Consider the following 115,343-nt stretch of genomic DNA (forward strand, 5'->3'; position numbering starts at 1 on the left):
ATAAATTTGAGACAGCTTCTTGTTTGTTTTAAAGATTTACAGACTCGCTATTCAATCCATAGCAAAAAGAATAGTGTGATATTGTCGCTAAGTTTATGTTCTTCATTTGTAGCTGAGGTAAGAATAATACCTTGACATTTTAATTAAGCTTTTCAAAACATCTAATGAGCGCAAACGTTTCGGTTCCCAGTTTTGTTCAAATTAAAAAGGAACGCCAGGAAGCATTTTTGCCGATCCCATTTAACGCTTTTTACGATATAAACTGAACCACTATGACACAAAACTCAGAAATCATGATTCATGCCGCCCGACTGGGCAATCTCGAAGTCTTACGTGAATTGATCAATCAGAATACCGATGTAAATACACGGGATGGCAAAGGCTATACCCCATTGATCATTGCCTGTTATAACAATAAGCTGGCTGCAGCCCAATTACTATTGGAAGCTGGTGCCGATGTAAATGCACAGGATAACGGTGGAAACACAGCCCTGATGGGTGTTGCTTTTAAAGGTTATCATGATATTGCCAAATTATTAATCGGTTATGGCGCAAATTTAAACCTGCAACATGGGAACGGTGGCACCGCGCTGATGTTTGCAGCCATGTTTGGCAGAAATGAAGTACTTAAGCTTCTACTTGACAATGGTGCAAATACCAGGCTACTCGATACCCGTGGCTTGTCGGTGTTAGACCTCGCCGCGCAACAGGGAAATGATACCGCACTCACACTGCTACAGCATTAGTATTTATTTAAATAGGATGGTCCACAAATATGCCCCAAATAGTATAAAACTTTTTGGGGCATATTTCTACATTGGATATTATTTAGATACTACGCAGGCACTTTGCGCGATTTTTCCCGCTCCCAAAACCGGTGTTGGGCAATTGCTTTAATGAATTTATCCACTAAGGACTTCGGATCCTGATCAACTATAATTCCGTCATCAAGCACAGTCTCCGCTGAAAACTCTTGGTATACCTTGCTAAAAAAATAGGTCGCTTCCAAAACCGGACTTGCCTCGACATCTGCGGCAATTGCTTTACAGTGTTTGAACGCTTCATTTAGAAAATGGACAGCATCGGCATTGGACTGCAGTGTAGCTACGCTATCCTTTCCTCCGGGTATATATATGGCGTCATACAGCACCGATGCTCCCGTTAAAAAGCTTTCTTCAACAGGGATCTTCTTGTTGTCCGTGCCCGTAACCTCCCCGAGCTTAGGGGCAATAACATGGACAATTCCACCCGCAGCCCGGATCGCATCTGCCACGGCCTGAAATGATTTCGTATCTACTCCATCGGCAGCAAGCACGGCGATCTTTCGACTCTTGATCGTATCTTTTATCGTATTTTGCATACTTAAAGCCGCCGATTTTTTTAATTGCTCCTTGACTTGAATAGGCTCATAATCGGAAGGATCGGCATCTGCTGGGATGCTTTTATTAATCGGCTTTTCAACTTCTTTTTGCACCTGTAATCCCAAGGCAAACGCAACTTCAGCTGCCAGCCCCTGATCGACCAGCGACAGTATACCGATCATGCGCTGCCTTACCGAAACGGCCTTCACTTTACCCAGCTCAAAACTGAACGCATCTACAAGATGATTTTTTTCCGGCTCAGACTGACTATTATAAAACAGCCTTGCTTGACTAAAATGGTCGCGGAAACTATCGCTCCTAGCCCGCACTTTTCTGGCATCAATACGCTCTTGATAGCTTTTAAAACCACCATCTGCCTCGCCTACCTGCGCAGGATCATTATTCCCCAATGAATTTGGTCCATAGCTCGTCTTACCTCGATCAATCCTTTGCCGCATAAATCCGTCACGCTGATTGTTGTGCGAAGGACAGATGGGCCTATTAATCGGAATTTCATGAAAATTAGGTCCACCTAAACGAATAAGTTGGGTATCTGTGTAAGAGAACAATCGCCCTTGCAACAACGGATCATTTGTAAAATCAATTCCTGGCACAATATTGCCAATATGAAAGGCAACCTGCTCCGTTTCGGCAAAGAAATTATCGGGATTTCGATTTAAAGTCATTTTTCCAATAGGCTGAACAGGCACCAACTCCTCAGGAACAATCTTCGTTGAATCTAGCAGGTCGAAGTCATACTTAAATTCGTCAGATTCGGGAATGACCTGTATGCCGAGTTCCCATTCTGGAAATGCACCGTTTTCAATGGCGTCCCAGAGATCCCTTCGATGAAAATCGGGGTCTTTACCGGATATATTTTGAGCTTCATCCCATGCGACTGAATGGACACCAAGCAGTGGTTTCCAATGAAACTTAACAAAGTGCGATTCACCATTGGTATTGATCAACCGAAAAGTATGAACACCAAACCCCTCCATCATGCGGTAACTACGCGGTATTGCTCGATCACTCATCAGCCACATAATCATGTGCGTCGACTCAGGCATTAAAGAAATGAAGTCCCAAAATGTATCATGGGCAGAAGCCGCTTGTGGAATTTCATTGTCGGGTTCAGGCTTGACAGCGTGAACAAGATCGGGGAACTTCATTGCATCCTGAATAAAGAATACAGGCATATTATTACCCACCAGATCGAAATTACCTTCTTGTGTATAAAATTTGACAGCAAAACCACGAACGTCGCGGGCAAGATCCGTCGACCCCCTCGAACCAGCAACCGTAGAGAAACGCACAAACACTGGGGTTTCAGTTTCGATATCATTAAGAAAACCCGCTTTTGTCCATTCAGCTAAAGGCTTGTATAGTTTGAATACGCCATGCGCGCCCGAACCTCTTGCGTGTACAACACGTTCGGGAATGCGCTCGTGGTCAAAATGTGTGATCTTTTCTCGGAGAATAAAATCTTCCAAAAGCGTAGCGCCCCGATCTCCAGCACGCAGCGAATTTTGGTCATCATTGATCTTGACTCCCTGATCAGTGGTCATTTGCTGTCCTGTGGCGTCCGCCGTATGTGGTCTTAGGGCGTTGACCTTTTTATTTTCCACTGGATCAACTTGTTCAGTCTTCAATTCTTTTTTTTTCATTATAATCGATTTTTGGGTTTAAACATCGTTTGTCGTATAAACTTTGAAGAAAATTCAGCTAAAACTTTTGCATATCCATCTGGACGGGCAATATTCACCATTTCATATAGGAACTTTTCCAATCGACTAATCGTTTGTTTTAATTCTAAAAGTGTTCTTAAATTTTCTCTCCAAGAAGATCGGATGGCCCATTAATAAGGGAAAGTATAGACTGGATGAACCTTGTTTAAAGTAGGTACGGCGGATAGCAACTCTACCGCTGTTAAAGGTTGCTGCTACGTTCAAACAAAAAAAGGAGCTTTAGGGCTCCTTTTTTTGTTTATCGAATTTTTATATGTCTATCAGACTTTAAATGTTATACAAAAAGTTGTACCTATATTAAGCTCGCTATCGACGGTGACTTTTGCCTCGAGACGATCTACGATGCGTTTTACAATAGAGAGCCCAATTCCCGAACCTTCAAATCCCTGCGAGTTCGGCAAGCGTTTAAAAATATCGAATATATTACTATCATCCTTAATATCCATTCCGATACCATTGTCTTTAATATAGTAGTTAACGAAATGTCCCTGCTTTTCACTATATACCTCGACTCTCGGGCGATCTTTTTTACTGCTATATTTTATGGCATTGCTGATCAGATTTAAGAACAACTGGTATAACAGTGTTCTTTCCCCTAAAATCGGCAAAGTTTCTCCCAAAACAAACTCAAGATGGGCGCTTTCAAACTGCTGCTTACAGCTTTCGAGAATGTTAAGAATTTTATTCCGTGGATCGATCAGTTCCGTTTTGAAGGCAACATAATTCGATTGCGTTAGCTGATACACCTTGTCCATCATTTCAGTGATCAGCGCGGTAGCATCCATAATATTTAGTGCCATTTTGCGTAACATATCCTTCGGAAGATCATCTTTCATCAACATCATCTGGGCAGCAAGCTTTATAGATGAAAGTGGATTTTTAAGATCATGGGTTAATGTATAGCCAAATGTATCCAAGGCATTGTTGGACCTGACAAGTTCTTTATTGAGCTGAGCAATCTCTCCGCCGCGCTGGGCAATAGCTTGTTGGGTTATTTGTGCGACTTTCTCCATAAAAGAAAGCTCGGCACGTTTCCACTGGATAGACTTGCCTTTCATCTTTTCACGCCAAGCTTCAAAAGATGTCCGTGGAGATGGAAATTCAACTTTCTTTTCAGGATCGTAATGATATATTTTTTCGGGTTTTCCAGCCCATACATCTTCGTAAACATGTTCTCTGCGGAATAAATAGATGTGCCATTTATTGCTGGGAAGGATATTTATCCGCAAAATGCCAGGCAATATAACCGGTTGCGGGGGGGCACTGTCACCATAGACAAAGTTTGATGTAAAAAATAAATCATTTTGCCCTTCTTCTTCTATAAAGCGATCGATCTCACGCAACTGCAATTCAGTGGGTACATCGCCCCAACTTTTAGAACCCCGGTCGTGCTTGATCATTAGTCCATCTGCGCCCGCAATTTCTAGAATTTGTGGTGCAAAGCGTTCAAGCACAATTCCAATATCGCTATTAACTAATAACTCAGACTTCAGATCACGTTCCATAACACCCATAATGGTTTGTGCTACCAGGTTTTCTTTTTGATGTTCTGAAAGATAGTAGTTTATAGCGTATTGCGTTAAAAAAGCGCATAAATGACGTTGGGCGAGATCAACATTCAAAGGCTCGCTATTCTGGCACGCCACCAAGCCCCAAAGTTTTCCTTCGATAACGATAGAAAAACTGGCACTGGCCCGTGCTCCTGCGTTTTTAAGATATTGTAAATGTACTGGAGATAATGCTCTGAGGCTACAGCGTGTCAAGTCTACCTCAGCAGCCTCCAAACCCTGTATAGCAATAGTCGGACCATCAACATCAGCTACGTGGCGCGCAAGAAACTTCACATAGAGTTCTCGTGCTTGTGCCGGAATATCAAATTCCGGATACCGGTACCCCATCAATGGGGTCATTCCATCTGCGATGGACTCTGCAATGACCTGTCCGCTATTGTCCTCCTCGAAACGGTATACCATAACTCGGTCAAAACCAATAATCTGACGGATCAGTACAGTCAATGATTGCCAAGCATTGCCATGACGTTCTTCAAGGTACTTCGCATAATAAAATAATCGCGTCGCTTTTAAATGATTTTCATTACAGATTTCTATTTCAAGGTATGTCCGCTCGTCGTACTGGTAAATACTCAGGTAATAGTCTACATTTTTAATGCGGATACGCTCCACAAAACGTGTAAAGATCTCTCCTCTAATTTGCGTTTCAATCTCTTTAAGATTCAACTCCTTTTCGGACGATAGCAATGGTAATAGCTGAGCAATAGAGCGTCCGAGGATTTCCTTCATGGGAATATCAAGAACGATAGTTAAGTTTTCACTTGCGGCAATACATCCGCTCTCATCAAAAATACAAAGGAAACCGAAAGACTGGATCTTACCGCATAGGTGGATTTTCTCTTCGTGACACTCCAGTTGACGCATAGTTTGCTAGTTTTTAATCATTTAATTCGCTAATAATAGGAAATTCTCGAAAGAGATAATTTGCCATACATTATAAATCTAGCACCCCTCTTCAAACATGTCATATCTTAGGCTAAGATAAAAAAAAATTGCGACGAATAACAGATCAAACGTTTGTTTAAAATTTATTCTGAATAGCTGATCTTTCAAACCACTGGTATTCAAAACCATAAGCAATTGTTCCTTTTAAAAATAAAAAAGCTAGGTTGGAAAGGACCTAGCTTTTAAAACTTTCTTCACGACTGGACAAGCCGTATTTAAATAAGGAACAATACTTTTAACGAAGTTGTTTGAATAATTTGTTTTTATCTTTTAATAGCTTTCATTCCTGAAGATCAACTCACTTAAATCTTTCCAAAACGATCTATTTCGAAGTGTAAGCATACCCTGACCATGGTAATAAGGAACAGTCCTGCACTGCAACAGCGTCAGTCTCTGCCAAAAGGTCGGCGTCCGGTACACTGGTATCAAATGACAAGGTCCATTGCACAGCTGCTGGTAGATTGACATGTTGTAAATGAGCTGAAAAGTTCATCAGGATAATCATTTGCCTCTCCTTTTGTTCCACATAGATACTAAGTACCTTCTTATCACAGAGGCACTCAGTCCTGATATCACTTCGTTGCATATTTTTTAACAACGGATTGCTTTTCCGAAATGCGATCAACGATTTATAATAGGACAACTGTTGCTGATATGGTTGCCTGTTCAATTCGTCCCAATCCAACACAGCTTGCCTAAATATTGTTTCATCCTGTGGATCGGGAACCTCGTGATCTGTGAGAAAATCTTCAAACTCCCGCTTGCGGCCCTCCCGCACCAGCTCTACCAGCTCTGGATCACTGTGACTGATAAAATACGGAAAAGGTCGCACTGTCCCCCATTCTTCGCCCATAAATAGTAGCGGAAGATAGGGCGACATGAATACAGCAAAAGTCATAAGACGTGTTATTTCTCTGGCGTAAAGCGAGGCCGCACGATCACCCAGCATCCTATTGCCGACCTGATCATGATTCTGACTGAAAACAATGAAGCGATCGCCCGGAATACCCGCCGTATCTGTTCCAAAAAATTTCTCGCGATGGAAAGAATAGTTCCCATCAAAAACATAGGCCTTCTCGTAGGCTTTTGCCAGATCTTCAACGCCATTAAACTCCCGATAATAGCCCTTTTTTGGTTCGCCTACGGCTACGCGTAAGGCATGGTGAAACTCATCTAGCCACTGCGCATCCATCGCAAAACCATTTTTTGCCAAGGGGTCTAAAAATCTTCTGTCGTTAAGATCGCACTCAACAAAGAGATATCGATTTTTCCCTGTTTTAGCGATCACATTATCCGTTTCCGCACGGATTTCCTGAAGGATGTGAATTGGACTGAAATCCTTGATCGCATGTACTGCATCCATGCGCAGCGCATCAATGTGAAAGTCTTCAAACCACATCCGTACATTGTTGACTACCAAATCCCGCTGTCCGTGACAGAAACGGTCGTCATAATTGAGTGCATCGCCCCAGGGCGTTCGATATTTCTCAGTGAAATAAGGACCATACTGCGCAAAATAGTTTCCTTCGGGGCCCACATGATTATAGACCACATCGAGAATTACAGCTATACCAGCCTCATGACAGGCATTAACTAGCCGTTGCAATTCGGAAGCGCCACCATAAGAATGCTGTACCGCGAATGGAAATACGCCATCATAACCCCAATTTCTCTCTCCGGGAAATTGAGCGATCGGCATGATTTCGATAGCAGTTATTCCCAAATTTTTCAGATAAGGAATCTTTTTGATAACTCCATCAAAGTCATGGGACGACGAGAATGTACCGACATGAAGCTCATAGATGATAAAATCTGATTGTTGCGGCGGCTGATAGTCTTGATCGGTCCATGAAAAAGCGAGGTCTACAGCTTGAGACGGTCCATGAACACCTTCCGGTTGTGAACGAGAAAGCGGATCAGGAAATTCGTTGTCGTCTACCCGTATTCTATACAAATCGCCCGCACGGATTAGATCACTTTCGGCATACCAATAACCGTAGGCTTGCTGCTCTAGCGGTATTTCGACACCCATATTATAAAGCATGCAATAGACATTCTTTGCATTTGGCGCCCATACGCGAATCTCCCATAGCGCACCATTGTATTGAACTCCTAATTGTCTAATTCCTGTTTTGCTCATAATCCAGTGGTCGCTCTATTGTGATTGAAATAAAAGAATCGAGCGCGAGGGAACTAAAACCGTATCCCCAGCTGGAAACTCCCCAAAATCACCTATCCTATCGCTATTCGTATCTATGATCTTATTCCAGGAAGCCCCATAGATTTCACTAGGGAGTTTATAGGCGACATCTTCCCAATGGGCATTAAATAAAAGGTAAAAATTGGCATCCACTATTTTATTACCAGCGGTGTCTACTGATCGAATTCCCTGACCATTGAGAAATACAGCAAGGGAACGGGCATAATCCTCCTGCCAATGATGATCATCCATCTCAGATGCGTCTGGGAGAAACCATACGATATCCTCGACACCCGTACCACGAATGGGTATACCTTGAAACCATTTACGACGGCAGAATACAGGATGTTCACGGCGAAAATGAATTAATTTTTTAGTAAAATCCAATAAAGTTCCATCCACGCTGGTCCAGTCCAGCCAAGAGATCTCATTGTCCTGGCAATACGCATTATTGTTGCCTTGCTGTGTTCTGCCCAGTTCATCGCCAGCGACGAGCATAGGCACACCTTGCGACAGGAACAAGGTCACCAGCATATTTCGTTTTTGTTTTTGTCTTAGGCTATTAACTGTAGCATCCTCTGTAGGTCCTTCGACCCCGCAGTTCCAGGAGCGATTGTGACTTTCACCATCTTGATTATCCTCGCCATTGGCTTCGTTGTGCTTATCGTTATACGATACAAGGTCATGAAGTGTAAATCCATCGTGTGCAGTAATAAAATTAATGCTGGCGGAGGGTGTTCGATTATCTCCCCTATATAAATCGGAGGATCCTGTAAGGCGATTGGCAAATTCAGCAATCATGCTATCTGCCCCGATCCAATAATCTCGGATACAATCACGGTATTTTCCATTCCATTCTGCCCAGCCGGCAGGAAATTCGCCAACTTGGTAGCCGCCTTCTCCGATATCCCAAGGTTCCGCAATGAGTTTAACCTGTGAAATCACCGGATCTTGATGAATAACGTCAAAGAATGAACTTAATTTATCGACCTCGTGTAACTCCCGTGCCAATGCTGATGCCAAATCAAAGCGGAACCCGTCAACATGCATTTCCTCAACCCAATAGCGCAGACTGTCCATAATCAGACGTAATACATTGGGTTGACGTGTATTTAAGGTATTGCCAGTTCCGGTAAAATCCATATAATACCGTGGATCTTCCGCCAAGCGATAATAAGAAGCATTATCAATCCCTCTAAAAGACAGTGTTGGCCCCATTTCGTTACCTTCGCCGGTATGGTTGTAGACAACATCGAGGATCACTTCGATACCGGCATCATGTAAGGCCTTGACCATTTTTTTAAATTCCATAACCTGCTCACCATGTGTACCTGAAGCGGAATAGCGCACATCGGGAGCAAAAAAACCGATGCTATTGTATCCCCAATAGTTAGTGAGTCCTTTGTCCTTTAAATGACGGTCAGTCAAAAAATGATGGATCGGCAACAATTCGACTGCAGTAATACCCAGTTCTTTCAGGTAATTTATAGCAACAGGATGTGCCAAAGCAGCATAGGTTCCTCTTATTTCTTGGGGAATGTCAGGATGTGTCGCTGTAAAACCTTTTACGTGGGTTTCATAAATCACACTCTGATGCATCGGTACCCGCGGCGGACTGTCGTTCCCCCAATCAAATTTGTTATCAATAACAACAGCTTTGGGGACAAAAGGAGCGCTGTCCGTTGTATCGAAGCTCATATCGTCCTCCCCTATAGTGTACGCGAATAAAGCATCATCCCATTGTACAGTACCTGATATTGCTTTTGCATACGGATCAATCAACAATTTATGGGGGTTAAAACGGTGTCCCTGCGATGGATCGTGCGGACCATGTACCCGATAGCCGTAGCGTTGTCCTGGCTTAATTCCCGAGAGATAGATATGCCACACTTGGTGCGTCTTCTCGGTTATTTTAAATTTTGCGACTTCCTCCTCATCGGAACTAGTATAGAGGCAAAGTTCAACAGCCTCAGCATGTTCGGAGAAAAGGGCAAAGTTAACCCCTTCCCCATCGTAAGTAGCTCCTAATGGATAAGGGCTTCCGGTATAAATTTTTGTTTCCATCTGTATGTTTAACGGTTGTATAATTTCGTGTAGTAAGCTAATTTTTCCTGGTGGTTTGCTGCAAATGCCCCTTTTTGCATACGCCATACCCAATTGCCAGCTGTGCTGGCGGGACGGTTCATGCGGCAAGATCCATCAAGATTCAGGATATCTTGCATCGCGATAATGACGCTGTCTGCAACGGATGCGTAGAGTGAACGTATGAGGACATCATTTAGATTTGTATTTTCAACGATTTGCCCATAGTAATTATTGATCCTTTCTTTGCCCGCTCCATCGAGATCTTGATTAAACCAAGACAGCGAAGTATTATTGTCGTGGGTGCCCGTATAGGCGACAGTATTGCGGTTATATTGATGCGGGATATGAGGTGAACGGGGCATATCGTTGCCAAAAGCAAATTGTAATACGGCCATTCCCGGAAAATTATATTCATTACGTAGCTGATATACCTTAGCGTCTATGTCACCAAGATCTTCGGCGATAAAAGGCATATGATCCAACGAAGTTTTCACATGATCAAAAAAATCCGACCCAGGCCCTACAACCCAGCTTCCATTTTTTGCGGAAGTTTCTTCATGGGGCACTTCCCAATAGGAAGAAAATGCTCGGAAATGGTCAAGCCGTAACGTATCAAATAGCGTACAGTTATGTGACAAACGTTCCACCCACCATTGATAACCATCTTTTTGAAGTGAGATCCAATTATAGGTTGGCATACCCCATAATTGGCCGTCGGCGTTGAAGTAATCGGGTGGTACCCCCGCAACATGATTTATAGTACCGTCTGCTTTTAATGAAAAGTACTGCGGATTGACCCACACATCGGCAGAATCATAGGCAACATAAAATGGGATATCGCCTATAAACCTAATCCCATAATCACGCGCATAGTTTCTTAACGCACTCCATTGCCTAAAAAATAGGAACTGAAACCATTTTTCCTGTTGCAATTCATCTGCAAATCGAGTGGCGAAATCTTCCAGCGCTGCGCTATCGCGAAGCTTATAAAGCGCTGGCCATTGATACCATGGACGATCGTCATGTCTATTTTTCAAAACTTTGAAGAGTGCATAATCATCAAGCCAGGAAGATTCGCGGTCTACAAACTCGGTAAATTCATGCGTAGGCTGCGCTGGAAGACGATGGAATGCCTTTTCAAGGAGCCGATATTTTGAGCTGTTTATTTCCGCGAAATCTATTGTTTGCAAGCCCTTCATTTTCAAGGTCTTTAATTCATCCTTATTCAGCAAGCCAAATTTTAATAATTCCTTTAAATCGATGAGTAAGGGATTTCCAGCCCTGCTACTTAGCGTGCTATAAGGCGAATAACATTGTGCTAAGTCTGTAGGCCCCAATGGAAGGATCTGCCACCAGCTTTGGCCACCACGTTGGAGCTGTTTAACAAAACGGCGAGCTTCATTCCCGAGATCTCCGATCCCATAAGGTGACGGTAATGAGCTTATATGAAACAATATACCGGAACTCCTTTTCTGAGTGGAATCTTTATATTTTAAGATCGCCATGGGAAGATCCTTAAAAATAGCATGGATAGGAATTTCTGTGCCTTCGCCACTGCTATCCATCAAAACATGCTGCCAAGTCACAGAACGATGAGTTAAGAGATGAACTTTTGTATCGGACCAATCAAATGAACAGGGCACAAATTTTGAGATTTTACCAATAGCGGCAAGATGTAGCGGTAAAATCACCACTAACCACTCATCCCCTGACCTACGTGCGAAGGCCAATATATGTTTCCTATATCGACCAGTCACCTTCAGTGGAATATAGCTGCTATCCGGTGCAAGTGTATGATCGTCCTTTCTCAGTTTCACCAATTCCTTTATCAACCAAAGCTTTATTCTTCCATCGTGTCTATTTCGCCATAAAAATGGAATTCGCTCTTCTTTGGCTGTCTCTTCGATCGTGTCGAGGAGACTTTTACTTAATTCATAAGCTATAGGTCGTCGGTTGTCGGGATCAACAAAGCTATAGTTCCAAAGTTCTGATCCCTGATAGATATCGGGTATACCAGGACAAGTAAACTTTAAAATTTGCTGAATAAGTGAATTCAATATTCCATAATCAGCGACTGCCTCAATAAATTGATAAAAGCTCGTAAAAAAAGGACGGTCTTTGTCCAGCAAAAAAGAAGCGAAGTCCCGAACTGAAGCTTCATAAACTAAATTTGGATTCTCCCAGCTTGAGCGTTCTTTACCTTCGCGAAGGTATTTCACCAAGTAGTCCAAGAAACGTTTTTCAAATGCTGCACATGCCTTCGCATCCTGTTTCTCCATTGGATAAGAGGAGACCAAAGACTGATAGATGAAATATTCATCATTTGGGTGCGGAAGGTCCTTTCGATATTCATTCCAGACCACATCCTGCCAAATGCGCAGTTGTTTTACCCACTTTTGCGCCATAGCAGTTAGGACCAAAAGGCAGCTCCGTGAATCCTCCCCTCGCTTGGTGTCGTGTGTTGAACTGGCGTTGATTGACAGTGGCCAATCTTTTTGCCGATCCTGCATAAATCGGTGAAATTGCTTGATACTAAGCCCTAAATTCTGTGGATGGTCACCCACTTCATTATTTCCAATAAACCGGTTGTAGGTGTACATCAAGGTATCTTCTACCCCTTTTGCCATTACTGGCCCAGTCAATTGCATGCAGCGGAGAAAGAAATCGGCTAAAGCAGTTTGGTTCGGCGATTGATAAGCTACCTGCGCTTGCTGAAACTGATTTCGAAATTGATCGACCAGCTCTTGGTCGAGCTCGGGGTTCTTCATCAACTTTTCAAAAAGTGAAGACACAAGTTCGAAGTTCCTTATTGACAATGGAAAGCAATCATCATAAAGCCGATAGACCGGAAAAAGTGCAATAAAGGACTTTAAAATGTCCTTTAGCGCATCCCGCTTCTCTTGGTCAACAACACCCAGAAGTGATGCTAACGATTTGGCAAGATTGTCGAGCTCTCCCTGCATCTGATCTGTAAGAATCTTACATTTTTTTGCATATTGATCTTTTTTAATTGATAAGTTTTCGCCAGTAACTTTGCGATAATAGTTATTCAATATTTTCTTTCCCGACTGGCAGGAACATACATTATTACAAACTGATAAAAAATCATAGCCCGTTGTTCCCTGTATAGGCCAGTCGATCGGGAGCTTCTCTCCTTTCTCCAGTATCTTTTCAGCGACGATATACGTTTTTGGACCGATATATTTTCTCAAATTGTAGAGGTAGGCTGTGGGATTATAAAGTCCATCGATATGATCAATGCGGAGTCCATCAATCAGCCCCTCGTCAACGAGTGTTTTGATTAGCTCATGAGACTGCTTGAATACTTCTTCGTCCTGCACATTTAAACAAATTAGTTCGTTGACCGTAAAAAAACGTCTATAATTTATTCGTTTATGTGTATGCCACCAAGGAGAAAGCTCATAATTCTGACTAGTTACCAATTCAAGAATACGATCGGGATCCGCATTAAAGCGTTGCAGCGTAGACGTAAGTATCTCGCCTGAGAGACCTTTAAAGATGTGTATTCGCAACTGCTTCCACTCTTCGTTATCTCCATTGGCTTGAGCGGTATTTATCTGAACCAAAAGGCCGCTAAAATCGGCTTGTGTGTTCCGTAAATAATCGCCCAATATAAAGCCATAGGATTCTGGTGAAATTGGATAAACATTTCCTTGATAAGAAAGTCGAAGACTATCATCGGAAAAAACGACTGTAATTTCATTGTCTGATATTGCTTCATCCAAAGTCTTTGCTAATATAGGTACCATTAATTTTCCCTGCTCAAATAAATTCGAACTATAGCAGGTATCAAAAAAACGGCTAAATGTTGATGACTGTCCAAATTCCAGCAAATCCATGAGCCATTCGTTCGCTGGATGAAATGCCATGTGATTTGGAACGATATCCTGAATCCATTTGATATTGGATTCTCTTAATTGTTTCTTAATAGCCCTGAGCTCGTCGAGTGTACCTAATTCTGGATTTATCTGATGCATATTAACACCGTCATAGCCATGGACACTCCCCGGCGTTGATTGTAAAATAGGTGCAGCATAAATCGTATCTATACCTAGATTAAGCAGGTAAGGAATTATGGCTTTAAAATCAGCAAAGTTAAACGCTTTATGAAATTGAATTCTGTAGGTTGTATTTGGCTTATTAATGGATACATTTCTATTCGTCTGCATAGTGCTGGATTTCATTTTAGTTCAGAACGCCAGCCAGCCATTTTAGTTCAATCGTTTTTCAAAAAAGGGAAGTTGAAATGAGATGGAAGGGGGTTGAAAATAATAAGGCAAAAAAATAATTTAAAATTAAAACGAATCTTTCTGAGCTGCGTTCTACCTGTACTTCTTCAATAATTGCAGTTTAAATTATTATAATATGAAAAAAATAGGAATTACGTTTTCCGCTTTTGATCTGCTTCATGCAGGTCACATTAAGATGCTCGAAGATGCCAAAGAACAGTGCGACTTTCTGATTTGCGGTCTGCAGACAGATCCAACGCTGGATCGTCCAGAAAAAAACAAGCCGACACAATCGGTATTTGAACGCTATATGCAATTAAAGGCATGTAAACATGTGGATATGATTATCCCTTACGCTACTGAGCAGGACCTCGAAGATGTTTTACGTTCATACAAAATACATGTTCGCATTTTGGGTGATGAATATATGGATAAGGCATTTACAGGCAGACAGTATTGCGAAGAAAAAGGGATACGACTTTATTTCAATAGACGGGAAAACAGGTTCTCGAGTTCGTCTTTGCGGAGAATAATTGCATCGAAGGAAAACACTAGTAAGGGCGCCGTGGTCAGTATAAACGATGGGGCTAATTACGCGTTAAAGCGCATAAACGCATAAACTAATAGTAAAAATATGATTATAGGTATTATTTTCGGCGTATTTGACATGTTGCATGTAGGCCATATCGTTGCGCTACAGGAAGCGAAGAGTCAGTGTGATTATCTCATTGTGGGACTTAAAACCGATTCAAATGTACAGGAAGCTGATGGCCATGACACGGCTCAGACCATGGTCGAAAGATTCATCAAATTGGAAGGCTGTCAGTTTGTTGATGAAATCATCCCTTTTGAATCGGATCACGACATTACAGATATGCTTCAGTCACTACCTGTCCACAAATTCTTTATAGGGGAAGACTATAAGATGGTTGATTTTTCAGGCAGAGATTATTGTATTTCAGAGGGAATTGAAATTTGTTATACCAAGAACAAAAACCGATTTTCAAGTCAGTCGCTTCGAAAAATTGTGAGTGAAAAAGAAATTGAGAAGGCGGAAAGGAGTTTTGGCGCAAGTTTAAAATGCCATTCCGCAAATATTATTTCAACTACACCCCAATAAAGGAGCAATGAAATATAGATACTGCAGGCTTGTAAACAATAACAATATCGTTCGTTATGAAAAAAATCAATATCGGTATTATTACGAGTTTAAGAAAGCAGTTGTTTGCCTATCGCATCCTCTTTTCTGAACATGTACTAAGTCCCGCAAGGGTTGTCCTGGAAGCAGCATCTCTTGAATCTATTAGCAGCAATTCTCTCATTCATGAAAAGCCTGAATTGCTGCTGCTCGATTATCGTTTGGTATTTAAAGATACCGCCCTTTTCTTTTCGCTTCTAAATAATCGCTATCCAAACCTGATCGTTATTGTTCTTGTGGATCAAACTCAGCTAAAAGAAGCGAAGCGATGTCAACGGTTTGTTGATGCCTATGTAGCCCCAAACATAGAGATTCTCCAGCTTTTTACACAGATTAGGAATCTAACAGTACGCGCTCCCTTCATGAACGCACATTAGTATAACAAGTGATGGCTTCGTTTTTTAATGAAATACCTGAGATAAGCGTATAAATAACGTGTACTTTGGGGCATTATCGAGAAAATTCCAATCGCAAAAATTTAATACGGTTTTAAATCCTTAGCTGATTATGTTGGCGCGACTCACACAGTGATTCTAACATGCTGATAATGAACAGTCATGACCAATATTAAGTATAAATTACATCTTCCGTAATATTTACCTAAAGATCGTTTCAGCGTTCCAACACGAAGCATTTTGACTAAAATCTGCACTGTTGTTGTTCTATAATCGCCGTAACATTTAGAAAATAACAACATGCAGCACATCGAGATAAACTCATTTTTTAAAGAAAAAAGAAGCCTACTCAAAAATTTCGCTTCGCAATTTACTTCAGATCCGGAGATTAAAAATGATCTTATACAGGACACCATGGTTAATGCATTAAAATCCATCGAAAAGCTTATACATAATCCTAAGGTGGGCTCATGGTTGTATGTGATTATGCGCAACATTTATATTAACCATTACAGAAAAACAAAACGTACTGAGAACTATCACCATGAGTATGCAGCTTTAGCCAGTGCGGATTCTGTTTCAACAAATTTAAGCAGCAGCAAATTTATCCAGGATGATATCCAAAAAGCATTGCGTCAGCTTTCCGAAGATAATTATGAAATTTTCAACATGTTCCTAGAAGGTTATAAATATCATGAAATCGCCGAATACATGCAGATGCCTGAAGGCACTATTAAAACACGCATTCATTTTATTCGAAAGACCATGCAAAAGCAGTTAGCAATATATCATTAATACACGGCATATATTAAACTATAAAAAAATAAAAATTAAAACTATTTACAAATAAATCTTGTTATTTAAACATTATCACTAAATAAATAAATATTATGATTTCAAACAAAACATTACTTGCTTCACTAGCTACCGCAGCGATTTTAGTTTCGTGTAATAATCAAACACCGCAGGAAAAGGCGGCTGAGAAGATGGAGCATGCGGAGGAAAAAGCAGCCGACGCCAATGAAGAGGCAATGAAAACTTCCGAAGATGCTGCGACGAAAGATGCAGAAGCTGTTGTTTATTCCGATAAAGCGGCGGCTAATGCAGCTATTGCTTCAGTGACAGCCCCTGTCCTTTCCAATGATAAAGCCAAGGAGCTTTATACAAAATTAGGTAAAACTTGGGTGGATCGCATCAATGCAGAGTCTGCAGATCAAGCGTTGGATAAAGAGAAATCACTGTTGGATATTAAAAACGAGATCGAAAAAAGTCTTGCTGATGGAAAAATATCTGCTTCGGATAAAGATAACATCATGAAATACCAATCGGATTGTTTAGCCGCTATTAAAGCTGCGCTCTAGAACATACGAGCAAAATAATCAATAAATCATAGGATATTTTGCGATTCACTTTCAAATCGTAAGATATCCTATTATTTTTGTCGTTATCCTTACGGCTCCATTGATTAAAGAAAGATGAAAATTATGAAAATCCATTCGACCAATTATTTTAACACATTGATTGAAGCTGCTGCAGATACCAAAGTAGTTAAGGGCACTATTCCACCATCAAAAAGCAATAAAACCGTTGCTGAACGACAATATGAATTAATCGCCTCTGCACCTTATCAGTATACATCTGACGATATTATTTTCCAAGTCTATGCGGAAAGAAGGGATCTAACGCCAGATGAGTATCCCGAAGCAAGAGCAGTTTTTTTCTCAAGAGGACAAGCTTGCCTGCGAGCTTCCCCCCTTACAAAAACCTATGGGTATGGGATTCATAGTAATAGTGAAGGCAGGATCGCTCTATATGGAATGGAAACAGCAATTTATCAGAAGTTTGTAGCGGATGATAATACAGCGAAAGTTAAAGCAATGAGGTCTACTAGGTAGCACTTGCACAATAAAATGGTATTGAAAAAATTAACATTTCTCATGAGCAATCAATTGCTCCAAAAAAGAAATCTGCCGTTCGTTTATTTTCTTCCTAGCTTCCGCAAATGTAAACCAACCTCCGCGATCTACTTCTGGATAAGTTTGCATTTTTCCGGATTTCGGCGGCCATTCCATTTCAAAGGTATTGCTTACCAGATCAGCAGGATCTATATCTCCTTCAATTGCCCAGCACTTAACTATTTTTCCTCCTTTCTGTTGAATAGCTTGTAGCGCAATAAAATTTCCGCTGGGAAGATAGCCTGTCTCTTCAATAAATTCCCTTTTGGCTGCTTCAAGTTCATCTTCATACAAATCGATTTCTCCCTTAGGAATTGTCCAAGAGCCTTCATCTTTTTTCGTAAAATAGGGACCACCAGGATGTACTAAGAAAAAATAAATTTCTAGCGCCTCAAATTTATACAATAACAATCCAGCACTGGTATTTATCTTTTTAGCCATTGTTGCTGCTATTCCGTAACCGAATCCATGTAGGGGCATGATCGCTGCTCTTTTCCCAGCCGCGAACATGGCGATCAATACCGCCTTCAATCAAACGATTCTGAATTGAAGGGCTTAATAGGATATGATCTATACGCAAACCGGCATTTCGACTATAAGCCTGACGAAAGTAATCCCAGAACGTATACACCTGCTGATCCGGAAAAAGCTGACGAATCGCATCCTGCCAGCCCGCTTCAAGAAGTTGACTGAAAGCCTCTTTAACCTCCTTTCTGAACAATGCATCGTCGACATATTTTTCAGGTTTATAGGTATCCATTTCAGTTGGAATAATGTTAAAATCGCCGATGAGTATCGCTGGAATATCCATACTAAGCAACGTTTTGGCCCGCTTAGCTAAGCGCTCAATCCACGTCAATTTATACTCAAATTTGGGCCCGGGAAATGGGTTCCCATTGGGCAGATAAAGACAGCAAATCGCGACTTGCTGGATCATAACCTCCAAATAACGGCTTTGAACATCTTCGGCATCACCTGGAAGCACTCTAGAGATTTCTTCGATCTCATATTTAGAAAGAACCGCAACCCCATTCCAGCTTTTTTGACCGTGCCAAACGGCATGATATCCGATGGCATTAATTTCTTTCAGTGGAAAACGTTCCTGCGGAGATTTCAACTCCTGGAGGCATACAACATCAGGCGATTCTTCGGCCAACCAGCGAAGCAAGACTGGTAGACGCGCATTGATACCATTAATATTATAGGTAGCTATTTTCATGAACTCATTTTTAACTTAAATAAACAACCAAAGGAACCTCTTTATTGTTTGAAACTGCTAAGAAAAATTTAAGCGAGGAAAATTGAACATCTTTAGCAAAACAGCACTTATTTATGAAATTTGTATGGGATTAAATGACTATTTAAGTGATACGACTATAAATTCATTTCTCCAACGCTATAAATACGTATTTAACCTGTATTTTTCGGAAGTTCCTTAGCTACCCTACGCTATTTCTATTCAAAAACTACGGTTAAAGCTTCATAAACATCCTTTAGGTATAAATTTTGTTTCAATTACATCAAAAGAATTTACACTCAAATAGCGTACGGATATGGAAAATATTGAAAAGAAAGCAAAAAAAATAGGTTTGGAAAAAGGCTACTATTTATTGCTAATGGCCATTTTGGATCTTCCAGTTGAAGAAGTACAAAATACAGTAAAGGAGGGTTAAATCATATGAAAAAAATAGCAATCATCAGTACTTGTCCGCCTCAAGAATGTGGGTTAGCAACTTTTACGAAAGACCTTAAACAAGGTATGGAATTCGATCCTACTGTACAAATTGACATCATCGCTTTATCTAAACATGGATTAGAGGATTTTAATGAATCTGTACGCTTTGTCATCTTTCGGGATCGACTTGATAGTTATCATCAAGCAGCTCGTATCATCAATGAGGAATATGATTATTGTATTGTGCAACATGAATTTGGAATATTTGGTGGTGCCGACGGTATTTTCATCACACAAATCGCCAACAATCTTACTATACCATTATTAACCGTATTTCATACTATTCTGCAAACCCCTTCATTGCAGCAGAAAGAAATTATGGAATTACTTCTGGAAAAATCTCAGGTGGTTGTCAGCTTATCGCCAAAAGGAGTAGAATTGTTAAAGGAGCAATTTGATTCGGCTCTTACGGATAAAATTAAAGTTATACCGCATGGCGTGCCGCAGTTTGACTATAATCAGGGGTTAGCCAAGTACAGGTTGAATTTACAGCAAAACTTTGTGATGATGACTTTTGGTTTAATCGGAAGAAGTAAAGGGCTTGAATATGCCATAAAATCCCTGTCGGGTATCGATCTTCCTGGATTCAAATACTTGATTGTTGGAAAAACACACCCCAATGTGCTTGCCCATGAAGGTGAATCTTACCGATTCGAACTTCAAAATTTAGTTGATCAACTAGGTTTACAGGATAAAGTTGTTTTTATTGATAAATTCTTAACGGATGAAGAACTTAAAGAGTATCTGACGGCATGCGATATATACTTATCCCCATACCCTCACGAACAACAAATAAGCAGTGGAACCTTATCTTTTGCAGTAGGCGCGGGAGCTGCAGTTATCTCCACTCCTTACTGGCATGCCAAAGATCTATTGAAAGATGATCGTGGCATTCTCACTCCGTTTAACGACATAGAATCCATGCGTGGCAACATCAAATTATTGTATACCTCCCATCGACTACTCGCTTGGCATCGTTTCAAAGCACGCAGCTACGGAGAACAAACTGTATGGAAAAACGTAGCAAAAATGTATATCGAACTTCTAAATGGAGTAACAACACCGGTGAGATCTTTAATTGATTATGAAAAATACCTCTCTTTTGATTTGAAAAGAGAAGCATAAAGTTTAAGGGCTGTCCGAGGAGTCTAACTTTTCAGGGCAGTGATTAACGTGGACAGCCCTTCCTTTTTACTATTTTATGTACATCCCATCCAATTCAACAGCCTTTCGGATAATCAATTCTCAAACGGATTGGCTTGACTTTTTACTCACCCTATTTAGTCGTAATAGCCTATTTAAAGTTTCGAATGCCTTTATGGTATAAATGGCCTGCGCTTCTTCCATTTTGACGCTCGATTGAAGTTCAATTTTTTCGGTAGATATAATCTTGTCCTTTTCAGCAATTGAAATATAGGCGAACAATTTACCAGCTGATTCGGGCACGGCTGTTGCATATCCGGTTGTGGCAATAGCCCATGTTGTACCAAACAGGTTGCTTACTGCAAGTGCAATTTCTTCGGTAATTTTCGGAGATACGCAGTCGCATCTTTCGGCTTCCTTTGCATCTACCTTTAGTATTTTTATCTTAGCATTGATCGTATAGGTGGTCACTCCCCCAGCGAAAACTTCCATTGCTCCCTCCATCTGTGAACAGGCTAACTGCAACAATCCCGCTGTCACACTTTCAGCAACGGCAATACGATCTTTAGCATCTTTGAGATTTTGAGCGACTTCGCGCAGTAACAATTCTGGAAACTCTATTTTCATTATATATTAATATAAGGTCATCTACATATGAAGGCATTGCCTACGCTATCTTTATGCCACATGGTATATTTTAATCTCAGGATTATTGCTTATTAGTGGCTTTAGTGCAACGAGGATGATATTATTGTATAATTCTGTTGACAAAAAGGCCTCAGCATCTTCATAAGTATCAAAGCCATATAAGAGCTGTATATCCTCATCACTGAAGAGTAGCTCCTGTGTTTTCGCTCCTTTTATTTGTTCTCGAAATAAATCTTTGAACTTATTATATGTACTTGTCAATTCCCCCCTATTGGAAGAATTCATTTTTAACACAATTTGCAAATATGCTGTCGTCATTTGTTCCTTATTTTTATTGTCCATAATGGTTTAAATTTCCCTGACCCGGTACGAATGGATTGGAATTGCCCAATCCAAATGTCTCTAAAAACCAAACAGCTTCTAACCAAAGATCGTTTGTAATAAATTAATATTCCTTCGTTATCTAAGCTAACTTTAGCATAAACATTTTAGATGATATGCATGTTAAGTAAAAGGACGATCTTTGCATACTAACATTGAGATAAAATCTATCAGCACATGATATATTCAAAAATAGCGCTGTCAAATGTACTTTTCGTATTAATGGCACTCACTTGTACAGGACAGAGTTTTGATCGCCAACTGAGGAATCAAAAGGAAAAGACGCAAAAGGAATTTTTGAAGTTTATTACTGAAATAGGAAGTAAAATAACGGATTCGACCTTAACGACCGAACAGCAAAATGCACTATTTAACCCGATCGTTGCGTATGCTCATAAAGAACATACTGGCTTAACACGATTGCGCAAAAAATATTTTGAAAAAATACAGGCTCCACCAACAGCACTTAATGCATTTATTTTTGATAGCAAGCCTCCTGAGGAACTGTCAAAAATGTTGGAAACCCCACAATTCACGACAGTAACCTTGCTACAGTGTTATCGACCTATCGAAATAGCGCGACTTATCATTATGGGAATATCGATCTGGCCATGTCTAAAGTAGATAAATCCTCGCCTATCAATTTGATGCTTTCACACGATCCCTCCCATTGGCGCGCAGAGATCCTACCCAAATATCCCACAATCGACGTCACTTTCAGCGGGCATACGCATGGGGGACAATTCGGCTATAACAACCCGAATTATCAGTGGAGTCCGGTCAAATATGCTTACCGCGAATGGGCAGGCCTGTACCGTGAAAAGCATCAGGCACTGTACGTAAATGTTGACTTCGGTTATCTAGATTATCCAAGCCGAGTTGGGATACTACCGGAGATCACTATATTTCACCTGAAGAGTAAAGGTTAAAGCAAATTAAATACTATCCCTGATGGATTTTTCACCCAGTACATATTTTCGGGTAACGCATTAAATTCATCACAGATTTCAACACAATTTCTAATCGAATTTCCTATCGGCTGGTCTGAAATACCAAGAAGTAGCAATTAGAATAATGTATAATAGTGCCGGAGCCATTAAAGCGAAAGAATCTCCCGATGCAATATGCGAATACAAGGCACCAGTAGCCGTAAAGAAAATACCCGCATATGCCCATTCTTTCCAAAGTGGTCTTTTGGGCCAAAGCAAGGCAACCACAGCTAATAGTTTCCAGATTCCTAGTAAAGGAAGTATATAACTCGGATATCCCAAATGGTCTATATTTTGTATCCCACCTGCTCCTTCTGTTTGAATTTTAAAAATCTGTATGATAGCAGTTGACAATAACCCTACAGCCAACCATATGGTTGCTATCCAATAAATTATCCGATTTCTTTTCATAATGCGTTGATTTATTTATTATCCTGTTAATTACTTTACATTCCTAGCCACCTCTCCTATCTTCAACACCCGGTATTATCCTTGCCACCCAAAATAAAGCAGCTCTTTTACTGACCGTTCTTTATTATGTAGCTATTTGACTACAAATATAAATGTAGTTATGTAACTACGCAATATTATTTTCATTTTTTTAAAGCGAGGCATTGAATACAACGGCTATCCTGCGATACCCCAATTAAACCTGCTAATTATTTTTTCATATATTTGAGTTAAGATCAATCCAACGTCACGTAGTAACAACAAAATAACCGTAGTTACTATTCATCGCTGCGGTGGGCCGGAAATTCTGGAAGGATGCCGTAACATTGTGGCTAAACAAGGAGGCTGCAAGGTAGGTGAAGCCGTCATCACAACTGCAGGCAAGCTAGCCGCTAAATATGTAATTCATACAGTTGGACCAGTGTGGAATGGTGTCATTACACCGTTTCTGATGGCCGATACAACACTTAAGCAGATCAAAATAGTATGTTTTGACGATGATAACTTTCTACTGATCAATCAAATAGTAATATAAACCTAACATAAAACTAAGACTACTCCGCTTCAAATTCCCATCTATATTCATAGGAAGGAACAGGCTTATCAATGTGTGGAAATTGCAGTTTTTTGAGTTCCCTTATATGTTCAAAATCTTTATTTAGAAGTAAATATATACCTGCGTTCTTACCTATTTCTCTTAATATTTCTGGGGTAATCTCTTTTTCTCGACTGTTGGCAGATATGATCATTTTTACAAATTGCTTGCCCGATGAAGTTATATACGGATTTAGCTTATAGGGCCCCGGAATACCAGTATTTTCGTGAGATTGTCCTGCCAATACATCATTGATATAGATAGCATAGTCTACATTTTTTATTTCATGGTAGAGAAAGTATGATTTTACGACCGGGGCTATTCCGCTATGAGCAACCTCAGCAACCTCATCATTTTCCCTATCTCCACCGCCACTGTTACACGACATAAACAACACAACACAGTACATAGCAATGACGATATTTTTTTTCATTTCGTATTTTCTCCTTATTTTTAAAACTGTCGCAATATTCCTTTGATAGCGATTCTAAGCCAATACGACCAACAAGTTAACAACCCAATTTAAGGCCTTAAAACAAGAAATTGCGGATGGCTATACAGCTTATTAAGATACAAATTAGTCGGAATAAAATGGGCTATACAGGTTATTTTTTTACAGGAGAAGTAAGAAAAGTGTAACCATATATCAACCTCTTGGCCGTATTTAAAAGAAAGAGAAACTTCCATCTTTTTAAAATTTCTTTATAAGTCACTAGAATTCAGGATATTTGGAAAAATAAACACCCTACCAGTATCTGTTTAAAACATTGGTTATCCAATAGCTGGATAACCTTTTTTGTGCAAGAAGCTATCCTGAAGTTGCCCCACTCTCAATATAGCATGTCGAACAGTATGTAAACACAGCTTCACGATTGTTCGGCTGTCATCTATCTCGGTAAACTTTCGGGACGGCGCATACGATAAGAAGTCCCTGTGATGGCGTGCAAAAAGGCCTCAATATCTTTTATTTCATCTTTTGTCAGATTTAGGGGTTGCATCAATGGATCAGTTACAGGATAAAGTGGATCTTTTGCTTTCTGCTCAGCAGTAGCGGAATTCATCTGCATACCACTATTGTACATATTCAACAGACCGGTCATATTCCAAAACAATCCGTTGTGCATCCACGGATCGGTATTCATCACGTCACGTAGGGATGGTGTACGGAAACGTCCTACATCAGCAGGATCCTTTGTAATCTCGTATCGTCCCAGGTCCTGATATTTCCGTTTGTAATAGGTGAGACCAATATTGTGATACAGATCATCGGTAAAAAATTGACCATTATGACAATTCATACAGCGCGCTTTGGTGCGAAATAAATGAAGACCGCGCACTTCCTGATCAGACAACACTTTATAATTGCCATCTAAAAACTCGTCAAAACGGCTTCTTCTACTTGTTAATGTCCGTTGAAAAGCACTCAAGGCTTTCAGTACCTCCGGCATCGAATAATCGGTTTCCCCGAAAGCATCCACAAACAATTTGTTGTATCCGGGGATGGCCTTTAGCTTGGGAATCAGTTTTGTCAATTCCATATCCATTTCATGATGAGCTTCAATAGGACCCAACGCTTGTTCCTCCAATGAGCCAGCACGACCGTCCCAAAACAATTCCTTGCGTGCATACACATTGAGCAAAGATGGCGTATTACGCGTGCCTTCAAGATGATCATTACCAACTGGTACGGTAAGCTTGTCAGCCCAGGAAGTCTGGGGGTTGTGGCAGCTACTACAGGATATCTGATTGCTTCCCGATAGAATGGGGTCAAAAAAAAGATATTTCCCCAACTTCACATCAGGCTTTTCCATTAAAGAAAAATAACCGGTATCGATCTTGGGTAGAGACTTAAATTCATTCCAATGAGCCCCTACATCAATTGTTGGTTTTGGCCATTCGCTCACCGGCCGTCGATAATAAAGCTGTATCTCATCATCAAAGGCTTGCTGTTGATCTTTCATAGAAAGCAAACCCACAAAACCAACAATAGTGGCCAATACACAAAACTGCTTTTTCATTCTCTCTTAATTATGCTTATAAACAAGTACGATAACTATTTTAAAATATATAAGAAACCCCCAATTTACCCAGAAACCAATTTTTACCCGGTACACTTGACAACGTATAGTCTATCGGCACCAAATTACCCCTACACTGATAATCCATCTGGAGCTGTATGCTCCAATTGTTCTTTGCATGATGCGTGCCCCATACCCAGGACATATTCCAGCTATTACTTGGAGCGGTGTCGTAAAGATAATCTTGATACAGTATCTGCTTCCCAAAATCCCCTGTATTCAACTCAGATACGTAGAGATTATGGCTTGGTGACCATTGTTTAGTATAGGCGATTGTTCCTATTATATCGGCCGACTGGCCGAGCCGGAATGTTCGATTCAGTCCCAGTCCCAGTTTAACTTGATCAAATTCCATTTGGTTACCACTAACACCATCTTTTTTCTCGGTCTTATACATACCAGCATGGCCTTCAAACAAATACTGATGTACGGCTAATTGAGTTTTAAACGAAATTTCATGCCGACGATAGGTGTAGTTATTTGCTAGATAACTATAATTAAAATCCTGTCCATTTTCAATTTGTCCCTGCAGCGCTACTCTTAGCAATCGCTTACGATGCATCTGCCGGCTCCATAAAAAATCGATTGATCCGATATCTTTTTTATAATCATTTAAGGACAAATAGGTCTGTTTTGAGTTATCATTTCGTCTGAATGATTGTTCTTCATTTAGATAGCGACTATTAAAATAGATCTTATTCCTATCATTGGGTTTCAGCAAGATATGCGCGCCGACGCCTTTACGGTGAATAATATCGTTGTAATTGATCTCTTTTAGTCGCTCACTCGCACTTCCAAAACCGTTCATCATCCAATTGACATACAATGGGTCTTCTGTATTGGTTGTATACTTGTCATTTTTATAGCCCACGTTGACCCGTTCAGAACCATATCCCCAAATACCAGCAATATGATAAGAAAATGTTGGCAGATTGTGACCAACACTCAATTCAAACTGCAGGTTCATATCTTTGATATCGCCTCTGGGATCATTATTGGAGTAGTGAGAGCCTAATCGATAATCGATGCCCAGGGAAATCGGGAGCTTAGCATCGAAGAATGCTCTTTGGATTCCCGCATCGAGCTTATAGGTCTCTCGACTGTATTTATTTTTTCGCAACGAACCAAAATACAATGGCGCATCGACATTCCATCGTGACTGATGGCGCAAAGCAGTACTGTCTTCTGCGGAGCGGTCATATGAAAATCTTCCCCAAAAGCTAGTTTTGCGCCAATCGGTCTTCCCTTCCGTATACAATTGGGATTGAATGAGCCCATCAGTTCCTTGCGCCGCCTTAAAGTCCCCTTGCCCCCTGCTGTGCCGAATACCAAATAGAGAAGATCTATTTTTGATTTCCTCAGGAATCCATACCCTATTTCGTATGGCCATATCATGCATTACTACAAATGATGGCTGATACCAATAGGTCAAAGCTGCTGTTGAATCTAAAGAATTAGACGTACTCTGCCCGAAGACAGCGTGGTGGGCTAAGAAAGCCCCCCAAAATAACATGATGTATCTCACACTTTTCATTCAGGTATTTTTTATAAAATACCAGCTTTCCAACGAAAAAGCTGGTATTGGGAATAACCGTTTTTCATTAATCACCAAATCCAAATGGATTTGCTTTTATCGCGATAAAATCTTCTGTGGAATTATTTGTATCTTTTAATTTACGAACTCCATTGTTCGTTTTTTCGGTTTTGCGAATTACAGATTGCGATGAATAGCCACCTAATGGTGCGAAAGTAAAACCTGCATCCTGTGACGCCGTCAATTTTTTAGGAATTCTCGCGTCCTTGGTGTTTGGCTGTACTTCTACGGCATCCATAATCCAACCGACAGGTAACTGTCTGTATTTTTTTGCGGTGGAAGTCGGAACACTGATGGACGGTTCCGCATAGCTCTTCAAATTCTCCACATCTGAACGATTCGCGTACTTAAAAATAACATAAGCATCCCGCCCTAAATTATCCAATATCCAGTCATTCCCCGTATAATCCAATATCTCCACATTGGGAACAGCCGGATTGTCAATATCTGTTGCAAAAGGAGTTTTGCCAGGGATATCTCCAAAATAAACCTCAAAATTAGCTTTACTCAGATCTACTGTAAGATCCGGATTCTTGATGGCTACTTCTTTTCCATTATTACCAACAAACGGTGCTTTATGGTTTAGCGCATTTTGCGCAATTACAATGCTTTTACCAGGTTCCACTGGATAGGTCTTTCCATTGCCAGGAATCATAAATAAATCTCTTAAGTAAACATAGTCTGTATTTTCTGATTCGTAGCCGCCCATTCCTGAAGATTTACTCCAATCCAATTGGCCATTGGATTGATAGTAATCGGATTGACTGGTCGGAGATTGCCTTCCCCATAACCGGCCAAAGTAAAGACTATCGGCATATAAAACACGTTCTGTATTATTGTAAACTTCAAAAAACTGATCCCTGAATACCGCTCCTTCTTTATTATCAGAACCTGCATAGTAAATCTGCTTGATGACAAAGTCGCCCAATAGACCTGCAACCAATTCCATATCCAAAGTCGTAGAACTGGTTAAACTGATTTTTTTCAGCGAAGCATTGAATGTCACGTCTTCAATACTTGATTCTCCTGTCAAACTGTTGTATTGCGCTTTGGGTATCGTAATAGAAGCATCAATATCATATTCACCCGGTATAATAGAAGTCAGGTTGACCACACCTTGGGACGAAGAATATGTAGCACTGGTTTTTGTTGCCAGATTGGTTATCTTAACAATAACCTTGCTTAAGTCCAACTTGGTATTAAAATTTTCAGAAGCATATTTTAAATTCAGCTTAATATCCAGCGGTTGTACACCGGATGTATTATCTTTTTTACAGGAGATAAAAGGTAAAAAGAGAAAAGGAATTAAGTAACGAGTTTTCATTGTGTTTAGTTTTTATGTTAAAATTTATAAGTCAGTTGGGCGCCATAGTTGGGAGATGAATTTGGGGCTTGCACTGAAGAAGCTCCTTCCCTATAAAAGCGCGGTTGGTAATCCAGAAAATTATAGACGTTAAATGACAGGTAAATATTCTTGCCTATTTCCTTGGCCATATTGAGACCAAAGTTCCAGTAGATGTAGTTGTTTTCAATATTTACCAAGTCAGCTTCATTTTTCCTTGCTGTGTATAATTCGAGATGCTTCGGATTGTATATATCAAATTGATCAATGATATGATACGTATAATCACGTGTATAATATCCTACAGGAATAATATCTCGGTAATTAGATTTATTGTAGTTTAATAATTCACAGTCTGCACTCAGTTCAATAATCAAACGCAAAGCGGGAAAATGAGTTGAACTTCGTAACTGCGCTCGACTTAAATAGTTCTTGGTAGATTTGGACAGAAAAAATCCAAGGATAACGTCATCTAACGCTGCCTTTTCGGCATTAAAATTCAAACGGCTCAGCGCACTGGAACTAGAATTGGCTAGGGTAAATGCGGCAGTAGCGGAGAAAGTTGTCATAATCTGTTGAATTCTAGGTGTAGAATACATGACTTCCGCACCAATATTGGACGATTTATTACTATTGGCAAAGTACAGATTGGACATTAAATAGCTTCTCGTCCCCGTCTGTTCAACTATTGGTTTACCCCCGGGCACCTCAGTAGCCGAATAGGTAGGCAAGTCAATGAGTTGATCAGCCGTAACCGTGTTGATTCCGCGCGTATTTTTTTTATAGAAAAGATTCGTACGTAGCTGATGCCCATTCTTATGCCATGAAAACGATGATTCCAGCGTTTGCCCTACACTACTTTTGAGATTGCTATTATCTTTTTCATAACGCCGCAAGTAAATCAATGCCATACTTTCGTCAACCTTACCATTATAAGAGTTGAGCAATATAATTTCATCAAAAGTAGGCCCGGGATATAGTTGTGCTAATCCAGGAGATTTGAAGGATAAGCCGTATGCTAGCCCAATCTGAGTTGATTTAGAAAGTGAATAATTGATGTTGGTTCTTGGAGAGATGGAAGAGTGACCATTCATAAGATCCCAGCGAACGCCCGCCCGCATGCTAAGATCCCTTCCCCATACTTTTGTCCGCATAGCATCCTCCGCATACAAGCCCAGGTTTTGCAAAGCGTTTGTTAATGAAAAATCATAATACCTATCCGATCTCGCTCCAAGATCCTTTTTGGGAATAGAAGGATCTGCAATTCGCCCCTTTCCACGGTTGATGTCATAACTATAGTTACTTCCAAAGTTTATTTTGTGGATAATATCGCCGGTAATTGCGATGGCATTTCCTTCCAATCGGGCATTTAAATTCAATGGTCTATTATCCACATGATCTAGCGCAGTATACTGACCAGGTGCATATTGTCCTTCTACAATTCCAGTTTGCACAGAATCGGTATAAAGCACGACTGCACCATTATAGTAATACTCCCGATAGGTTTTCTGCAGTGTTGAACTTATTCCTGCATTGAGACTAATGCTTTTAAGGAATTTATGGTCCAATTTGTAACTGGTTCGGCTAGCAGCATTCCAACCCCGGCCGCCAAAAGAAATGGCATTCGAGAGTGGGTCATCTGGATCTTTTCGGACCTGATCAATAACTTTATTGTAAGAGCCTGAGAAGGTTTGTTTCAGACGCTTATCTGCGCCAAAATAGTTTGTCCATATCAAAGTTCCGTTTACGCGGTCGTATTGTTTCAGCTTATCTCTATTGTCTGCGTAAGACTGCACATAACCTAAATCCACATTAATTGTCCCAAGCTTTTTTCCGAGCTGCATTCCCTTAGACAGACCATATGAAGTTGCATTGCTCCGCACTTGAAGCCTAAAAAAAGCCGGAGTCTTGCCAGCCTGCCTTTCGATAATAACGGCACCATTTGATAAATCGCCATAGCGTGCCGGTGCTACGCCAGAAATAACTTCCAAATGTTCGATATTTTCTATCGGAATCTGACGCAGATCCAGACCGCTAAACACATTTTCTCCAGAATAGAATTTTCCCGTTGTCGGTCGACCGGTTAAACCATAATCTGAAGGTCTAATTGCATTCGTTGCGGAAGACATGCCAAATATTCCAGCGTTCCGCCCTTGCATATTACCATTGTTACCCAAAACCATGTCATCCATTATGATAGCGACACCAAAGGAGTTATTCAGTTCATTCGCGTCTCGCGATCGTCCTGTAGTCTCACTAAAAGCACCTCTCAGCGTCAGATTTTGCATCTCCTGCACAGAAGGGGCTGTATTCTTCCGGTTTGGCAATCGGTTCAGCAGATCGTTTAAACTTAGCGCCGGATAACGTTCAATCATTTCGCGATCAAATACGAGTGATGAGTTGCTCAACTCCCCTCTCTTCGCCTGTACCCCAACTTCTTCAAGAGCAAGACTCATATCTTGCAACAAAAAATTTTCAATCTTTTGCATCGAATCTAACAGGACTGTCCTTTCAACCTTTTTCTTACCAATGTAGGAAACCGATAGCGTAACAAGTTTGCCATACTGCTCTTTAGGGATGGTTAAACGATATTCACCACGCCCATCGCTCATACTGGAGAATCCTAACTGATCCAAAATAACGGTACTTCCCAATAGGACTTTCTTATTACCATCAGTGATCTTTCCCCGGATGTATATCGACTGTGCATGCGCAACTGCAATTGTGTAAAATAAAATAAAACTACTCCAATAGAGCTTTTTCATAAGTGAGAATAAAAGCGCACAAAAAGGCACATCTATTTAAAATGATTCTAAACAGATGCAAATGTAACGTATTTTAACACAGAATTTCAAATTATTTTTAATAATTCTAAATAAATTACTACATAAAAAATTAAATATGAACTAGAAAGACGCAAAAAACAGAATACTGATACCGGTAATTTTTACTTCGAAATTGTGCGTAATGCTTTTCGAATAATGTAGTGTGTTTCCTTGGTATTACTTTCTTCTTCCCAACGATGACAAAGTGCTCTAACAAAACCAGGTTGGCTTTTGCTTGCGTCATTCAGCTAATTTGCGACGCTATCCCGAACATATTTTGAAGGATCGGATTTTAGCGGTTCTAAAATAGGCAAGGCTAGACTTGGTTCCTGCTTCAACCGATCGATGTGCTTACACCATACGCCCCTCGGTCGGGTTGACTCCGTAGCAAAACGCCTCACATTTTCATCCTTCTCCATCGCCCATAGGCTCAGATAGGTAATGCTCCTGTCCAAATCAAAAGCTATCCTATTACGGATGGCCATCCAGCTGATTTCTCGTACACCAAAATGTGTATCTGCAGCAAAAGGACGTATTGATGAAAGCAGTTCCTCAATTTCAAGCTGTTTATCATTTCCAATCGCGTAGGTCGCCCAGCAACGCACGAGATCTGCAGGATGATTGAATAATATTGTCAGGAAGGTATTATCACGATTTTGTGTGATCATGTCGAACAGCGCACGTCCGATCGTTTCATTGATGGAATTTACCGTCGGTTTCTGTAACTGCTCCAAAAGCAACAAGATTGGCTTTAAGTAGTGAATGCGCGCATTCTGCTGAAGAATGTGCGCAAGTAAAAGCCGTTGGTCAACAGCTAGCCACTCTACAAGATTTGCAGTTTCAATCTCACCGCGGTTCAGACTGGCTAGGCAGTCTATTGAAATATCAGCTGTCCGCCTTACCCCTTTACGTTGTACTTTGCTCATAGCTGTATGATTAACGCATCAATATTAGTCTTAGCTCGGGATTACAGTAAGGACACCAGTTGCCGCGGAAAAAGGCCACGCTAACCGTTCCATTCTCCAGAAGTTTTCCGAGCTCAATTTTGCTATGCAGCGAATTCATCAAACTAAAATTCGGGACCTTGTCCCCTATCTGCAGGCTCTTTTCGATTAGATCGCCAGACTGAAGATCCTGAATGGATCTGCCAAATATTTCCTTTATTTCAAGACGAAGATTAGCTAAATTCGCATTTAATTTAGCAATTTTGTGTTCTAAATTTTTCATGATGCTGTACGTTATTTCTGCAAAGTTTTAAAAGTAAATGCACAATCACAATACCGCATATTATTATCCCTATGGGGCAAAAAAGTCAATTTTATGAGTATAACAGAGAAAGCAATAAAACAAAAAATATGTCCATTGGAATTTGCCGTCAATGCGATTAGCGGGAAATGGAAAATTCCGATTGTCTGGCGTATCAATGAAGGGGAAAAACGCCCAAGTGAAATGCTTCGTGGTATTGCAACAGTTGATAGACGGGTGCTAAACCAACAATTGGCCGAAATGGTCAATGATGGTATTTTAAGTAAACAATCTTTCCATGAGCTTCCTCCCAGAGTGGAGTATTCATTGACACCCTTAGGGAAAAGTTTAGTGGAAGTACTCTGGAAATTAAATGCCTGGGGAGAACTTTTATTGGAAAATTCCAATAAAAATTAGCACAAAGGGGCAGATTCGAGCCACACACCGATGCGCTATTTGTACGAAATGCGTTCGCCCCAGCTATGACAGCTATTTACGAAAACTGCAAAACACAAAATGCTGTTTCGTGTCGAAGGGTGTTATATGGTCAATAGTCATACATTCAATTTTCCTAAAACATGTCTGGAATAAATCGCTTATTGATTGTGCTGAATACTGTTTAATAGTAATGCCACTACATTTCTTTGGCCCCTGTTCAGAAAAAGTTCCAACGACTAAAATACCTCCCACCGCAATTGATTGATCTGCGATTTTGATGTAACGATCAATCTCCTGGCGAACAGTCAAAAAATGAAAGGTGGCCCGATCATGCCAAAAATCATAAGTTGCGTCGGGAACGAAATCCAAGATATCCGAAACAATCCATTTGACTTTAGTCGCCTCATCCCCTAATCGCTTCTTCGCTCGTTCAATTGCAGCGTTGGATATATCCAATACAGTAATATCTTCAAATCCTGCTTTCAGCAAGAAATCAACCAGGAAACTGTCACCACCACCTATATCGATGATTTTCGCCTTTTTTGGAAGGTTAGCTTGCTCTACAAAATGTAGCGATGCTTCTGGATTGGGCTGGTACCAGCTCACTGATTCCAGCGGCTTGTTTTCGTATATGTCTTCCCAATGCTTCTTTCGATTAAAATTTTCCATCTGTCTATTGTCCTGGTAAAATTTGATGATTGATATCTAATGCCCTAAGGTTTAGGGCAAAATTTTTAGCTCCTTAAAGACTTTCCGCGTATCTCTTTGCGGCAGCGCGAGAAATCAGGACGATTGAACTTGCGGTCCTGAATAAGCCGCGTTGCAAAGAAATAAATCTTTTCTTTTTGCTCAACATAACCTATCCACCATCCGGTATTGATCTGATTGGCCATAGTCCATCCGTTTTAGACCAAACTGTACCCGCAATCCTGTCTATTCGAAAATATCCATATTTTCATCATAAATAGGGCTTTTCATATCCAGAAATTTCAACACACTGTGAAATACGTGATTTTGGGTCAACGTTTTATTTGGTTTCAACTGTTTTGAATGATCAGAAACCCAAACAATAAAGGGAATCTCGTATTGCTCTTTTGGTGCAATGCTCATCGGCAATCCGTGCATATAAAGGTTATTTTCACCCAGCGATTCGCCATGGTCCGAGACGAACAACATGGCACTATTATATTCCTTCAATTGTTTTAGATCCTCAATCAGATTATGTAAAATATAATCTGTATAAACAACGGTGTTATCATAAGCATTGATCAACTCTTCTTTAGAACAGTTCCCGAGTTCAACACTATTGCATACAGGTTTAAACAGCTCGAATTGAGCGGGATATTTTTTGCTATATGTTGGCCCATGGCTTGTACTTGTGTGGAGCACAACAAAAATTTTATCTTTTTTACTGGAGGATATTCGCTCCTTTAGACCTGTTAAAAGTACCTCATCGTAAGCACATCCTTCACCCTTACAATTTGTGGCAAGTTGATCATTTGTTTCATATTCTTTAATATGTACAGGTGGTTCCCCCCAATTACTTGTTCGCCAGATCACATCGACATCATTTCTATAGAGATAGTTCGGCAGGATTTCGTACAAATCATCTGTATTTTTATGCTCCAATATACATTTTACTCCTGCTGTCGTATAGGTGGAGCAAGAAGTTGCGTCAAAATGATAAAGATTGGGTGTTTTGGAAAGTAGCGGATTTGTATTCTTTTGATAGCCATATAAGGAAAAGTTATCCCTTCGAGCAGATTCACCAATAACAAGGACAACCACTGTCTTTTTGTGGTCAGTTATCTTCGCATCTGGCAATAAAATCTCTTTTTTATTTTTTTGATGTTCGTGAATGTAAAAACGCGAAATATTGACGGTATAAGACCACGGCATGGCAAGTGCGCCCAAAGTCTTCGAATTCTTGTCGATCCATAACCAATTAGTCGCATTGGCGAATATTAAAATAACGATAAATAATAGCGAAAGTGACGAAGTGATAAAGAACTTCTTTGGTTTATCCTTTATTATTTTTGCTTTAATAATGAAGATACTGGGAATAATACCGAGAAAAACGAGATAAACGATCAATTTCAGGGAAAAGAAACCGCTGGACTCGGAATAACGGGTATTCAAGATATTGCCGATCATGGTTTCATCCAAAATAACGCTATAGGTATTTACAAAATAAACGGCTACTGAATTGATAAGAAAGAACAACACAAGTATCGATTTCCCGAAGCGACGCGAGGCTGAAAAAAATAGATAAAGTACAAAAGCATTCATTACCAGCATCAAAACCGTTAGACTGCCGATGAGAACAATGCCCCCAAAGCTTTTATAATCAACATTTTTAAAAACAAAAGTATAAAATGGAAAATGGAAGAATATAAAATTCAACACACTCATGAAAAGGACAAAATGAACTAGTTTTAAGCTATTTTTTAGCATAAACGGTAATGGTTTTATAAAGTGTACTAATTAAGCAGATAAATGTAAAATAAAATATTAGCAAATTATCATTAATTATTCTATTGACCAATACTATACTGAAAACGAGGAATAATAAAATGAAAATTGGATAATACCGTTGGTCGTTGACCCAATTCCATATTTTAAATTCCCTGCTAAAAAAAATTCCGAGCAGTCCCGAAACATATCCTATAATACAGCCACTAACTACATCTAATGGATAATGTGCTCCCAACGCGACGCGAGATAAAGCAAGCATTAACCCAATACATGTTAAACAAAAAAACCACATTATTTTATAACTCAATCGTTGCGGCATAAAAGCATACATGATAACGGTCAGCGTTGTAAATATCGTAATGGAATGGCCCGAAGGCAAGCTATTGTTACCAAGAAGCATCTTACCAGTAATCAAAAAACTCGTTTGATTAAACACCGCTGCAGGTCGAGGCACAGCAAATGCCACTTTTAAAACAATGGAAAAAAAAGCTGAAATTAGCGATGCTGATATCAATGCTTCCCATAATTTAGGCGCATATAATACAAAAACACTCAATAGTGACAGGCTAATTAAACAATCTCCAAACTGTGTAAAATTAGACTCAAGATTTGGATATTGTCCGAGGTAAGCATTTATTGTGAAAAAGCTATTCTTCTGAATGACCGTATAGCCATATACATTCAATGCATGATTAAAATAGAGAAATAGAATGAGCAGAACTAATAGAAGTATAGGTAGAAAGAACAAGGGTTTTCTAAGCCTAGCATAATTATGGATTATCGTCGAATTCATATTCATCGTCTACTCGTCTTTTAATCGAGTAAAGAACGGTTCGAATTCTGTAGAAATTTAGAATTTTAAGCTTGAACATATTTTGTTTAATCTATTGGATCACTTTGCCGTTAGGTCAGGAACGTTCTATATATTGATAAATGCCAAGTCTGTCCATATGCATGGCATATTTTGACGGGTGCGTTTTTTCCATTTGCCGGTATCTGTCGCTTGATATTTTTATTACGGATGTTGCCATGGACTGCGATACCCTCTCTGCAATAATTGAGTTGCTTCAGGGTCATTAATACATATTTTTTGCGTAGGATCATAAATCAGGGGCCGATTCAACTGCATCGACAAATTGGCTAATATGCAACTTGCGGTGGAGATATAGCCTTCTTCAATATCGGCTACAGGTAGGTGATTATTTTCAATTGCTGATAAAAGATCGAGCATGTGTCGTCGCGTTGCCGGAGCTGTATGCAGTTCTATTCGATGCTCTTCCAGATCTTTAGGAAACGTCTCTTTTTCTAAGATAACATCCTTTCGGATAGTCTCACCTTCTCCGATGGGAATGAACTCATATTTCATCACACTTCCCTTTAAAGTACCTTTGTCACCGTATATAACAAATGCCCAAGGATATTCAGGGTCTGTTGCTGCTCCCCATGTCCTATGCTGCCAGACACAGTTAAGATCTTCGTATTCAAATAGAGCGGTCTGCGTATCTGCAATCGTCGATTTGCCTTCTTTTTGGACATAAATACCACCTTTGGCACTCACGCTTTTGGGCCATTTAAGTTGCAAAAGCCAACGTACCGTATCAAACATATGCATTCCCATATCGCCGGTTATCCCATTTCCATAAGCCATAAAGGTTCGCCACCAGCTGCCATGCGGTAAACCATCATAAGCTCGTAAAGGTGCCGGTCCTGTCCATAACTCATAATCTAAGAACTCTGGAACTTGTTGTGTAGGCGGGTTACCATTTTTCCGCATATGATAGTAGCAGCACATCTCCACATGCGAAACCTTACCAAGCAGGCCGCTATCGACCACACGCTTCTTAGCGTCGATGAGATGCGCCGTACTCCGCCGTTGGGTCCCTACCTGCACTTTCCGGTTATATTTTCTAGCCGCGCGCCATATGGCATCGCCCTCAAGTACATCCACACTGATGGGTTTCTGCAAATAAAGGTGAGCCCCCGCACGCATCGCGTCTATAGCCTGTCTTGCATGCCAGTGATCCGGTGTGCCAATAAGGATAAGATCGAATTTATGGTTAGCGAGCATCTCCCTATAATCTCTATAAAGCTTTGGAACCTTTTTTGAAACCTGGCGCTCAGCAGTTAATCGCCCCGCCTCCTGCAAATGGTTGTCGTCAACATCACATATGGCGATAACATCAACATCCCGAACCTGCATTAAACGGAACAAATCACTCTTCCCATACCAACCCGCACCGATCAATCCGACCCGAAAATTTTTAATCGCATCTTTAAACGACAGACCTTTAACTTGCAAAGCGGATAAAGTTAAGACTGCTCCCGCTCCTTGAATAAATTTTCTCCGATTTAGATTGAACATAGACACAATTTGCTGGTTTATTACCTAATATAAGAAAAATAAGCAATAAACAATAAAATATTGCATCAACAAGCGCAGCTATAGAGCGGATAATCTGGGAAATTACGGAAAGAAAGGCTCGGAAGATATAGATATTTAACGACTATTAGCAGTCGGGGAATGGATTAAATCGGTTTGATGGACTGAGTCCCGGCTTTGATTAAAGGTTCCGGGACTGTGCCAATTTTCTTATAGACTAAAACTATTCAAAAAACTCTCTAATTCTTCAATTGCTACATTATTTGCTGAAGAGACAGTTGCAAATCGATTTGATTCGAGATATTGAATGCTAGTCAAACCATCGTTTTCAAACATGCTCCAGTCAAAAGACGCCAGCCAACCTTTGTAAGGCTTAACCTGCATTTTGGTTCCTAGGTCTTCAATTGATTTTAGGTCGATATAGTTCATCAAATTTAACTTTACCTGATCCGAACCTGGACCGGCTCCGTCGGTAACCATCAAATAAATATTTTGCTCTCCCTTCACATAGTTTGCCGTTGCGTAAGATCCTGACTCCGCATCCTCGAAAGCCGTCACCTCTGTGAGCTTAAATCCATTGATTTCCGGTTTGAACTTTGCCTTAAAATCAGCCGAACTGATAGGCTTCATCTTTCTCAGCGCTGTTGCTAATTGTTCAACCTTCAATGAGTCTGAATTTACCTGCACATATTCAATGTGTTGAACAGCTAATTGCTCTCCGGCAAATACAGCCTTTGAATTGGCCATGCTCGCTAGGGCCGCACATACCATACTAATTCCTAAATAAGGATACTTCATATTATTATTTCTCTAATCTTTCTCCCCTATAAACAAAAAGCACACCACTCTTTCAGATAACCTTCACTATTTCTTCAAAAATAGTGTAAATTCACGTTTACCAAACAGTTAGAAAATGAAAAGAGAAACCATATACCTAAAAGTAATATTATTTTACGTGGCTTCGCTGGTGTTGTTTGCTTTCGCTGCCGCTGTGACCAAACAGACAGCGTTGTGTTGCAAAGGGTAGCGAACATCAGTCTGAAAACATCGCGTTTATTGCCTATACAATTGTAATGCTTTTGTGTATTCTCATCGTCTATAGACTATCAAAAAAAACATCGTTTCAAACGAACAATAGGAACCAGATCCATTAATTCCACAATCGATGCACAAGACATCGGCAAAAGCCTTTTCAAACATATCATTTCCTTATTCATATCGACGCCTTGTAGACACGAAGCTACAACAACCAGACTTACTGCAAGTTCTAAAAATAAAGGCACGGCTTTTGTAAACTACTAAGTAAAAAAAAGTATTATGAGAAGAACGCTTTACACCACATCTGTTATTATATTACTCGTCTTATGTGTGATTATACTAATGACCACATGTTCAAAAATTGCCTAATTTATATCCAGTTTGGGCAAAATTGCAAAACCAGTGATAACGACGAGTTCATCGCTGAAAACAGCATCTAAAAAATAGATTCTTAGGCCCTCCTCATGGCTTTCATCAAGTAGCTAAATTTCGATTTATTGATCAGGAAAGAACGCGATCCAGACAGATTGTACAAAATTTCGTTATTCCCGGACGTATAATTACAAAAAAGCCCTAGAGCGGGGAACTCTAGGGTCTTAGCCATATATTAACCTATTTTATGAAAAGTATTTGTATCAATAACGTCTTAGTTTCCTATTTATTTTGTAAAACATAGAAATTTCTTAAATTTTCTTTTTTCGTACAAAGATTCAATTCCTATCACTTGCCTTGTAATTATTCCTATAGCTGTCTTTTACCAGTTCATATCAATTACCTTACAGCGGTTGTGCTAAACCAATCAATAATCCCTCTACTCCCCTTAGATAACAGAGACGATACGCATTTTCATATTGTACCACCTCCCCGACCAGCACAGCTCCATGATTGTCAATGAGTCGCCGCACCACATCATCGATATCTTCAACGGTAAACATTGCCCGCAAATAGCCCAAGGCATTGACCGGAGCGTTTCTATGATCTGCAATTATCGCTGGATCAATAAATCTTGAAAGCTCCAATCGGCTATGCCCATCTGGTGTCACCATCATGGCGATCTCCACATGCTGAGCATCGAGACCTGTTATTCGACCTGACCATTCCCCTTTAATCTGTGCCCTTCCCTCCAAATGTAAACCAAGTTCTGAAAAAAACGAAATCGCGTTGTCCAACGACTCCACCACGATACCCATATTATCCATTCGAAGTAACTTACTCTTTTCCATAATACATCATTTATAAGGACTTATAATTCCTATTAAAGATACAAAGGAAAATTTTAAGGCGACCACTTTACCCAGTCTTTAGAATTTATAGCTCAGGCCAGCTTTTACCATAAAAGGTGTTCCAGGGGTGAAATGCAATTCAGAAACGGGCTGTTGTTCATTTCTTAATCGAGTCTCTGTCTCAAACTGTGCTTCATTCCATTTGGTGTCAAATAAGTTTTGGGCCTGCAACAAAAAATTCCATTTTCCCACGCCATAGTTAAGCAGGAGATCGTTGACCAAATAACCTTTAGCACGTACCGAATTATCTTCTTTCGCTGGTTTTGTATTCATATAACGATAGCGCAAATTGGCCGAAATGCCGAGCGGTAGCTTCACAGATACTCCCCCTGTACTTGTTAAAGAAGGTACCAGCGGGATATAGTTTTCGCCTTTAGGTTGGTCAATTGCCCGCGCGTACGCATAATTGATGTCGCCATCAAAATATAACCATGGAGTAGCTTGATAGCGTAGACTCAAATCAGCCCCCAGACGTTTCGTTTTGCCTGAAGGCTCTACAACAGCTTCATCCCCGACGTACACAAATTCTTGCTGCAGGTATAACCCCCATAAAGCAGGCTGAATAAAAAGGTTATCAGTTGGCTTCCAGATCAAGCCAAGATCTGCACCAAAGGAAATGGGCATAATATCTTTTCCCTGTTGTTCCATCACCACCCTGATATCGTTGGAATGAAATCCCATACCCGTTTTCAAATAGATTTGGGCGCTATGATTGAACGTATATCCAAAGTTCAGCTTTGGGCTGATTCTTGTTGCAGAAGCCTCTTGCCCTGCAGGATCACTTTTCAGCTTATCATGCAAGTTGAAAATCAAGTGATCGACACGTAATGCATGATTAATCGTCCATTTTCCAATACGCCAATCCAGATTGCTATAGGCATGAAGATTCATTTCTACACCCGAAATATGCGAAAGCCGATCCAATAATTCGTCGCGCTGATAGACATGGTTCAGTTGAAGATCTTTGATATCATCCACTCGGAGCCCAAACCCCGATGTCCAAGAAAACTGACTATGATCAAAATGAAATTGGCGATTGTATTTGTTTTCGATACCGTACAAGTATCGATTATCAACCTGCTCTATTTCATCGCCATGAATGGGGTCTTTCAGAAAGAAAGTAAAATCCGAAAACAACTGAAATTTATAGCGCGAGAAGTAAACATTGCTTTCCCAGCTTTCTTGATCACTGATCAGCGCACGGTATTGCATCGCCAAATTCATGCGGGATGTATTCCCGCCTTCTGTAGAATCAATCGAACCCCAACGGCTAATCAGTCCCTGACGAACAGCCCGCTCCGGAATCTGACCCGATGCATTCCAACCCGAACTGAATATGGACCCCTGGAGATTGATATAATGTTTCTCATCGATCCACTGATTATATTTCGCAAATAGATTGACACGACTAAAATTTTGCTTGATGTCAAAAGGACCATTCGAATAATTGAACTCTCCTGCGGCATAGGCATATTTATTCTGCTCATGGTTATTCAGCAGATTAAGCATGGCCACGGTACGCCAGGAATCAAAAGAACCGCCTTCAACCTTAAAAAGATTATGATCCAAATGATCCAAGGTCGTAAAATTAACATAACCCGATGTGTTCAAATCGCCTTTGTCTGCATAATAAGCACCCTTGCCAAAATCAATGTCTTTTACCGTTTCTGGAATAATAAAATGGAGATCTGCGTATCCTTGACCGTGCGCATGAGAGACCATATTAACGGGAATGCCATCTGCAGTAATGGCAATATCTGTACCGTGATCATTATCAAATCCACGCAAAAATATTTGCTCAGCCTTTCCACCACCGGCATGCTGTGCTATAAAGAGCCCAGGAACTTTTCGTAACAGATCTTGCGCCGAATTAACCGGAATCTTACTTAAATCAACTTTGCTCAATGTTTTACTGCTATTGAATGCATCCACCTGAATTTGACTCAACTGCACTTCATTTTTTTGCATCTCGATTTCAATCGGAGACTTCGCTTCTTTTAGGATGTATACCTGATCGAGATAGCCAATCCGGCTCAACAATAAAGTATCCGGAAATATTCCCGGCTGTACGGAAAAAGTACCATTCGATGCTGTATGACTATGTTTTATTCCACGTTGGTAACGTATATTGACTTCTTCTAATCTCTGTTTACTATCCTTATCTTTCACAGTTCCCTGAATTACATGTTGCTGGGCATAACTGTGTGTAGTAGCCATTAGGCTTATAAAAAAGGTGATTTGATGTTTGTTCATATCCTATTTAAAAAATTACCATCCCAGAAATAACATCCCCGCACCGCAAATTGAGAGGACAGCACCACTAATAGCGTGTACATATCGATCAAGTTTTTCGGTGTTGAGCAAATTATAACCATAAATTCCCAACAAGACCATCCCAACCATGGTTGCCACTGTTGTGATGGTAAAGGTGCTAATCAGTGTAATCACCTCTGGCATTGAGCGGTGAGCACCTGAAAAAAATAAAAGTGGAATCAATGGTTCCGATGGTCCCATGACGAAAATTGCAAATAATACCAAAGGCGTTACCTTCGTTTTTTGATGATGGTGATGATGCCCTGATGTGCTTTTCCCATGCGTGTGTTCATGCACATACACCTCATCACCCATCACATCAAAATGCTTATGAGAATGCTTCTTTGACATTTTCCAGATCCCGTAAATCAAATATCCAAGTCCAAAAATAAATAGTGCCCAACTCGAAACATTGCCGCGCACGTCCTGCAACCAGCTGATCTTATTGAGCTGCCATCCAAGATAAACGCCAATAATCCCCAGTATGACCGAACTGAAAACATGCCCAAGCCCACATATAATGGTCCATAATATGGTTTTCCCCAACGACCATTTTTTCGATTTGGACAATACAATAAATGGCAGATAATGATCTGGGCCCGATGCAGTATGAAAAAAACTGATCGTAATAGCTGTAATAGCTAATGCGTAAAGTGTTGTGTTCATATAAATGATTTAATAGCAAAGCAGCTGATTAAGCCGCTTTCTTCAAGCAATGATTTATTAAATCGGTTTTATAGCCGTCTGTCGACCCAACCGATGATATTCACGAAAAGGAAAAGGGATTTAACCGAAAATTTTAAAGGAATGGTATAGGATACACCTGTCTGGCAGCCTGTTCGATAGATATTTATTTTGGAGTTCATAAAAAACTATGCCATGACTTCTTATCCGCAAATAGCAAGAAAATTGGTAGAATCAGTCCCAAGGTACAGAGCCGAACGGCATATGCTAAATGTTGATCATAACGCCATTCGAACGAGCATTCTTCGATCGATCCGACATAAAAATCGAAATGGGATTGTGAAGAAGTTATTGCCGTTTTTGAGGTGTTTTTATAGGCAGTATGTGAAAAGACATCCTTGTTTATTTTACCTGTAAAAAACAGACAGAAAAAAACAATGGACAAAACCATTAAAAGTTGTCTTAAATACCTATACATAGCATGTAACATCCCTATGGGATTGATAGATCAAATGTATTATAAGTTTGATCGTGTAGAGTAGCACAAATCTTGAATTTTATAGTCTTTTTCTAACTTGCTAAAAAATGTATATCTAAAAAAAACAGCGCGAAAACTTTACTTATACCAATAACAACGCAATAAAACGGTAGAAAAACAAAATATCCCAGCATAAATCAACAGAGTTAAATTAGCACAAATCACGATTTACAACCGATCAAGTCGCTCCTATATTTTCGGCTATCGACCGGCTTGCCATACCGCTTATAATTGTAGTCTATCACATTATTTTCCCTCTTGCATCTCCAGCACCACTTGCTTCCGGATAAACATAGGATCATTAGAAAATTAAGCTATAAAATAATCCTAATTTTCTAATGATCATGCTAAAGCTGACGCAGGATTTAAAGTATAATTTTAAAGGTTTTGTCTGTGGCCAACAGCACAATACTAAGTACACACATCAGCAAGGAGTTGTAGAAATGATGATACTCTTGATGCGCCATATGTGCCGTAAACGCAGCAACCGCAAATGGAAACAACAGCAGCACTGCAGCATTCTTAAATTGCGGGTTATACAAACCTATTAAGAGCAATACTACCCCCATTAGTTCCCCTATTCCGATAATGATCGTCCAAGTCTTATTAAAACCCAGGGACTGCATGCTTTGCATCATGGCGCTCTTTTGAAAAACTTTGAATAATGATGCATATCCAAATACATAAAGGTAGTACGCATAGCTCAACCAATGAGCGACTGATTTAATCGTTTCCATGTTATACTTTTTGTTTTCCTACAAATTTCTTTATTAATTTGCAGGAATAACAGTACATACAAGATTGTATGATACCAACAAAAAAGTTTGTATGAACCCGCGAAAAGAGAATTCAACCAATCACATTAATGAGCTATACTGGAAAGACCGTTGTGGTATTGCATTTACATTGGTCACCATAGGTGGCAGATGGAAAATCAATATCCTTTCCTATTTGCTAAATGAAGGTAAACTCCGCTATAGTGAGTTGCGGAAAAGACTCGTGGGAATATCTGAACGTATGCTGATCGCCAAATTAAAGGAACTGGAGCATGACAAGCTGATTAATAGAATTGTATACCAGCAAGTTCCCCCAAAGGTAGAATATGAATTAACCGAGCTCGGCCGTTCGCTCGAGGAAATATTAAACCTAATGGATAAATGGGGAGAAGATAATCTCCCCGAATCAATGCTTTGATAGTGCATAGAGTGCAAAAGTACCTAACCAATGTGACCCCATGTAATCATCCTTGGTTGTAATATTGGGCAAAGAATACTTTAAATGTTTATTCGCCAACCTATGCAAATAACTTAATTCAGGCAGCGCTTTGGCGATACCGTTTAAACAGTTGGCGCGACTAAAATTAAGTCCATCCAGATGGACCAAATGTCCGTCGGTTCGATCTTTCACGATTCCTGGTTCTAAATTGAAATCGGGATTAAACAGATCTGGCATAAAATCCTTTAACCATTTACGGTAATCCTCCTGTTGCAGCACCATACTCATACAAAGGGCTTCTTCAAGACAAGGAGAAAGAAAATCGCTTCCACTTGGCTCAAAAGAAATGTTGCAGCTCTTATCCTGACTGTATAAACGAGAAGCATTCGTCATTAATGATTTTTCAAACGTCACATTTCCCGTGCTTCTTGCATAGTCCAGGGACAGCGAAAGGCCAAAGGCCGAATTATCATGATAGCCTGTCCTGATCGGATAGACCAATTTGGGCAAATATTCCTGATACGATTTTACCACATGTTTCACCAACGGTTCAAGATTCGATGCCCAGCGTTTTGCATCGGCATCTTCCCAAGTTAATAATTCCTTCTGCAGCTGCAACAACCAAGCCCAGCCATACGTACGCTCAAAGTTCTTATTGTTCTTATCTTGAAAGAAATCTAATTCAACAGCCACATTTTCTGCTGTAATATTTCGGTTCAATTGGCGTCGAATTTCACCTGAGCTATCCAAATTTGGAAATTCCTTCAAAATATGCACAATTGACCAATACCCGTGTACAGAAGAATGCCAGTCAAAACAACCGTAAAAAATTGGATGCAATGTACGCGGTGCTTTTAGATCACCATCACTACCGAGTACCTGTCCCAGCTTATTGGGATATTCCACTTCGATGCAATGCAGTGGCAAACTGAGCAGATGCTTGGCCTGAACGCTATCCAAGGTTAAAGGCTGATCATTTGAACTCGTATTTACTTTGATCGCTGAATTATTTTGACATGCAACAAAAGCAACGGACATGCAAAGAAGCCCTATTATTTTCTTCATAAACCCTTATTTTATAAACGACTATATAACATTTAATTAAGTAATTGTTCTACCAGTTCAGGAACAGCTATGGTCGCCGATTCTTCAATACACTGTATATTACGTAAAGCGTTGTCATGAGGAATCTTTTTGTCAATTAAAAACGATTTACAGTGACTAGGCGCAAATTCTTTAAGTCCCGCAGCGGGATAAACCTGTAGGGAGGTCCCCACAATAATCAAAATATCGGCCTTCGAAACCAGGCTTATCGCTTCCTCAATGGCCGGCACAGCCTCTCCAAACCAGACTATATTTGGCCTCAGCTGACTACCCTTCTCACAAAGATCACCCATTTTGATCTCATCACCAACAATGGGATACACCAAACGGTCATCGACAGATGACTTCGACTGATCCAGGCGTCCGTGCAAATGAACGATATGGGATGAACCTGCCTGTTCATGTAGTAGATCTACATTCTGCGTCACAATACTCACCCGGTATGCTGATTCCAATTTTACCAGCGCATGATGAGCCGCATTTGCCTGTGCGACCAAAGCGGCTTTCCGTCTCAGATTATAAAACTCCTGCACCAAGGCTGGATTTTTATGCCAACCTTCAATGGAAGCAACTTCCATGACGTCATGTCCTTCCCACAATCCATTGGCATCCCTAAAGGTAGGTATACCGCTTTCAGCCGAAATACCGGCCCCCGTCAATACAACGATATTTTTCTTTTCCATCTTAAATCTATTTGTTGCACCATTGTATAGTTAAGATTGACTTTTGATATGACCTTCATCATGTCTGTAGGCCTGATCTAGATCATTCATTTATCAACAAAGATGCATAATTATCCGGCAGCTCGAGTCGGATCGAATCTTTACTCAAGGCTGCCTTACGGTTCATATCATCAAAAGAACGTTGGTAATACACAAAAGCGCTATTTGGTATATGCAGTTCACTGGCTTTCTGCACGTTGAACACATAGCGATTATTTTTTAATTTGACATGCTGATAAATCCGATAAGTAACAACTTGAATCTGTACCTTATCAAATTTCGGAATGACCTTTAAATCCGCCGGTTCATGAAAGTATTTATCATTGAAATACATAAATTCATTTGACTCTGCTAATGTTGCTAGAGCTAACCTTCCATTGACCACTTCATTCACTAACGAATCTGCCCGCAATCGCTCGGATTTACTTCCGTCACCGGAAGAACAACAAACACAAAGAAGAACAAAAATTGGGATCAAAACAGCTTTGATTGGATTCATAGGCCTAAGTTATAATAAAAAATGCTTTTGCGCCACAATTCAGGAGAAAATGCACCGAATACCGAAAGAAAATGGATCAGAATTAATAAATCCACATAGTTTATATCTCGCAAAAAAGCCCAGGATATTTTGTTATCCCAGGCTTTTTTTCAACGCTAATTGCTATTCGACCTCTTAAAGGTTATTTTCGATAGCGCCCACTTTCTCGCGATATAGTTGTATTGGCGCATCCAACAAAACAGCAATAACTGTCATATTTTTATCCAAGCGCTCTGCTGGTGCCTGAATGTAGATAATACCCGGGATGCTACTCCAATAAAGCTTATTGAAAATCTCATGATTTATCATGGAGCCCTCACCGACCACGCGGATCCTGGCGACTCCATTTTTAACACCTTTTAGTGCAATAGGACCCGTAGGTTTTCCCTCGACAAACAGATACAATGTCTGGCGATCTTTAGAGAGCGCGCTTAGTCCTTCATAATGTCCTTCAGGTAAGCCTTTTCCAGTCTCATAAAGTGCTTCGGCATGATCCTTAATCCACTTTAATACCGTTGGATTAGTCGCATTACTACTTGGCAATTTGGTCTCTAAGCCATCCACGGTCAATCCGGAATTATCAAAGATATTTTTTCCGGCATGCAGTGTTGAAGCGATCTGACCTAAAGCACGACCTGTCAACTTATTATCCAGTACAGATTTCAACGTAACTTCAGTATCTTGCGGTGCAGTCCAACGAAGCACCTCCGCAAAGGTTAGTGCAATCACAGTCACATCCTGATCAAAGTTTACTTTCGTCAAATCGACTTGAACGGTTCCGTTTTCAGACTTAACGTTCACTTTCGCGGATGCATCACCAACAACTGAGACTTCTTTAATGGCTGTATGATTGACCAAACCTCTGAGCTGCAATTCGGGTTTCTGTTCGTATACATACAGGTAAAGTGTCTTTCCGTCCTTTGATAAAGCAGATTTCCCGCCGTAGTTCACAAAAGGAATACCGGCTCTTGTACCGTAGATCGCAGCTGCATGCTTATGTGTCCATCGCCCCAGCTGTTTCAAAATATTTAATTGTTCCTCAGGGATCGTTCCATCTGCCTTTGGACCGATATCCAACAATAGGTTTCCACCCATGGAAATACAATCTACCAACGTTCGAATGATCATATTCGGTGATTTGTACTTTTTATCAAAGGGTTGATAGCCCCAAGAATCATTCATGGTATAACAGAGTTCCCAAAATTTAGCATCAGGCCGGGTTACTGGAATCCCTTGCTCAGGTGTATCGTAATCTCCATGATGATTCAATCGCGAGTTTATAATAATATTCGGATTATACTTCCGCAAAAGATTCAAGGTCTCTTTAGCTTTCCACTCCTCGGCACTATGCTCCCAATCCCCGTCAAACCAAAGTAATTCGGGCTTATACTGTTCGGATAGCTCAGTCAATTGCTTCTGGTAATATTTTACATAATTATCCCAACGAGAAGGCTCACTTTTCAATTCATAACGTTTTCGATTGCGCGTAAAAACATCGTAATAAGGATGGCTCCAATCGGGCAAAGAATAATACAGTCCAGTATGCAAGCCTTCTTCTTGTATGGCTTTCACAAATGGTGTGATTACATCCTGTTTGGCAGCTGCGTCTTGTAATGTCGTGATCGCTTTATCAGCCTTCGTATTCCACATCGAGATCCCGTCATGGTGTTTGGTCGTAATCACCGTGTATTTCGCACCGGCTTCTTTGATCAATTTGGCCCATTCCTTCGGTCTATAATCCTTTGCTGTAAAACCATTCAGTTGCTTGATATAATTGTCATGGTTGATGTAATTATTGAAGAATGACCAAGATTCTGATATTCCATCGACAGAATAAATCCCCCAGTGAATAAAAATACCCAGTTTGGCATCCTCAAACCAATCCATTTTTTGCGGTGATACATTGTTCTGCGCTGAAACGTTTAAGCACGCGGACGCCAAAAGAACAAAAAGAGAAATCTTTCGAAACTTCATAAGCTATTTTATCGATTACATAACAGTTTAAGCGGGCAAAATACACATAAATCAGCACAATCCAACTATGTAAGGGATAAATTACGTTGGAGAGCAATTGAAATCTAACATTGTATTTTCTCTCGCTCAAACTAAAAACACGCAGGGAATATTCCTATTATTTAAACGGACCTCATAGGGACTTTATAGGGACCTCATTCGGACCTCATTCGGATAAAGCCGTGTAAAGTCCCTTTTAAACACCTATAAAGTCAGTCTTAAATACCTATGAATTTTGATGCTTGTAGCACTATGCCCTATTGTTGAATTGATTGAACATGTCGCAGTGTTAAAATTCTTCTACTTCGAGCATCAAAATATGGACTAGTCTTGATCATTTTTACCTGTTTGTATGTGCTTACAAAAACTTCATGTATATTTGGCCGGTATGATCGAATTATATACAGATGGGGCTTCAAGTGGAAATCCGGGCCCTGGAGGTTACGGAACCATCTTAAGAACTATTTATACAGGCGATAATGAAGCCTTTAAAGGTAAACTGATCGAAAAAGAGTTTTCGGGCGGTTACCGCAAAACGACTAACAACAGGATGGAATTGATGGCTGTGATCGTCGGCCTCGAGGCACTGAAAAATCTACAACAACATGTTACCGTGTATTCTGACTCCAAATACGTCATTGACGCCATTGATAAGAAATGGGTATATGGTTGGATACAAAAAGGTTTTGCGGGAAAAAAGAACAAAGATCTTTGGTTGCGCTTAATGAGCGCCTATAAGCTCCATACCGTACGCCTTGTATGGGTAAAAGGCCATGCTGGGCATCCGTTAAATGAGCGCTGTGATCGTTTAGCTGTCGCAGCATCCAAAGATAAGGCAAATTGGAAAATCGATAGTGTTTTTGAAATGGAAGAAGGTAAATAAAAACGGGGCATTGTACAATGCCCCGTTTTTATTATTTCCATGCGATTATTCGCCGCTTTCCTTAGCTGCTAAGTATCTTTCAGCTTCCAAAGCTGCCATACAACCTGTACCTGCAGCAGTGATTGCCTGACGGAAGATGTTATCCTGAACATCACCACAAGCAAAAACACCCGGGATATTTGTTGCAGTACTATCTGGTTTTGTAATTAAATAACCTGTTTCATCCATATCCAATACACCTGTGAAAAGCTCGGTATTAGGCTTATGCCCAATAGCAACGAAGAAACCTGTTACTTCGATATCATTTTCAGACTGGTCTTTATTGTTTACAACACGTATTCCGGTCACCACCTGACCATCTCCTAGGACTTCTTTTGCCTCAGAATTGTAGTGAACTTCGATATTTGGTGTATTCATAACGCGATGTACCATTGCTTTAGAAGCACGAAACTCGTCACGGCGAACCAACATATGTACTTTTGAGCATAATTTTGCAAGATACGTTGCTTCTTCTGCCGCTGTATCCCCAGCACCTACAATAGCAACCTCTTGGTTTTTAAAGAAGAACCCATCACATACAGCACATGCTGAAACACCAAAACCATTGTATTTTTGTTCAGATTCCAAGCCTAACCATTTTGCTGTGGCTCCTGTCGCAATAATCACAGTATCTGCGGTAACTTGTACCGTTCCATCGATCTCAACACGGTGTACCTCACCTGTAAAATCCACTTTAGTCACATATCCAAAACGCACTGAAGTTCCGAAACGTTCAGCTTGCTCACGCAAATCTTCCATCATCACTGGTCCAGTGATACCTTTTGGATAACCAGGGAAATTGTCCACCTCAGTTGTTTGAGTCAACTGTCCCCCTGGCACAATACCGGTATAAACGACTGGTTTCATATCCGCACGGGCTGCATAAATCGCGGCAGTATAACCTGCTGGTCCCGAACCAATAATCAAACACTGTACATGTTCCACTTCTTGTTTGAATTCCATAATCCTTTTTCTAAGCTATTAATTAACGTTATTTTTTAAATTTATCTTGCAATCCTTTCAACATATCCAAAGAAATGTTCTGCGGCGCTTCTTCTTTTTGTTGATTGAATTCCTTTTTCGCAAGTTTTTTATCTTCTACAGAATGGGTGGCTGCAGCTGCTTTTGCCTTTTGCTCACTCTTTTCCTTTTTATACCGATTCCAGATATTCTCCAAGACCTTCTTGGTATACAATGGAAAATCACCATTCTGCATCCAAGCGTAGTAACTGGGCTCTTGCTCAAATACTTCTATAACAGGTCTTCCTTTATGTTTACCAAAATTGATCGTTTCCAATCCCTCCGCATTATAGACGAGCCGTCCGGCAAAATCTACAGGTTTACTTAGGTTGGTAAACGTATGTAGCGCCTCAACATCGTTTACGACAGGATAAGATACTGTCCCATGTTTATCTTCGAATGCAGCGCCTTCATATTTTGTCAGCTGCGCTTTCAAGACCTCATATGTGGCACGAACATCCGCTTCCGCTGTATGCGCATTTTCAAGATCTTCGTTGCAATAAAACTTGTATGCAGCTTTCAGCGTACGTTGTTCCATCTGATGGAAGATATTTTGAACATCCACAAATGCTCTACCCTCCAATGAAAAATCAACACCTGCCCGTAAAAACTCTTCCATAAGCATTGGGACATCGAATTTATTGGAATTATAGCCCGCGAGATCTCCATCGGAAATAAAAGCCGCAAGTTCCACTGCGATTGCTTTAAAATTAGGAGCATCCTTCACATCTTCATCATAAATGCCATGAAAAAAAGAGGATTCCGCAGGGATAGGCACTTCTGGATTGATCTTCTTTGTATAGACTGTTTCTTCACCACTGGGCATCACTTTCAGAAATGATACTTCCACAATACGATCGGTCGCTACATTAACACCTGTAGTTTCCAAATCGAAAAATACCAATGGTCTTTTTAATTTTAATTCCATGCTGGATAATACACTTTTTTATCAAAAACCAAAAATACAAAGTAGTATTCGATTTTTGTAGTCTAAGAAATTTAATTTACAACCGCTTGATGAACTGGTTCTACTTGACTGATTTTCCCAACAACAACCTTCACCATGGCATCGTAGTCCAAGTATTTATTGGCAAGATGCTGCACCTTCTCGGGCGACATATTTCTGATCTGTTCCATATAATAAGAATAATAGTTCAATGTCATCCCATTTAACAAAACACTTTTGAACTTGTCGGCATGCGAAAAGATACTTTCCAACGAACCCAACATAGAACCTTCCATATAGGTCTTCACAAGATTGACCTCATCCTCGGAGGCCAAAGTTGTTTTCAACAAATTGATCTCCTTTTCTATTTCAGTCAACGTGGCCTGTGTTACATCTACCCCAACTTCAGTTACAATGGTCATAAAACCAGTATGTTTCAAGGTAGCAACAGCCGAACCAATGCTATAGGTATACCCTTTTTCTTCTCGGATATTGCGCATTAGGCGGGAACCGAAAAAACCACCTAATAATGTGTTGACAAATTGTAATGCCGGATAATCGGGATGTTCCCTTCCGATTGTCTGACAGCCTAACCGAATGGCAGACTGCAAGGCATTATCTTTTTCCTCATAAGCCAGGTTATTTGAACCTTGCACCAAAACTGGGACTTCCGAAGGAGATACAGCAGCTGCTCCTTGCCAATCGACACCGAAGATTTGCTCCAACTCCTGCAAAAGCTCTTCAGAAACATTACCTGAAACAATTAATGTACAATTGGTAGGAACAATTTCCCTACGGTACAATTCGATCAGCTGCGCACGCGTAATTGCATCGTAATCTGTTAGTTTTGGTGTACGCCCATAACGATTGTTCTCACCAAAGATCAAATTGTAAAATTTGCGTCTCGCCAGATAATCATTTTTCTGAATAGAAACTTGAAACTTTTGCTTGTTATTACGCAAATAGGTATCTAACTCCTGTTGCGGAATCGATGCTTCCGTCAGAATATCTTTTACAAGCGGCAAGAGTACTTGACTATGTCTATTCAATGTATAAAGCGACAGAGACGTTACGTCAAAAGAATATTCAGGAACAAGAAATGCTCCGTAGAAATCCACTTTATCTGCAATCTCTGCACTCGACATGGTCTTTGTCCCCTCCTTAAGCAATGCACTTAAAGTACTATTTAACAACGGATTTTCAGCCGCACCGTCAAGATAGGTATTCTCAAAGATCCATTCTATCCGTACCAGCTCCTGCTCGGGCGAATGGAATACATAGACAGGCAATCCGTTTGCAAACTGCTTCTTGATTGGTTCTTTCAAACTTATATTTCCAATTTCACGGAACTCGGGTGCTTTTGTTCTATCCAACATGTACAGCCTCCTCTTGTTTTGATTTATACATTAATATAGAAGCATTCTCCGGTCTAAAAATAACCTGAGCTTGCTGTTGAACTTCCTCAGCACTCACCGACAAATATTTTGAGACCTCTGTGTTGATGCCGTTTGCATCACCCAGCAACTCATGGAAAGCCAAGTTCATGGCTTTATCCAAAATAGATAGTTCTGCAAAAACATTGGTCGATTCGATCTTATTCTTTACTTTTTCCAATTCAGCTGCAGGTACTAACTCGGATTTTATGACCTCCAATTCTGCCCACACCGCACGTTCAGCTTCCTCTAGCGAGATGCCTTCCGATGGTTTTCCTTCAATAACAAAGAGGTTATTGTCGATACTTCCCATCACATAAGCATTTATTTCACTAAATAACTGCCCCTCTTTTACCAATCGACGATACAAACGTGAAGAAGAGCCCCTCGATAAAATGTCCGACAGAAGATCCATTGCAAAATACCCCTCTTCCAATCGAGCAGGGCCATGAAATGCCATATAAAGCGCATCCAAAGGCACCTCTGCCCAAGTCGTTTCACGCCTAATCTTATCTTGCGCGGGTTCTTTAGGCAATTGGCGATTGTATTTTTCGCCCGCCTCGATATCGCCAAACCATTTTTCAGTCAAAGCTTTTACTTCCTCAAAATGAACATCTCCAGAAACAACCATAATTGCACTCTGCGGATTATAATGTAATTTGAAAAATGCTTTAACATCTTCCATTGTAGCCTCTTCAATATGGCTCAGTTCTTTTCCGATGGTTGCCCAACGATACGGATGTACCTGATAGGCTAATGGACGTAATTTTAGCCAAGCGTCACCATAAGGCTGATTCAAATAACGCTGTTTGAATTCTTCACTCACGACATTCCGCTGCACTTCGAGGCTTTGTTCGGAAAAAGCCAAACTTAACATCCGGTCCGACTCCAACCACAATGCCGTTTCTAGATTTGAAGAGGGTAAAGTGATGTAATAATTTGTAATATCGTTGCTGGTGAATGCATTATTCTCGCCACCCACTTTTTGTAATTCGGTATCGAAATTAGGAATATTGATACTTCCACCAAACATCAGGTGTTCAAATAAGTGCGCAAATCCGGTCTGTTCCGGCGATTCATCCCTTGCTCCCACATCGTACAAGATATTGACGCAGGCCATGGCTGTATTATGATCCTCGTGTACCAATACACGTAGGCCGTTTTCCAACGTAAATTTTTGATAAGAAACCATCTATTTTTTCTTCGATGTTTTTAAATCCAGTTAATACCTTTTCGCAATAAAGATAAGGTTTTGGCTTCTTCGGAGCCTTCTTCAGGACGATAGTCATATACCCAATTGGCTTGGGCTGGTAGACTCATCAATATGGACTCAATCCGACCATTCGTTTCAAGTCCAAATTTAGTCCCCGAATCCCATACGAGGTTAAATTCGACATAGCGTCCGCGACGGATCAATTGCCAATTTTTCTGTTGATCTGTAAAGGTTTTATGTCGATTTTTCTCCACCAATGCAGTGTAGGTTGGTGCAAACGTGCGTCCAAGGTCACAGGAAAAAGCAAAAATATCTTCCATGCTCACCCCCGTTTTTTCAGTATTCAACTTATCGTAAAATACACCTCCTATGCCACGTGTTTCCTGGCGATGTCTGATATAAAAATAATCATCCGCCCAATTTTTAAACTTTTCATAGTAGGTAGAATCATGTCTATCACAGACATCTTTCAGCTGCTGATGAAAATAACGCGCATCCTCTTCATCGATATAATGCGGAGTTAAATCAATACCGCCGCCAAACCAACGAATCTGATCGTTCAGTTCAAAATAGCGGATATTCATGTGTATAATAGGTACGAAGGGATTGTTTGGATGGATTACAATGGAAACTCCTGTCGCAAAAAAATCATCTTCTTCCACCGCAAATGACTTTTTGATCGCTTCAGGTAATTTGCCATACACAGACGAAAAGTTAACGCCTCCTTTTTCAAAAATTTGACCATTTTGAATGATCCTGGTGCGACCGCCACCGCCGCCTTCACGCTCCCACAATTCTTCTTCAAAGCGTGCCGATCCGTCTAATTTCTCCAGCGCCTGACATATTTCGTCCTGAATTTCTTTATAAGCTAAAGCAATCGCTTCTTTTGTTATCATCTACTCTATTGCTACTTTATTATGTTAATTTTTCGCTCAATGCTTGAATAATTTTAGATGCAGGGAGGTGTTCATACAAAATTTGATGCACGGCATCGCATATTGGCAATTCCACCGCATATTTTTTCGCATACTCTTGAATACATGCCGATGCGTAATACCCTTCAGCCACCATATTCATTTCCAACTGCGCAGATTGTACACTGTAGCCCTTTCCGATCATATTACCAAAGGTTCTATTTCGGCTAAATTGGGAATAGGCTGTTACCAAAAGATCCCCTAAATAAGCCGAAGTATTCACATCCCTTGACGTATCACCATCTACTTTACCTACAAAACGACGCATTTCGCGAATTGCATTGGAGACCAGCACAGCCTGAAAATTATCACCGTAACCTAAGCCGTGACAGATACCTCCAGCTAACGCATAGATGTTTTTCAATACTGCACCAAATTCTATTCCGAGTACATCTTCCGAAAGAATCGTCTTGATAACCCTTGACGACAGAAAGGAAGCAACCAATGCTGCACTATCCAGGTTCTTACAGCCGAAAGTTAAATACGACAATTTGCCTAAGGCAACTTCCTCCGCATGGCAGGGACCACCAACCACACAGATCTGTTCAATATCGACCTCATAGCGTTGCTCCAAAAACTCACCGATAATCAAATTATCTTTGGGAATAATCCCCTTGATGGCTGAAACAACAATTTTATTTCTAAAATCTTCCTTCGTCACATTGGCCAGTGCATCCTTCAAATAGGCCGCAGGCGTATTTAAAATGACAATATCTGAATTAGTAATTACATTTTTAGCATCGGTATCAATCGTCGTAATACTAAGATCAACCGAAACACTGCTCAGGTAAGTCGGGTTATGTTTGAATTTTTGAATATATTCTGCATCCTCTTCCTTTCTTACCCACCAAAAAATATGCTTGTCTTGGTCATTTTCACATAGCATCTTGATCATAGCAGTAGCCCAACTTCCGCTACCAATTATACCAATCTTTTTCCCCTGCATGTCTTTAATTTGTTTTCGACAGCAAATATACTTATTTACTAACGAGATATACGATTCACGCGGTGAGATATGATACTTTCGTTACTTTTTAAGCAAATAAACGCTCCCAGAAGCCTAATTCCAAGCCAACATAATAATCGTTGTTTTCGAATTTTATGGGGTAAACGCGAATAAAATCATGCTGTTCGGGATTACCTCTTCCCGACACCAGATCGAATTCATGGCGATGAAAAGGACAGATTACTTTGCCACGTTCACACCAGCCATTTTTCAATGGTGCCCCAGCATGTGGACATTTAGGCGAGAAAGCATAGAGTTGGTCTTCGTACCAGGTAATACAAATAATTTTTCCACCAAATTTATGTTCGCTGATGCCCTGATTTTTAAGAAAATCGGCATGTTCAATTTTGTACCAATGAACCATTCGACAAGATAGCTAAAAATTACAGTGAATTTTCTATCTTTGTGCAATTTCAAAAATTTGCACTATATATGGCTTTACAATGCGGTATCGTAGGTTTACCAAACGTCGGTAAATCAACATTATTTAACTGTTTGTCGAACGCGAAAGCGCAAGCGGCTAACTTTCCATTTTGTACAATTGAACCAAATGTTGGGGTAATTACCGTACCGGATGCCCGTCTCAATAAATTAGCTGAATTAGTCAACCCGCAACGAATTGTTCCAAACACCATCGAGATTGTCGATATCGCCGGTCTTGTGAAAGGAGCTTCAAAAGGTGAAGGCTTAGGCAATCAATTCTTAGGAAATATTCGTACAACAAATGCTATTATTCACGTTTTAAGATGTTTTGACGATGGGAACGTGATCCACGTAGATGGTTCGGTAGATCCAATCAGAGATAAAGAAATCATTGACACCGAATTGCAGCTTAAAGATTTGGACACTGTAGTAAAACGTATCCAGAAGGTAGAAAAAATGGCTAAAACAGGCGGCGATAAAGATGCAAAAAGAACGTTTGACATCCTATCAATCGTCAAAGATCATCTTGAAGCTGGAAAATCCGCCCGTACAGCAGCAATTGAAGCTGAAGATTTTGAGTTTATCCAGGATTTAGCCTTGTTAACGGCTAAACCTGTACTTTATGTATGTAATGTAGATGAAGGTTCTGTTAATACAGGTAACGCTTACGTAGAACGTGTTAAGGAAGCTGTAAAGGATGAAAAAGCCGAGGTATTGATTATCTCAGCACAGATCGAATCTGAAATCGCACAACTGGAAAGCTACGAAGAACGAAAGATGTTTTTATACGACTTGGGTCTTGAAGAATCTGGCGTACATAAGCTCATCCGCGCTGCATATTCGCTTTTAAATTTGGCGACTTATTTTACCGCTGGTGTACAGGAAGTTCGCGCTTGGACGATTGAGAACGGATTTACAGCCCCTCAGGCTGCAGGTGTAATCCACACAGATTTCGAAAAAGGGTTTATCCGCGCTGAAGTAATCAAGTATGACGATTTTGTCTCACTTGGCTCCGAAAATGCGGTAAAAGAAGCTGGAAAGTTATCGGTGGAAGGAAAAACATATATTGTCCAAGATGGCGATATCATGCACTTCCGTTTTAATGTATAATCATTCCCACCTGTTCAAACAGATAAATACAAAAAAGAGGCCAGTACATGAAATGTACTGGCCTCTTTTTTTTGTGTTATTTAACAAAATAGCGGTGTTCAATCACCTCTACTTTTTTGATATCCTTATCTTCCAGCACTTTCTTAACATCACAATGACCAGTTACGCCGCGATAGATCAGCGCTCCGCCAAGGGTCAATCCTGATAATCCAGTCAGTGGTGATTTAAAAAGTTTTTTAACACCCAAGCCCAATATGAATCCGCCGGCAATCACCGACAGAACACGCTCAGAGGTGCCAATATTTTCTTCGATACAATCGTCTTCGATCTTTGTTTTTATCTTATCAAATGCAAAGTTTAGTAGGTTACTCATAATTATCTCCATTTTATTTATCGTACATGTTATAAACAAATGGTGTCCTAAAAAAGTTTAGGAATAGAATAATAGTTTTTTATGTTGTTTCTCCGACGACATCTCTTATATTCGTATTTAACAAATTAGAGATACATGCAAATCAAAAAATATTCTGGTGAATTGGTACCCTTTAATGGTGAATCGCTACGTCATTCGCTTTCTCGTTCCGGTGCCAATGCTGACCAGGTCAATCAGGTCTACGATAAGGTACTCAACGAAATATATGATGGGATTTCAACAAGAGAACTCTATCAGCTGGCCTTTGATACGTTAAAAACTGTGCGAAATTCTTACGCCGCTCGCTACAGCCTTAAGAAAGCCCTGCGTGAACTTGGCCCTGAAGGTTTCTACTTCGAAAAATACATTGCCCACCTTCTGCGATCCATCGGATATGAAAGCACCACCGGACAGACCGTACAGGGACATGCCGTTTCCCATGAATTGGATGTTGTAGCCTATAAGGACGGTAAACTGATCACCGCCGAATGCAAATTTCGAAACGATATTGACGCAAAAATATCCGTAACGACGCCCATGTATTATCTTTCAAGATTCAAAGATATCAGCAATATCAATTATCAGTTTTTTGGAAAACAGCTGCAGTTTCAAGAAGGCTGGCTGATTACCAATGCATACTTCACCTCCGACTCGATTGATTTTGCCAAATACTATCATATCAACTTGCTTTCTTGGGATTATCCAAAAGAAAATAGCATCAAAAAGAGAGTAGACAAAGCTGTTTTCTATCCGGTCACTTGTCTCACAACTCTTTCCGACCTTGAGGAACAGCAACTGCTCAAAAATCAACTTATTTTGGTAAAAGATATCGTGAGTAATCCCGAGAAATTGGATCTCCTAAACTTAACAAAAGAACGGAAAGAAAAGGTCTTAAACGAGGCTCGCGAACTCATCAACTATCAGGTGGAAGAAGAATATTAATTATAAAAAAAGGTGTTATGTATACCTGTTTGGACAGCTATACATAACACCTTTTTCAGTAGTCGATATTACTTCTAAAGCTTGGTCGGATGATAGATCTTGCCATATTTCGCAAGTTCGTTTAAATCTGTCTTTTCCCAAAATATACCATAAATGGCTGCTCCGGACCCTGACATAGAAGCGTAAATTGCTCCTTTTTGATATAAAGTTTCTTTGATTTCTTTCAACAAGGGGTAACTTTCGAAAATACCATCCTCAAAATCATTTCGAATATGAAACTTCCACTCTTGGATGGGCAAACGAATCGCTTCTTCCAAATTAACTTCGGGTGCCTTAGGTTGCACAGCAGCAAAAGCCTCAGCCGTAGAAATATGAATATTAGGCATAATTACCACAAGATGGTAGCCATCCAGATTTAGATTTAAGTCTTTAAAATCTGTCCCAATACCTGTTGCAAAAACAGGATTATTTGCGATAAAAAAAGGACAATCGGCACCTAGCTTTGCGGCGTATCCCGCCAGCTGCTCTTCAGTAAGATTCAATTGAAAGAGCGTATTAAGTCCTTTCAAAACAAAAGACGCGTCCGCAGAACCGCCGCCTAATCCTGCTCCAATCGGAATTTGTTTGACCAAATCAATGGAAACGGGTGGAATGCCATAATCTTTTTTCAACAATTCAAAAGCTCTTATACAAAGGTTATCATGGAGATTCCCTGGGATACGTTCCCCTTGAATGTTTAGTGTTGTCTCCGCAGCAGTCGTTTCCAATAATTCGATAATATCGTAAATCGGAAGTGGATAGAAAACGCTATTCAGTTCATGATAACCATCCGTACGCTTGGCAATGACTTGCAGCCCAATATTTAGTTTAGCGTTTGCAAAAAGTATCATGTGAATTGCTCTAAATCGTATATTTCAAAATTAATAACTTACCAATGAAAAGATATTATCACTGAACCTAGATAACCGTCCTTTCGCTTTAAGGAAATCCAAAGAGATAATAAAACTGTAGGCGACAATCTCCCCACCAAGTCGTTCAATAAGTTTACTGGCGGCAACGACGGTACCCCCTGTCGCTAAAAGGTCGTCGTGAACCAATATACGGCTTCCTTTTTCAAAAGCATCTTCATGGATTTCAATGGTTGCCTGGCCGTATTCCAGTGCATAGGATTCAGATACGGTTTTAAAAGGCAATTTACCTTGTTTTCGGATTGGAATAAAAGGCAAGCCCAGCCTATTGGCAAGTAAAAATCCAAATAGAAAACCCCGACTCTCAATTCCAGCAATAGCATCTATCTCTATGCCTTGCAATTGATCAATAATCGCATCAACCATTTCGCTACACAATGCCGCATCTTTCAACAAAGGGGTAATATCTTTAAAGACAATACCAGGTTTAGGAAAATCCACAATATCCCGGATTTCCAGTTTCAATTTATCTTGAATCATTCTCAAATATTAAATAAGGCGCAATCTTCGCAATCGCAAGATCTGAAAGTGTTCCTATTTTTGTCAAGTCCTCAATATTGACATAACTTCCATGCTGATCCCTATAATTGACGATTAGTTTCGCATCTTTAGGGCTAAGATACGGATGTTTGGCCAATGAATTTGCATCAAGCTTATTAATATTGATTTTTTTGATTCCATCTAAATTGGCTACAACAATATAGTCTTTAATCTGGTCATAGGTCTCGGCTGTAACTCCATAAACCTCCTTTAATTGTTCTATGCGGTAGAACCCACCAAGAACCTCTTTATATTTCAAAATGCGTTTGGATAGAACCGAACCTATCCCTTTAAGACTGATTAATGCTGTGGTATCACAGGTATTAATATCGATAAGCTCGGCTTTATTTCTTTCAAACTTATCGTAAAGCAAAGGCGCTTTATTTTGTTGTTTTGTTCGCGCTGAATCAGGCATTGTTTTGATTTGAATGTAGGGCTCTAATCTGTTGTAAAGTCGGCCATTGATCGAGTAAATTTTCTTCAGATCGGTTTTTACTCTAAACCTTCCACCTTTTTTTTCATAGTTTTTCAGGACCGCAATCTGTTTATCAGAAAGCCCCAACTTATGCCAATCAGCGTGTGGTAAATTGTTTGGATCAAAATAGAATAGTTTGGTCTCTTCCAAAACCGAATGTTCAGATATTGCCCCCGCACTTTTGTCTTTAGTCGAATAGGTTGCCTCGACCTCCTGTTTGTTTACCGGACCAGAGACCTCAAGAGAGTCATGAAAGGATTGTTCAAATAATTTGGCCTGATTGGGAATTGGATCGCGCGTATTGCTTTTAATCAAAGCATAGATCGTCACAAACAACACAATGATTACCAAAATAATGAAAAACCCATTTTGTTCTGTTTTATTAAATTTAAAATAAGCCAATAGCCTCTTCATAAGCCGCTAAAAATTGGGATATCTAAATTTAATAAATTATAAGGAAAATAAAAAGGGAATTATTAAAAACAATTCCCTTTTTATTAATTATTATCTACAAAGAGATTTATAACTTTGACTTGTCCACTTTTTCAACTTGGCTACCATCCTTTAAAGTTTTTGAAATAGCATCAAATGGCCGAGAGACCACTTCATCCCCTTTTTTCAGCCCTGAGGTAACGATGATATTTTTATCATCCTGAATACCGGTCTTTACCAACACCTGCTTAACAGTTTTATCTTTTAGGACAAATACATACTCCTCCACTTTCTTATTTGTATTGGTAGAATCTTTATCATCAGAACGCACAGTTACCGATTGAATCGGAACAACCAGCCCTTTATCATGTTTTGTAAATATCTGAACGGTTGCTGAAAGCCCTGGCTTAAATGGCGATGCAACGTTCTCTTTCATCAAGTCCTGATACGATTCTGCACTGATGCGCACTTTTACATTAAAATTTGTTACCTGATCTGTCGATGATGTCGTCGTCGTTGTTGTTGCTATATTTTTAGACGAGCTAGCAATTTCCGTCACAACACCTTTAAACTTCCTATCCTTAAAAGCATCGACTTCGATCTCAGCTTGATTCCCTACCCTTACATTATTAATATCATTTTCATTTACATCGACATTAACCTCCATCGAGCTCATATTGGCTATACGCATAATTTCTGTACCTGCCATCTGCGCCGTTCCAACAACACGCTCTCCCTTTTCGATAGACAAGAGCGAGATGATACCATCTGAGGGCGCATAGATTGTCGTCCGATTCAAATTATCCTGTGCTTCTTTTACTGACGCTTGTGATTGGTCAATGCCATATTTTGTCGAACGTACCGTTTCCCTTTGTGCTTGGATAGAAGCCTGTGCAGCAAAATATTCGGCAGAACTTTTATCCATTTCTGAAGCAGAAATAACACGTTTTTCGAAAAGCTCCTGATTCCGTTTATAGGTAGCGGCAACATTTTTGAAGTTTTCTTCTTGTTGTTTTAATTGCTGTTGTGCAGCTGCGAGATTGGCCCGCTGTGAATTCATTGCCGCAACCGAACGATCATAACCAGACTGCAAAATATCAGGTTTGATGCGACAGAGCACCTGTCCTTTTTTAACAAAATCACCTTCTTTAATGTTAAGCTCAACAACCTCTCCAGATACCTCCGAACTCAACTTAACCTCCACCTCAGGCTGAATCTTCCCACTCGCAGAAACTAATTCATCGACATCGGCCTCCTTTACGACATCCACAGCGACTTTAGTAATCTCTCCCTTTCCAAACCAGCCAGCTTTAAAACCTATGAAGCCAAGGACCACCAAGAGCACTACGATGATCAGTATAATTTTTCCAATGCTACGTTTTTTCTTTGCCATTTCTTTTGTTAGTTCAAATAGATTAATTGTTATCGAATTGAATTGGATTTCCAAGGTAATAATCGATGATCTTCGATCTGAATATTACGTTATATTTTGCTTGAATAAGGTCAAATTCGGCCTTATTTCGTTCTGTTTGAGCTGTAAACAATTCCAGTGAATTCGCCATACCAATATCATAACGCTCCTTTGTTGCCTTGAATGCTGTTTCAGCACTTTCAAATGCTACAGTAGCCGAGCTATAGCGTTGTTTGGCCGCATTCACATCCAATACAGCCTGATTAACGGCCTTGTTTAAGTTATTTTTTGCCAACTGCTCGGATGCCTCCGCCTGTTTCAAACCAATCTTTGCCTTGGCCACATTCACTTTATTCTGATTTCTCGAAAAAATAGGAATAGCAAGAGATAAACCTGTGAAAAATGACTTATTATCCGATACTTGCTGGCCAAAGGGCACTCTAAAAAGAGTTGCAGGATCTAAGGGATCGGTTTGTCTTGTCGTTGCAGAGGAGTAATTCGTTCCATAACTCACATTCAGATTGAGTGTAGGATAATAGCCTCCCTTCGCGATATCGATTTGTTTCAATGCTACCTCTTTATCCAATGCAGATTTGTGAATATCGGGCTGTAAGGTGAGCGCTTTTTGGTAAACATCCACGGCATTCTTATCCACTGCATGAACCAATATGGCTTCCAGACTCGGGCGTTCCAAAGAAATAACGGTTTCAGGAGGCATTTCCATCAACTGCTTCAAGGTCAACAAAGACATTTCGTATGAATTTTTTAGATTAACTTTGTTCAGTTCATTTGTGGCAACCTGATTTTTTGACTTAGCAAGATCGGCAATTGTTTTATTACCAACTGCAAATTGGATGGAGTCCAAAGAAAATTGTTGCTTTGATAAAGCAATCTGATCTTCACTGGCAACCATCATCTCATGATTGGTTATTGCTTCCAAATAATTCACCAACACATTGAGCACGAGATCATTCTTGATCTTATCTACCTGAGTCGCTGTAGACTCCAGTTGCAATTTATTCGCTTTGATCTGATTGACCTGCTGAAAACCCTGAAATAAGTTGACACTAGATCCCACGGAGCCACTGGTTCCTTTTGTCCAAGTGTTATTAACGATTCGTCCAGAAGTTAAATCGAAACCAAAACCATAACGGAAACTTTGATCCACAGTAGCACTCAGGTTTGGCAACAAATTACTTTTTGCCTGAAACAGGTCCTGCTCAGCAAGATCTTTGTTCAGGGCCGCTTGCTTTATCTGTACGTTCCGTTCCAATGTCATACGAATGGCCTCGGCCACCCCCACAACCTGTTGGGCTTGAACTAAAACATTAGTTCCAAGAAATAACCCAGTAAATACTACTGCAGAATAATAAAATCTTTTCATGTCCATATGTAGAACCATACATTTTTTTTTAGATTTGAACTTCATTTATCGGTTATGTATTTTGTCAAATCTCCATTTTTCCTTAGATGGCTATATCCCAAATCAATATGGAACATGCCACGTCATGAAAAAAAAGTCTATCTTACTTTTGACGATGGTCCAATTCCTGAAATTACACCTTTTATACTCGATATCCTAAAAAAATATCAGGTGAAGGCAACATTTTTTTGTGTTGGTGAAAATATTAAAAAAAATCCACATTTGTTTCAACGAATTTTAGCGGAAGGACATCAGGTGGGCAACCATACTTACAATCACCTCAAAGGCTGGGAGACAAATGATGAGCAGTATTTGGCAAATGTTGCAAAATGCCAGGAACTGACCCAAACCGATCTTTTTCGCCCGCCTTATGCCCGAGCAACAAAATCCCAACTCCGTCAACTCTATAAAAAATACCGTGTGATCATGTGGGATATTATGTCGGGTGATTTTGATCCGAATTTAAGTCCCCAGAAATGCCTCGAAAACGTTTTGCCCAACATTAAAAATGGCTCTGTTATTATTTTTCATGATAATATCAAAGCCATTCCCCGTGTCGAATATGTTCTCCCTAAAACAATAGAATTTCTATTAAAAAATAACTATCAGCTTTCGAGAATAGATTAAGGTTTACTTCTAGCAAACGTCACCTCAGATTCATAATATTTACCTACACTGACACTGAAATACCCCAATGCATTGTTGCTTAAATTTGAAATCGGATTAGATGGCGAAGCCGAACCAGGATTAATCATTTGAAAACTATTCCAGTAATTGTAGGCGCCTACATCGATACATTGACGTAGGATACGCACACGATCACCAACTTTCAAATCTCTATCGCGGTCGACAATATCATGCTGCACCTCTAAGCCATTGTTATACTTATCGTTAAAGACATCAATAAAACGTAGTTTACCTCCATTCACCGACATCTTATACTTATAATAATTCCCTTTTTCCGGGGGGTCAACAAATACGAGAGTTGGATAATAAATGGTATCAGTAAAAATAATGCGCTGTGAAAGCCCTATAGAATCCACATCCACATAGCTGGGAACCTTTGATACCCCTTGGATCTCCCTTCCATCAGCGGTCTTTACCTGCAACTGGTAAGTGACCTTCTCCTGTAACCGTAATGTCTTATAGGTATACAGCCCGTCAGCCCCCGCTTGAAACGTATAAGTGCGATTATTTTGCATATTCTTAACGATCACTTCTGCATCTGTTATCGGAGAAAACAGCGAGTCTTTAATACTTACAACCTGCTGTATACTAATCTCATGCTGTTGATCCGAAACCATCAAATCTGCGGTGATAACCAATTGACCTGTATTTTCGGGCAGTTCCAATTCTATTTTGTCTTCGCAGCTCCCTAAAGTAAATAATGCAACAGCTATAACTCCTAATATCTTCTTCATACTTTGCTAAAATTTAAAATTCCACGTAATCGATGGTATCGCTCCAAATAATGCTATCCGATAAATCTCGGTGACATTGGATTGTCCTTCTTTTTCTCTAAAGTCGATCAAATAGGCATTTTTTCGGTTATAGGCATTGTAGAGACCAAACGACAAGCTCGAGTAGCTATTCTTTGTTCGCTTAATATCATAAGTTGCTGCCAAATCCAGGCGGTGATAAGCTGGCATCCGCTGCCCATTTCTTTTATCGTAATAGAAGATCGTACGATCGTCAACAAAATATTTCCCCGCGGGCATCGTTACGGCGTCACCTGTATAGTAGACAAAATTGGCGCTCAAATTCCACTTCGGATTTAACTGATACTGCGCCACAATGGCTATATTATGGGTTTTATCCTGCCGCGCACTAAACCACGCACCATCATTGATCTGTTCAAATTGGCGCTCACTTTTGGATAAAGTATAACTCAGCCAGCCGCTAAATCGCCCCAGTCTCTTTTTCAGAAACCATTCAATGCCGTACGCTCTACCTTTTCCAAACAGCAATTCCCCTTCCAGCAATTCATTTGCCTGTAGATCGGCGCCATTCCTATAGTCAATCTGGTTCTTTAAATCTCGATAATAACCTTCAACAGAGAATTCATATCTGTTGGATGCAAAATTCCGAAAGTAACCCAGCGAATACTGATTGGATAACTGCGGCTTAATTGTATTATTGCTCAGTACATATTGATCGGTAGGAAGGCTGCTGGTCGTATTACTCAGTTGATGCAAATACTGAACATTGGTATTAAACGAAGCCTTTACCGTTGTCAAATCATTGATCGCGTAGTTTAAGGAAATGCGAGGCTCCAGATAGACGTACTTTTTACCCAACTTGCCATTTCCTACATAGGTAGAATCCACGGCCTCGCCAGCAGGATCGAAAGTATAAAATGTTCCCGGTCCCAATGCTGCGTAAGCGGATGCTCTCAGTCCAAAGTTTAATTTTAAACGGTCGGTAACTGACCAGTCATCGGTTAGATATGCAGCAACATCAACACCCTTACGATGTTGAATTTGCAATGAATTCACCTTCGAATCTTCCCCCGCTTCGATACTTGCCGGTCGGATTTCCTGCAGGGCTGCCTGCAATCCAAATTTTAGATTGTGACGGTCCGAAAGATTGTACTGAAAATCTTGCTTAAAATTGTAATTAAAGATATCTGAGCGGATCTTAAAGTTATTATCATCCTCAATCTTAACCTGATAATTGAATTTACTAAAAATTAACGTTGTATTGCTAAACAACCTATTGCTCCAGACATGGTTCCAACGCATGGTTCCAGTCGCATTTCCCCAATTGAAATCAAACAAATCATGATAAGCCATTGCATCCTTACCGAAATATCCAGACAAGTAAAGTGTATTCTTATCATTGATGCGATAATTAAACTTTGCATTGAGGTCATAAAAAAAGAGCGCACTCTTCTTAATATTCTCATCACTTGAAAGTTTTAAGAAAAGATCCGCATAAGTACGTCTGCCGGAGATCATAAATGAGCTCTTGCCTTTTTGAATAGGTCCTTCCAATTTAAGACGCGAGGCGATAAGTCCCAAGCCACCTTCTACGTTGAAGTGCTGATTGTTTCCATCCAAGGTGGTTATTTCCATAACCGACGAAATTTTACCCCCATATTGAGCCGGAACCCCACCCTTGTAGAAATTAACGTCTTTGATCGCATCGGAATTAAAGGTCGAGAAAAAACCGAACAGATGGGAACTGTTATAGACAGGAGCCTCATCCAGCAAAATCAGGTTTTGGTCGCCACCACCACCACGCACATAAAAATTGCTGCTTCCTTCCCCACCACTGGTTACTCCTGGAAATAGCTGTATGGTCTTGAGAATATCTTTTTCTCCAAATAGTACAGGGACTTTTTCGATTTCTTTAGGGCTAAACTGCGTAAGCCCAGGCGTTAGATCCTTTATTGATTTGCGCCTATTTCCGGTCACGGTAACCTCGGCGAGCTGATTTTCCTCAGGTACCAACTGAATAATATAAGTGGAGTCCTTATCCAGATAAACAGAAAATCCTTTTGTTCGATAGCCTACCGACGATACTTCTATCCCTTTGCTGCCATCACGGACAGACAAGCTAAAAAAACCATATTTATTTGACGCAGTGGATTTTTCCTCCGCATCGTTTCGTATCACGGCACCAATAATATTCTCACCGCTGATACTGTCCCTAACAAACCCCGAAATAGATTTAGACTGTTGACTATACGCTTGCTGCGCGCAGAACAAAATGGAAGAAAGACAAAAAACAACCTTTATAGGTTTAAACATAATCAAGTGAAGTCAAAATTTTGCTGAAAATAATAAAAAAGCCTTACAATTTGTAAGGCTTAATAATAAGTTTATAATTTGTTAGTTAAGGTCTCTGTTTAACAAAAATAGCATTTTATTCATTTATGCCAAATATTTATCCATTTTTCTTTTCACTTTTCTTCGCTTGATCAAAATATCCCTTAAAAAAAGCCATTTGATAAACAATTGACCGAGACCAGTACTCCCAATTGTGTCCACCTTCACTTGTAACAAAGGTATGATTTATATTATGGTACATCAATTTATCATGCAGCGCAACATTCACCGTGTAGAAAAAATCTTCCTTACCGCAATCGATGATTAAGCGAAGTTTATTATTGATTAATTTGGGAACCATATTCATAACAACACGATTATCCCATTCTTGCGATACATCAGCATAATTCCCTATGCGATCTTTAATTTCCCAATTTAGGGGGAAAGGTCTAAAATCTACCCCACCGGCCGTACTTCCTGCAGCGCCATAACTATCCTGATGTTTTATGGCCAGCGAGAGCGCGCCATGCCCGCCCATACTTAAACCCGTAATAGCCCTTCCGCTCCGATCTTTGATCGTTGAATAATGCTGATCTACATAATCGATCAGCTCTTTGGACACAAAGGTTTCATATTGGTAGTTTTTATCGTTCGCGATGTCCCAATACCAGCTTCCAAAACCGCCATCGGGACAAACCACCATATAACCATACTGATCTGCCAATGCGCTTACACTTGAATTTTTAACCCAATTGCTATAATTACCGGAATAACCATGCAATAGGTAAAGGACGGGATAATTGATTTTGCTCGAGTAATTTTGCGGAAGAATTACGACTGTCTTAATTGCTTTACCCATGGACGGGCTCTGAATGGAAAGAGTATCCACTTTTGCAGCGTAGGAGTTCGTGAGTGTGCATAAAAATAAAGTGAATGCAATTAACAGCTGTCTAATACCGGCCAGACAAAATAGGCCGCTTTTGATAGGATCGGTTTGATGAAAATTATGCATCGAATAACTGAAAATAGGTCTAGTGTTTATCATAAATGTATTGATTTCTTTCAAAGAAATAAAGATAGGATTTTAAACCAAATGGACGCTCGCTAATTGTATAAAATCCAGTTCCATTGCTATCGAAAGCTATTGCTTCCCCCTGCGGCTCTACCTGATAAGGCAGAATAGCTGGCTTTCGTTGCAATACCTGCTTCCAGGATTCACTTCGGTTTCTCTGCCAATAGAAAATATGGGTAATATTCTTTACAAGCAGTTGTGTACCTGTCTGATCTATAGCAGAAGCCGTAGCAAAAGTAAATGGCAGCTCTGCTATCCTATTTAAGGTGAAATATTGCTGTTTAACATTTGTAAATACTTCGGCGCCATAAACAGTCGATCGAAATTCACGTTTAGATATAACATACAACATGTTGTCAATTGGATCAATCATAATCGATTCGGCATCTAACCGTTGCCGGCCAGGAAATTTAAGAAAGATAGCCCGAATGGACTTCTTCGGAATAAGCCCAGGATCATCGGCCTGAGGCTCAGGAAATACATACAGGCATGTCCAGGTTCTTTTCCCGGCGTTGTTTCCGATGTCCGCGAGGACGAGAAAATAGGTATCTCCAATTTTCACCCGATCGATATCCTCACAGTCGACGACAGAGACTCCTTCAAGTGAAAATTTTTTCAGTAGTTTGGCCTGACGATCAATTAAATAAATAGTTGCACCGTCACCACTATCATTGTGTACCCAAAAATTACCCTCCTGATATGCCGGTGTAATACCCGACACTTCCTTCAATTGTGGATCAGTCAGTTCCCCAAGAGCAATTTGCGTTTTAAAATAATCCTTCCTATTTTGGCTGTACACCTGCAAACTTAACAGCGAAAATGTAAACAGCAGGCACAGATTCAATCGTGCAATATTCATGTTTAAAGATACGTTTTTATTGATATTTACTTTCTAATTATGAAGAAGCCTTCCACATACAGTTCATTACTCCTTTTTTTAACACTCTTATTCCCCTGTCACAGCCTACTCGCGCAGAATTCTTCATTTCGTGTAAAAGTAAAATCCGGTCTTCGCCAAACACCACCTTATCTTGTCAAGTACTACAACAGTAAAGATTGGGAGAAATTCAATACCGAGATACGCCAATTTGATTATGATCCCAAATTTGAATATGACATCAAGATCCTCAAACGTCAAAACGGTTCACGTCCAACATACAGCTTAGCCAAAACGATCACAAAATCATTATCGGAAGAGACGGCTGTGGACACATGGGAAGTTGGAGAAAACTACGTAAATGCTCAGAACCTTGGTAAATTGAAGTGTCTGCAGATAAAATCTGATAAAAAAAATAAATGGGAATACCTCGCTGCAACCATTCAAGGTTTCGATTACCAAGAGGGCTACCGTTACCGCATTCGGGTAAAACAAACGAAACAAAAAGATAAAGACACCATCAGATACAGCTTAATTGAAGTTGTCTCAAAAGAACGTACAAATGAACTGCCCAGTGTGGCCGCATTTCTGGCTCGTTTTAAATGGAATTTACTTCAGTTAAATGGAAAGGATGTCACCGACAGCAAAGCAAGCATCGGGTTCGATGCCCGAAATGGCACGATTACCGGAACAACGGGATGCAACAATTTTTGGGGAAATTTCACTATTAAAGGGGACAAAATCAGCTTTATACACCTAGCAAGCACCATGCGTGCCTGCAATGGCCAAAATATCGAAAATGACTTTTTCCAAATTTTTGAACAAAAACAAATTCAATTTGACATAGCCGAACAAACCTTAAATTTATACAACGACAGAAAACTAGTCATGATTTTTGGGTTAGAGCGGGAATAAAAAACACCCAAAGTCTGGGAGACTTTGGGTATCTTAGCCATATTATTAACCTATTTTATGAAAAGTATTTATGCCATTTGGAAATGACATAAACAAATATGTGAAATAAATCGGAAACAATCGAAAGCACAATATTATTTTAACAAAATTTTAACATTTCAAAAAATAATGAGATAAATGAGCATAAAAATGATTCATTTTGACTCATCCCGATCCATATTTATCCTGTATCTTACAGGTTTAAACCGATACAATGATTAAAACATTTTTAACATCAACAGCCTTACTTTTAACCGCGACACTTTTTGCCCAGAAGAACCCTGTCATCAAGGGAAACTATGCCGATCCTGAAGGTATTATCTATGGCAATAAATACTGGATATTCCCGACCTATTCGGCACCTTATGAAGAGCAGATATTCTTCGACGCGTTTTCATCTTCCGACTTGGCCAACTGGACAAAACACAGCCGCATCTTGGAAAACAGCAATGTCAAATGGGCGAAAAAAGCTATGTGGGCACCAGCGGTATTGGAAAACAAAGGCAAATATTACCTATTTTTCGGAGCCAATGATGTACATCAAGGCGAGATCGGAGGCATCGGGGTGGCTGTGGCCGACAAGCCAGAAGGTCCCTATAGCGACCTATTGGGCAAACCCTTAATCAACGATATTATCAATGGCGCTCAACCGATAGATCAGTTTGTTTTTAAAGATAAAGACGGAACTTTCTATATGTATTACGGCGGTTGGAAGCATTGCAATATGGTGAAGCTCAAGCCAGATTTCACCGGCTTGCTCCCTTTTGATGATGGTAGCTTTTACAAAGAAATCACCCCTAAAGATTACGTTGAAGGACCATTTATGTTTATAAAAGATGGAAAATATTACTTCATGTGGTCGGAAGGCGGTTGGACAGGCCCCGACTACAAAGTCGCTTATGCCATCGCCGATTCGCCATTTGGGCCTTTTGAGCGCATCGGGACAATATTAGAACGAGATCCCGAAGTCGCTGTTGGCGCCGGACATCATTCAGTCATCAAAGTACCCAACAAAGACAAGTATTTTATCGTCTACCACCGTAGACCGCTTGGCAAAGATGGGGCCAATGAGCGCGTCACCTGTATCGAGGAAATGAAATTTGACAAAAATGGACATATCATACCTGTTAAGATGACCTTTACAGGTGTCAAGTATCCATTAAAATAGCAAAAATACTCGTTTTTGCAAACAACAAAAGAAGCCCAGATCAATCGAAATGGGCTTCTTTTTTTATGAAAACAATTACCGCTTAAATGCTAGAAATTGCATTATTTAATGTTTCAGAAGGACGCATTGCCTTAGCAGCCAATTCATCATTCGGGAAATAGTAACCGCCGATGTTTTGTGCATGCCCCTGTGCAGCGATCAGTTCTTCATTGATTTTCGCTTCATTATCTGTCAACACCGTTGCAACAGTTGCAAATTTCTCTGCCAATTCAGCATCTTTTGTCTGTGCCGCCAAAGCCTGAGTCCAGTATAGTGTCAAATAGAAATGTGATCCGCGATTATCAATCTGACCAACTCGACGTGCCGGAGATTTATCGTTCGCTAAGAATTTTTCTGTTGCTTCATCCAAGGTCTCCGCCAATACAAGCGCTTTTGGATTATTCTGTGTTTGAGACAAGTGTTCCAAAGAAGCACCAAGCGCCAAAAATTCACCCAATGAATCCCAACGCAAGTAACCCTCTTGAAGGAATTGTTCTACGTGTTTCGGAGCCGAACCACCAGCACCTGTTTCAAATAAACCACCACCATTCATCAATGGAACAATAGACAACATTTTAGCTGATGTACCCACTTCTAAGATCGGGAATAAATCCGTCAAATAATCACGCAACACGTTACCAGTTACTGAAATGGTATCCTCGCCCTTACGAATACGTTCCAAAGAGAATTTCGTCGCATCAATCGGAGATAAAATACGAATATCCAAACCAGTTGTATCAAAGTTTGGCAGGTATTTTTCTACTTTTTTGATGATTTCTCTATCATGTGCACGGTTTTCATCTAACCAGAATATAGCTGGAGTTTCAGATAAACGAGCACGATTCACAGCCAATTTCACCCAGTCTTGAATTGGTGCATCTTTCGTTTGACACATACGGAAGATATCACCTGTCTCCACTTTTTGCTCCATGAAAACATTTCCTTCAGCATCCACCACGCGAATAACGCCGTTTCCTGCAGCTTGAAAAGTTTTATCATGAGATCCGTATTCCTCAGCTTTTTGCGCCATCAAACCTACGTTTGGCACAGAACCCATTGTTTTAGGATCTAAGGCACCATGCTCCTTACAGTCTTCAATTGTAACTTCGTAAACGCCAGCGTAACAACGATCAGGAACCATCGCAATAGTATCTTCTTCTTGACCGTCTTTATTCCACATTTTACCACCAATACGGATCATTGCTGGCATAGAAGCGTCAATAATAACATCAGAAGGCACGTGGAAATTTGTAATGCCTTTATCCGAATTTACCATCGCTAAAGCAGGGCCGTTTGCGATAGCAGCGTCGATAGCAGCTTTCACTTCAGCCTCTTTTGCATGCCCCGCGATTTTAGCATAAACCTCACCTAAGCCGTTATTTTTATTGATACCCAGCTCTTTGAATAAATCGCCATATTGCGCAAAAACATCTGCAAAATAAGTTTCAACAACAGCACCAAAGATAATCGGATCAGAAACTTTCATCATTGTTGCCTTTAAATGTGCAGACAACAATACCCCTGCCGCTTTCGCTTCAGCGATAGCATCTGCTACAAAAGCTTTCAATGCTGTTAAACTCAACGTTGAAGAATCAATAACTTCACCCGCTTTCAATGGCGAAAGTCCTTTTAATTCTGTTACTGCACCTTGCTCATCAACAAACTCAACTTTAAATTGGCCTTCATTTTCTACGGTTACAGACTGCTCTGAGCCATAGAAATCACCTGAAGTCATTGACGCAACCTTTGTTTTAGAATCTTTCGCCCAAGCACCCATTTTATGTGGGTTTGCTTTTGCATAGTTCTTCACCGCTTTAGGCGCACGGCGATCTGAGTTTCCTTCACGTAATACAGGATTTACCGCAGAACCCAATACTTTGGCATATTTCGCTTTAGCTGACTTTTCCTCTTCTGTTGTCGCTTCATCAGGATAGTTTGGAACAGCGTAGCCTGCTTGCTGTAATTCAGCGATAGCACCTTTTAACTGCGGAATCGAGGCGGAGATATTCGGTAATTTAATGATGTTTGCTTCAGGAGTTGTTGCCAACTGACCCAACTCAGCCAATGCATCAGCAATTTTTTGATCTTCTTTTAAAAATTCTGGAAAGCTAGCAAGAATACGGCCTGCTAAAGAGATATCTCTCAATTCAACATCGATATCAGCTGTAGCTGTAATCGCTTGAACGATAGGCAAAAACGAATAAGTCGCTAATAAAGGAGCTTCATCTGTTTTTGTCCAAACAATTTTTGATTTGTTTGACATAGTAATCTATTAGAAATATGTTTAATTTTTAATGCTATGTGAAATCATTGAAAAATCTGAATTTCTCAAAAATTCGCCTAAAGATAAGAATAAATGCCATAATTAACGAGGAATTGCACCCCTTTTGACAATAAAATTGTGAAAATAAATATATTTTGGCAATACAGAATAAGTCGCCCCTCCTCTACCCAAAAGTATTTCCTCTTGGCATTTCAGTGACCAGATACTACAGGCGAAATCCTATTTTAGCTCAACATAAAAACACGACTTACAATGAAAACATTCAAATTGAACAATGGAATTGAAATTCCGGCAATTGGATTTGGAACCTGGCAAATTCCTGAGGGCGACGAAGCTTATCAGGCAGTTAAAGAAGCACATGCCGCTGGATATACACATATTGATACTGCGGCCATATATGGCAACGAAAAGAGTGTTGGAAAAGCGATAAAAGACAGTGGTATCGATCGTAATTCGCTGTTTATTACAACAAAACTCTGGAATACCGAGCGTGGATACGATAAGACTATTGCTGCATTCGAAAAATCGCTCAGCGATCTACAATTGGATTACCTCGATCTTTACCTGATTCATTGGCCTGCCAACGAAACGCAATTTGCAAACTGGTCTGACATCAACGCCGATACCTGGCGGGCTTTTGAGCAGCTGTACAAAGAGGGGAAAGTTAGAGCGATCGGCGTGAGTAATTTCCCCAAAGACTACCTATCCAAATTATTGGAGTCAGCGACAATCATCCCTGCAGTGAACCAAATTGAATTTCATCCGGGTTACCTTCAGCAAGATACTGTGACACTCTGCCAATCCAATGACATCCTTGTTCAGGCTTGGTCACCCCTGGGTTCGGGCAGAATATTACAGGATGAAACACTCGTTGCTTTGGCTAAGGAAAAGAATACTAGTGTTGGACAACTCTGTATCAAATTTGCTTTATCTCAGGGTATCTTGCCGCTGCCAAAATCAACCAATCCCGATAATATTAAAAGAAATTTAGTGATCGACGATTTTGAGCTGACAGCAAGCGATATCAAAACTATACTCGATTTACCTGAAATGGGGTTTTCCGGATCGGACCCTAAAAAAGTCGCTTTTTAAAGGTGATAATATAGGATTGATGGAGTCGCTCTTGGGCTGCTCCTCCAATCTTATATTGTTGAGCCTCCAGTACCAAAGAAACTGATTGTCCCTTTTTCCTAAACAGGATATAACAATTTTTTGCTATTATAGCGGTAAAGTTGCTTACACTATTCCTTACTTTTTTATTGAAAAAATGAATGAAATAGAACTTATAGATCAATCGGAACTTCCTGCGAAGGGAGAAGACTACTACTATCACCCCTTATGGACGACTTGTATACTGCTGTATAGAGGCTCTATCCAGGTCAATAGCAATGGTACGCTTACCGATCTCCAAGCTGGCAGTATCCTCTTTATCGGATACAATAAGTACTACAGCTTTACAACAATTAGTACCGATGCTATATTTAAAATCCTTCATTATGACCGGAATTTTTCCAACCGAATACGCTTGTCGATCAGTCGATATGATGCGTATCGGTTAATCAATGCCAATCGTTCCACACCTTTTACTCCCGCCCCCAACGATTTTGAAGCTATCTGGACATTGTTATGCACTTTGCATAGCAATCGTAAAAAACCGATCGACCCGAAGAAGGATTTTCTCCAAAAAGCCAACATCAATATTTTTATGGCTATTATCTACCTTTTGGCCGATGTGATCTATACTGCTGGTGAAAGCTCCGGAACGACACGCAACAAGAGAAAGGAAGAAATTACCGTACATTTTTTACAGCTTATAGCTGATCACTACAAAGCGCAGCGCGATCTCGCATTCTACGCCGACCGCCTCCACATTTCAATCAAATACCTGTCGATCAGCGTCAAGGAGATTACACAAGAATCGCCCTCGGAAATTATCAGTAACTGGCTAGTCACAGAAGCTAGAGCGCAGCTCACCATTTCTACCAAAACAATCAACCAGATCTCACAAGAGTTTAATTTTTCAGATCAATATGCTTTTAGTAAGTTTTTCAAAAAACATGTCGGCATAACACCTAAGCTATTTCGTGAACAACAGGTAAATCTTGTTACCAATTGAACATCATAAAGCAGTAATCAAACATTTCTTGTCACCCCAGGGCATGCTAACTTTGTAGCACATATATAAACAAAGTTAAATACCATGAATACAAAGTCAAGAGCCCGAAAAATAGGTTTTTACTTGACGTTATGCTTCTTTACATTCTTTTGCAATCAAACATACGGTCAAGACAGCATAAACAGCCGAAAAATATCAATTGAAAAACTGTTCGAACTTGCTATCCATAACCACCCAAATCTTATTGTTTCGGCGTCGGCCGTAAGTATCGCCCAACAAAAAACGGAAGTTGCAAAATTAAGAAGGCTTCCCGAAATCAGTGCTTCAGCATCGGCTTTTTACCTCGGCAACGCTGCGTTGATCGACAAAGACCTTTCGGGGTCGGAAAAAGTCCCTTTACCCCATTTCGGTAACAACTATGCATTGGAAGCGAAAGAACTTATCTGGAAGGGCGGTGTCGTAAAAAATAGCATCAAAGCATCCTCGCTGGGCGAAGAACTGGCTGAATTGGACCATAAGAATGAAGAACAGAACATTAAAATTTTGGTTTTAGGCTATTACCTTGATCTATTTAAACTGAAAAATCAAGAAGCTGTCTACAATCAAAATATTGAGCTTGCGCACAAGAGACTGGACCTGACGGAAAAATTATATAAACAGGGCATGATCACCAAAAATGATGTTATCCGCAACCAATTGCAAATATCCGAGTTGGAGTTAGCCAAAGAGGTGATTCAGAATAATCGGAAAATCCTGAATGACGAGCTTATAGTCGCATTAGGGCTACCGGAGGGCACAGTAATTGAGCCGGATGACAAACTATTAAACAGCAGCTTTCAGCTGGCAGACCTCGCGAGCTTAAAACAAGACGCTTACGTTTCCAGTCCCGGTCTACAGCTTGCGGCCAAGGAAACCGAACTTTTACTGACAGAAAAGGCTATTACAAAATCAGAGCGATCCCCTGCCCTCAGCCTATTCGCGGGAAACAGTCTTGTGAAACCTATCACCAATGTGATGCCGGTGATCGACAAGTATATGAATACCTGGAATACCGGTATCTCCCTGAATTATACGATTTCTTCCATCTACACGACAGGAAAAAAGCTTAAACTAAATGATCTACAAATTGAAAAGAACGAAAAATACACAAGTGCTCTGAAACAAAAAACCAGCGTCGCTGTTAATACTGCATACATTAAATACAATGAGGCCTACTCACAACGCAAGACGCTGGAGTACAATAAAGCTCTTGCAGATGAGAACTATCGTATTATTGAGAAAAAGTACTTGAACCAATTGGCGTTGATCGTCGATATCATGGATGCTTCAAACTCAAAACTTGAAGCGGAATTGAAATACACAAATGCTGAAATCAATATTGTGTATGCATATTACAAACTTTTAAAAGAGACTGGAAAGATCTAGTACATTTTCCCTTTGCCTAATTTAATCAGTTTTATATATGTAAGGCCTCATTAAGTAATTAATGGGGCTTTTTTATCGACAATACTGCATCATCTTAACTCATTATTATGGCAAATTCATTTTTTAAAACAATCAGATCATCCATCAAGCACTGGTATATTCCATTGATTATCGGCATTCTATTAATTCTTTTGGGGTTCTATACCATTTCCACACCTGTTGCCGCATTTCTCACATTAGCGATTCTATTTTCATGGTCATTTATTATTTCCGGTATTTTGGAAATTATCTTTGCCGTGCAGAACAAAGATGAAGTGGACGGTTGGGGTTGGTACCTCACCGGAGGGATTCTTTATACCCTATTCGGCATATTACTGATTGCCAACCCGTTGCTTTCAGCCAGCACGTTGGCGTTTATTGTAGGCTTTTATGCGCTCTTTAAATCCTTTCAGTTGCTATCCTTTTCTTTTGACCTCAAAAATTACGGCAGTAAATCTTGGGGCTGGAATTTATTATTTGCCATTTTAGGCATTATTTTCAGCTTTATCTTACTTTGGAATCCGCTATTTGCAGGTTTTTCGCTGGTCATATGGACCGGAATGGCCATAAGTACGGTGGGCTTTGCAGCCTGTGTCTTTGCATTTCAGCTGAAAAGTCTCAAAGACATCCCGAGCAAGCTGCCAGACGAGTGGAAAGAGCGTTATCAGAAGCTTAAAGAAGAATTTGATCAACACCGCAAATAGAAAAAGGGCTTAATTGCCCTTTTTTTATCAATATTGCTCCGACTGTTAAGTTTATTTACTTATTTCGACAATCTTAAAAGGCACATTATGAAGTGGAAAATCTTGTTTATCCGTCTTTACCCGACTGATTTTCATGATCACCTCTAATCCCTCATAAATCTCGCCAAAAACGGTAAAATCGTGATCAAGTCTTGGCTGTCCGCCACGAGCCAAGTACTCCTGACGTTGTGCTGCAGTATATTTTATCCCTTTCTTCAATTCCAGACTATCCAGTTCTGCTGCCGCGATTTTCTTTCCGACCACGAAATAGATCTGATTCAAAAAAGATGCTTTTGCGGGGTTTCCATCCCGTCCTGCACCCAAGGCACCTATTTTATGATACGCCCGGTCATCGAACTCTGCCGCCAATCGCGGTTTTCTATGAAGAGGATCTGCCGCCTCACGTTTTTCAATATCGATATCATGCTCTCCGCCCTGCACAACAAAATTTTCGATAATGCGATTAAACAATGCTCCTTGATAGACCGTATCCCGAATAGATCGCAACATCAAATCGCGATGATTGGGGGTATAATCATAAAGTACAACTTTAAAATCGCCAAAATCAGTCTTGAAAAGTAAATGTTTTGATTGGGCATAACAATTCCCCAATACAATAAAAACAAAGCTTAGGATGGTTAGAATTTTCCTCATCGTATGAATTAATCGTTTTCTTAGATTTCATATAAAAATACATTAAATTTCGATTTTTGAAAGACATTGAGCGGCAGTTTTCCAAATGCTCTCGAAGAATATCTGTACAGGATACTTTCAAAACTTTTCCTGCACTAAAAAATTACAGCCATCGTATGGAATTAAAACTTGCAAATAAGCGTAAATTTATCTTAGTTTGGATTAAAACTATTCAAGACTATGCAGTATACAGCAAATCCAGACCGATATCAAGACATGATCTATAATCGTTGTGGTCAATCCGGTCTTCTATTGCCTGCCATCTCATTGGGAATGTGGCATAATTTCGGTGACGACACAGCCCATCAAACGAAAGTTGATATTTGCACAACAGCGTTTGACCTGGGAATTACCCATTTCGATCTCGCAAACAATTATGGTCCTCCTGCTGGAAGTGCCGAAAGGGCCTTCGGACAAATATTAAAAGAACAATTTTACGGTTTACGCGATGAGATGATTATTTCATCAAAAGCGGGATATCACATGTGGAATGGGCCTTACGGAGAATGGGGAAGCCGTAAATATGTGATATCAAACTGTGAGCAATCACTTAAACGCCTGGGTATCGATTACGTCGATATTTTCTATTCACATCGTTTCGACCCCAATACCCCCTTGGAGGAGACCATGTTGGCGCTAGATCAGCTTGTCCGTAGCGGAAAAGCGCTTTATGTCGGTATTTCATCCTATAATTCGCAACGTACAAAAGAAGCCCATGCAATCCTGAAATCATTGGGCACACCTTTTATTATTCATCAGCCTAGCTATTCTATGCTAAACAGATGGGTAGAAACCGATGGTTTGCTCGATACCTTGGATGAGATAGGCATTGGTTCTATCGTCTTTTCCCCTTTGGCACAGGGCATGCTCACCGATAAATATTTACAGCATATCCCCGAGAATAGCCGTGCGGCGCAATCCAAATCACTTCAGACAAAATTTCTGAATGAAGAAAATCAAAAGAACATCCAGGCCTTACATGCAATTGCACAGCGTAGAGGACAATCACTGGCACAAATGGCTATAGCATGGGTTTTACGCAAGAAGCAAGTTACATCGGCGCTAATTGGCGCCTCAAGACCACAACAGGTCATTGATTGCGTGGGTGCGCTGAAGAATCTGACGTTTAGCCCGGAAGAAATTCACGAAATTGATCTTTATGCAAAAGACGGCCATATTAACATCTGGGCTAAATCGGCTGAGATTGATTAAGATCAATGCCATAAAAGTTTTCATCCGAGGAACTACTTCACGCATGGCTGAATTCCATAAACTAAAAACGAGCCCGGATAATACCGGGCTCATTCCGTTAATTAACCCATTTTTTTCAATATCTTTTCAAAGGTGTTGATATTCCGGCTTGTCATCTTATCTTTCAGATTCTTTTTCCCCAACACCTTTCCGAAGCTGGAATCCAAGGTATTGCCCTTGGGTACGCGCCAATAAAAGACCGTATCGACAATTTCTCCCTTCTCTCCCGGCACATGTGTCGAATTGCTGAATTCATCCATCAGTATTGTTTCGACACCTGTTGTCCCTACAAAAGCATAGACATGGAAGTCTGTATGTATTTCAAAAGGAATATTTGCCTGCAGCAATTCCACTTCTTCCTGTGATCGGATGAACAAAAAAGCTTCATAAGAAAAATATGCCGACATGGAATCCTCTAGTAACTGCTTGAGCGAGGCGGGAGCTTTGTCCGACGAAAAAACAATATTTCCAGAAGCCAGTACCGAAGTAACGTCCGTTACACCGGCGTCCTTAAAAACCTGACTGACATCTGACATCTTCATATTGGTTCCCTTCACATTGACGCCGCGTAGAAAAGCACAGTATTTCATAGTATTACATTAATCGATTATTCGTCCATCGGATCCCAAAACAGCTTTCTAAAGTCCTTGATCCGTAAATTATTGACAACAAGCCCCTCGGCTTCAAGCCGTTCTTGAAATTCAGGCACTGCGAGCGTGCCGCCACTGGATACAACACGGTGGGCGGGTACATCACTGGGACATCCTCCCATAGCCTTTCCGACATGTCGCGAATGATTTGGATAGCCCAAGGCTTTTGCTATCGACCCATAGGTCGTCACTCTTCCTTTCGGAATCAGCTTTGCAACCTCATATACCTGCTGTTTGAATTGCTCATCCATGGTAATTTATATTTTATTTGCCTTGATTATACATGTCAAAAAATTTTCTTTCGCTATTTCTACAGCAAAAAAGGAAAGTAAACTAAGTTACAAAAAGCTACTATAAGCTGTACAGTCTTTAGTTGATTCAATTGTCTAATTTTTTGTTTCCATATGCTTGTGGGGGAAAATATTCTTCCAATTGTCTATATACACGATTCCAGCTAGGGTTATCGTCAGCATTCAGTTTTACATATTGCCCCTTTTTTGTTGTAATGCTTATTTTTATATCTATTCCGTCGTATGGCTGACGCGATTCCTCTTCTTTAGCGGCAATAAATTTTTCCAAATCAATTTTATCCAATAACAAGTTCCATTTATCTTCTGTGTTGACATATGATTTTAGGGTACTCTGCGCTGTATCAATTGCAGAAAACAGACAATAAATACTATCTCTTGTTATCTTCATCGTATAAGCTTTTGAAGGTGTTACTGTAAATCCGCCAACCATAGAAATTGACACTGCTGTAATCTCATTTTTAGTATTTTCTGCCGTCACCCGATGTGAGTTATGGGTACAGCTTTCTCCTAAGAATAGCTGTCCGACCAAAAGTGAGAACTTTAGGATCAATTTTCCGCCCATATCTTGTTCCTTTAAACGTTAATAAGTAAATAATCAAACAAAAAAAGCGTTATCTGTTGTCAACAGACAACGTCTTTTGCTGCTTTCCTAATTTACAAAAGTTATTAGGATTTCGTGCTCCCAATCGCTATATTCCTTACGTATCAAATCGATCCCTCAAAATATAATCTCAGCGTAAAACCCACCAATAAGCAAAGCCGCAACTATCGCCATGACCAGCCTTGTCAGACTAAAGGCAACATAGACTATTGCAGTAACAGCTCCTAGGAAAAATACATTAGCGGTTAATTTTTCTTCATTCTCTTCGCTCTTTTCGTCGGGCTGTAATTGCAGCATCTGATTGCTGTATATTCAATTTTATATTCAGACAAAAGCTGTCCAATTATTTCGTTGGTTTCATTTTCGTTCAATCCTATTTTTTCTCCGAGATCAATTTCGTTTAGTTGACCATCATTGTCTATTAGTGCCCAGTAATATTTGTCTTTATTTTCCATGGTTATATGTTTTTTGTACCGCTATCATCATATGTGGACTGAATGGAAGAAGGTAGCTATCATTTTCAGTAATTTGAATAAGGTCCATGAGTACTCTCCGCCGTTGGTAGTTCTGCATATTGGCAAAAAAGTCTTTGTCCAACCATGCCATACCTTCAACTGCATACGTATTTAAATAGGTTAATTGTTGATTTAAAAATTCATTCTTTAATTGTTCGGGCCTATGATAAAATGCTTCTGCTAAAAGCCAAGGGAAATCAGGGGGCGGATTATGTTTGCCAAGTGTTAGTTCTTCCTTACACATTTCAAAAAATGACTTTTTGTGGATTAACCCATTTAAAAGACCTACCAAAGTGGATGCAGTATAATTAATGGCAAAACCCAATATAACGCCGTTGTTTTTCAAAACTCGTTTGGCTTCACAAATGGTTAAATCCCGGTCCTCTTTCTCTTGAAGATGATAAAGTGGACCGTGTAGTATAATAAGGTCGGCATAATTATTTGAGAACTCTAATTTTCGAGATTCTCCTTTGTGCACAGCAAATTTGTTTTTCAATTTATTAGCTCTGTCGCGGGCTATTTTTAAATGTTTTGTAACGGGCTCTACCAAATGAACTCGATGTCCTTTCTTTGCAAGCCATTCCGAATACTTCCCTGTGCCACCACCGATATCAATTATGGTTAATGGTGAAGAGATGATGTATTTTTCAATAAGTGATTTTATTCTTTCAAACTCAAATACTCCCATTCCCTTATCAAGTCTGGTTTCTTCCGATACTTTATCGTAGAATAACTCTATTTCTCTACTTATTAATTGTTTACTATTCATTATATTCCTTGTATAATAAGCATTTTAAATGCTATAACATCGTAAAATGATAAACCAATCGATTTGATAATCAATTTTTCGGTTGTGATTTAATAAAATATGGGGATACAATTATCTGTGCACTGAAAGTCAAAAGATTTCATGCAGTTATAGCTCATTTTCGAGCATGTCTTTTTTAGTTAAGACGCAGATAATATGTTAGATATAGTATAACTGACTACAAAGATAGATTTTTTTTCTACCTATTCATTTCTTTAGATGAATTTCTATGATGCCCTTTGCTCCTGACGTACAATTCAATATTTTTACATTTAATCGAACCAAAGATTCTTTAAGTCAAGTCGTTAAGCAGATTTACATGTTGATTATCAATTGTTTATACTGAATTTCGTGGCACATTTTTTCAAAACTCCAATGTGCCACGAATGTGCCACAAAAATTATGAGTGTTTTTGAAAATTTTAGTAATTCCCATAAACAAAAAAATCCTGCAAATCATTGATTTTGCAGGATTTATCTATTTTTTAGTGCTTTTTAAAAACTTTAAATTTGCACCTGGCGGAGAGTGAGGGATTCGAANNCAACTCTCCGCGACAAAAGTACGAATTTTCACACTCCCACCAAATTTTATTTTATATATTGCGCTTATTGAGCTTTTATAAACTGAATATCAGCACTAAATTTTACTTCGTCACTTACCATTACCCCTCCTGTTTCCAACGCCGCATTCCAATTAAGGCCAAATTCTGAACGTTTGATTTTGCCTTCTACAATAAATCCAGCTTTCGTATTTCCCCAAGGATCTTTTTGGATACCCGCAAATTCCAAGTCGAAAGACACCGGTCTAGAAACGTCACGAATTGTCAAATTTCCCTTAATTTCATTATTCTCCAAGCTCGTTGCTTCAAATGTAATTGCTGGATATTTCTCTACATCAAAGAAATCTGCACTTTTTAAATGACCATCACGTTGCTCATTACGTGTATTAATCGATGCCGTGTCAATAACAACTTTCGCAAGGGCATTTTTAAAATCTTCGCCCTCGGCGTCAACATCTATTTTAAAACTGTCAAAGTTTCCTTTAACGTTTGTAATCATCATGTGTTTTACTTTGAATTCTATCTCGCTATGTGCAGCGTCTAGTTCCCATTTTCCTTGTGCCATAATTTTATGTTTTTTTCTATTTGTTTAACAGCACAAAGTTAACAGCAGTTTTATTCAATTTGTTTGACCTAGATCAATAAAATAATCTTGTTGAAAAGCAATCAGTTATTGAAAAACCACAAAAAAAAGTCAGTGATATTTTGGAAATACAACACAAATGTCTACTTTTGCATTACCGAAAACGACGCGCCAATAGCTCAGCTGGATAGAGCATCGGTTTTCTAAACCGACGGTCTCAGGTTCGAATCCTGATTGGCGTACTTAAAAGCTCCTCTGTATGACACAAAGGAGCTTTTTTATTGGGATGTTATCGGTTTTGTTATCGCTTTTATCGATCTGTTATCGGATCAGACTAAACCGAAATGTTTTTTAGGATGTATTCGATATCGTCCTCTAATTTGAATGTTGCGGAAGACAGGACGGTTCTATTGTAGTTGCTTTCTAACCAACTAGCGTACTCCATGCCTGCAACCATGACAACTCCCCAACCTTGGGTAATTCGCAACTGACTCAAGGCAAGATCGCGCCCGGCCTTTAGACCTGGAGCCTTATCCGTTCCGTATGGTGCAAGCTCGAAATTCTCATGCAGCACTTTACCATCACGATAAATGATGTAACCTACAGATGACCTCAGTTGTCCCGTCTGGTCGTTATAGCCTTCCGGTGACACCTTGGCTCTTTGAATCGCGATACGTTCATCGCATAGCTCGATAAGCCGCTGAAAGAATAGATTGTCTATGTCCTGTAGTTGCTTTTGAACAATTTGATCGAAATCTAGCTTTGTTGTTGTTAGTTTCATATTAGAATCGATTAGTTGAGCTGCCATTTGAAACATAATCAACTAGCAAGCCGTTAATAAAATTGAAATGATAATAAACCGTACTTGATGCTGTGTTTGCTAAAGTAATTTTTCCAGTTAAACCTTTTTTGCCTTTTACCTCGATATCCCCGTTGACAATATTCAGAGCGATTGCTTCCACTGCTTTATTATCTACATCAATCATAAGTCCAGTTCCAGTGGTTAAGTTCCGGCCATCTCTTAAATAACACAACACATTATAAAATGCGGATGAAGGGCTGAACGCTCGCCCGATGGAGAAAACCTCTAATTGATCAGCAGACATTGACCTAATCCCTGAAACGGTATTTTCTTTCATATCTCCATTAAGGAAGTTATCACCAAGTAAAAAGTTTCCGATGTTTCCTTTATAGGCGCGCATCGATCCATCGTTTAGCACGTTGAATGGAGCCTTATGTTTGTTTTCCTCGGTATCACCAGCCCAGAACCGTACAGATCTATTCGGGTCGTCTCCAATTACATTCCAGTTGTCATCGTATATTTTACCATCCGCTAAACCACTTATTCCGGCATTGTTATATCCGTCGCTCCCCACTGTCACTACTTGGGCGAATAAACGATTAACATTGATCATGTATGCGCTGATAACATCGGTCTCGATACTTCCCCCGCTAATCAAAGTAAAACCTTTGGTAGGCTTGAAAGATCTCACGCCCTCGATGACACTTGAAAGTACGCCAAAATTGAAGTGCCAATAGCTAGGTTCCGACTCAGTGCCCATTTGTTCAGTGGATAATACCCATTCACCACTGAGAGCTGTTCGGCTGACTTTAGCGGATAAGTAATAACTTTCCAATGGATCCAATCCAGTAATTGTAAAAGGATCTAGTAACCAGATATTCCCTAAACCTTCAATCTTGAAAACCTTATGGATCAATCGGCCAGCTGTCAAAGCAAAGCTATTGGGGTCACCTCCGGCATTAACAGACATTACAACATCGTCCAAATCATAATACATAGATTCAGTTCCGAACCAACCAGCTATTGCTTGTTGCATGGCATTCTCCAAGTTTCCATCAGGATCGAATACCTTTGATCGGAACTCAGTCAGGGCTTGGACGTTCCGGCGATCACGTTCCCAAGATTGCTTGTTGTGTTGGGTGATAACTTCCTGATTTTTCTTAATGTCGTTTTGGATCTTTTGCGATAATGTATAAGTTACTTCATTTCCGATCACTGCATTAAATTGCATTCCATTTTCAAGCACATCAGGATAGTGCGCCGGATAGTTTACCTCAGTAATCCTAATGTTTGAATCAATCCCCTGGTCTATATCTATAACTTTGATTATATCGCCAGCTTCAAGCATTTCGTTCGATTTCTTTAACTGGATAATGTCAATTTCAAGGTCATAAACCACGCGAGGTACACTATTACTATCTAAGTACTCTTGACGTTTTGCCGTCAGCTCGGTGACCGCAGCATCAATGTAGCTTTGCGGCATACGGATACCAACCAACGTGTATTTATCGCCAATTTCGGCGTGCACTGCTTCTGTCGGAAAAAGAATGCCGTTGCCTTCATCATTCGCTTTGAAACGGATACTTTTATTAGCAGGACTATAGGATTCTATCTCGAAAGTATTTCCCTCCAATAACCCTGACTTAAAAACGATTTGCGGTGTTACCCCATCCACTCTTTGGTCGTTCAAATCAAAATCAATTGAACTATCTGATATGGTGAATTGTTGCTTGTTAATTTGGGAAACCGCTGTAACGGTACCTGTTCTTTTTGGATAGATTTCCTCATCAATAAACTCGCCTTCACGGATGCCGTACAATGCTGTATTCTTTTCGATATATCCATCAATTGTAAAATAGTCTCTCATTCCAGCCGGAAGATTATTGGAACCGCCCCGAGCATAAGCCCGGGTAACTATCTTTTTATCATCTATGATTTTTCGGGTTAAACTATATAGTCCTTCACCTTTACCATATTTGAACGTCAAAGCTCTTGCGGTACCGACTGTTTTTTTAAGAGAAATTACTTTGCCTTTAACACCCCATTCGCCTTTCATATCTTCGGCTACCATTGTAAGAGCGTCAAGAATATATGTTGAATCGAACTCAACTGTCACACGTCCCATATCTTCAAATTCACCTACCGTCCATCCTGAAGACTTGCTATTGGCACAATCGACAATAAAATTTAACCACTCCTGAGCCGTCCCTGAAAACGAGAACTTACGAGCGCCAAGGTGTGTAATGAATAAATTAGATAATAGGTGGCGTGACCCCTCAAAAGCAAAATCATATTCAAATGAAAAGCGACTTGTTTTCCTAATGCTCGGGGTATTGTTCAACGTGTATTCCTCGCCCTTATATGTCAAAGTATCGCCGACAACTAGGTCAAGCAGTTTTGAACTTTGAAAACTAAACGATAACAGATGCTCAGCCATTACCTTATTGGCATATACCCCGGCATTCAATGGTATCTCTATAGTATTGATGCCTTTTCTTTTTATTTGGATCTTCATTAGAATAGTTGTTTTTGTTGTTCGAATTGGATAGGCTTATCCGGATAACTAAGGATCAAACCGTTTACGTCCGCTAAATAAAAATCGACTCCAACCGGCGCGAAGTTGTTTTCGAGAACTAAGGTGAAATCGGTGTAAATAATATTGATAGTCTTTCGTGGATTAAAAATGTTTAGATCAGGCGAGGTGATATACCGCAACGCGAATGACCGTCCCAATGCGTCCACTCTCAGGTTGAAGCCCTCAGGTTTTTTAAGAATATTCAGCAAAACCTCCCTTTGCTCTTGTAATCGAGCAAGGGAAGTTGAAGACAGGTAGCACCCGATATTGTACTGCAATGGCTCAAATATTGTTGGGGAAAAATCGTCATAGTTCTTCCCGTGTTCATCCGGCCAGTCATAAAATGCTCGTTCTTTCGGTGTTGGAAGTTTTAACAATTCACTCCATACACCTCGCTTAAAAAATAAACTAAACTTGGCAGCAGTATTTTTGTTGTCTATTGCAAAACTCATATTATCCTCCTGCGTATGCCCTCGTTGATTGAGGTGATGTGTTTTTATTAATAGTTCGGAGTTCCTTGACGGCGTTCTGTAGCTCAACAACCGTTGCTGCGGTATTATTTTGAATATTGTTAAGCACAACTAATCCGTTGCTGGTCAATTCGACTATTTTACCCATTGATATAGTCTGGCTTTGTGATTCCTGTAAGGATCGTTTCGAAAGTTCAAATGTTGATCTAAAAAGGCCTGTCAATTCACTGGCAGTAGCTTCTGTCATTTCCTTTTGGATAGAACCTTTCAGTCCAGACGATTTAGTATCTCCTTCATATCCCATTAAATCCATTATCTCCTGATACCGTTTATTCCCAGCTTCTGCAATAGCTTGGTATTGTGCTTTAAGTGTTTCGGATTCCTGTTTGGTAAGGCTTCCATCTTCCATGGCCTCCATAACCTTATCGTACCACTCTTGAATACTTTGAGTCATCTTACCGTCCTGAACTAAACGTAATACGGCTTTTTGCATGTGCTTGTAAAATGAATCCGATATATCTCCAAAGGTTAAATCAGCTTGAGAAAACAGATTGTCAAATTCACCTTTAATATCATCGAAAGAAACACCTGATAAAGCTTCCTGCAGAGCATCCTTCAACTCCTTGGTTTGCCCTTTGGCGTCAATCATACTTTGTCCGTACTTGCGCACTTCCTCCGGCAATCTAGCCCACAATTCGGGCTGTCTAAGTAATAGTGTTTCCCATTCTTGTGAAGACATGTTCAAAAGCTCCTGTCTACTTAGGACATTGCCTAATTCTTTATCATAGTTGTACCAATTAGAGTGCTTGAATAGGCCTGCGCCTTGGGAAAACCAAGCTTCAAGACTTTTTCTATTAGCGATCAATTTTGAATTGACAAGGTCAAGGGCTTCTGTGTAAGCAGACAATGAATCTTTGCCTGATTTCTGCGAAAACAGTTCTTTTTGTTTGTCGATCAGAATATCAAAAGTTTCAGAAAGTGTGTTGTAATAATCCTGCTCTTTTTTCAATTCCTCATTACGTTTCTTCGACGCGCCACTCAAAAAAGAAAATAAAGACTGGACGACAACTAATGCGGCCTGAATAACAGCAAGGATTACAGACGCTTTTTCCGCTGTTTTGATAGCAGATGTAACCGCAATCGCTGCTACCGATAACGCGGTCAAAGAGGATAAAGCTGTGGCTCCAACTTCCCCTATAGCGTCTTTTAAAACTGACGCAGATTCAACTGCATTAGATATGAAGTCAAAACTATTTTTTGTCGATTTAGAAAGGTTGACCCATGCCGTTTTTGTCTTCTCAGCGGCTTCCGCCGAATCGTTACCGGCATTGTTCATGATTACCTTAATTGATGCTGCCAGTTGTGTAAACGGATTTTTTTCGATTAGTAAGTTTTGAGCTTCCTGCAATTGACGTTTCAAGTTTTGAAGGTCTATTGGATCGAACTTTCCTTTCAGGTCGTCGAACTTAGTTTCAATTGTTGAAATAAGATTTTCAATTTGTTTGACTCCCATTTCATCCATACCGGAGAACAAAGTTTCCCATTCAATAGAGCCTGTCAGTTCTTCAACGACGGCCTGAGAGGTACTACGTCCCTTTTGTTTACTAAGCAGTTTTTCGCGATCAGGAGTTAACTCGTTATTATCACGCAGGGATTTGATTTTATCTTGATAATCTTGCTCAATTGCAACTAATTTATCATTTACAGTTTGTGCAGCTCTTAGAGCTTCGATCAATCCTTTACTTTCTCGCTGACGCTTATTCTGATCTATTTCCGCGATACGGATGCTCAATTTTTTCAAAGCTTCTTCCTCAGCCTGAGTGAATTTCATGGTGCTTACATACTGCGCAAGGTCTGCTGTCTTTTTCTTAGTGACCAGGCTTTCGTAAGTAGCTCTTACATTTTGCTCGTAATCTTTGAAAATAGCCAACTCCTTTGCATAACGTTTGTCTGCTGCCGCCTTTGAAGTTTGTTCGGCATAAGCGTTGTACTCGTCAAGGAATTTTTTCTGAGCATCGAATTGAGTTTCCGTTGCCTTAGTATTCTGCCTGATCTCCGCTTCGCTTACTTCGAAGTTTTCCGACCGTTGCAAACCACCAATATCAACGCGTAAACCCTTATTTTTAGGATCAGCATAAAACTTACGGACTTCTTCCTTGATCTTAGCATATTTATCCTTTACAGACGCAACTTCGGATTCATCACGGGAAAGTTGGTTCCTAGATGCCGTTTCGTTGATCTTGTCGATTTCAAGTTGTAGAGAACGCTGGCGCTCGGTGGCTTGGCGTAATTGTTCCGCTGCTCTTTCCGACTTTCTTTTATCTTTATCTGAAACACCAAAATCAATTCCCGTCGTATCCACATCAGATTTAAGAAGGCTACGCATTTTTTTCAAATTCTCCGCCAATACAGGATTTGCAAACGCTTTATTAAGGGTGGTTTGCTTCTTAATCATTTCCTCTTGATTTGCAATGATCTTTAACTGTTCCGCACGTGTTTTTTGGGAGAACTCAGCGAAAAATTTAGAATTGTCTTCTGATGCCTTTTTAGAGTCGTTAGGGAAAATCCAATTTGAAACTTTATCAAATCCGCCACCAGTAGCCCAATCTACCGCACGACCTGGGATCGTCATTTTAAATCCAGTAGAAATGTATCGGAATACTCCTTCAAAGATGTTTGCTGAATCGGCAATCTTATTGAATGCTTCTAGCATATCAGCGACATAACCGATTATTGCTACTGATGTTTTTCCAATTGCTCCGGATCCGTTTTCTATAGACAACACCAAGTTATCCCAGGCAATATTGATTCGCTTGATCTGATTAACCAATTTACTTGCCCCTGTTTCGAACTCCGCCTGCATAGCGCCATTTGCATTCTTTGCAGTAATCATTGCATTAGTCAATGTATCATAACCAGTTGATGCTAAAGACGCAATAACTCTTTGATCCCGAACTGCTATAATACCAGTACGTTCCAGTGCTTCATTAACGGAGCCACCTGCTTGGTTAATTTTGTTCAAACCTCGAATGTAATCCATGAAGACACCGCTGGCATCAGTTTTAAAACGCTTTTGTAAATCAGATTGAGTGCCTCCGATAATTTTTAATAAATCATTTACACCTTTTCCAGATCTAGTCATTTTCTCGAACTGTCCGAGTGTACGTGAGAAAGTTGAACCGACAACCTCCGCTTCTAGACCTACTGCTTTCGTTGCTGTAGCGTATGCAAGTACGTCTTTACGGCCGATCTTATATAAACCAACGTTTTGCCCTATAGCTTCGGCATTCGTCAAAATCTCAGATTCGGTGGCCGCGAAGTTGTTACCAAGGTTTACAATCTCGTCTCCAAATTCTTTAACATTCTGGACGCCGCCATCAGTAAGGGTAAGGAGTCTAGCTATTTTTGTCGCGCCTTCCTCTCCGCGTATATCTGATGCGGTCTCCAATTTGGCTAATGCTTCTGAGAATGCGAGTAGGTTGTCTCGGCCCTTAACACCCAATTGTCCGGCAACCTGTGAATATTCAAGGAGTTGCTTTGATTCTACCGTTTTCAAAGCTCGCGAAAGCTGTATTATGTCATCCGAATACTGTTGAAGCGCCTTGCCGGATAATCCTGTTGTTTTACTAACGCTCTTTAGGTCGTCATCAAATTGGATAACAGTATCTTTGTTAGCCTGGAATAGTGCGAACAGTCCGCCAATGGTAGCAACTGCGGCTCCAATTGGAGTAGAGACAAACGCCACCAAGTTTTTGAATGCACCGGCAATACCGGCACCAATTTCCTTGAATATCCCAGGTTTACCAGCTAATTCATCTATTGAGGTGCCGAACATCGCAAGCTGACTGTTAACACGGCCAACGATTGGAATAATGTTATCTAATGCGTTGCTGTAATTGCCTACATTCCGTTGATGAAGCCCAAGGCTTGCGTCAATATTTTTAATGCCTTTGTCTAGAATTTGGGCTTCTTTAACAAGGTCTTTTGATTGATTTTCCAACAGCTCATACGCTGCACTATTCTTAAGCCCCTGGCGCTCCAACTTGAACATTTCGGCCAACACATCTTTAGCTTCTTTTCGGACAGTTCCAAGGGCTTTATTTAGCTGGTAATACTCGCTACTTTCCTTTTCAAGCTGCTTTCTTCTCTTTTCGGCGGCCTTTGCTGCTTTTTCAGCTTCACGTTCAGCGTCTTTACGAGCTTTCTCGGCTTCCTTTACCGCTTTTGTCGCTTCACGTTCCGCCGCGGTTACCTTACGACGTTCTTCGGCTTGCTCTTTAAGCAGGCGGTTATACTCCTGCAATTCAATCTGACCTTGTTTATATTGGATATTTAATTCCTTTTCTGTTTGAGTCAGATCTTGGGCAGCAGACTTCTTTTCCGCTAAGGTTGCCTTATGCTCTTGTTCAATTTGCTTTAAAAGATTCAATTCGCCTATTTCCTTCGAACGCTCCTCACGCAGACGGCGAATAGATTCAATATTATCTAATTGGGCTTGTTTGAGCTTCTTTTGCTCATCACTTAATTGACGGATAGCACCCGTTGACCTTTTAGCATCCCCCGATCCGTCAATGTTTAGTCCGCCAATGGATGCGGTTTTGCTTTTTACTTTTTCGAGATTATCTATTACCCTTTTTAACCCCTTTTCCGTCTTATCGAAATCAATGATACTTTTCGCCTTAGACTCCCCACTTTTAAAGAGTGCCCAAAGATCATTTAGCTTCTTTTTGGCCTCGCTATCATCAACTGTGACTTTGTAATTAATTTCTGACATAATATTTGTTGCTCAATATTTATCAGTAAAAATAATTCTATAAAAGCCTATATTACATTATATTGGTTTATATTACCTAAACCTTTGATTAAAGTTTAGAAAATAAAAAAGGATGCTCTAAAATAGGGCATCCTTTAGCAAAAAAGCTTGATTAATACTAAATTACACGCTTATCCACTATGTAGACTGTTCTCACATTAGCCAACTCGATTTCAAAGTCTGGATATTCCTTTTTATTTGAATTAAGGCTGCGCAAGGTGATTGTTTTACAGTCCTGAGAAACGTAGTACACTGATTTTAGTATAATATCTCCGTCGTACATCATAAAGACACAACTAAATGCGATTAATTCGGGGATCTTGGCGCTCCATTCATCTTTTGGAACCTCGCTACACTGCAAAACCATTCCGTCGGTAATAGCGTTGTAAATCTTTCCATTATTCATACTGTTGCCTTGTGCTTCGAAATAATGGCATTTGGCTTTTACATTAGATTTGCTGGGTGTTGTTGTTAGTTTTAGCATTTTTATAACAATTTTGGTTATTTAATATTTTTACTATCCGGTGTATGCTGGGTTTATACACATTCCTTTTCCAATTCTAATAGACGATTCCATAGGTCAGTTAGGAAAGTGGAAAGATATCCTACTTTATTTAACATCGTTATAGCAGCATCGATTTGATCTCGATTATTATTGTCCCTTTCTTCAATCAAAGTATAGATAATATCATTGTCATTATCATAATTGCACTCATTGTTGTACCAGTGAGCTTTGTAGATTAAATCCCGAAGCTGGGTAACTTCGTCATGGGTGAAGGAGAGGTTAACGCACTTTGGCGCTTGATTTGGTGTTGTTGTTAGTTTTAGCATTTTTACACAACTTACCGGCAACAAAAAGCCCTGCCGTGTGGGTCTGCTAAAACTAACAAAGTCAGCACAAGGCTGGAAATTGTAACCACACGAACAGAGCAAGGTCTGTATATTTTACCAATACCTAGTATTGGTATATATGTCTTTTTCTTGAAGAAATTTTAAAAGCTCTTCTGACTTTGTTAGTTTTAGCATTACTAATATACAAAACTTAGCAACACTTAACAAATTAATTTGATGCAAATATAGAATATTTTTTTTATTGATAAATAAGGTATTCCGTATTGAAATGCAATAAATTATACACACGCAAATCAATTTATCACATCTACCTTATTACTAGATCGATGGCTTTTCTAAACAAAAGCGAATTTTTCCTTTTGATCTCCAAATTCTCTACCGTTTTGTAGGAATTATTAAGTCTTGCTGATACTAGGTCATTTTTAAGTATTGTGTTCACATTTTCTCTTGATAAATCATACTCAATCTCTGCCCCAGGAACGCCGCTCAGGCGCAAACCTACAGCACCTTTTCCGATGCTCGAATAAATATTTTCCCTTGGATATAGTTCGATGACTTCACCGTTTGAAAACTTCAAGAAAAAGGGTTGATCTGTTCGGACTTCAAAATCTTTTCCATCATCAATTATGACTTTTATTGATAATAAAACATTATTATTTATTCGCGAGAATTTGAATGCTACAGATGAGGATAAGAATAACTTACTATCAGAAAATAGCGTTTCATATTTAGTTGACGTAACGGATTCGTTAGTAAACGGATCTATATTCTTTTTATCTAACTTTTGAGCTTTAACGGCTCCAATGGATGCAAAAGCAAACAGCACATAGATTAATCTTTTCATAAAAAGTCGTTTGATAGCAAACTTAGTGAAAAGTTAGGAGAAAGAAAAAAGGGTAGCCAAACAATAGCTACCCTGTGGACGGGGTTTAATCGTCAAACCGTATTTGTCCCATAATAGACATTATTTCCAACGCGCTTTGAAAATCAATGTTTTGGTAAACTTGGCCTACCGCAGCTTTTATTTGCTCTACTGTCCAGGTTTCAACAATACCGCTTGCGACTTGTTTTGTTAAGTAAGAGGGAACCGCGCAAGCTGTAACAATCATATCAACGTATCCGGCCAAATTACCATCAATGACTGTCATTAACTCATTCGTCTCTTTGCTTTTCAACACAACACCGCTGTTTACCAAATGGCAAATCTCTAGAGTAGTTTTACCAGAGTAAGGGCGGAGATTAAGCGTTATGCTCTTTCTCCACCCTAAACAAACACGAAACCACTCAATCACACTATATTTTGATTTTATATTTATTTTTCCTAATTCCATTGTTATTCACTTTCTTTACTCATGCCATTAAACAAATCCCACATGTCAACCTTTTCACCTTCTTCCGGCTTACCACCGCCGGAATCCTCTGGGCGCGAAGCTGACAACACCGAGCAATACATCAACAAATTCGTATAAGACATATTCCATTTAAGATCATGTTCATTACACCCTTTGAAGGATACCATCGCATTAACTAACAAAGCCCAAAAAGAATTCGACCCTGGGTAGGCTGTGGTATTTTTTGAAGGTTTGAATTGGAAATGTTCCGATAGCTCCCGAAAACTAACCTTAGCTAGTATTTCCCTAAGCGCTGTTAAAATCTTCGGCAAGCTGAATTGAGTATATACCGCATCAACTATTTTAGGATCAATAGGCTTTGGGGAGTTCTGACATGCTGCTGCAATAACCTTAGAAAGACGGTACAACGAATTTATTAAAACCTCAATAGATGCATTCCTAACATCTAATTCAGTGGTGCTAGATGCCAACGTCTTGATTAAAGGTGATACTGGATCCAAAAGTAAACATATACGCTCCATGCAGCCCAGCGATATTGACTCCAGTACTAACTCATGCCGGTACTCGTTGCCCTCGGTATCGGTAAGCTGTACGGAGCCAATGATCACCGGCTCGTCAACAAAAGTCGCTGCTATTGCTGCTCTTTGCATATCACGATTGTTCTTGACTTTCAAATACGTTACCGTTATAGTCTACCCACTCACAAGCATGTTGATCTACCGCAGCGTTGTAACACGCCATGTCCATTTTGCTAATTAGTTCAGGATTATTGAGAAGCTGTCTTGACTGGTCTAATAATCCCCAGGTCTGAAAAAGTCGTTTCTCAAGCTCTTTTATTTTCAATATGGTATAATCGGTTAATGTCGGATCTGACGAATTACCAAAATCAACATCAATAAGAATATTCATCAAACGTTGATCCTTCAATAAGTCAGGATTGACGGATATATCCCAAATGAATTTCTTCAATTGTTCAATCTGTTTTTCTTGCTGCTTGACCAGCTCTAAAAGTTCACTATTCATTGCTTTTTCAATTAAACCGATAACAATAACCGATAACAAATTAAGATTAATCGGCATATATAAAATTAGATAAGGTGTGTAGTACGCCTATTGGGTTTCGGAATTATATTTTCTTCATGGCATTTCGATCAAAATAGGCAGATGACTAGCTGCAGGGAATTCTGTCGAGATTTGAGTTTTGCCGGTTTTGATCCTTTCTTCTAAAATCGGCTTGATCTCGTCCGCGCTTATGTAGTATTGACTGTCAAACTTCTCCATTTTGATTTTACCCTTGTTCCTCCATGCGTATAGCGTCGTGCGCTCGATGTTAAGCATACGACTGGCTTCTTTGTTACTAAAAAACTTCTGTTCCATATAGCTAAGGTAAATACATAATATGTTATATTATAATATAGTATAATGCAATATCTAAACCTTTGCCTAAAGTTTAGATATTAACATTTTAAACAAAATAGGGGATCGTGAAATACGATCCCCTTTACGCATCACACTCGTTATGATGTTGGAAAATTCAATCTGTCAATTTCTTAATACTATCGCTAATATAATTGTTTGTTGGTAACCCGAATACTTTCCTATCTTCGTTGTCCGCCTTATATCTCAAGTAAGAAGCAGCATTTAGAATAAGATGGATTTCGGGGTACCCTCGATCACGAATCTCCTGTAAGGTCTCTATATGCCTATTCTTGATAAGTAATTCCAAGAAGTAGCGATAATTTTCAGTGCCTTGCTCAATGATACAACCTCCGGCATACCATTTGCATTTGTCAAAATCTATATCTCTGCTATTCATGGCATTGGGAACAATACAAAACCTTTGTCACTGTTGTATTTAACAAAATTCAAAGGATGATTCTTTATTCCCAGACTTTCCCCTTCATTAATTATTTGAATTGGTTGATCAGGAAATGATCTAATCTTTCTTAATGGCTCTGTGAAGCCAAATCCAATTAAAGAAATTAAGCATTGCCTATATTCTTTGGTTTTCGGGTTAATTGTTCTCATTATGTCAATTGTGCATGATTAATAACTGGATAGCCAAGCTTTCTTGCGATCATCTTAGCCTCCTCACTATATAACATTACTAATACAATAGGGACTCGCTGCGGTGGACTCATCAAATTTAAATCAATGTACGATGCTCCGTCAAACACGATATCCAAATCTTTTTCTTTGTTCTTACCAAAGACTTTCAATGCTTCGATATCTAAATTGATCAAGAACTCTTTTTTAAAATCAATGTAAGCAGGGGAATCATTATCCGCATGCCACCCAATCAGCTTCTCATCGAATCCTAAAATAGTGCGAAATCCGGGCAATTTATAAAAGTGATAAACAAATGAACCATCTTCGGTTTTACTAATACTCTCGATAGTTCCGCGCTTTATTTCTTCAGGAGAAATTCCTGGGCCATTACTAATTTCTTCATGTATTCTCATCTTCTTCCAAAATTTGATCTATCAAAGTGTTTAATTGCGCCGCATTCAATTTTTCCAATTTTGTATTTGATTCAATTTTGGCATCAATCGTTGTTGATTGTAAAGTTGGAATAGCGTACTTCATCATTTTGTCCATAAACAGGATTTTATCTTTGTCATCTAATCTATCCCAGATCTCATAAACTTCGTTCCATTTGTTTTTCAGAAATGCGTCGATGCCACCTCTCAGATCTGTTGTCACTTTGTTAGGAACTCCCTTTGGTCTCCCATTGGGATTGTTAGTTTTTCCTTTTACTGCCATATTCTGTATTTCTTTGTTGTTTTCAAAAATTACTACCTCTATTCGCCTTTAAATCTAGATATATACTGATCTTTGATCCTGTCTTTTCCAAACCATCCTGTTCTCTTTACCCAATATTTAGCACCAAACTTTATAAAAACTTCAATAATTGACCTATCAACATGCTCCTGATTGAATGGAAGGTGATAATCATAATTATACTTTAAGTTTTCTATTGCTTTGTTAGCTATCGCATTAAGAAGGTTAAAGGATCTATATTGACGCTTGAGTACGAAAAAGGCTCTGCGTATAACATAGCGCTTAAAGCCTTCATCACTGGCTAGAATTTTCTTTCTTTCATCCGCAACTTTCTTGTTCATGAAATCAATGCTAGTTTGGTCTTCGGCATCCACCGATGTTTGTATTTTTCTCACTTTTGCCATTTTAATTGTTTTAACGATTCAACCATTTGATCCACAATTTCTGATAGATCCTTATATTTTTTATATTGAAAAATTGCATCAGACATCTTTTGGCTCACTGCACTCTTTGTAACACCTTTAACTCTAGCCATCGCGCTAACCAGTCCATGCGCAACCCGTGTGCCGTATGTTATGGTTCCAGGAGAGTATAATAGAAGACATACGCAAATAAAAACGCTTGTCCTGTGTTCTTGCCATTGTGAATAGAAATAAGCTGCATAAATTGCATTATTATCAATAGTTTTTGAATCAATATTGATTATAGTCTTATAAGCTTCCGGAAACCTAATTTTAAGTTCTTCAACTATCCTTTTATCTGTCATTTTTCCTTGGTTCCAAAAAATCTCTAAAAAACGCCCAAAACTTTTTTTATACAGGAAATAAAAATCATTTTGTTTTTAACCCCACTGTTTTTAGCGTATATTTTAATCATCATTCTTTTTTTATTTTCTGTTGAGTTTTAAAGAAAATACTTTGGTTTTTTGGAACCAGTCTAAAAATATTGCTTTAAACATATTTAAAGGCTGTTTTTCGGTTCCAAAAAAAAACCAAACGGTTCCAAAAAACGCTTAAGGTTCCAAAAAATCTTGCTCTATAAACTCATATATCCAATTTTTTTCATTGGTTTTATTATTAAGACCCTTGCGTTTATTGTAGGAAAATTCAAATCCTTTTTTCTCTGCGAAATAGGAAATCAACTCATAAATTTGAAAAGATGTTATTTTTTGGAACCGATTTTGGAACTGATCAAAGTATGATGCTATCTCATCTTTTAGATTTTTAACAAAACCCGTAGGACGATCGTCGATTAGTTCATCAGTAAAGTCACTGATTCTCTCAAATAAGTCCTCTCCATATTTTAACACTAATTGTTTAAACTGCCCACCTTCTGACAACACAACTTCGTCGATCTGTCCATCTTGTTGTAAGTGATATTGGATACATTCAATTATGACTTCATCATAGCTCATCCAATCCTCTGCCGTAAAATCGTCAGGAAACATTTTACCGTGTACTTTTTTGACACCGCCATTCTTTGTGTAAAAAGGCGTAAACTCAATGGGCCTTGCTCGACGCTTGAGTCCTCCATCGGATATATCATAGGAAAAATTGGTAGATGCAACAAACTTTGGTGACAATTCAAATGGTATACTGCTTTCGTCTTTGTATAGCTTTTTAATTGTCATGTTGTCAGAAACAGGATTCTTAAGCATAGGCCAATAAAAGTTTTTCCTAAGGTCTGACATAACGAAAATATTTTGCCCATTCCAAGACTGCAGCATCTTTTCATCAGTTTTTACAATTGCTCCATCCACCTCATGCACAGTAGTTGTCCAGCTAAGAGACCCTGTAAATACATTCTTTCCGGATCCTCCGCCGTCTTTAATATTGGGTACTTCCTCCGTCAATATTATAAGGTAGGCTCTATCCTTTACTTTTTTCTTGTGAGCAAGGTAGCCCAAGCAATTTTTTACATGGTCTGTGTATCTAGTGGCGTTGGTTAGATAAGTTTTATAAAGGTCGGAACTGGGTTGATCGAAAAAATATTCTCGTTGCTGTATCTGAGAGTCGAAAACAAATAGATCCTGTCCTTTTAGCCACTCGTAACCCAACTGTTTGACTCCATCAGCAGATATTGCCAAGATACAATTAGTATAGCATTTATAAGCTACGCTTGCTTTGTCAGCTAATATACATTTCATATCCATCCTAGGCAGCCGGCTCCGAATATACTTTACTTTTGTACTTAGCTTTTCTTCGATAGAATTATATATATCGTCCAGCAGGTTACTATCTTCAATTTTCACATAATCACGTAGACTATCAATCAGGTTATTCAGTTCATCTTCGCAATTAGACACAATACGGGTGTCAAAATTGAATTTGCATAGTCTGCCTAAATGGTCACAAAATCCCAGCCCTTTGAGGACAAAAATAACATCGCTCAAATGGATGCTTATTCCGTCGTCTATTTTCCAAAACTCACCAAAAGGGTGAACAACATTGCTTCTTTCAATTCCAGCTTTTATACTTTCCTTTGCTTCAGTACTAAGGTTAGCAGGCCCCGATTTTTTTTCATTTATTGCCTTTGCTATTATTGCTCGTTCGACTCTAGGTTTTATTTGTCCATAACCCTTATCAACTAGGTAACGAAATGCCTTTTTCTTGTCCCCTGCAAATCCAAACTCAGCAAGCAACGTAGCAGGATTATAACCTCGCTCGTTATTAAGGTCGGTTGAGCTAGTAAAAATAAAGAAAACTCTTTTTTCATGGTTCCAGCTTGCAGATACTCCATTGTCTTTTCCAGGACGTGTAAACCAAATGAACCGAGCATTGTCTTTGAGGTATTTCCACCCATATTCCTCCATTAATTTAATAGGATCGCAGGTATTGTTGAAATCTTCAAAAGGATTGGTGGTATAATAATCGTTTTGTGATTTTGTCGGCTGCGGTGTAGGAGCAACTTTAATTACTTCGTCGTATGACCGACATAAGTTGATTAAACCGCAACGTTCTTCCCAAGTAATTAATGGGATTGGCACATCTTGAACGACTGAATAGCCAAGGGATGGAGGGTATAAGAAGTAACCACCCTCACCACGGGTTTCTAAGAAGTTGATCGTTTTGCTCAGGCGTTTCTTTCCAGCCTTCAATTGATCTTTTACTTCATCATCGGTCGCATAACGTCCAGCGAGCTTTAAATTCCCTTCAACGTCATGATCTTCGATTCTGTATATAATATGTCGGCCTCCCGAGGGCGTGGCATGAATACGTATTTTAGGAAATATCTCAGGATATAATTTTTCAATATCCTTTATTAGCAAGGCTTCTATACCTGGCTTATACTTACTATCAATATCGATAAGCTCTAATCGGCCCGATATTTCACCACACACAACCCCAATAGCTGTAGTATCATATTGGTTCATTGCTTCCCATAACTCAGCTTCAGTCATGCGTTCGGTCTGTTGGGGCTTCCAAGAAACCATACAAGGCGATTTAGCTTTTTTATCCCCATGATCTTTATCTCGAACGGGAATTAAAGATATGCCATCGGCCAACAAAAACTTTATTTGGGGCCAAATATCTGATAGAGAAATATTGTTATTGTCAAGGTTGTTTTGTATGTATGTAATGCTTTTTTGTGTATGTTCTACATTACCGTTCCGCATAATACATGAGTTATATCCATTTGTTATTCAATAATTTGCATAATTGGACATAAATCTTTAACTTAGTGGTGTTATAGATTATAAATAAAGAATTTGTCCAAAAGCTACTGCCTGCGCCAAGTAGCTTTTTTTTATGCGTTTTCATCTAGGTATTGATCAAGATCCGATTGTTTAAACTTAAGGTTCCGGCCAACACTTGATTTTTTCAACTGTCCAGAGTTAACAAGCTTAGTGATAGTGTCAACATGTACTTTCAAGTATTTTGCCGCTTCCTCTCTACTCAGTATTGTGTCGGCCCCTTTAGACCGCATCTGCTTAAGCTCTGCGACTTCCGCCTTCAATTCAACCATCATATCAAATAATGTTTGAAATGGATTTGCTAAAATGTCTTTCATTGGCTTAGTTTAAACTCTTTGCAAATTCTAATACTTCGTCCAAGTCGTATTTGATATTTCTTCCAATCTGATAAAAAGGGATCCAATTCTTTTTGCGCCATTTGTATAAAGTGGTCCGGTGAATATCTAGGATTCTGCATAATTCTGAGTCGTCAATCAAATTTTTAGTTTTCGTTGTCATATCTGATTATGTTTAGAGTTTTATATTATCATTAAATCAACAAGACAAAAATACAAGCCAAGTAAACTCAAAATTCCCCCATATAAACCTTAAAGTAAGGATGGGGGAATTCTTTATTAGCATATCGCCACATGGTAAAAGTGTTATTAGAATGATTGACAGATTCCAATTATCTTTGGAAATAAAGATTTGATATGCAATTAGATTATAAATTAGCGGCTATGCTTAAGGAGGCCGCTAAATTAGGCGCGCAAGAAGCGTTAGTACAGGCTAATATTATTCCTGCTTTTATCGCTAAAACTAAAGCTTATAAGTTGTACGGAAGAACTACCGTTGATAGATGGATGCAAACGGGCCAAGTTCATTTCCACCAAGATGCTCCAAATTCTAAATGCTTAGTATCTGTGGCGGATCTTGCTGCGGTAGCGGCATCACAATCTTTAGTGCAATATATTACCTGGGATGAAAAGTGCCTTAATAAATGAGGAAGTTAGGAAAGATCCTAAAGGATCTATTTGGATTTGTGTGTCAGTCGGGGCATTGCTTTTTGTTATTGGTTTAATTTGGTTTTTAAGAAGGAAATAATTAAGATTGTCTAAAATTAATTAGCCATTATGTTTCCAAGTCTTCCAACTGATAATCTATATAAATTTGTTTTTGTAGGTTGTATTTTTTTAATCGGATTTATAGTATATTATAGAACTTCAAAAGAGGAGATTATATATAAAGAACATAATAATTTAACATTAGAGTATATAAAAAATGAAAGCCGTTCTAAATTGTTAGACAAGGATAATGAGAGGTTTGGAAAAGATTTAGAGTTTTGGGAAAATAAAAAAAAGATTTCAAATTATCCTAAAGATAGTATGAGGAATGTCCTCGATAAACATTATCTAAGAACACTTAACTTAAGGGATACAACTTTGATTTTAATAGAAAATCTAAAATTTGCTAACAAGAAATTGAAAGATTTTGAAGAATCTAAAAAATGGTCTGAACTTGCGATTGTCATACTTCTTATAATAATTAATTATTCTGGATTTGCATGGTATAATAAAGTACAAAAAATACAAGATCAAATACTAAAGAATGAGGCAATTTTAAAAGAAAATCAAGTTAGAGAATTAAACAAAAAATCCGATTAGCTGTTATATAAATGCTAAATCAAAGGTAAAATACATTTCATTTGTTAAGGTCGAGTCTTGTAACTCGGCCTTTTTTTATTTTTTGAAAACCAAAAGTGATCTGATATTGTATTATAGGTACTTTTCATATAGGTAGTAATTTAAAACCTTGAGATCCCTCCCAGACTCAAGGTTTTTTTATTTAACAAAACAATTCTAAATACTACTTGTTATACAAATTCTCAATAATAGGTAACTATAAAACATGTCTAGGTCGAGATTCTCAGTCTCGGCCTTTTTTTTAAACAAAAGTGGAATTAGATTTGTACTATAGATACTTTTCAAAAATATAGGTTAATAATGGCTCAAGCCTTGGGTTCCCCACTCAAGGCTTTTTTAATTTTTATCAAACCAAGAGTATTTTGCTTTTGTCCACTGATTGACGATCCATCAAAGTCTATCAGTTCAGTTGGTTGATTTATTTGTATGGTCAGGTGTAATGCCTGGCCATTTTTCAATGTATGTCCCGGTCCAGTACGGATTTAATTATAATTTAGTTATGGCTGGTCGTGAGATCAGCCTTTTTTTATAACGTAGGAATTTCCCCTGATTCGATCATCTCAATCATTATATCCGCTTCATCCCGGGATAACCATGAATTGTTGTTGAAATGAACGCGCCAGCCTTCGGTGGTGTAAGAAATACTTGTTATAAAGTATCTATTGATGTACACATGAAAATAGCCGCCCATGAGTGAGGTAATCTCTAAAACCTGTGGTACACCATCGACTTCAAAACCTTCGAATATCATCCTTTATCCACTTTAATTCACCCCGTTGGATCATACCGATATACTTTTGCACGTGATTGTCCGTCAAAAGGCTGTTGTCTTCAATATGATAATCGAAAGCCTTTGAAAATTTATCATGCTCAATGCTGCCTACATAGGCGTTATTGAGATAGATATGCCAAAGGCTATATTTCTTTGCGCGAATTTCTACTACTTGTCGCTTGCCTTGGTGATAAAACAGCTCGGGCACATCGCTATCAAATCTAATGATCAGTGCATCAATACAAGCTTCTTTTATATCGTCTGCAAGTTCACCATACGCTAGTTCCCATTCCCCAGCGGACTTCCTGAACACATAAAAAGCAAGTCCATTTTTGTTGTATAGATGATAATCTTTCATGCCCATAGTCTTATCGTGTATGCTCATTTGGACATACATAACACGATTTCGGCAGTGGACTTCTAACGGTTTCATGTTTCAAAAATACTAACAATTTTAGTAATTTATCAAGAATAATTTTAAATTTGAATTATGAAACTAAGTAAACAACCACCGGATGGGTATGTAAATCATGTAAGAGAGTCAGCCCTATTGGCTGCGCAAAATGTTGGTATAGAGACTGGCGCGAAGATCTTGGAAGAAGGATTAAAGCAATGGCCTGACGAATTGGACGCGGCTATAAAATGGGTTGTGAAGGAGAGAAGAAAAAAGCTTAAATAGCGTCTTGTATATCGGGACGGTTGGTATCTCCTTTGGCTCCGGTTACACGGAAAACTTTATGAGCTCCGAGTTCACCTTCATAAGGAATCATTAGTTGCTGAACGTCCTCCTTGGTACTAGCGTTTAGCCAAGCATCGCGGCGATCGTGAGGAATGATCAAAGGCATTCTCTTTTTCTCATTATGGATCTCCTCGAGTAAAGGATTGGCAGCTGTCGTGATAACTGAAAAGGTCGGATAGACATTGTTAGTCTCGTAATCTTTGAAATTAGCGTATACTACCCCAATAGTGAATATTTCTTTAGTTGGAGTGTATATGTAATAGTTTTCAGTGTCTTTTTGCCCTGCCACTTTGTGCGGCTCGTAGAACCCATTGACGTAAAGTAGGCCCCTAGTTTTAAGAATGTAATTGCTATACGACTTTTTTTTCAAAAATCGACTCAGATTCGGCATTCAATGTGTTAGCATATTTGGCGGCATCATCCTCAGTTTTTACCCAAAAAGGAATAAGCTTCCATCGAGCGGCAACAATGCTGTCTTGGTCCTCATTTAGTGTTACCGGGAGGTAGGGACGGGTAAATCCGCTGACATGGAAAATCTCTTCATTTTGGTAATGCACATGAAGGTTTTTAAACTCTTTCACCAACTGGGCCGTGCTTGGAGTGGAAGTATGGTAACACATAATTTTGTATATTTAATTAAAAGTAACAAATAAAATGCGATTCGAAAAGGTTACTCACTCAGTTTTGAAAGAGCTAAAGCGAAAAGGCTATAATGTCCTTATTGCCCCAGCCGATTGTGAAGACAACAGTAATGTCACATGGAAGGCTATCGCGGTACCTAATGTTATGGATTGGCTGGTTGCATTGGATTGTGAAGGTATCACGGCCGTGCCATTCCAAGAACCGAATATTTTAGTTATTGAAGATGCATTGAACAATATACATGATGAGGACCTATTTGGAAGCATATTTATAGAATTTTAGATTATGAAAACATTGCAACAATACTTTAATGAAGTAGGGGAATACGGCCGCAAGCTTTATTTGAGAAATGAAGCAATCCGCACTGGCAGTTGGGAACTGTACGAAGCGACTTTAAGAGAAGAATTTCCGGATATTGCTGTCGAAGAATTGCAGGGAGCCCGTGATTTGTCTGTCCGTGTGAAACAGATGTCGAAGGAAGAGTTGAGCCAGTGGATTACCAAGAATCGCATCAATATGATCACTTCAGACCTTTATGTCTTGGATGAGGGAAGTATATTGCGCGGTTCGGTTGTTCCTACTGGTGATCTTCAATTTCTCATCGGCGATGGATTGGAAGATATTATTCAATGTAATGTTTCGCCCAGAGACGTGCTGACATTGACTAATCATGAAGTTTATTGGGTTGATCCAATAGTAAAAACCTAGATTTTTGGTCTAGGTTTGATCTTTAAAAGAATTATATCTTTCAATAATTTGACGATATCTATTGCCCTTTGATGAACTCAAAAAAGGTGTGTTTTCAATGGTTGTAAGAGATTCAAAAAGATCTTTCCATAAAATATATCCTTCGAGTTCGGTAAAATTTATCGTGGAAACAGGCGCAGCTCCTCTAAAAGAATCAATGATTGATATTGCAATTTTGATTGCTGATTCTTCTGCTTCAGATTTATTTTTCTTCTCCTTGAGCCTATGATAAGTACTTTCTACTTCTTTGTCAAGTTCTTCGATACTGGCGCCATTTAAGGCGTTTATTTTTGATAAATAGTTATTATAAGACATAAGATGTGGTATTGATTCATACAAATATATGGCTGAACGTCATTAAAGTGCTAGAAATATTATTCAACATTTTGGATATTAATGACTAAAGGTAGCAAAAGCGCCCCGAATACTTTAGTCGGAGCGCTTCTCTTTGGTGTTTGGTGAGTTTGTCAGTATTAAGGCTGAGGGATCGGCGGCAGGTTCTGGGGAAGATGGTACGGTTGTGAAGTTGAAAGGTCTGGTTAGTCAGCGCCTTTCAATTTAGTTTTTTATAACACCGGATAGACTTATTATTTCTTCTTTCCAAAAAGCGTTTGTCTCATAAATACTACTGCTTACAACTTCAACTTTTTCAATATTAAATAAGCTTAAATAGTAATTAAGGAGATTTTCGCAAGTAATTATAAGGCTCTCTGCGTCTGACCAGTTAAAAAGTAATTCTTTCCCTGGATGCACTTCTTTCTCAGTGTGAGCATAGTACTTGTCTCTGAGTTTCTTTGCTCGAGTCAGAATTTCTTTATCATTTTCCAGTTGTTGTTGCAGTTGGTCAAATAATGTTCCAGATAAATCAACACCGTAAGAAATCAGTTTCTTCTTAATTCCCTCTAATGAAACAGTTGCGTTATTGTCGTATATTTTGCAAATCTCAATTACAAATAATCGCCAACCAAAGATTTGCATTTTATGAAATAACTCTGATTGTTCCATAAATAAAAATAGTTCTGAATTTTGCTTAGGATTAAGATAGTCAACTTTCGGGTAATTGATAAACTTAGCTACTTCAATAAATGATCTAGCATTTTGGATAACAATTTGGAGCTTTCCAAAGACCTTATCAATTGATTCTCTTTGTTCTTTGTTCATGATAAATAATATGGTTTAAAATATAATTATACGGTTATTTATATTTTAAACCAATAAAAATAAATAATAACCTACCTTCGTAAAATAAAATGTTCAAAATGTTTGTAAAATGTTTGGTTTGTTTAGATATTGTTAACTCCGGGTCTGGGTGCACTAGACCTTTGAGCCCCCCCCCCAGCATCGAGTGATGTTTGGGTAAATAAAAAATCCCCTCGGTTTGGAGGGGATTAACAATTATTTTTCACCACGTCTTTTTTTAGTTAAATAAAAACTATGAGTTTTATCTAAAAATACTACATAAAATGTATCGTCCACAACATGTCCGGCTACAACAGAAACTCCATTTATGTGTATTCTAGCCCAATTAGCATCTTCAGGAACATGTTCTGGGAAATTAAACATGGTATAATCCTTTTTTGGAAAATCCCCATATATAGTAAACTTATCCCCATCTACTTGCTCTAATAAAGGACGACAACAATATCCCTGTAAAGTTTCAAACAATTTTGATAGAAGACCAGCCTTTTGCCAATCAGGATAATTACTGCCAAACTTCTGGGTTTTATCGAGATGAGACAACGATATCTTAAAATTACCTTTGATTTTGTCGTCGTTTACAGTTTTATTTTTTTTATTATCTAGCGCTTCAGTTATTATGGATTTGGATTTACTTTTGTCTAGAAATTTCTTTTTTGCCATTATGAAACTAACTCGCTTTTATAGAAATCTCTCATAGTTTCTTTAGATATTTTGTTGGCGCATTTATCTCCTGCGGGAACGCCAGCTCTTGCTTGAATCCATGGATATTCTCTATGAGTAGCACTTTCTAATTCGAAAGCACTCCACGAGTTAAGTGTATTTAAAACATCATTCAACAAATCAACTTGGTCACTACTTAAACCAAGCGCATCTATTTGTTTTAAAACATCTCCTTTATCCCCTTCGAATACAAGATCTTTATACAACACAGCTTTGCTTTTATATATGTCGAATACTTCTCTACAAACTGGCCCATGCACCCATGCTTCAAACTCTTCATCGATAAGAGAACTATTAAAATAAGCCAAATGATATGCTTCACAGTAAAACAAAAGTTTCTGTAATTTTAAGTGAGACATCGGGTTATAGTTTAATAAAATATAATCCGCTAATAGTTGCGCTTTCATGGCTTTAATTCGTTGTTTTGTTTCTTTCTCGTTCTGGCACTATTTGTTTAAAAAACAGCGTCAAATTAGATTGGGTATTTTCACAAACACACGTAAAAAACACGCATGTTTGTATATACCATTTCCCAATTTTAAGACATAATTTTTAAATTGTCAATACTTAATTTAAAAGTATACAGAGATGTACCATTCCTAATAAAATAGTTCTAATGAATACATTTAAATATAAAAAGATACACTTTTTAGCCCCATAGAAAAGTTTTTATAAAATTGGTGATCGCCAAACATGTTCAAACAAAACAAACTCTTACAAACAATCTAAATAACGTTAAATAAAGTGAAATAAAATTGTAACAAAATTATATCATAGTTATATTGTAACACTATCCGGAGAGTGTGTACAAAAATCGATAACTCCAACTTATCAATTTTAAATACTAATTATTCCTAGTGCAACCATCTTCAATTCCATTTCTTTGTTCTGTATGAAACATTTAATTCAAGAACTTGACAATCTCCTCTTAGAGAGGTTTAGATGGTCAGAAAGCCGGGACGAAATGATGATATGGGCTAGGCTTAGCATTATCCTGGAAATAGTCAGAAGGATGACGATTCGAAACGTGTGCTATTAGAAAAAAGCCCTCTTAGGATTGAGGGCTTATTTTTAGAATAGTAGTTTTTCAGTTTTAAATTATATAAGGATATTTTTCAAAGCTTTCTTATGCTTTTCAAACTCATCTTGAGAATATTTACTGGCACCGGGAGTCCAGTATAATACATCATCTTTGCTAAAGGACCGTTGGGTAACCTTTGAAATAAACAAGGCTAAATCTACCGGCTTAGTGAAAGTTTCAGCATATCCTTCATCTATTAATTTTAATTCTTCTATAGCTTTAAAAATAGGGATAATACACTTTGCTTTGGTACCGGGCTTTAAATGACGAACAGCATCTCCTATATAATTTTCAATAGTTATAATATTTTTTATTCCCTTCGAATTAAGGATGTCCTTCAATGTTGCATTCCTTAATCGAGGCGGTGTTAAACTTGCGGGATCGAAGTACATTGTCTCGAAGTCTGGCTCGTATCTTTTGCCTTTACTTGAACTGTCTAATAGAATCTTATCACGAGCATATTCCTTTAATGGCTGAAAAAGCTTGCCTATATAGCTCTCTCGTAATGAAATAGAGTTCCTACTTAAAAAATATAAGACCCTCTTTGGGTCTTTATCGATCTGCCTCAAGTAAGCGCTAGTGACGGTTAAATAGAGATATTGGTCTAAAAGTAATTCCTGCAGTTCAGGATAGCTTGAAGTATAAATAATAATTTTATTGACTGCATCGTATTCGGATTGATTCCGGTCTCCAAGTACGCGCGCAATATCATCTACCAAACCCATTACTGTTTGTGAAGAATACCCTTCTTGCAATGCATAGACCTCAAAATTCGAGATGTCACGATACGCATCTTCAATAAAATCCTCAGACAACTTATTTTCTTTCATGTTTTAAAGGTTTACATTTTTAAAGTGATTTGCGAGAATTGAAGCATTCTCACGACTTTTTATCTTTACATAGGCATCGAAAGCGGCTTCCGTTTTATGGCCTGTTATCTTCATTATAGAGCCTTTCGGTATTTGTAGGCGTGTAGCATTGGTTGCAAAGCTTCGGCGTCCTGTGTGGGTCGATATGCGGTCACATAGGGGAAGATACTCAGTAGATGTTCCTGATATCTTCGAAATCTCAACACCTTTGGTTTTAAGGAACGATTTATCAAGGTTTTCGCCTACGATCTTGCACGTTTTTTTGATATAGTCATTCAGTTTAACATCGGATATTGCCCGAGGGAATCCCGTCGCAGATCCTTTTATAATCCATTCATTGGAAGTCGGATCAATAAAATATCCTTCGCCCTCTTTGCTTTTGGGTATTATTGACTTGATGCCGGTATCAATACCGCCAACGAACCAAGTAAACGATTCTTCGTTTATCCATGGGCGAACAGATTCAATTGCAGTTATTCCAGTGCTGCGGTTCGAATACTTTTCCATGATCTTGCGGAGCTCTTTCAAAATAGGGATTACGACTTGCTCTCCGGTCTTCTTTGTAAGAATATCAATGAAATCTCCGTCAACATGGTCATGGGTGTTTAGTCTGCTGTAATCACTAAATCTTAAGCCAGTCCAGCACCCGACCAAAAACAAATCACGGGCATTATCGAGAACAAGGGTATCACTAAAATCATAATCGGCCAAATTCTTCAATTGATCAACGGTTAACGCATCGCTTTCCGCTGGGGCGCTCTGCTTGGCAAAACGTTTATCTTTCCAATCCACAACGGAATGAAATCCCTCCAATAGCGATTCGCTCATAAACTTTTTAATGTACTTGATCTGAGAGCCAAAATAACTAACTCCTAGACCAAGCACACCGAGGTAGTCCCTAAACTTATCGTAGAAAGCCAACGTTATTTCGTCGAAACTCAGCATTGGCAATTGTTTGACCGTTTCCGGATCTTGCATCTGTTTAAAAGTTATAGGCTCGCCGCCTTTATACTCGATCAAAATATTAAGGGTGTTCAAAAATGATTGGATTGATCTTTTCTTATATGGCTGCCCTTTGAGCAATCGGGTAGGCTGATTCGCATTAGCCGCCTTAATATAGTCGTAAATGTAAACGAGAAGATTATTAGTCTTAACGTCCTCCTTTTTTACCTCAACAGCAGCTTTTGGGGCCTTATTCTTCAGGATGCTATTTATATGAACTTGCAACTCTTTAGCTTCTTGAGCATCAGGGAAACGGCCAAGCTCATTGCATCTCTCAATAAATAGATCAGATATTTTGTTTTTTACGTTGGTTAAGTTGCGTGCTATTTTGGCGTTAGCAACATTGTTCTTCGGGAACTGCTTGTCAAAATCCCATGCGGCTGCAGTTGGCACAATTCTTATCTTGACATTATTTTGTACCAATACTTTTGTTTCTTTAAGCTGGTACTTGCCCAGGATAATTTTGTCTACCCCTGAAAATGTAAGCGGCGGAAGGTTATTAAATCGTAACATCGCTTTTATCCTTACTGGTTTTTCTTTTATTCGATCAAGGTCAATATCAGTGGTCACAATATTAAAATTGATACTGTGCTTATATGCGCTTTGGTTCATTGTGTGTGTATGTTTTAAAACCGATAACAAAGATACTAAAATGTTATCGGTTTCACACAATTGTTATCGGTTTTAATCAGTAATAAACGGTAAACTTTTTTATATTTTCGCTATTTTTCAGTATAAAGCGGTATTTAAAACAAACCGTTACAACAAGTTCGAATCCTGATTGGCGTACTTAAAAGCTCCTTTGTATGACACAAAGGAGCTTTTTTTATACATCAAATTCAAAATATCCACGATACATACGCAAGCTTGAACCTATCTCCCCTTCTCATTTTTAAATTGCCCCTATTATTTCCTCACAAACTCTCCTACGCGTTTATCTTTAATGACTCCCGACCAGTTTAAACCATAACCAAAATCGTAGGCGTGTCCTGCTTGATCAACATAGACTTCCATGTCAAAAGGCACGTCCTCAGCTTGTTTCTCAACTGTAGCCATGTTTGCGGGCATTTGAACAGGCAATAGACCGGAAGGTTCGTACTTTCCAAACATAACATCCAATACAGCCTGTGTTGATACACCAAAATTTAGGATAATACCTGATACCTCCTTTTCAAACTCGGCAAATACCATGGGCTTGTTTGCTGTCACAGACACCAAAATAGGTTTCCCCATCATCATATCCTTCGTATCCAATATCGTTTGAAGATCCATCACATTCGCAGCAGTCACCATTTTATTCTTATAAGACCTATTCTTAATCGATGGATCGATTATAGGATCACCTGCGGCAATACTCTCCGCTCGTGCATCTGAGGCTGTATAAGTGCCATACTGCAAGGAAATCGGAACATAGCCATTTCCACCATTCCTGCGATCCCTTGCGCTATACCCACCTTCTGCACTGATCGGGCTCTGTACAAACACGATTGCAAGGTCAGCTTCACTAGGGTTATCGGTTACATCGGCATATTTTCGCAAGAGATCAATGTTGACAGGGTATTCCAATCGTGCCTGTGCATAGTTTCCCCACCAATCTTTCATTGCTGCACTATACATCTTCGGAACATAAACTTTCTTCCGTCCAAGAATAGGCAATTGCTGATCACTATTCTTTAGTAAAATAATGGACTTTACCTGTGCGTCGTAGCCCTCCTTCATATGGAGCGGATTACCGACAGTGGCGCGACTTTCCTCGACATCCAAATATGGATTTTCAAAGAGTCCTACCCGGAAAATATTTAACAGAAGCCTTCTGGCAGAAGCTTCAAATCGTTGTCTCATAAATTTCTGTCCGTGCTCTTTCACGCCCAGTTCATAGGCTATCAAAACAGGAGCCTTATCGTTATTGCCACCAAATTGATCTATGCCTGCCATCAATGCTTTATAATGACGCTCTGCCACCGACAGCTGTTCTACCCCCCAGGGTTTACCTGCAAATCCATCTGGTTTAGGCGCTTCATCTCCCGTAATCAACCAGTCCGAACAGATCACACCATCATAACCGTAGGTGCCGCGCAACAAGTCGGTAAGCAAATATTTGCTATAACCATTTCCCACATTTTCACCATTCTTCTCGTCTTGACCAAAAGAAATCGTATAATAGGGCATAACTGCGGCAGCTTTGCTCGTCTTTCCTGTCAACTGAAAAGCTCCATTGACAAATGGCATAATATGTTGCTTCAGATTATCACCTGGATATACCGCAAACTTTCCAATAGCCCAATGGCCATCCCGACCACCTTCCTCAGGCCCTCCACTGGGCCAATGTTTCACCATAGCATTAACACTCTTATACCCCCAGCCTAAGGCAATTTCGTCTTTTCCACTCGATGTCTGAAAACCATCGATATAAGCTCTAGCCATCGCTGTTGTCAACTCGGGACTCTCTCCAAAAGTCATACCGATACGATACCAACGCGGTTCGGTACCCAAATCTATCTGTGGTGATAATGCCGTCGTGATGCCCAAGGATCGATATTCCGAAGCCGCTACTTGCCCAAAACGTTTGACGATAGCTGGATCGAATGTCGCCGCCATCGCAAGCCCATCCGGCCACATTGAAATTTGCCCCCCTGCCCCAGCGTTGAACTCTGCACTGACAACAGCATTATGACGTGGGTCGGAACTATTATTCGCCGGAATCCCCCATCCCAAGCCTTCCACAAAACCTTGCAACTCATTATTCCAACGGGCAGCGGTCTCCGGATCTTTCACTGCTGTCAACAGGACATGCCTCAGCCCATCTTTCTCCAGAAACTCACGCTGCTGATCGGTCAGAGCCCAAGGTGAAACTAGACCTTCCTGATAGTTTTTTCCTTGATAAGTGCCTCCCATAAATCCAAAGGCCGGTGCCGGTAAAGCTTGATGCCTGCTATACAACATAAGCCCAGCAATCTGATCAACAGACAAT

General features: G+C 39.5%; 113 protein-coding genes, 1 tRNA gene and 2 pseudogenes (1 of these 116 running past the window's edge). 30 read left to right on the plus strand and 86 right to left on the minus strand.

What is annotated here, in order from left to right; translation table 11 throughout:
- Nucleotides 1–272 precede the first annotated feature (272 nt).
- Nucleotides 273–746 (plus strand): ankyrin repeat domain-containing protein, encoded by a 474-nt coding sequence (locus B3H30_RS16755; protein WP_070560777.1) that lies wholly within the window; start codon nucleotides 273–275, stop codon nucleotides 744–746.
- 89 nt (nucleotides 747–835) lie between these two features.
- Here B3H30_RS16755 and B3H30_RS16760 read toward each other — a convergent pair whose 3' ends face one another.
- The 5 genes from B3H30_RS16760 to treY form a co-directional block, all read right to left on the minus strand.
- Nucleotides 836–3,025, minus strand: coding sequence for a catalase (locus B3H30_RS16760; RefSeq protein WP_070560779.1), 2,190 nt, complete (start codon nucleotides 3,023–3,025; stop codon nucleotides 836–838).
- 341 nt (nucleotides 3,026–3,366) lie between these two features.
- Nucleotides 3,367–5,541 carry an ATP-binding protein gene (locus B3H30_RS16765; protein WP_070560781.1) on the minus strand — a complete coding sequence of 725 codons (2,175 nt, stop codon included), beginning with the start codon at nucleotides 5,539–5,541 and terminating at the stop codon, nucleotides 3,367–3,369.
- Between the two features lie 403 nt (nucleotides 5,542–5,944).
- Nucleotides 5,945–7,762, minus strand: coding sequence for a malto-oligosyltrehalose trehalohydrolase (gene treZ, locus B3H30_RS16770; RefSeq protein WP_070560782.1), 1,818 nt, complete (start codon nucleotides 7,760–7,762; stop codon nucleotides 5,945–5,947).
- Nucleotides 7,763–7,777: 15 nt separating this feature from the next.
- Nucleotides 7,778–9,886 (minus strand): glycogen debranching protein GlgX, encoded by a 2,109-nt coding sequence (glgX, locus tag B3H30_RS16775; RefSeq protein WP_070560784.1) that lies wholly within the window; start codon nucleotides 9,884–9,886, stop codon nucleotides 7,778–7,780.
- 8 nt (nucleotides 9,887–9,894) lie between these two features.
- Nucleotides 9,895–14,097 (minus strand): malto-oligosyltrehalose synthase, encoded by a 4,203-nt coding sequence (gene treY, locus B3H30_RS16780; RefSeq protein ID WP_286834695.1) that lies wholly within the window; start codon nucleotides 14,095–14,097, stop codon nucleotides 9,895–9,897.
- Nucleotides 14,098–14,293: 196 nt separating this feature from the next.
- Between treY and B3H30_RS16785 the strand changes: the two genes are divergently transcribed.
- The 6 genes from B3H30_RS16785 (at nucleotide 14,294) to B3H30_RS16810 (ending at nucleotide 17,645) form a co-directional block, all read left to right on the plus strand.
- A complete protein-coding gene (locus B3H30_RS16785) occupies nucleotides 14,294–14,776 on the plus strand; it encodes an adenylyltransferase/cytidyltransferase family protein (RefSeq protein ID WP_046676287.1) in 483 nt (160 codons plus the stop codon).
- A gap of 15 nt (nucleotides 14,777–14,791) precedes the next feature.
- On the plus strand, nucleotides 14,792–15,277 hold the full coding sequence (locus B3H30_RS16790) for an adenylyltransferase/cytidyltransferase family protein (RefSeq protein WP_070560786.1): 486 nt from the start codon (nucleotides 14,792–14,794) through the stop codon (nucleotides 15,275–15,277).
- A gap of 56 nt (nucleotides 15,278–15,333) precedes the next feature.
- Nucleotides 15,334–15,732 carry a hypothetical protein gene (locus B3H30_RS16795; protein ID WP_286834696.1) on the plus strand — a complete coding sequence of 133 codons (399 nt, stop codon included), beginning with the start codon at nucleotides 15,334–15,336 and terminating at the stop codon, nucleotides 15,730–15,732.
- Between the two features lie 318 nt (nucleotides 15,733–16,050).
- A complete protein-coding gene (locus B3H30_RS16800) occupies nucleotides 16,051–16,545 on the plus strand; it encodes an RNA polymerase sigma factor (protein ID WP_046676284.1) in 495 nt (164 codons plus the stop codon).
- A gap of 95 nt (nucleotides 16,546–16,640) precedes the next feature.
- Nucleotides 16,641–17,111, plus strand: a complete 471-nt coding sequence (locus B3H30_RS16805) for a hypothetical protein (protein WP_046676283.1) — start codon at nucleotides 16,641–16,643, stop codon at nucleotides 17,109–17,111.
- A 114-nt stretch (nucleotides 17,112–17,225) separates the two neighbouring features.
- Nucleotides 17,226–17,645 carry a DUF6157 family protein gene (locus tag B3H30_RS16810; RefSeq protein ID WP_286709591.1) on the plus strand — a complete coding sequence of 140 codons (420 nt, stop codon included), beginning with the start codon at nucleotides 17,226–17,228 and terminating at the stop codon, nucleotides 17,643–17,645.
- A gap of 30 nt (nucleotides 17,646–17,675) precedes the next feature.
- Here the strand turns inward: B3H30_RS16810 and B3H30_RS16815 are convergent, their stop codons facing one another.
- On the minus strand, nucleotides 17,676–18,146 hold the full coding sequence (locus B3H30_RS16815; protein ID WP_070560792.1) for an NUDIX domain-containing protein: 471 nt from the start codon (nucleotides 18,144–18,146) through the stop codon (nucleotides 17,676–17,678).
- A complete protein-coding gene (gene xth, locus B3H30_RS16820; RefSeq protein ID WP_070560794.1) occupies nucleotides 18,139–18,924 on the minus strand; it encodes an exodeoxyribonuclease III in 786 nt (261 codons plus the stop codon). The genes B3H30_RS16815 and xth overlap by 8 nt, the downstream gene beginning before the upstream one ends.
- A 459-nt stretch (nucleotides 18,925–19,383) precedes the next feature.
- Here xth and B3H30_RS16825 point away from each other — a divergent pair, with 459 nt between their 5' ends.
- Nucleotides 19,384–20,565 carry a glycosyltransferase gene (locus B3H30_RS16825; protein ID WP_115048573.1) on the plus strand — a complete coding sequence of 394 codons (1,182 nt, stop codon included), beginning with the start codon at nucleotides 19,384–19,386 and terminating at the stop codon, nucleotides 20,563–20,565.
- A 120-nt stretch (nucleotides 20,566–20,685) separates the two neighbouring features.
- On the opposite strand, the gene B3H30_RS16830 is transcribed toward B3H30_RS16825, so the two are convergent.
- Both B3H30_RS16830 and B3H30_RS16835 read right to left on the minus strand, forming a co-directional pair.
- The gene (locus B3H30_RS16830; protein ID WP_286834697.1) at nucleotides 20,686–21,210 is read right to left on the minus strand and encodes a CinA family protein; all 525 of its coding nucleotides are present in this window, start codon (nucleotides 21,208–21,210) and stop codon (nucleotides 20,686–20,688) included.
- Between the two features lie 51 nt (nucleotides 21,211–21,261).
- A complete protein-coding gene (locus B3H30_RS16835) occupies nucleotides 21,262–21,573 on the minus strand; it encodes a hypothetical protein (RefSeq protein ID WP_053003998.1) in 312 nt (103 codons plus the stop codon).
- A gap of 216 nt (nucleotides 21,574–21,789) precedes the next feature.
- Here B3H30_RS16835 and B3H30_RS16840 point away from each other — a divergent pair, with 216 nt between their 5' ends.
- Nucleotides 21,790–22,236, plus strand: a complete 447-nt coding sequence (locus B3H30_RS16840) for a hypothetical protein (RefSeq protein ID WP_070560798.1) — start codon at nucleotides 21,790–21,792, stop codon at nucleotides 22,234–22,236.
- Nucleotides 22,203–22,541, plus strand: a pseudogene (locus B3H30_RS16845) (metallophosphoesterase); the annotation flags it as partial. The gene B3H30_RS16840 and the pseudogene B3H30_RS16845, both read left to right, overlap by 34 nt.
- 90 nt (nucleotides 22,542–22,631) lie before the next feature.
- On the opposite strand, the gene B3H30_RS16850 reads toward B3H30_RS16845, so the two are convergent.
- Entirely contained in the window at nucleotides 22,632–23,012 is a 381-nt protein-coding gene (locus B3H30_RS16850; protein WP_236560186.1) for a DoxX family protein, read from the minus strand.
- Nucleotides 23,013–23,331: 319 nt separating this feature from the next.
- Between B3H30_RS16850 and B3H30_RS16855 the strand changes: the two genes are divergently transcribed.
- Nucleotides 23,332–23,586, plus strand: coding sequence for a macro domain-containing protein (locus B3H30_RS16855; RefSeq protein WP_286709593.1), 255 nt, complete (start codon nucleotides 23,332–23,334; stop codon nucleotides 23,584–23,586).
- Nucleotides 23,587–23,605: 19 nt separating this feature from the next.
- Here the strand turns inward: B3H30_RS16855 and B3H30_RS16860 are convergent, their stop codons facing one another.
- The 7 genes from B3H30_RS16860 to B3H30_RS16890 all read right to left on the minus strand — a co-directional run bounded on the left by B3H30_RS16860 (nucleotide 23,606) and on the right by B3H30_RS16890 (nucleotide 32,712).
- On the minus strand, nucleotides 23,606–24,079 hold the full coding sequence (locus B3H30_RS16860; RefSeq protein WP_070560805.1) for a hypothetical protein: 474 nt from the start codon (nucleotides 24,077–24,079) through the stop codon (nucleotides 23,606–23,608).
- Nucleotides 24,080–24,533: 454 nt separating this feature from the next.
- Nucleotides 24,534–25,664, minus strand: a complete 1,131-nt coding sequence (locus tag B3H30_RS16865; RefSeq protein ID WP_070560807.1) for a cytochrome-c peroxidase — start codon at nucleotides 25,662–25,664, stop codon at nucleotides 24,534–24,536.
- Nucleotides 25,665–25,704: 40 nt separating this feature from the next.
- A complete protein-coding gene (locus B3H30_RS16870) occupies nucleotides 25,705–27,258 on the minus strand; it encodes a DUF6850 family outer membrane beta-barrel protein (protein ID WP_139144859.1) in 1,554 nt (517 codons plus the stop codon).
- Between the two features lie 67 nt (nucleotides 27,259–27,325).
- Entirely contained in the window at nucleotides 27,326–28,642 is a 1,317-nt protein-coding gene (locus tag B3H30_RS16875) for a DUF4876 domain-containing protein (protein WP_070560810.1), read from the minus strand.
- Nucleotides 28,643–28,659: 17 nt separating this feature from the next.
- Nucleotides 28,660–31,425: a TonB-dependent receptor gene (locus tag B3H30_RS16880; RefSeq protein ID WP_286777144.1), complete on the minus strand. Its 2,766-nt coding sequence runs from the start codon at nucleotides 31,423–31,425 to the stop codon at nucleotides 28,660–28,662.
- Nucleotides 31,426–31,733: 308 nt separating this feature from the next.
- Nucleotides 31,734–32,411 (minus strand): DNA alkylation repair protein, encoded by a 678-nt coding sequence (locus B3H30_RS16885; RefSeq protein ID WP_254667624.1) that lies wholly within the window; start codon nucleotides 32,409–32,411, stop codon nucleotides 31,734–31,736.
- Between the two features lie 10 nt (nucleotides 32,412–32,421).
- A complete protein-coding gene (locus B3H30_RS16890; RefSeq protein ID WP_070560814.1) occupies nucleotides 32,422–32,712 on the minus strand; it encodes a redoxin family protein in 291 nt (96 codons plus the stop codon).
- Between the two features lie 93 nt (nucleotides 32,713–32,805).
- Here B3H30_RS16890 and B3H30_RS16895 point away from each other — a divergent pair, with 93 nt between their 5' ends.
- Nucleotides 32,806–33,147 (plus strand): winged helix-turn-helix transcriptional regulator, encoded by a 342-nt coding sequence (locus tag B3H30_RS16895; protein WP_070560815.1) that lies wholly within the window; start codon nucleotides 32,806–32,808, stop codon nucleotides 33,145–33,147.
- A 72-nt stretch (nucleotides 33,148–33,219) separates the two neighbouring features.
- On the opposite strand, the gene B3H30_RS16900 is transcribed toward B3H30_RS16895, so the two are convergent.
- The 10 genes and pseudogenes from B3H30_RS16900 to B3H30_RS16945 all read right to left on the minus strand — a co-directional run bounded on the left by B3H30_RS16900 (nucleotide 33,220) and on the right by B3H30_RS16945 (nucleotide 44,616).
- A complete protein-coding gene (locus tag B3H30_RS16900; protein WP_070560817.1) occupies nucleotides 33,220–33,837 on the minus strand; it encodes a class I SAM-dependent methyltransferase in 618 nt (205 codons plus the stop codon).
- A gap of 51 nt (nucleotides 33,838–33,888) precedes the next feature.
- Nucleotides 33,889–34,070 (minus strand): annotated as a pseudogene (locus B3H30_RS16905) (class D beta-lactamase); the annotation flags it as partial.
- Nucleotides 34,071–34,101: 31 nt separating this feature from the next.
- Complete coding sequence (gene eptA / locus B3H30_RS16910; RefSeq protein WP_070560819.1) at nucleotides 34,102–35,622, minus strand: phosphoethanolamine--lipid A transferase EptA; 1,521 nt, start codon at nucleotides 35,620–35,622, stop codon at nucleotides 34,102–34,104.
- Nucleotides 35,609–36,442, minus strand: a complete 834-nt coding sequence (locus B3H30_RS16915; protein WP_083295738.1) for a phosphatase PAP2 family protein — start codon at nucleotides 36,440–36,442, stop codon at nucleotides 35,609–35,611. The genes eptA and B3H30_RS16915 overlap by 14 nt, the downstream gene beginning before the upstream one ends.
- Nucleotides 36,443–36,658: 216 nt before the next feature.
- Complete coding sequence (locus B3H30_RS16920) at nucleotides 36,659–38,005, minus strand: Gfo/Idh/MocA family protein (protein ID WP_236560185.1); 1,347 nt, start codon at nucleotides 38,003–38,005, stop codon at nucleotides 36,659–36,661.
- A gap of 228 nt (nucleotides 38,006–38,233) precedes the next feature.
- Complete coding sequence (locus B3H30_RS16925; RefSeq protein WP_070560823.1) at nucleotides 38,234–38,821, minus strand: hypothetical protein; 588 nt, start codon at nucleotides 38,819–38,821, stop codon at nucleotides 38,234–38,236.
- Nucleotides 38,822–39,837: 1,016 nt separating this feature from the next.
- Nucleotides 39,838–40,284: a VOC family protein gene (locus B3H30_RS16930; RefSeq protein ID WP_070560825.1), complete on the minus strand. Its 447-nt coding sequence runs from the start codon at nucleotides 40,282–40,284 to the stop codon at nucleotides 39,838–39,840.
- Nucleotides 40,285–40,362: 78 nt separating this feature from the next.
- On the minus strand, nucleotides 40,363–42,561 hold the full coding sequence (locus B3H30_RS16935) for a TonB-dependent receptor (protein WP_139144860.1): 2,199 nt from the start codon (nucleotides 42,559–42,561) through the stop codon (nucleotides 40,363–40,365).
- A gap of 51 nt (nucleotides 42,562–42,612) precedes the next feature.
- Complete coding sequence (locus B3H30_RS16940) at nucleotides 42,613–43,323, minus strand: membrane protein (RefSeq protein WP_046676263.1); 711 nt, start codon at nucleotides 43,321–43,323, stop codon at nucleotides 42,613–42,615.
- Between the two features lie 921 nt (nucleotides 43,324–44,244).
- Nucleotides 44,245–44,616 (minus strand): DoxX family protein, encoded by a 372-nt coding sequence (locus tag B3H30_RS16945; protein WP_046676261.1) that lies wholly within the window; start codon nucleotides 44,614–44,616, stop codon nucleotides 44,245–44,247.
- A 91-nt stretch (nucleotides 44,617–44,707) separates the two neighbouring features.
- Between B3H30_RS16945 and B3H30_RS16950 the strand changes: the two genes are divergently transcribed.
- A complete protein-coding gene (locus tag B3H30_RS16950) occupies nucleotides 44,708–45,073 on the plus strand; it encodes a winged helix-turn-helix transcriptional regulator (RefSeq protein WP_070560830.1) in 366 nt (121 codons plus the stop codon).
- Here the strand turns inward: B3H30_RS16950 and B3H30_RS16955 are convergent.
- From B3H30_RS16955 to B3H30_RS16970, 4 genes are all read right to left on the minus strand, one after another.
- Nucleotides 45,062–46,159, minus strand: a complete 1,098-nt coding sequence (locus B3H30_RS16955; protein WP_070560832.1) for a DUF2891 domain-containing protein — start codon at nucleotides 46,157–46,159, stop codon at nucleotides 45,062–45,064. The genes B3H30_RS16950 and B3H30_RS16955 overlap by 12 nt on opposite strands.
- A gap of 32 nt (nucleotides 46,160–46,191) precedes the next feature.
- The gene (locus B3H30_RS16960; RefSeq protein WP_070560834.1) at nucleotides 46,192–46,881 is read right to left on the minus strand and encodes an SIR2 family NAD-dependent protein deacylase; all 690 of its coding nucleotides are present in this window, start codon (nucleotides 46,879–46,881) and stop codon (nucleotides 46,192–46,194) included.
- Nucleotides 46,882–46,963: 82 nt separating this feature from the next.
- Entirely contained in the window at nucleotides 46,964–47,419 is a 456-nt protein-coding gene (locus B3H30_RS16965) for a hypothetical protein (protein ID WP_070560836.1), read from the minus strand.
- 174 nt (nucleotides 47,420–47,593) lie between these two features.
- Nucleotides 47,594–49,432, minus strand: a complete 1,839-nt coding sequence (locus B3H30_RS16970) for an alpha-L-fucosidase (protein ID WP_070560838.1) — start codon at nucleotides 49,430–49,432, stop codon at nucleotides 47,594–47,596.
- A gap of 427 nt (nucleotides 49,433–49,859) precedes the next feature.
- On the opposite strand from B3H30_RS16970, the gene rnhA reads away from it, so the two are divergent.
- The gene (gene rnhA, locus B3H30_RS16975) at nucleotides 49,860–50,354 is read left to right on the plus strand and encodes a ribonuclease HI (protein ID WP_115049557.1); all 495 of its coding nucleotides are present in this window, start codon (nucleotides 49,860–49,862) and stop codon (nucleotides 50,352–50,354) included.
- Between the two features lie 45 nt (nucleotides 50,355–50,399).
- On the opposite strand, the gene trxB is transcribed toward rnhA, so the two are convergent.
- From trxB to B3H30_RS17010, 7 genes are all read right to left on the minus strand, one after another.
- The gene (gene trxB, locus B3H30_RS16980; RefSeq protein WP_070560840.1) at nucleotides 50,400–51,356 is read right to left on the minus strand and encodes a thioredoxin-disulfide reductase; all 957 of its coding nucleotides are present in this window, start codon (nucleotides 51,354–51,356) and stop codon (nucleotides 50,400–50,402) included.
- Nucleotides 51,357–51,384: 28 nt separating this feature from the next.
- On the minus strand, nucleotides 51,385–52,341 hold the full coding sequence (locus B3H30_RS16985; protein ID WP_286775410.1) for a 3'-5' exonuclease: 957 nt from the start codon (nucleotides 52,339–52,341) through the stop codon (nucleotides 51,385–51,387).
- A gap of 71 nt (nucleotides 52,342–52,412) precedes the next feature.
- Nucleotides 52,413–53,735: a M16 family metallopeptidase gene (locus tag B3H30_RS16990; protein WP_286767581.1), complete on the minus strand. Its 1,323-nt coding sequence runs from the start codon at nucleotides 53,733–53,735 to the stop codon at nucleotides 52,413–52,415.
- Nucleotides 53,725–54,984 (minus strand): M16 family metallopeptidase, encoded by a 1,260-nt coding sequence (locus tag B3H30_RS16995; RefSeq protein WP_115048529.1) that lies wholly within the window; start codon nucleotides 54,982–54,984, stop codon nucleotides 53,725–53,727. Before B3H30_RS16995 ends, B3H30_RS16990 begins: the two co-directional genes overlap by 11 nt.
- 20 nt (nucleotides 54,985–55,004) lie before the next feature.
- Nucleotides 55,005–55,901, minus strand: a complete 897-nt coding sequence (gene hemF / locus B3H30_RS17000; protein ID WP_070560847.1) for an oxygen-dependent coproporphyrinogen oxidase — start codon at nucleotides 55,899–55,901, stop codon at nucleotides 55,005–55,007.
- A 19-nt stretch (nucleotides 55,902–55,920) separates the two neighbouring features.
- Complete coding sequence (locus B3H30_RS17005; RefSeq protein WP_070560849.1) at nucleotides 55,921–56,925, minus strand: NAD(P)H-dependent glycerol-3-phosphate dehydrogenase; 1,005 nt, start codon at nucleotides 56,923–56,925, stop codon at nucleotides 55,921–55,923.
- Between the two features lie 88 nt (nucleotides 56,926–57,013).
- Nucleotides 57,014–57,349, minus strand: a complete 336-nt coding sequence (locus B3H30_RS17010) for a Rieske (2Fe-2S) protein (RefSeq protein WP_070560851.1) — start codon at nucleotides 57,347–57,349, stop codon at nucleotides 57,014–57,016.
- A 68-nt stretch (nucleotides 57,350–57,417) separates the two neighbouring features.
- Here B3H30_RS17010 and ychF point away from each other — a divergent pair, with 68 nt between their 5' ends.
- Nucleotides 57,418–58,518, plus strand: a complete 1,101-nt coding sequence (gene ychF / locus B3H30_RS17015; RefSeq protein ID WP_286834698.1) for a redox-regulated ATPase YchF — start codon at nucleotides 57,418–57,420, stop codon at nucleotides 58,516–58,518.
- Between the two features lie 76 nt (nucleotides 58,519–58,594).
- Here ychF and B3H30_RS17020 read toward each other — a convergent pair whose 3' ends face one another.
- A complete protein-coding gene (locus tag B3H30_RS17020) occupies nucleotides 58,595–58,891 on the minus strand; it encodes a YgaP family membrane protein (RefSeq protein ID WP_046676248.1) in 297 nt (98 codons plus the stop codon).
- 135 nt (nucleotides 58,892–59,026) lie between these two features.
- Between B3H30_RS17020 and B3H30_RS17025 the strand changes: the two genes are divergently transcribed.
- A complete protein-coding gene (locus tag B3H30_RS17025) occupies nucleotides 59,027–59,872 on the plus strand; it encodes an ATP cone domain-containing protein (protein ID WP_046676247.1) in 846 nt (281 codons plus the stop codon).
- 74 nt (nucleotides 59,873–59,946) lie between these two features.
- On the opposite strand, the gene ispE is transcribed toward B3H30_RS17025, so the two are convergent.
- The 5 genes from ispE to B3H30_RS17050 form a co-directional block, all read right to left on the minus strand.
- Entirely contained in the window at nucleotides 59,947–60,762 is an 816-nt protein-coding gene (gene ispE / locus B3H30_RS17030; RefSeq protein WP_115048527.1) for a 4-(cytidine 5'-diphospho)-2-C-methyl-D-erythritol kinase, read from the minus strand.
- 30 nt (nucleotides 60,763–60,792) lie between these two features.
- Entirely contained in the window at nucleotides 60,793–61,320 is a 528-nt protein-coding gene (locus B3H30_RS17035) for an adenine phosphoribosyltransferase (protein ID WP_046676245.1), read from the minus strand.
- Nucleotides 61,307–62,269, minus strand: a complete 963-nt coding sequence (locus B3H30_RS17040) for a helix-hairpin-helix domain-containing protein (protein WP_070560859.1) — start codon at nucleotides 62,267–62,269, stop codon at nucleotides 61,307–61,309. Before B3H30_RS17040 ends, B3H30_RS17035 begins: the two co-directional genes overlap by 14 nt.
- A gap of 106 nt (nucleotides 62,270–62,375) precedes the next feature.
- The gene (locus tag B3H30_RS17045; protein WP_070560902.1) at nucleotides 62,376–63,680 is read right to left on the minus strand and encodes an efflux RND transporter periplasmic adaptor subunit; all 1,305 of its coding nucleotides are present in this window, start codon (nucleotides 63,678–63,680) and stop codon (nucleotides 62,376–62,378) included.
- A 22-nt stretch (nucleotides 63,681–63,702) separates the two neighbouring features.
- Nucleotides 63,703–65,082, minus strand: a complete 1,380-nt coding sequence (locus B3H30_RS17050; protein ID WP_159332923.1) for a TolC family protein — start codon at nucleotides 65,080–65,082, stop codon at nucleotides 63,703–63,705.
- A gap of 114 nt (nucleotides 65,083–65,196) precedes the next feature.
- On the opposite strand from B3H30_RS17050, the gene B3H30_RS17055 reads away from it, so the two are divergent.
- Nucleotides 65,197–65,748 carry a polysaccharide deacetylase family protein gene (locus B3H30_RS17055; protein WP_376746068.1) on the plus strand — a complete coding sequence of 184 codons (552 nt, stop codon included), beginning with the start codon at nucleotides 65,197–65,199 and terminating at the stop codon, nucleotides 65,746–65,748.
- Here B3H30_RS17055 and B3H30_RS17060 read toward each other — a convergent pair.
- The 4 genes from B3H30_RS17060 to B3H30_RS17075 form a co-directional block, all read right to left on the minus strand.
- On the minus strand, nucleotides 65,745–66,542 hold the full coding sequence (locus tag B3H30_RS17060; RefSeq protein ID WP_286834699.1) for a DUF4249 family protein: 798 nt from the start codon (nucleotides 66,540–66,542) through the stop codon (nucleotides 65,745–65,747). The two genes, B3H30_RS17055 and B3H30_RS17060, sit on opposite strands and share 4 nt — an antisense overlap.
- A 6-nt stretch (nucleotides 66,543–66,548) precedes the next feature.
- Nucleotides 66,549–68,873 carry a TonB-dependent receptor gene (locus tag B3H30_RS17065; RefSeq protein ID WP_070560867.1) on the minus strand — a complete coding sequence of 775 codons (2,325 nt, stop codon included), beginning with the start codon at nucleotides 68,871–68,873 and terminating at the stop codon, nucleotides 66,549–66,551.
- Between the two features lie 136 nt (nucleotides 68,874–69,009).
- Nucleotides 69,010–69,936 carry an alpha/beta hydrolase gene (locus B3H30_RS17070; protein ID WP_312194605.1) on the minus strand — a complete coding sequence of 309 codons (927 nt, stop codon included), beginning with the start codon at nucleotides 69,934–69,936 and terminating at the stop codon, nucleotides 69,010–69,012.
- Nucleotides 69,923–70,822: a hypothetical protein gene (locus tag B3H30_RS17075; protein ID WP_286775407.1), complete on the minus strand. Its 900-nt coding sequence runs from the start codon at nucleotides 70,820–70,822 to the stop codon at nucleotides 69,923–69,925. Before B3H30_RS17075 ends, B3H30_RS17070 begins: the two co-directional genes overlap by 14 nt.
- A gap of 39 nt (nucleotides 70,823–70,861) precedes the next feature.
- Here B3H30_RS17075 and B3H30_RS17080 point away from each other — a divergent pair, with 39 nt between their 5' ends.
- On the plus strand, nucleotides 70,862–71,755 hold the full coding sequence (locus B3H30_RS17080; protein WP_286775406.1) for a DUF4377 domain-containing protein: 894 nt from the start codon (nucleotides 70,862–70,864) through the stop codon (nucleotides 71,753–71,755).
- A 253-nt stretch (nucleotides 71,756–72,008) separates the two neighbouring features.
- On the plus strand, nucleotides 72,009–72,962 hold the full coding sequence (locus B3H30_RS17085) for a glycoside hydrolase family 43 protein (protein ID WP_115048517.1): 954 nt from the start codon (nucleotides 72,009–72,011) through the stop codon (nucleotides 72,960–72,962).
- 82 nt (nucleotides 72,963–73,044) lie between these two features.
- On the opposite strand, the gene B3H30_RS17090 is transcribed toward B3H30_RS17085, so the two are convergent.
- Nucleotides 73,045–75,264 (minus strand): NADP-dependent isocitrate dehydrogenase, encoded by a 2,220-nt coding sequence (locus B3H30_RS17090; protein WP_286775405.1) that lies wholly within the window; start codon nucleotides 75,262–75,264, stop codon nucleotides 73,045–73,047.
- 273 nt (nucleotides 75,265–75,537) lie between these two features.
- Between B3H30_RS17090 and B3H30_RS17095 the strand changes: the two genes are divergently transcribed.
- From B3H30_RS17095 to B3H30_RS17110, 4 genes are all read left to right on the plus strand, one after another.
- Nucleotides 75,538–76,377 carry an aldo/keto reductase gene (locus tag B3H30_RS17095; RefSeq protein WP_286775404.1) on the plus strand — a complete coding sequence of 280 codons (840 nt, stop codon included), beginning with the start codon at nucleotides 75,538–75,540 and terminating at the stop codon, nucleotides 76,375–76,377.
- Between the two features lie 175 nt (nucleotides 76,378–76,552).
- On the plus strand, nucleotides 76,553–77,401 hold the full coding sequence (locus B3H30_RS17100) for a helix-turn-helix domain-containing protein (RefSeq protein ID WP_286775403.1): 849 nt from the start codon (nucleotides 76,553–76,555) through the stop codon (nucleotides 77,399–77,401).
- A gap of 84 nt (nucleotides 77,402–77,485) precedes the next feature.
- Nucleotides 77,486–78,826, plus strand: coding sequence for a TolC family protein (locus tag B3H30_RS17105; protein WP_112374681.1), 1,341 nt, complete (start codon nucleotides 77,486–77,488; stop codon nucleotides 78,824–78,826).
- Between the two features lie 107 nt (nucleotides 78,827–78,933).
- Entirely contained in the window at nucleotides 78,934–79,569 is a 636-nt protein-coding gene (locus B3H30_RS17110; protein WP_286775402.1) for an HdeD family acid-resistance protein, read from the plus strand.
- 51 nt (nucleotides 79,570–79,620) lie between these two features.
- On the opposite strand, the gene B3H30_RS17115 is transcribed toward B3H30_RS17110, so the two are convergent.
- On the minus strand, nucleotides 79,621–80,262 hold the full coding sequence (locus B3H30_RS17115; RefSeq protein ID WP_286775401.1) for a peptidylprolyl isomerase: 642 nt from the start codon (nucleotides 80,260–80,262) through the stop codon (nucleotides 79,621–79,623).
- A gap of 219 nt (nucleotides 80,263–80,481) precedes the next feature.
- On the opposite strand from B3H30_RS17115, the gene mgrA reads away from it, so the two are divergent.
- Nucleotides 80,482–81,513: an L-glyceraldehyde 3-phosphate reductase gene (gene mgrA, locus B3H30_RS17120; RefSeq protein WP_286834700.1), complete on the plus strand. Its 1,032-nt coding sequence runs from the start codon at nucleotides 80,482–80,484 to the stop codon at nucleotides 81,511–81,513.
- Nucleotides 81,514–81,614: 101 nt separating this feature from the next.
- Here the strand turns inward: mgrA and B3H30_RS17125 are convergent, their stop codons facing one another.
- From B3H30_RS17125 to B3H30_RS17150, 6 genes are all read right to left on the minus strand, one after another.
- Nucleotides 81,615–82,142 (minus strand): DUF1697 domain-containing protein, encoded by a 528-nt coding sequence (locus tag B3H30_RS17125; protein WP_070560882.1) that lies wholly within the window; start codon nucleotides 82,140–82,142, stop codon nucleotides 81,615–81,617.
- A 17-nt stretch (nucleotides 82,143–82,159) separates the two neighbouring features.
- Entirely contained in the window at nucleotides 82,160–82,453 is a 294-nt protein-coding gene (locus B3H30_RS17130) for an MGMT family protein (RefSeq protein ID WP_070560884.1), read from the minus strand.
- 127 nt (nucleotides 82,454–82,580) lie between these two features.
- Nucleotides 82,581–83,075 carry a hypothetical protein gene (locus B3H30_RS17135; RefSeq protein ID WP_286775400.1) on the minus strand — a complete coding sequence of 165 codons (495 nt, stop codon included), beginning with the start codon at nucleotides 83,073–83,075 and terminating at the stop codon, nucleotides 82,581–82,583.
- Between the two features lie 284 nt (nucleotides 83,076–83,359).
- Complete coding sequence (locus B3H30_RS17140) at nucleotides 83,360–83,569, minus strand: hypothetical protein (RefSeq protein ID WP_083295741.1); 210 nt, start codon at nucleotides 83,567–83,569, stop codon at nucleotides 83,360–83,362.
- Nucleotides 83,559–84,398 carry a class I SAM-dependent methyltransferase gene (locus tag B3H30_RS17145; protein WP_286775399.1) on the minus strand — a complete coding sequence of 280 codons (840 nt, stop codon included), beginning with the start codon at nucleotides 84,396–84,398 and terminating at the stop codon, nucleotides 83,559–83,561. Before B3H30_RS17145 ends, B3H30_RS17140 begins: the two co-directional genes overlap by 11 nt.
- A gap of 644 nt (nucleotides 84,399–85,042) precedes the next feature.
- Nucleotides 85,043–85,561, minus strand: a complete 519-nt coding sequence (locus tag B3H30_RS17150; protein ID WP_046676084.1) for a YceI family protein — start codon at nucleotides 85,559–85,561, stop codon at nucleotides 85,043–85,045.
- A gap of 186 nt (nucleotides 85,562–85,747) precedes the next feature.
- On the opposite strand from B3H30_RS17150, the gene B3H30_RS17155 reads away from it, so the two are divergent.
- A tRNA-Arg gene (locus B3H30_RS17155) sits at nucleotides 85,748–85,821 on the plus strand.
- Nucleotides 85,822–85,913: 92 nt separating this feature from the next.
- On the opposite strand, the gene B3H30_RS17160 is transcribed toward B3H30_RS17155, so the two are convergent.
- The 19 genes from B3H30_RS17160 to B3H30_RS24910 all read right to left on the minus strand — a co-directional run bounded on the left by B3H30_RS17160 (nucleotide 85,914) and on the right by B3H30_RS24910 (nucleotide 103,416).
- Complete coding sequence (locus B3H30_RS17160) at nucleotides 85,914–86,360, minus strand: hypothetical protein (protein WP_286834701.1); 447 nt, start codon at nucleotides 86,358–86,360, stop codon at nucleotides 85,914–85,916.
- 1 nt (nucleotide 86,361) lies between these two features.
- Nucleotides 86,362–88,896, minus strand: a complete 2,535-nt coding sequence (locus B3H30_RS17165) for a phage tail protein (protein WP_286834702.1) — start codon at nucleotides 88,894–88,896, stop codon at nucleotides 86,362–86,364.
- The gene (locus tag B3H30_RS17170) at nucleotides 88,896–89,408 is read right to left on the minus strand and encodes a hypothetical protein (RefSeq protein WP_286834703.1); all 513 of its coding nucleotides are present in this window, start codon (nucleotides 89,406–89,408) and stop codon (nucleotides 88,896–88,898) included. The genes B3H30_RS17165 and B3H30_RS17170 overlap by 1 nt, the downstream gene beginning before the upstream one ends.
- Before the next feature lies 1 nt (nucleotide 89,409).
- Nucleotides 89,410–94,200 carry a phage tail tape measure protein gene (locus tag B3H30_RS17175; protein ID WP_286834704.1) on the minus strand — a complete coding sequence of 1,597 codons (4,791 nt, stop codon included), beginning with the start codon at nucleotides 94,198–94,200 and terminating at the stop codon, nucleotides 89,410–89,412.
- A 157-nt stretch (nucleotides 94,201–94,357) separates the two neighbouring features.
- A complete protein-coding gene (locus tag B3H30_RS17180) occupies nucleotides 94,358–94,723 on the minus strand; it encodes a hypothetical protein (protein WP_286834705.1) in 366 nt (121 codons plus the stop codon).
- A 53-nt stretch (nucleotides 94,724–94,776) separates the two neighbouring features.
- Nucleotides 94,777–95,070: a hypothetical protein gene (locus B3H30_RS17185; RefSeq protein ID WP_286834706.1), complete on the minus strand. Its 294-nt coding sequence runs from the start codon at nucleotides 95,068–95,070 to the stop codon at nucleotides 94,777–94,779.
- Nucleotides 95,071–95,398: 328 nt separating this feature from the next.
- Nucleotides 95,399–95,935: a hypothetical protein gene (locus B3H30_RS17190; protein WP_286834707.1), complete on the minus strand. Its 537-nt coding sequence runs from the start codon at nucleotides 95,933–95,935 to the stop codon at nucleotides 95,399–95,401.
- A gap of 85 nt (nucleotides 95,936–96,020) precedes the next feature.
- On the minus strand, nucleotides 96,021–96,422 hold the full coding sequence (locus B3H30_RS17195; protein WP_286834708.1) for a hypothetical protein: 402 nt from the start codon (nucleotides 96,420–96,422) through the stop codon (nucleotides 96,021–96,023).
- A 2-nt stretch (nucleotides 96,423–96,424) separates the two neighbouring features.
- Nucleotides 96,425–97,093, minus strand: coding sequence for a hypothetical protein (locus B3H30_RS17200; protein ID WP_286834709.1), 669 nt, complete (start codon nucleotides 97,091–97,093; stop codon nucleotides 96,425–96,427).
- A gap of 1 nt (nucleotide 97,094) precedes the next feature.
- The gene (locus B3H30_RS17205; protein WP_286834710.1) at nucleotides 97,095–97,523 is read right to left on the minus strand and encodes a hypothetical protein; all 429 of its coding nucleotides are present in this window, start codon (nucleotides 97,521–97,523) and stop codon (nucleotides 97,095–97,097) included.
- A gap of 57 nt (nucleotides 97,524–97,580) precedes the next feature.
- Entirely contained in the window at nucleotides 97,581–97,820 is a 240-nt protein-coding gene (locus B3H30_RS17210) for a helix-turn-helix domain-containing protein (protein ID WP_286834711.1), read from the minus strand.
- Between the two features lie 157 nt (nucleotides 97,821–97,977).
- Nucleotides 97,978–98,259: a hypothetical protein gene (locus tag B3H30_RS17215; protein WP_286834712.1), complete on the minus strand. Its 282-nt coding sequence runs from the start codon at nucleotides 98,257–98,259 to the stop codon at nucleotides 97,978–97,980.
- Between the two features lie 211 nt (nucleotides 98,260–98,470).
- A complete protein-coding gene (locus B3H30_RS17220; RefSeq protein WP_286834713.1) occupies nucleotides 98,471–98,905 on the minus strand; it encodes a hypothetical protein in 435 nt (144 codons plus the stop codon).
- Nucleotides 98,892–99,206 (minus strand): hypothetical protein, encoded by a 315-nt coding sequence (locus B3H30_RS17225; RefSeq protein WP_286834714.1) that lies wholly within the window; start codon nucleotides 99,204–99,206, stop codon nucleotides 98,892–98,894. Before B3H30_RS17225 ends, B3H30_RS17220 begins: the two co-directional genes overlap by 14 nt.
- 38 nt (nucleotides 99,207–99,244) lie before the next feature.
- Nucleotides 99,245–99,628, minus strand: a complete 384-nt coding sequence (locus B3H30_RS17230; RefSeq protein WP_286834715.1) for a hypothetical protein — start codon at nucleotides 99,626–99,628, stop codon at nucleotides 99,245–99,247.
- A complete protein-coding gene (locus B3H30_RS17235; RefSeq protein WP_286834716.1) occupies nucleotides 99,616–99,990 on the minus strand; it encodes a hypothetical protein in 375 nt (124 codons plus the stop codon). Before B3H30_RS17235 ends, B3H30_RS17230 begins: the two co-directional genes overlap by 13 nt.
- Before the next feature lie 246 nt (nucleotides 99,991–100,236).
- The gene (locus B3H30_RS17240; protein WP_286834717.1) at nucleotides 100,237–102,840 is read right to left on the minus strand and encodes a bifunctional DNA primase/polymerase; all 2,604 of its coding nucleotides are present in this window, start codon (nucleotides 102,838–102,840) and stop codon (nucleotides 100,237–100,239) included.
- A 131-nt stretch (nucleotides 102,841–102,971) separates the two neighbouring features.
- Nucleotides 102,972–103,235 (minus strand): helix-turn-helix domain-containing protein, encoded by a 264-nt coding sequence (locus tag B3H30_RS17245; protein ID WP_286834718.1) that lies wholly within the window; start codon nucleotides 103,233–103,235, stop codon nucleotides 102,972–102,974.
- Between the two features lie 4 nt (nucleotides 103,236–103,239).
- A complete protein-coding gene (locus B3H30_RS24910) occupies nucleotides 103,240–103,416 on the minus strand; it encodes a helix-turn-helix domain-containing protein (RefSeq protein WP_376780987.1) in 177 nt (58 codons plus the stop codon).
- A gap of 194 nt (nucleotides 103,417–103,610) precedes the next feature.
- Here B3H30_RS24910 and B3H30_RS17250 point away from each other — a divergent pair, with 194 nt between their 5' ends.
- Nucleotides 103,611–103,901: a hypothetical protein gene (locus tag B3H30_RS17250; RefSeq protein ID WP_286834719.1), complete on the plus strand. Its 291-nt coding sequence runs from the start codon at nucleotides 103,611–103,613 to the stop codon at nucleotides 103,899–103,901.
- Nucleotides 103,902–104,030: 129 nt separating this feature from the next.
- The gene (locus tag B3H30_RS17255) at nucleotides 104,031–104,561 is read left to right on the plus strand and encodes a hypothetical protein (RefSeq protein ID WP_286834720.1); all 531 of its coding nucleotides are present in this window, start codon (nucleotides 104,031–104,033) and stop codon (nucleotides 104,559–104,561) included.
- Between the two features lie 565 nt (nucleotides 104,562–105,126).
- Here B3H30_RS17255 and B3H30_RS17260 read toward each other — a convergent pair.
- Together B3H30_RS17260 and B3H30_RS17265 are read right to left on the minus strand one after the other, a co-directional pair.
- Nucleotides 105,127–105,351, minus strand: a complete 225-nt coding sequence (locus tag B3H30_RS17260; protein WP_286834721.1) for a hypothetical protein — start codon at nucleotides 105,349–105,351, stop codon at nucleotides 105,127–105,129.
- Complete coding sequence (locus B3H30_RS17265; RefSeq protein WP_286834722.1) at nucleotides 105,332–105,805, minus strand: hypothetical protein; 474 nt, start codon at nucleotides 105,803–105,805, stop codon at nucleotides 105,332–105,334. The genes B3H30_RS17260 and B3H30_RS17265 overlap by 20 nt, the downstream gene beginning before the upstream one ends.
- Nucleotides 105,806–105,862: 57 nt before the next feature.
- Between B3H30_RS17265 and B3H30_RS17270 the strand changes: the two genes are divergently transcribed.
- Nucleotides 105,863–106,051: a hypothetical protein gene (locus B3H30_RS17270; RefSeq protein ID WP_201638657.1), complete on the plus strand. Its 189-nt coding sequence runs from the start codon at nucleotides 105,863–105,865 to the stop codon at nucleotides 106,049–106,051.
- On the opposite strand, the gene B3H30_RS17275 is transcribed toward B3H30_RS17270, so the two are convergent.
- A complete protein-coding gene (locus B3H30_RS17275; RefSeq protein WP_286834723.1) occupies nucleotides 106,044–106,481 on the minus strand; it encodes an SOS response-associated peptidase family protein in 438 nt (145 codons plus the stop codon). The genes B3H30_RS17270 and B3H30_RS17275 overlap by 8 nt on opposite strands.
- Entirely contained in the window at nucleotides 106,462–106,731 is a 270-nt protein-coding gene (locus tag B3H30_RS17280) for an SOS response-associated peptidase family protein (protein ID WP_286834724.1), read from the minus strand. Before B3H30_RS17280 ends, B3H30_RS17275 begins: the two co-directional genes overlap by 20 nt.
- Before the next feature lie 64 nt (nucleotides 106,732–106,795).
- Between B3H30_RS17280 and B3H30_RS17285 the strand changes: the two genes are divergently transcribed.
- Both B3H30_RS17285 and B3H30_RS17290 read left to right on the plus strand, forming a co-directional pair.
- Entirely contained in the window at nucleotides 106,796–107,035 is a 240-nt protein-coding gene (locus tag B3H30_RS17285) for a hypothetical protein (RefSeq protein WP_286834725.1), read from the plus strand.
- Nucleotides 107,036–107,038: 3 nt separating this feature from the next.
- Complete coding sequence (locus B3H30_RS17290) at nucleotides 107,039–107,461, plus strand: hypothetical protein (protein ID WP_286834726.1); 423 nt, start codon at nucleotides 107,039–107,041, stop codon at nucleotides 107,459–107,461.
- 9 nt (nucleotides 107,462–107,470) lie between these two features.
- Here the strand turns inward: B3H30_RS17290 and B3H30_RS17295 are convergent, their stop codons facing one another.
- The 7 genes from B3H30_RS17295 to B3H30_RS17325 all read right to left on the minus strand — a co-directional run.
- On the minus strand, nucleotides 107,471–107,815 hold the full coding sequence (locus B3H30_RS17295) for a hypothetical protein (RefSeq protein ID WP_286834727.1): 345 nt from the start codon (nucleotides 107,813–107,815) through the stop codon (nucleotides 107,471–107,473).
- Nucleotides 107,816–108,058: 243 nt separating this feature from the next.
- Entirely contained in the window at nucleotides 108,059–108,661 is a 603-nt protein-coding gene (locus B3H30_RS17300; RefSeq protein ID WP_286834728.1) for a hypothetical protein, read from the minus strand.
- Between the two features lie 234 nt (nucleotides 108,662–108,895).
- Entirely contained in the window at nucleotides 108,896–109,360 is a 465-nt protein-coding gene (locus B3H30_RS17305; RefSeq protein WP_286834729.1) for a hypothetical protein, read from the minus strand.
- Nucleotides 109,360–109,827 carry a Panacea domain-containing protein gene (locus B3H30_RS17310; RefSeq protein ID WP_286834730.1) on the minus strand — a complete coding sequence of 156 codons (468 nt, stop codon included), beginning with the start codon at nucleotides 109,825–109,827 and terminating at the stop codon, nucleotides 109,360–109,362. Before B3H30_RS17310 ends, B3H30_RS17305 begins: the two co-directional genes overlap by 1 nt.
- A 691-nt stretch (nucleotides 109,828–110,518) precedes the next feature.
- On the minus strand, nucleotides 110,519–111,331 hold the full coding sequence (locus B3H30_RS17315; protein WP_286834731.1) for a hypothetical protein: 813 nt from the start codon (nucleotides 111,329–111,331) through the stop codon (nucleotides 110,519–110,521).
- Between the two features lie 3 nt (nucleotides 111,332–111,334).
- Entirely contained in the window at nucleotides 111,335–112,984 is a 1,650-nt protein-coding gene (locus tag B3H30_RS17320; protein WP_286834732.1) for a hypothetical protein, read from the minus strand.
- Between the two features lie 294 nt (nucleotides 112,985–113,278).
- Nucleotides 113,279–115,343, minus strand: partial view of a glycoside hydrolase family 3 protein gene (locus tag B3H30_RS17325; protein ID WP_286777051.1) — the 3' portion only. It continues 248 nt past the right edge of the window; the window shows 2,065 of its 2,313 coding nt (coding positions 249–2,313); its start codon lies beyond the right edge, outside the window — the gene reads right to left on this strand; it ends in the stop codon at nucleotides 113,279–113,281.

The organism is Sphingobacterium sp. UBA7038 (assembly GCF_002494055.1).
Classification (GTDB): Bacteria; Bacteroidota; Bacteroidia; order Sphingobacteriales; family Sphingobacteriaceae; genus Sphingobacterium; species Sphingobacterium multivorum.

What these genes read in the sequence shown, in the direction of transcription:
- B3H30_RS16755 (WP_070560777.1), top strand. Translation starts at nt 273, where the DNA reads ATGACACAAAACTCAGAAATCATGATTCATGCCGCCCGACTGGGCAAT.
- B3H30_RS16760 (WP_070560779.1), bottom strand. Translation starts at nt 3,025, where the DNA reads ATGAAAAAAAAAGAATTGAAGACTGAACAAGTTGATCCAGTGGAAAAT.
- B3H30_RS16765 (WP_070560781.1), bottom strand. Translation starts at nt 5,541, where the DNA reads ATGCGTCAACTGGAGTGTCACGAAGAGAAAATCCACCTATGCGGTAAG.
- treZ (WP_070560782.1), bottom strand. Translation starts at nt 7,762, where the DNA reads ATGAGCAAAACAGGAATTAGACAATTAGGAGTTCAATACAATGGTGCG.
- glgX (WP_070560784.1), bottom strand. Translation starts at nt 9,886, where the DNA reads ATGGAAACAAAAATTTATACCGGAAGCCCTTATCCATTAGGAGCTACT.
- treY (WP_286834695.1), bottom strand. Translation starts at nt 14,097, where the DNA reads ATGCAGACGAATAGAAATGTATCCATTAATAAGCCAAATACAACCTAC.
- B3H30_RS16785 (WP_046676287.1), top strand. Translation starts at nt 14,294, where the DNA reads ATGAAAAAAATAGGAATTACGTTTTCCGCTTTTGATCTGCTTCATGCA.
- B3H30_RS16790 (WP_070560786.1), top strand. Translation starts at nt 14,792, where the DNA reads ATGATTATAGGTATTATTTTCGGCGTATTTGACATGTTGCATGTAGGC.
- B3H30_RS16795 (WP_286834696.1), top strand. Translation starts at nt 15,334, where the DNA reads ATGAAAAAAATCAATATCGGTATTATTACGAGTTTAAGAAAGCAGTTG.
- B3H30_RS16800 (WP_046676284.1), top strand. Translation starts at nt 16,051, where the DNA reads ATGCAGCACATCGAGATAAACTCATTTTTTAAAGAAAAAAGAAGCCTA.
- B3H30_RS16805 (WP_046676283.1), top strand. Translation starts at nt 16,641, where the DNA reads ATGATTTCAAACAAAACATTACTTGCTTCACTAGCTACCGCAGCGATT.
- B3H30_RS16810 (WP_286709591.1), top strand. Translation starts at nt 17,226, where the DNA reads ATGAAAATTATGAAAATCCATTCGACCAATTATTTTAACACATTGATT.
- B3H30_RS16815 (WP_070560792.1), bottom strand. Translation starts at nt 18,146, where the DNA reads ATGGCTAAAAAGATAAATACCAGTGCTGGATTGTTATTGTATAAATTT.
- xth (WP_070560794.1), bottom strand. Translation starts at nt 18,924, where the DNA reads ATGAAAATAGCTACCTATAATATTAATGGTATCAATGCGCGTCTACCA.
- B3H30_RS16825 (WP_115048573.1), top strand. Translation starts at nt 19,384, where the DNA reads ATGAAAAAAATAGCAATCATCAGTACTTGTCCGCCTCAAGAATGTGGG.
- B3H30_RS16830 (WP_286834697.1), bottom strand. Translation starts at nt 21,210, where the DNA reads ATGAAAATAGAGTTTCCAGAATTGTTACTGCGCGAAGTCGCTCAAAAT.
- B3H30_RS16835 (WP_053003998.1), bottom strand. Translation starts at nt 21,573, where the DNA reads ATGGACAATAAAAATAAGGAACAAATGACGACAGCATATTTGCAAATT.
- B3H30_RS16840 (WP_070560798.1), top strand. Translation starts at nt 21,790, where the DNA reads ATGATATATTCAAAAATAGCGCTGTCAAATGTACTTTTCGTATTAATG.
- B3H30_RS16850 (WP_236560186.1), bottom strand. Translation starts at nt 23,012, where the DNA reads ATGAAAAGAAATCGGATAATTTATTGGATAGCAACCATATGGTTGGCT.
- B3H30_RS16860 (WP_070560805.1), bottom strand. Translation starts at nt 24,079, where the DNA reads ATGAAAAAAAATATCGTCATTGCTATGTACTGTGTTGTGTTGTTTATG.
- B3H30_RS16865 (WP_070560807.1), bottom strand. Translation starts at nt 25,664, where the DNA reads ATGAAAAAGCAGTTTTGTGTATTGGCCACTATTGTTGGTTTTGTGGGT.
- B3H30_RS16870 (WP_139144859.1), bottom strand. Translation starts at nt 27,258, where the DNA reads ATGAAAAGTGTGAGATACATCATGTTATTTTGGGGGGCTTTCTTAGCC.
- B3H30_RS16875 (WP_070560810.1), bottom strand. Translation starts at nt 28,642, where the DNA reads ATGAAAACTCGTTACTTAATTCCTTTTCTCTTTTTACCTTTTATCTCC.
- B3H30_RS16880 (WP_286777144.1), bottom strand. Translation starts at nt 31,425, where the DNA reads ATGAAAAAGCTCTATTGGAGTAGTTTTATTTTATTTTACACAATTGCA.
- B3H30_RS16885 (WP_254667624.1), bottom strand. Translation starts at nt 32,411, where the DNA reads ATGAGCAAAGTACAACGTAAAGGGGTAAGGCGGACAGCTGATATTTCA.
- B3H30_RS16890 (WP_070560814.1), bottom strand. Translation starts at nt 32,712, where the DNA reads ATGAAAAATTTAGAACACAAAATTGCTAAATTAAATGCGAATTTAGCT.
- B3H30_RS16895 (WP_070560815.1), top strand. Translation starts at nt 32,806, where the DNA reads ATGAGTATAACAGAGAAAGCAATAAAACAAAAAATATGTCCATTGGAA.
- B3H30_RS16900 (WP_070560817.1), bottom strand. Translation starts at nt 33,837, where the DNA reads ATGGAAAATTTTAATCGAAAGAAGCATTGGGAAGACATATACGAAAAC.
- eptA (WP_070560819.1), bottom strand. Translation starts at nt 35,622, where the DNA reads ATGCTAAAAAATAGCTTAAAACTAGTTCATTTTGTCCTTTTCATGAGT.
- B3H30_RS16915 (WP_083295738.1), bottom strand. Translation starts at nt 36,442, where the DNA reads ATGAATATGAATTCGACGATAATCCATAATTATGCTAGGCTTAGAAAA.
- B3H30_RS16920 (WP_236560185.1), bottom strand. Translation starts at nt 38,005, where the DNA reads ATGTTCAATCTAAATCGGAGAAAATTTATTCAAGGAGCGGGAGCAGTC.
- B3H30_RS16925 (WP_070560823.1), bottom strand. Translation starts at nt 38,821, where the DNA reads ATGAAGTATCCTTATTTAGGAATTAGTATGGTATGTGCGGCCCTAGCG.
- B3H30_RS16930 (WP_070560825.1), bottom strand. Translation starts at nt 40,284, where the DNA reads ATGGAAAAGAGTAAGTTACTTCGAATGGATAATATGGGTATCGTGGTG.
- B3H30_RS16935 (WP_139144860.1), bottom strand. Translation starts at nt 42,561, where the DNA reads ATGGCTACTACACACAGTTATGCCCAGCAACATGTAATTCAGGGAACT.
- B3H30_RS16940 (WP_046676263.1), bottom strand. Translation starts at nt 43,323, where the DNA reads ATGAACACAACACTTTACGCATTAGCTATTACAGCTATTACGATCAGT.
- B3H30_RS16945 (WP_046676261.1), bottom strand. Translation starts at nt 44,616, where the DNA reads ATGGAAACGATTAAATCAGTCGCTCATTGGTTGAGCTATGCGTACTAC.
- B3H30_RS16950 (WP_070560830.1), top strand. Translation starts at nt 44,708, where the DNA reads ATGAACCCGCGAAAAGAGAATTCAACCAATCACATTAATGAGCTATAC.
- B3H30_RS16955 (WP_070560832.1), bottom strand. Translation starts at nt 46,159, where the DNA reads ATGAAGAAAATAATAGGGCTTCTTTGCATGTCCGTTGCTTTTGTTGCA.
- B3H30_RS16960 (WP_070560834.1), bottom strand. Translation starts at nt 46,881, where the DNA reads ATGGAAAAGAAAAATATCGTTGTATTGACGGGGGCCGGTATTTCGGCT.
- B3H30_RS16965 (WP_070560836.1), bottom strand. Translation starts at nt 47,419, where the DNA reads ATGAATCCAATCAAAGCTGTTTTGATCCCAATTTTTGTTCTTCTTTGT.
- B3H30_RS16970 (WP_070560838.1), bottom strand. Translation starts at nt 49,432, where the DNA reads ATGAAGTTTCGAAAGATTTCTCTTTTTGTTCTTTTGGCGTCCGCGTGC.
- rnhA (WP_115049557.1), top strand. Translation starts at nt 49,860, where the DNA reads ATGATCGAATTATATACAGATGGGGCTTCAAGTGGAAATCCGGGCCCT.
- trxB (WP_070560840.1), bottom strand. Translation starts at nt 51,356, where the DNA reads ATGGAATTCAAACAAGAAGTGGAACATGTACAGTGTTTGATTATTGGT.
- B3H30_RS16985 (WP_286775410.1), bottom strand. Translation starts at nt 52,341, where the DNA reads ATGGAATTAAAATTAAAAAGACCATTGGTATTTTTCGATTTGGAAACT.
- B3H30_RS16990 (WP_286767581.1), bottom strand. Translation starts at nt 53,735, where the DNA reads ATGTTGGATAGAACAAAAGCACCCGAGTTCCGTGAAATTGGAAATATA.
- B3H30_RS16995 (WP_115048529.1), bottom strand. Translation starts at nt 54,984, where the DNA reads ATGGTTTCTTATCAAAAATTTACGTTGGAAAACGGCCTACGTGTATTG.
- hemF (WP_070560847.1), bottom strand. Translation starts at nt 55,901, where the DNA reads ATGATAACAAAAGAAGCGATTGCTTTAGCTTATAAAGAAATTCAGGAC.
- B3H30_RS17005 (WP_070560849.1), bottom strand. Translation starts at nt 56,925, where the DNA reads ATGCAGGGGAAAAAGATTGGTATAATTGGTAGCGGAAGTTGGGCTACT.
- B3H30_RS17010 (WP_070560851.1), bottom strand. Translation starts at nt 57,349, where the DNA reads ATGGTTCATTGGTACAAAATTGAACATGCCGATTTTCTTAAAAATCAG.
- ychF (WP_286834698.1), top strand. Translation starts at nt 57,418, where the DNA reads ATGGCTTTACAATGCGGTATCGTAGGTTTACCAAACGTCGGTAAATCA.
- B3H30_RS17020 (WP_046676248.1), bottom strand. Translation starts at nt 58,891, where the DNA reads ATGAGTAACCTACTAAACTTTGCATTTGATAAGATAAAAACAAAGATC.
- B3H30_RS17025 (WP_046676247.1), top strand. Translation starts at nt 59,027, where the DNA reads ATGCAAATCAAAAAATATTCTGGTGAATTGGTACCCTTTAATGGTGAA.
- ispE (WP_115048527.1), bottom strand. Translation starts at nt 60,762, where the DNA reads ATGATACTTTTTGCAAACGCTAAACTAAATATTGGGCTGCAAGTCATT.
- B3H30_RS17035 (WP_046676245.1), bottom strand. Translation starts at nt 61,320, where the DNA reads ATGATTCAAGATAAATTGAAACTGGAAATCCGGGATATTGTGGATTTT.
- B3H30_RS17040 (WP_070560859.1), bottom strand. Translation starts at nt 62,269, where the DNA reads ATGAAGAGGCTATTGGCTTATTTTAAATTTAATAAAACAGAACAAAAT.
- B3H30_RS17045 (WP_070560902.1), bottom strand. Translation starts at nt 63,680, where the DNA reads ATGGCAAAGAAAAAACGTAGCATTGGAAAAATTATACTGATCATCGTA.
- B3H30_RS17050 (WP_159332923.1), bottom strand. Translation starts at nt 65,082, where the DNA reads ATGAAAAGATTTTATTATTCTGCAGTAGTATTTACTGGGTTATTTCTT.
- B3H30_RS17055 (WP_376746068.1), top strand. Translation starts at nt 65,197, where the DNA reads ATGCCACGTCATGAAAAAAAAGTCTATCTTACTTTTGACGATGGTCCA.
- B3H30_RS17060 (WP_286834699.1), bottom strand. Translation starts at nt 66,542, where the DNA reads ATGAAGAAGATATTAGGAGTTATAGCTGTTGCATTATTTACTTTAGGG.
- B3H30_RS17065 (WP_070560867.1), bottom strand. Translation starts at nt 68,873, where the DNA reads ATGTTTAAACCTATAAAGGTTGTTTTTTGTCTTTCTTCCATTTTGTTC.
- B3H30_RS17070 (WP_312194605.1), bottom strand. Translation starts at nt 69,936, where the DNA reads ATGATAAACACTAGACCTATTTTCAGTTATTCGATGCATAATTTTCAT.
- B3H30_RS17075 (WP_286775407.1), bottom strand. Translation starts at nt 70,822, where the DNA reads ATGAATATTGCACGATTGAATCTGTGCCTGCTGTTTACATTTTCGCTG.
- B3H30_RS17080 (WP_286775406.1), top strand. Translation starts at nt 70,862, where the DNA reads ATGAAGAAGCCTTCCACATACAGTTCATTACTCCTTTTTTTAACACTC.
- B3H30_RS17085 (WP_115048517.1), top strand. Translation starts at nt 72,009, where the DNA reads ATGATTAAAACATTTTTAACATCAACAGCCTTACTTTTAACCGCGACA.
- B3H30_RS17090 (WP_286775405.1), bottom strand. Translation starts at nt 75,264, where the DNA reads ATGTCAAACAAATCAAAAATTGTTTGGACAAAAACAGATGAAGCTCCT.
- B3H30_RS17095 (WP_286775404.1), top strand. Translation starts at nt 75,538, where the DNA reads ATGAAAACATTCAAATTGAACAATGGAATTGAAATTCCGGCAATTGGA.
- B3H30_RS17100 (WP_286775403.1), top strand. Translation starts at nt 76,553, where the DNA reads ATGAATGAAATAGAACTTATAGATCAATCGGAACTTCCTGCGAAGGGA.
- B3H30_RS17105 (WP_112374681.1), top strand. Translation starts at nt 77,486, where the DNA reads ATGAATACAAAGTCAAGAGCCCGAAAAATAGGTTTTTACTTGACGTTA.
- B3H30_RS17110 (WP_286775402.1), top strand. Translation starts at nt 78,934, where the DNA reads ATGGCAAATTCATTTTTTAAAACAATCAGATCATCCATCAAGCACTGG.
- B3H30_RS17115 (WP_286775401.1), bottom strand. Translation starts at nt 80,262, where the DNA reads ATGAGGAAAATTCTAACCATCCTAAGCTTTGTTTTTATTGTATTGGGG.
- mgrA (WP_286834700.1), top strand. Translation starts at nt 80,482, where the DNA reads ATGCAGTATACAGCAAATCCAGACCGATATCAAGACATGATCTATAAT.
- B3H30_RS17125 (WP_070560882.1), bottom strand. Translation starts at nt 82,142, where the DNA reads ATGAAATACTGTGCTTTTCTACGCGGCGTCAATGTGAAGGGAACCAAT.
- B3H30_RS17130 (WP_070560884.1), bottom strand. Translation starts at nt 82,453, where the DNA reads ATGGATGAGCAATTCAAACAGCAGGTATATGAGGTTGCAAAGCTGATT.
- B3H30_RS17135 (WP_286775400.1), bottom strand. Translation starts at nt 83,075, where the DNA reads ATGGGCGGAAAATTGATCCTAAAGTTCTCACTTTTGGTCGGACAGCTA.
- B3H30_RS17140 (WP_083295741.1), bottom strand. Translation starts at nt 83,569, where the DNA reads ATGGAAAATAAAGACAAATATTACTGGGCACTAATAGACAATGATGGT.
- B3H30_RS17145 (WP_286775399.1), bottom strand. Translation starts at nt 84,398, where the DNA reads ATGAATAGTAAACAATTAATAAGTAGAGAAATAGAGTTATTCTACGAT.
- B3H30_RS17150 (WP_046676084.1), bottom strand. Translation starts at nt 85,561, where the DNA reads ATGGCACAAGGAAAATGGGAACTAGACGCTGCACATAGCGAGATAGAA.
- B3H30_RS17160 (WP_286834701.1), bottom strand. Translation starts at nt 86,360, where the DNA reads ATGAAACTAACAACAACAAAGCTAGATTTCGATCAAATTGTTCAAAAG.
- B3H30_RS17165 (WP_286834702.1), bottom strand. Translation starts at nt 88,896, where the DNA reads ATGAAGATCCAAATAAAAAGAAAAGGCATCAATACTATAGAGATACCA.
- B3H30_RS17170 (WP_286834703.1), bottom strand. Translation starts at nt 89,408, where the DNA reads ATGAGTTTTGCAATAGACAACAAAAATACTGCTGCCAAGTTTAGTTTA.
- B3H30_RS17175 (WP_286834704.1), bottom strand. Translation starts at nt 94,200, where the DNA reads ATGTCAGAAATTAATTACAAAGTCACAGTTGATGATAGCGAGGCCAAA.
- B3H30_RS17180 (WP_286834705.1), bottom strand. Translation starts at nt 94,723, where the DNA reads ATGCTAAAACTAACAACAACACCCAGCAAATCTAATGTAAAAGCCAAA.
- B3H30_RS17185 (WP_286834706.1), bottom strand. Translation starts at nt 95,070, where the DNA reads ATGCTAAAACTAACAACAACACCAAATCAAGCGCCAAAGTGCGTTAAC.
- B3H30_RS17190 (WP_286834707.1), bottom strand. Translation starts at nt 95,935, where the DNA reads ATGAAAAGATTAATCTATGTGCTGTTTGCTTTTGCATCCATTGGAGCC.
- B3H30_RS17195 (WP_286834708.1), bottom strand. Translation starts at nt 96,422, where the DNA reads ATGGAATTAGGAAAAATAAATATAAAATCAAAATATAGTGTGATTGAG.
- B3H30_RS17200 (WP_286834709.1), bottom strand. Translation starts at nt 97,093, where the DNA reads ATGCAAAGAGCAGCAATAGCAGCGACTTTTGTTGACGAGCCGGTGATC.
- B3H30_RS17205 (WP_286834710.1), bottom strand. Translation starts at nt 97,523, where the DNA reads ATGCCGATTAATCTTAATTTGTTATCGGTTATTGTTATCGGTTTAATT.
- B3H30_RS17210 (WP_286834711.1), bottom strand. Translation starts at nt 97,820, where the DNA reads ATGGAACAGAAGTTTTTTAGTAACAAAGAAGCCAGTCGTATGCTTAAC.
- B3H30_RS17215 (WP_286834712.1), bottom strand. Translation starts at nt 98,259, where the DNA reads ATGAATAGCAGAGATATAGATTTTGACAAATGCAAATGGTATGCCGGA.
- B3H30_RS17220 (WP_286834713.1), bottom strand. Translation starts at nt 98,905, where the DNA reads ATGAGAATACATGAAGAAATTAGTAATGGCCCAGGAATTTCTCCTGAA.
- B3H30_RS17225 (WP_286834714.1), bottom strand. Translation starts at nt 99,206, where the DNA reads ATGGCAGTAAAAGGAAAAACTAACAATCCCAATGGGAGACCAAAGGGA.
- B3H30_RS17230 (WP_286834715.1), bottom strand. Translation starts at nt 99,628, where the DNA reads ATGGCAAAAGTGAGAAAAATACAAACATCGGTGGATGCCGAAGACCAA.
- B3H30_RS17235 (WP_286834716.1), bottom strand. Translation starts at nt 99,990, where the DNA reads ATGACAGATAAAAGGATAGTTGAAGAACTTAAAATTAGGTTTCCGGAA.
- B3H30_RS17240 (WP_286834717.1), bottom strand. Translation starts at nt 102,840, where the DNA reads ATGCGGAACGGTAATGTAGAACATACACAAAAAAGCATTACATACATA.
- B3H30_RS17245 (WP_286834718.1), bottom strand. Translation starts at nt 103,235, where the DNA reads ATGAAAGACATTTTAGCAAATCCATTTCAAACATTATTTGATATGATG.
- B3H30_RS24910 (WP_376780987.1), bottom strand. Translation starts at nt 103,416, where the DNA reads ATGACAACGAAAACTAAAAATTTGATTGACGACTCAGAATTATGCAGA.
- B3H30_RS17250 (WP_286834719.1), top strand. Translation starts at nt 103,611, where the DNA reads ATGCAATTAGATTATAAATTAGCGGCTATGCTTAAGGAGGCCGCTAAA.
- B3H30_RS17255 (WP_286834720.1), top strand. Translation starts at nt 104,031, where the DNA reads ATGTTTCCAAGTCTTCCAACTGATAATCTATATAAATTTGTTTTTGTA.
- B3H30_RS17260 (WP_286834721.1), bottom strand. Translation starts at nt 105,351, where the DNA reads ATGATATTCGAAGGTTTTGAAGTCGATGGTGTACCACAGGTTTTAGAG.
- B3H30_RS17265 (WP_286834722.1), bottom strand. Translation starts at nt 105,805, where the DNA reads ATGAAACCGTTAGAAGTCCACTGCCGAAATCGTGTTATGTATGTCCAA.
- B3H30_RS17270 (WP_201638657.1), top strand. Translation starts at nt 105,863, where the DNA reads ATGAAACTAAGTAAACAACCACCGGATGGGTATGTAAATCATGTAAGA.
- B3H30_RS17280 (WP_286834724.1), bottom strand. Translation starts at nt 106,731, where the DNA reads ATGTGTTACCATACTTCCACTCCAAGCACGGCCCAGTTGGTGAAAGAG.
- B3H30_RS17290 (WP_286834726.1), top strand. Translation starts at nt 107,039, where the DNA reads ATGAAAACATTGCAACAATACTTTAATGAAGTAGGGGAATACGGCCGC.
- B3H30_RS17295 (WP_286834727.1), bottom strand. Translation starts at nt 107,815, where the DNA reads ATGTCTTATAATAACTATTTATCAAAAATAAACGCCTTAAATGGCGCC.
- B3H30_RS17300 (WP_286834728.1), bottom strand. Translation starts at nt 108,661, where the DNA reads ATGAACAAAGAACAAAGAGAATCAATTGATAAGGTCTTTGGAAAGCTC.
- B3H30_RS17305 (WP_286834729.1), bottom strand. Translation starts at nt 109,360, where the DNA reads ATGGCAAAAAAGAAATTTCTAGACAAAAGTAAATCCAAATCCATAATA.
- B3H30_RS17310 (WP_286834730.1), bottom strand. Translation starts at nt 109,827, where the DNA reads ATGAAAGCGCAACTATTAGCGGATTATATTTTATTAAACTATAACCCG.
- B3H30_RS17315 (WP_286834731.1), bottom strand. Translation starts at nt 111,331, where the DNA reads ATGAAAGAAAATAAGTTGTCTGAGGATTTTATTGAAGATGCGTATCGT.
- B3H30_RS17320 (WP_286834732.1), bottom strand. Translation starts at nt 112,984, where the DNA reads ATGAACCAAAGCGCATATAAGCACAGTATCAATTTTAATATTGTGACC.